Here is a 115,063-nt window from a genome sequence, read left to right on the forward strand (position 1 = left end):
AGAGCCCGATGGGGAGCCTACAAGGCTCGAGCAGGCTGTCAGCGTGGCGCAGGGCGTGACGGTGCCCTCCCCCTCTACGCTCGCAAGAGAGGGGGAGGGCGGCCCGTCTTGGCGGTCAGTGACGGCCAAGAACAGTCAAACTTTGAATCGGCGGCGCCCGGGTCTCCTCGGGCGCCGCCGATTTCGTGAGCGGGGCGAACGAACGAGATGGCCCGTTGGCCCCCTCTCGGCCCCGCGGCCCGGGGCATCCCCTCAATATGATTTGGTCAGACGAGGCTAGGGGCGGCATCTGCCGTCCCTCGCCCAACCATTCGAAAACGCTCGCGTCTGCCGGCCCGTCTCGGGGGCCGCGACAGCCAAATCCAGATCGATTTTCAAGGGCGACGCCGGAGAAGCCTTGGCGTCGCATCTGTCGTACCTTCGACGCCCGCGGCATCCCACCGTCAGGTCAAGCGGCCTTCGGGGCGTCAGTTATGGGCTAATTCGAGGAAGACGCGTCGAGGGGCGGCATTCGCCGTCCCTCGCCTATTCACACTCCTTTGTTCTAGGCCGTCGGCCCCAGATGGGCCGCCCTCCCCCTCGCCGTTGCGAGCAATGAGGGGGAGGGCACCGTCACGCCCTGCGCCACGCTGACAGCCTGCTCGAGCCGTTAGGCTCCCCACGGGGCTCTGCGCGAACAGAGCCCCGTGGGGAGCCCTCCCCCGGAGGGGAGGGACTCGGGTCAAGCTACATGTCGTAACCGGGCTTGGGGTTGTCGGGGGTGACGTCAATCACCAGGTCGGTCAGCTTCTCGGGCTGCGCGTTGACGGCCATGGTCGCCGCGCGCATGCGCAGGATGAAGCCGGCGGGCGAGATGTTGGCGCCGCCGCCCATGATGCCCTCGGAGACGCACCAGGCCACCGCGTCCTTCGCCCAGTCGGACACGACGGAGGCGTCGGGGTAGGCCGCGAGGGTCTCGTCGGCGTCGACGGCCTTGTACTCGTTCTTGGCCTTGGCGTAGTTCGCGAGCATGCAGGCGAACTCCTCGTTGGTCACGAAGCGGGAGACGCCGAAGGTGCCGTCGGCGTAGCCGTTGATGATCTCGGTCGCCTTGCACCAGGCGATCGCCTTGGCGAAGAACTCGTTGCCCTCCACGTCGGTGTAGTCGGTGTTATACACCTTCTCGTGGACGTCGTAGCCGGGCACGGTGGCGTCGGGGTACATGTCGTCGCCGCCGGCCATGTTGAAGAGCACGCAGGCCGCCTCGGCGCGGGTGAGCTCGCGCATCGGGCCGAAGGTAGCGCCGTTGCCCTCGCCGTTCATGTAGCCGAGCTTGGCGGCGTCGTAGACGCCCTGGCTGTACCACTCGTTCATCGGCACGTCGAGGAAGACCTTCTTGTCGGTGACCTCGAAGGAGTGAACCGTGTCAATCTTGGTGAAGTCGTAGTTGGCGCCCTTCGCGGTGCCCTCGAAGCTCGGGGTGTAGGTGCCGACTTCCTTAAGCTCGGTCTCCTTCTTGTCCTTGGTGTAGGTGACCTCGTAGGCCTCGGCCGGAACCTCGACCTCGACACCGTCCTTATAGAAGGAGAAGGTCGGGGTCAGGACCTCGCTGGTGTAGGCGAGGTAGCCGGTGCCGTCCTTGTCGACGAGATCGGCGTCAACCTTGACCTCGGAGAAGGTCATCGGGTCAACGTGGAGGCTGAACTTGGCGGTCTCGTTGAAGGACTTGCCGGTCACGGTGATCGTGTAGTCGCCGGCGTCGACGATGGAGTCGACCTTCGTCCAGCCGCCGTCGGCGTCGGAGCGCTCGACGGTGACGTCGTAGTCGGTGCCCTCGACGAGGGTCTTGTCGCCGACCTTGACGGTGACGGACACCTTCTCGGAGAGGTCGGTGCCGTCGTACTCGTCGGTCGCCGTCTCGCCCTCGGCGTAGTTCTTGCCGTCGTAGACGAAGAAGATGTTGTCGGCCTCGGTGACGTTGTCGTACTTGACGACGACCTTGGCGGTCTTGGACTGGGCGACCAGGTCGCCGTTGACGTACTCCCAGGCGTTGACCGTCACGTAGTAGGTGCCGGGGTTCCTGAGGGCGGAGTCGTCGGCGTAGGTGTTGCCCTCGTCGTCCTTGATCTCGAAGGTGTAGTCGACGTCGTCGGTGCCGTCCTTGACGGAGACCCTGTTGAGGTCGAAGTAGACCGGCTTCTCGGCGCCGAGGTCGACGGTGAAGTTGGTGCCGTCGGTGGTGGTGCCGCAGGGCGTGAAGTTGATGTTGGCGAGGCGGTCGGCCTTGACGACGGTCACCGTCTGCTCGCCCTCGACCCACTTGGAGTCCTTGGTTGCCTTGATGGTGAAGGTGTACTTGCCCTCGTCGCCGCTGGAGATCGGGTCGCCGTTCGGGTCGGTGCCGAAGACGATCTCGACGTCGCTGGAGAGGGCATCAGCGTAGTTCGCACTCTCGACGTCGTTGATGGCGGCAGCGACCTGCGCGATGGTGGAGGAGCTGCTGGGCGTGGCAGTGTCCACGACCGGGGTGATGACGGCATCGGAGAGGTTGAGCTTGCCGACGGTGAACTCGACCGGCTTGCTCTGGCCCGCATAGCCGTTGATGCCGGTGATCACGGCGACGTAGGTCTTGTCGGGGTCGAGCTGCCCGCTCGTGACGGAGGTGGCGCCGCCCTTCTCCCGGATGTTGAGCTGGTAATCGGCGGTTGACGTGTTGGAGCCGTTGTCCTTCACGAGGACGTGGCCGTCAACCTCGACGTTGAGGCGACCCCACCAGGCGTTGACGCTGGAGGTGTTCCGCTCGCCCGTCCAGTCGAAGGTGGTGTCGGTCACGTCGCTGCCGTCGATGAGGGTGGCGTCGGCGAGAGAGTAGCTGGCGATGGTGAAGGTGTCGGCGACGTTGACGAAATCCCAGCCCGCGGCACCATTGTACTGTCCGACGACGACGGCGTAGGTACCCGCGTCGGAGGGCATGGTGAAGGAGAGCTCGCCGCTGACCTGGACCATGCCCTTGTCGCCGGCGTCGTACTTGACGCCCGCGGAGCCGTTGACCGTGTGGAACTGCTTGCCGGTCGTGCTGCCGAGGTTCACATAGAAGTAGTAGTAGGCGCCGACCTCCGCTTTGCTGGGGAAGGAGGTCACCTCGATGTTGTCGATGCCCGCGACGGCGGGGTCGATCTCGGACGGGACGAGGCCCTGCTGCTTGCCGTTGGCGTAGTAGACGTCGCCGGGCTGGCCCTTCTTGTAGACGATGTCGGCGCCTGCGAGGACGGCGGGGTCCTCGGCCTGCAGGCTCACGTCGCTGCCGGTCGCCAGCGCGATCGCCGGGACCGCGCCGACGGAGAGGACGCCGACGAGCGCCGCGGTGACGACGCGGCGGGCCTTCCCCCCGTTGTTGGTGCAAGCTGTCATGTGTTGTCTCCTTTCAAAAGACAATCTAGAAACCTTGGACACAGGCGTCATTTTCCTACTTTGCCGCCTTGCTCGCAACTTTGAGACGGCAAAGCGTGCAGGCAATGAGTCTGCATCCTGCGTGGCATACTATCACTATCTTTCAGCACAGTCACGACTTTTTTCGTTATGTTTGAAAAAAGTCGCTGAAGGGTACGCTGCCCTTGATCATCATATTTTCTGTGCTCAGGGCCCAACCTGGGCCATTTAAGCTCCCCTAAGGCGTCTACCTGCGGCTTCGTTTGGTGTTATCAGGTTCCTATGTGAAGAGCCACGGCTATATTAGCGCATTTTCTATATTTGCCTAGTCCTTTTTCCGTAACAATTTTGAAATCTTGCACCTTCAGGCGGCTGATTGTTTTGCCTCGATTTCCTCAGGTAATTGAAGTCGTGCGCACGTGGCCGCACAGAGCCGCTCGCCCTTCTCGCCCGCCTTGGCGCTCGTTAAGGTAGCTGCACTCCCCTGCCCCACCGATGCCGTCCTTTGGCCGCCTCGCCCCGCTCTCTCGCTGCACGCTAATGGGGCCCGGCACCGTGCGCCGAGCCCCTTGCGTTCCTTATTATATAGATTTGTTCCGCGCTCCCCCGCCCGCCCGGGCGCGACCCAGGCCACTCTAGGCGCTCTGGGCGGCTCTGAGGATGCTCTCCAGCGCCGCCTCGAGGTTGGCCTCCCGCTCGGGCGACCCTGCGTAGTAGAACTCCTCCAGCGGGCTCATGCCGGCCATCCACTCCCTGTGCTCGCGCTTGGCCGCGCGGATCTGCCTGAGGCGCTCCAGCGGCGAGGGCTTCTGCGGGCGGTAGGCATCGAGCTCGGCCTGCGCCTGGCGGGCGCGGGCCTCCATCTCGTCCATGACCTCGCCGGTGGTCCCACGGTCGCGGTGCCACTGCGCGAGCTCCGCGTACTGCTCGGCCCGCACGCGCACGACCTGGTCCACGTCCCAGACCTTGGTCAGCTGCGTGGGGTTGTCCCGGCGGACGATGAAGTGGAAGTCGTTGGTGAAGAGGGTCTTCTGGGAGCAGAAGACGCAGCGGTGGCGGAAGATGCTCTCCATCTCGGGGAAGCCGTTTGAGAAGCGGATGTGGTTGCGCTCGATGACGTCAGCACGGTAGATGATCGTGGTGAACTCGTAGGGCAGGTTGAGCGAGGCGGCCCCGTTGCCGGGGAACACGCCCTCGAGCGGCACCTTGCAGAGGTGACAGCCCGTGAGGCGCTCGTCGGCGTGCAGGCGCGAGGGAACGAGGGTCTCTATCCCCTTGTCGAAGAGCGTCTGGAGGGTCCGCTTGGTCTTCTCGGTGTAAAAGCCGGGCACCAGGACGTCGTCATCGTCCAGGAAGATGAGACAGGTGCCCCTGACCAGGGGAAAGCCCTCGTTGCGGTTGCGGCCGATGCCGTAGTTGGGATGGCTCTCCACGCACACGCGCGGGTCGCGCGCCTCGAAGGAGCGGGCGATCTGGAGGGTCTTGTCGGTGGAGCCGTCGTTTAGGATGAGCAGCTCGAGGTCCCGGCAGGGCTGGCCCAGGACGGACTCGATGGCGTCCGCCACGTACTTCTCGCCGTTGTAGACGGGAAGCATGACGGTGAGGAAGGGCTTGTCTGGCATGGGGACCTCCACTGCGGACGCGTGGGCTGGCTGTGGAGAGTATATCCGCTGCGGGGGCCGGGCGCCGGCGGCGGGGCGGGACGGGGGCCGCCGTCCGCCGCCGGCGCCTCGCTCCCCTACCCCAGCTCGCCGGCGGCCAGCAGGTCGCGGACCTCGGCGAGGTCGGCGCAGACGCGGGCGCAGAGGGCCCGGAGCTCGTCTGTGGGCTGGATGAGGTCGGGCACCATCACGGTGACAAAGCCGCCCGCGCTCGCGGCGCGCACGCCGGAGGGGCTGTCCTCGAGCACGAGGGTGCGCGCGGGGTCGGCGCCCAGGCGCTCGGCCGCGCCGAGGAAGATGTCTGGGGCGGGCTTGGAGGGATAGCCGTCGTCGCCGGTCACCACGGCGCCAAAGCGCTCCGTCACGCCGGCGTGGCGCAGGTTGGCCTCCACGACGCGCCGCTCGGAGGAGGAGGCCACGGCGCAGGGCACGCCCGTGTCAGAAAGCCACGCGAGCAGCTCGTCGAGGCCGGGCTTCTTGGGGGCGCCGGAGGCGATGAACTTCTCGGCGCCCACCTCGTAGTGGTCGTCGAGGGCGCGCTGGGCGTCGGGGTTGCCGTCGTAGGCCTCGGCCACCATGCGGGAGATGCGCTCGTAGGAGCTGCCCACGCAGGCCTCGACGAGGCCCGGGACCACCGTGAGCCCGTAGCGGGCGAAGGCCGGCGGCCAGGCGGAGGCCCAGATGGGCTCGGTGTCCACCATGAGGCCGTCCATGTCAAAGATCGCGGCTTGGAGCATGTCCCCTCCCTGGGAGCGGGACGCCGCGCGTCAGACGGGCAGGGAGTCGGAGTCGACGGTCTGGTACTCGACGAGGTTGCCGGGGAAGCGCGACACCAGGTACTCGAAGGGGCGACCGTCGTCCAGGTAGCCGACCTGCTCGATCTCGAGCAGGGGGCTTCCGGGCGCCACGCCCAGAATCTCGCACTCCTGCTCGGTGGCCGTCACGGCGCGCAGCGTCTTGTGATAGCTGTCGGGCGTGACCTCGTAGTTCTCGGCAATCCAGGGGCGGACGCTCGTCTCGGCGGCGGTGAGGCGGATGTCTCGGAAGATCTCCACCGGGTAGTAGAGGTACTGCATGTCGATCGGGGCGCCCTGGTGCAGGTGGGAGCGGACGATGTAGAAGGCGAAGCTGAACTCGTGGAGGCCAAGCTCGTGGCGGACGTGCTCGTCGGGCTTGAGCACGGTGAACTCGTGCACCGCGCACTCGGGGCTCTCGCCGAGGTCAAGGTGGATGTCGTCGGCGAGGGAGACCGTGTTGAGGGGCTTTGCAAACGACGGCGTGGCGACCTTCTTGACGTAGACGCCCGAGCCGCGCTTGCGCGAGACGAGGCCGCGCTTCTCGAGCTCGTCCATCGCCTGCTCGATGGTCGTGCGGCTCACGTGGTACTTCTTCGTGAGCTCCACGACCGTGGGCAGCTGGTCGAAGGGCATGAGCTCCCCGCGCTTGATCGACTCCTCGATCTCTTTGACGATAGCCTTGTACTTTGGCACGTGAACTTCCTCGAACCCGACGTCGCGCGCGACATCATCCTCTCGCTGCCCGCGCGCGGGCCCCGGGCTTTGCGGGGCCCGCGACAGGCAAGACGCTAGTATACCGTGGAACTAGCCGGGAACCAAAGTCACCTCAAGGTTGTTAGGCGAGCGCCTTAGACGAGCGCCTTGACCTTGTTCATGAGGGTGACGACGTCCTCGGGGCGCGTGTTGCCCGTAGCCTTGTCCACGATGGAGCTGTAGACGTGCGGGATGACCTTGGGCACGCCGGCGTCGAGGATGATCTTCATGATCTCGTCGAAGTTGTCGAGGTCGATGCCGCCCGTGGGCTCGAGGATGAAGTCGTTGCGGCCGCAGGCCTCGGCGACAGCCTTGAGCTCGTCGGCCACCTTGAGGCCGCCCATCGGGAAGAACTTGAGGGAGTCGGCGCCCATCTCCTTGGCCATGGCGACGACGGTGTCGGCGTCGACGAGCGCGGGCTTCTCGCAGTCCTTGGACAGCGGGCCCGTGGAGACCTTGACCAGGCCCGGGGTGCCGGAGGGGGCGACCATCGCGTTGACGTGGCACGGGGCCCCGTCGAGGTTGGCGCGGGTCCAGCCCACGGCGCAGAAGGCCTGGTTGAAGTGGTTGGCCTTCACGTACTTGGCCACCTCGGCCACGGCGCGCCACTGGTTGGGGTTGCCGCCGCCCAGGCCGACGGACAGGTTGCCCTCGAGGACCTCCATGTAGCGGTTGGCGTCCTCGACGTAGGCCTCGACGGTGGGATAGTCGGCCGTGAGGACGCCCACGGCGACGTGGCCCTCGGCGGCCTCGTAGACCTCGCGGGCGTTGTCGAGCGAGCCGCCCAGGACGTTGAGGACCACGCGGTCGTTGTAGAAGTTCATGCCCATTGATTAACCCTCCATAATCTCTTGCAGACGCTTGACGATGAGCTCCTTGTCGCCTTCGTTGAGCGGGCGCGGGTCGAAGTCGACCTTGCCGAGGTTCAAGAACTCGGTGCGGGCCCAGACGATGGGGTCGCCGGAGCGCAGCTGCTCGTTGACCTTCTCCATCGTGAGGCCCTCGGGCTGCGTGCCGTCGAAGGTGACGCGGCAGCGGTAGATGGCGCGGCCCGCCTCGTCCTGGATCTTCTCGGCGGCAAGCCCCGGGATGCGGGAGATCTGGTCGACGAGGTAGTCGACCTTGGCCACGTTGGCGGCGACCTCGGCGGCGTGGTCGCGCTCGTCGTACTGGTCGAGCGCGGCGAGAAGGCCCATGATCTGCTCCTTGCCGACCTTCATCGCGCGGCCGATGCCGTGGTACTGCGGCTGGACGTACTGGACGTACTCGCGCTTGCCGGTGACAAATCCCGACGTGGTGGCCTCGAGCGCCTTGGCGCCCGAGTAGCAGACGATGTCGGCGCCCATGGCGATGTACTTGCGGAAGTCCTCCTCCGCGGCGCAGTCCATCATGAAGGGCAGGCCGTGGGCGTGCGCGATGTCGCGCATGGTCTCGATGTCGACCATGCCCTTCTGCACGCAGTGGTGGCTCTTGACGTAGAGCAGCGCCACGGTCTTTTCGGTGATGCCCTCCTCGATGTCCTCGGGGTGCACCTCGTTGGCCTGGCCCACCTCGACCGGAACGCCACCGCCCAGGCGGATCATCGTGGGGATGGGCGCGCCGTAGTTGATCGAGTGGCCCTTCTGCAGGACGATCTCGTTGTTGAGGCCCGAGGAGTCGGGCAGGCGCATCATGTCGGTGTAGCGGCCCTTGGTCACGAGTCCCGCCACGGTGAGCGCGATGGCGGCGGATGCGCAGGGCGCCACGCAGCTCATCTCGGCGCCGGTGTGCTCCGAGATGAGCTCGCCGGCGCGGGTCATGAGGTCCTCGATCACCACGTAGGACTGGCCGCCCTCGACGGCGGCGCGCGCGACGCGCTCGCTGAACGTGGAGACGCCCAGCACCGTCACGCGACCGGAGGCGTTGACGACCCGCTTGAGCCCGATTTCCTGGTAGATGCTCACGTATGCCCCCTCTCTGTACAGGTGCCGGCGCCGCGGCCAGTGAACGCGGCGCCGGCGGGGATGTTGGCGTCTTCGACTAGAGGATGCCGAGGACGGCGCAGATGACGCTGATGAGAACGATGGCAATCAGGATGACGTTGTAGCGCGGGCCCTTCTTCTGCATGTAGAAGTAGATGGCGAAGACCGCGATCAGCGGCAGGATGCCGGGGGCGATGGAGTCCAGGATGGACTGGATGCCGATGACGTTGCCGGCGCCCATCGTGATCTCGAGCGGGCTGGAGATCGTGATGTAGGAGCTGGACAGCGCGCCCATCATGATGAGGCCGAGGACGTTGGCCGCGAAGATGATGGACTGCATCACGCCGGACTGCAGCAGGCCGGTGATGGACTCACGGCCGAGCTTGTAGCCGCGCTGGGTCATGAAGTACTGGATGGCGATAGAGACGCCGGGCCACAGGATCAGCGGGGCGATGCCGCCGAGAGCGTTGCCCTGCTCGGCGAACGGGATGAACATGCCGTAGATGATCGGCATGACCACGGCCCAGACGATGGCGTCGCCCATGCCGGCGATCGGGCCCATGAGGCCGGTCTTGATGGAGGTGATGGCGGAGCCGGGGAGGTTCTTCTCGGTGGCCTTCTCCTCCTCCATGGCGATGGTGATGCCCTGGATGATGCCGCCGAGGGAGCCCTCGGTGTTGAAGAAGGCGAGGTGACGCTTGAGGGCGTCGGCCAGGTCCTCCTTGGCCGGGTAGAGCTTCTTGAGCGTCGGGATCATGGACGCGCAGAAGACCAGGCTCTGGAGACGCTCGTAGGAGTTGGAGAGCTCGCAGCCGAAGTAGTAGATCCAGAAGGACTTGGTGACGTCCTTCTTGGTGATGATGCCGCTCTTGGCGCTCTCCTTGGCCTCGGCGCTGCTCGAGGAGATCTGAGCGTTGACGGTGTCCGGGTAGAGGATCATGCGCAGGACGAGGGCGATGATCAGGCCGAAGATGGCCATGCCCATGACGGGGATCTGGAGATAGGCAACGGCGAAGTAGCCGAGGAAGAAGAACGGGATGAGCTCCTTCTTGCCGATGACCATGATCGTGAGGGCGAAGCCGAGCGCGGGCAGGATGCCGCCCATGACCTCGAAGGAGTGGATCAGCACCTCGGGCAGGGCCGCGATGAGGGCGTTGGCCCACTCAGCGCCAAACAGGTCGATGACGAAGACGAACGGGAAGCGGATCAAAAAGCCCATGAGGGCCGGGAACACGAACGCGCAGCGCATGATGCCGCCGGTGTTGGCGTCCTCCGCGTACTTGTCGGCCATGTGGACCCAGATGGCGTTGGTGGTGCGGCGCAGCTGGTCCACGAAGACGCCGATGACGCCAAACGGGACGGCCAGGGCCACGGCGAGCTCGGGGCTCATGTTGGACATGACGCCGAGCGGGATGGCGATGACGCCGGCCAGGCACGGGTCGTTGGGGACGTTGCCGCCGGGCGTCGAGGTGACGCCGAGGTAGACGAGCTGGAGGGCTGCACCGATCTGCATCGAGAGCACCATCTCGCCGGTCAGAAGGCCAACGAACACGCCGATCGTGGCCGGCTGGAGCAGGGCGCTGGAGAGGGTGTAGCCAAAGCGCAGACGGGCAAACCAGTAGTAGATGCCCATCGCGATTGCGATGCCCATAGTACCCATAGGTACCTCCTAAGGGACGAAACTAACACGGGTGTGCGACGCGAGGTCGCGCGGGGTGCGCGGCGCGGGGGGACGACGTCGCGCGGGGCGAGGCGGGGCGGCTTTGGGCCACCCGTGCCTAGCCGCGGTACTTCTTCAGGATGGAGTCGACGTCCTGCGGGGCGTCCTCGGGGATCGTCTGGAACACGATCTTGACGCCGTCGGCCGCGAGCTCGTCGAGAATGGCCGCGTCGGCGTCGTCGAGGGTGATGTTCTGGAAGACGACCTTGCGCTCCGGGCCGCCGCCCAGTCCGCCGACCTGCACGGACGTGACCTTGACGCCCTGGTCGTAGACGCTCTTGAGGGCCTTGAGGCTCGGGAGCAGCAGCAGCACGTTGCCGGCGCCAAAGACGTCGGCGGCGTAGCTCTCGGCGGCCTGGGCCTCGGAGAGGCAGACGACCTCGACGCCGGTGGGCGCGGACATGAGGTAGATGCTCCTCATGAACTCATCGGCGGCCAGCTCGTCGCTCACGACGACGATCTTGTTGGCCTGGACCTGGTTGACCCACTTGGTCATGACCTGCCCGTGGATGAGACGAGAGTCTACGCGCGTCAGAACAATGTTTCCCATCTTTTCCTCCTTTCCACCTAGCTCATGTTTGCCTTGACTTCTGCCACAACATCCTTGCAGGCACTGGCTCCTGCAGCGAGGATCGTGTCAAAGTCGAGCTTGCCGTCACCCTGAAGCTCGACGCAGGCCTCAAGCAGCATGGGCGCGTTGAGGCCGCAGAAGACCTTGATGCCGGTCTGGTTGCCGATGGCGGCCGCCACGTTGGAGGGCGTGCCGCCAAACAGATCGGTGATGATGAGGGAGTCGGGAGAGATGGTGTCCACGTACTCGCGGACCATGCCCATGTACTCGGGCAGCGTGTAGGAGGGCTTGAGGGCGATCTCGTGGACGCAGTCGATGGCGCCGAGGATCATCTTGAGGCTCTCCGTGAGCGCCTCCCCCCAGCCGCCGTGAGTGAGCAGCAGAATCTTGGTGGGCTTGTCGGCCATGGCTGGAACCTCCTCCGATAGGGCTGCCCGCGCTTCTCGCGGGCACACTGGCAAATTCGGAAAACCAGACGTCTGGCAGGCGCTCATTTGCGGGGCGCCAAGGCGCCTTTGGAACGATTCTATGGCAATGCGCCAGCAGACGTCGAATTGAATTGGGCGAGCGGGCAGGTATCAGTAGCAGGCGATTCTCTTTTTGTTCTGGGATGAATCTATGTGATGTGGTACCGCTTGTCAAATCGTACCGGAACGATTTTTCAAGTGGTACCAAACGGTTTTCAGGCATGCGGAAATGCTGGTAGATGTGGGTGTTTTGGGGAGAATTGACGTGCGGGAAGCTGAAAGCGAGTCGGGGACGATTGCCGCGAGCGGCTTGGATTTGTCCGCGAGCGGTTACGGAGGTGGCGGGGGCGCCCTGGGCGGGCCGACCGCGCGAGCGAGGTTGCGGCAAGACGAAAAAGCCCGGAGGCCGCATGACCTCCGGGCTGACTTTGTATGGTCGCGGGGGCAGGATTTGAACCTACGACCTTCGGGTTATGAGCCCGACGAGCTACCAGACTGCTCCACCCCGCAATGGGTGCACCTCGTGTGTGCAAGAAATAACTATACCGACTAGCGCCCTTGTGTGCAACAACAGACTCGAATATGTACGCATCTCCACAACTCGCTCGGGCCGAAGCCCGCGTGACGGACGCCGGGGGTGCCTGTCGCGCGCTACGCGGATGCGGCGGCGCTCGCCCGCGGCGTGAACGCGCGGAGCATGAGGCGCGCGGCCTCGAGCGCGCCCTCCTGCGTCAGGCGGTAGACGTTGGCGAGCTGGCCGCCGTCAGGGGCATGGCGCTGGGAGGCGCTGACCAGCCCACGCCGGCGCAGCAGCGTCATGGCATAGTCCGTCGTGTTGGGGCTGAGCCCCAGCGCCCAGGCGACCTCCCCCTTGCTCACGATCGAGCCATCGCCGTCCCCGCCGGTTTGGGCAAGGTAGATCAGCACCCGCTCCCAGGCGTAGGTGTGCCGGCCGTCAATGACGTCGGGGAGGATGCTCCCCTGCACGGCGGGGACCTTCTCTGCCACGGCTCCAACCTCCTTAGGCCAAGAGCGACCACGGCGAGGAGACACGAACTGAGACGCCATCCCCCGGGCGAGCGAACGGCTCGAGCGCCTGGGGGAGCAAGCATGTCCCAAGTTGCTCATTCGAGTGTCCTCGCGAGATTACCTGACAACTCGCAAGTCAAATTGAGTATACCCCCCTAGCCATTTTTCAAGCGATTGAACTGGTATTTCAGTGTTCTTAAGTAATTTACGCGTGGGGGGTATTCATTTGTTGCGCCGCCGTAGCCCTCGCTCGCGTCAATTGTTGTCCGGTCGGGGTATATACTCGAACACAGGTTCGTATCCAACGCGCGGGAAGGGGGCGGCATGTCCCGGCTGCTCGGCGGCACCAACGGCATACCCGGCTACGACGAGCGCACCTACGTCTGCGTGAGGTCGGTGACCGAGGCGGACGGCCACACGCGCCCGCTCGAGATCTCGTGGGCGGACGGGCGCAGCTTCCCCATCGTCGCAAGCACGCTCACGCGCGTGGTCGGGCGCTGGGAGCTCGGGACCGTCATCATGGTCTGGGACGTTGAGCTGCGGCTTCGCGCGCGCCGGCGGCTCTTCTGGGAGCGCGGGCGCTGGTTCGTGCCCAGCCGCAGCATAGACCGCAACGGCGAGCGGGCGCCGGGCGAGCCGTGAGGGCCGCTCTTCTCGCCTGCCGCTGCGCGTCCGCAGTTGCGCGCGGCGCCTAGTTGGACTGCGTGGGCAGGTACGGGTGCATCGCCTGGGCCAGGTTTGCGAGGTTGCGCGTCTGGATGTACACACGGCCGCTGCCGACGAAGGTGTTCACCAGGCCCTCTCCCGTCGTGAAGCCGAGCATGCCGCTCGCGACCTCGATGCGGTAGTCAAGGGCGGCGTCCCACGCCACCACGTGCTCGTTGTCCACGACCAGTGGCTCGTCGGGCGTGACGTCGAGCACCAGGACGTCGCCAAACGCGGAGACCAAAAGCGAGCCCGCACCGTGCACCTCCATCACGAAGAGGCCTCCCGTGTTGCCGAAGAGCGCCTTGGAGACGCCCTGGCTCACCATCGTGTAGTCCACGCCCTCGTCGCAGGCGAGAAACGCCCCGGTGTTCAGGCGATACTGGTGAGCGTCATCAATCGCGAGCTCCATGATCTTGCCGGGGATGGGCGGGGCGATGGCGATCTCGCCGTCTGCGGAGGTGCCGGTGGCCGTGGTGATGAACATGGACTCGCCGCTCGTGATGCTGCGACCGATGGCGCTGAACACGCCGCCGAGGCCCTTCTTCTTGGTGTTGAGCCCGCCCGTGATCTCGACCCCGCGGGAGTACACCATGCTTCCACTCTCGGTCCGCACGGACTCGCCCTGCGCGAGCGCGATGCGGGCGATGGGGCAATCGGAGTCGCCGGTCAGAACGAATCTCATGATGGTTCCCTTCTCGAGCTGGGAGGCACGTCCTTCTCGCCCAGTATAGCGTGCGGGTCCGCGTCGCCGAGCCGCCCGTTCGCCGACGCGGCGCCCATCCCCCGCCTGCCTCGCGCTACGATGGCACCGCAGATCCCGTGACAGGAGGAGACATGACCAGGCTCGCCGTTTTTGACGTGGGCGGAACCGCCATCAAGTACTGCGCGATGGAGGGCACCGACATCCAGCTCCAAGGGGAGGTCCCCACGCCGGACCCCGAGTCCGAGGACCAGGGCCCCTTCCTCGAGGCCCTCGAGGGCGTGCTTGCGCAGTTGGGGCCCGTTGAGGGTATCGCGCTCTCCATGCCCGGCGTGATCGACGTCGACCGCAAGTACCTCCACACCGGCGGCGCGCTCAAGTACAACTTCAACGCGGACGTCACCGCGTGGGAGAAGCGCTTTGGCCTGCCCGTCGAGGTGGAAAACGACGCCCGCTGCTCCACGATGGCCGAGCTCGCCGTGGGCAACCTGCAGGGCGTCCGGTCCGGCGTGGTGCTCACCTTTGGGACGGGCATCGGCGGCGGCACGGTGATCAACGGAGAGCTCTACAAGGGCGCGCACCTCTACTCCGGCGAGGCCTCGATGATGTACTCCAAGCTCCCGCGCAAAGACAGCGAGCTGCGCGACGACGGCGCCTGGTCGACGGAGTGCTCCACGTTTGGCATGTGTCGGCGCCTGGCCGAGGCCAAGGGCATCGAGCGCTGCGACGGGCGCCAGCTCTTCACCTGGCTCGAGGAGGGCGACGAGGTCACCGCGCGCGTGTTTAGCGACGTGTGCGACGGCATCGCGATGCAGATTCACAACATCCAGTGCTGGCTCGATCCGGAGCGCATCTGCCTGGGCGGCGGCATCAGCAAAAACCCGCTCTTCATCGAGGGCGTGCGGGATGCTCATCGCCGCTTCAACGCGGAGCTGCTCTACGACTTCCCCGAGGTTGAGATCGTGACCTGCCGCTTCTTCAACGACGCCAACCTCATCGGCGCGTACCAGCACTTCCTCCGCATGCGCGAGAAGCGGTCCGCGGCAGAAAACCTCTAGGTTGTTGGCATTTTTGCCCCAAAGTGCATCGCCTCTCGTCAGAGCCCCTCGATCGGGCCGACGCGCCAAGCCACAAAGGCCAGTTGGCCGCCCAGCCAAGAAGCCCTTCACGAGTGCGCCCTCCGGCGGAGGGCGCACTTCGGGCCTTTTTCGCCAACGCAGCCACGCCGCACCGCCCCACCCCCGACCAGTTGACAATTACGTCAGGTTATATTGTCAACTTTGACAGTTGCGTCAGGTTATATTGTCAACTTGCCGGCTACAGGCCCTCGAGGATCTCGCGCATCGTGGCCTGAACGGCGTGCTCGGTGTTGCGGCTGATGACGCGCTGGCCGATCTGGCGCACGGCGTAGCGGGCGTTCTCCATCACGTAGGGGTGCCCCACGTAGCGCAGCATCGCGTAGTCGTTCATGGAGTCGCCAAAGGCCACGACCTCGCTGCGGTCGATGCCCCAGTAACGCAGCACCTGCTCGAGCCCCGTTGCCTTGTTCACGTGGCGCGGCACCACGTCGATCCAGCGCGAGCCGCTCGGCAGGAAGGTGAACCACTCGGAGAGCTCGCGCTCGAGAACGTAGGCCATGTCCATGAGCTGCTCGGGCAGCTCACAGCACACGGCGGCCTTGATGATGCTCACGTCCGGCGAGGGCGGGTCGAAGATGCGCTCGGCGTTGGGGAGGTCCTTGTCAAGCTCGCGCAGGTAGGAGCTCTGGTCGTTGAGCAGATAGGTGTGCGTGGCGTCATAGAGCGCAAGATGGATGCAGTCAAAGAGCTGCGTGGTCTCAAACAGGCGCATCACCGCGATGGTCGAGAAGACCTCGCGGTCGAGTAGGCGACCGTCGGCGTAGACCTGCGTGCCGAGCGATGCCACATAGTCCATCTCGTCCGCAACCGGCCCAAAGAACCAGCGCAGCGTGTCATAGCGACGCCCTGAGCTGGCCACAAAGCGCACGCCCTTCTCGTGCAGGGCGTGGATGAGCTCGAAGGTCTCCTCGGGAACCTGGGCGTCGCCGTCCAGCAGCGTGCCGTCCATGTCTGACGCAATGAGCTTGATCATGGCTGAACCTCCTCGTCTGGACTTGGCGGTCGTAACGGACCGCGGGTTGACAGTTGCGTCAGGTTATGCGGGTTGACAGTTGCGTCAGGTTATATTGTCAACTCGTTCCGAGTTGACAATATAACCTGACGCAACTGTCAACCCGCAACCTGGCACAGCTGTCACGACCAACAGCCCCTCTCACTGCAGGAACGCGGGCATCTCGCCGGCTCGGGTGGCGCGGGCGATCTCGAGCAGCGCGTCTGCCACGCCCTCGTCAGCGACGGAGCCCACGCGATAGTTGGCGGTGGCCAGGACCTCGTCGGTGGCGTTGGCCACGGCCACGGAGTGGCGGACCTTGCGCAGGATCTCGAGGTCGTTCTCGGCATCGCCAAATGCGACGACCTCATCGGCCGTGATGTCCAGCGCGTCGAGAAGAACGTCGAGCCCGGCGGCCTTGGAGACACCCTGCGGCATGATGTCAAACCAGCCCGAGATGGGCGACGCGATCCGCATGTCCGGCGCTGCCTCGGCCACGATCTGCCGGCAGCGCTCCATGTGCTCGGGGTCCTCCGGGCAGGCGATGGTCGCCGCGATGTAGTCCTCGTCGGGGATCTGGTCGACGGCGATGCCGGTGAAGCGCGTGCGGCGGGCGTAATAGGCGAGCTCATCGTCGGTGGTGCCCACGCCATACGCGGGATAGAGCAGGTTGGTCTGCTCGGGGTAGCACACGAGGAACATGCCCGGCTCGGGGCGCAGCGCCGCATCGATCCGCTCGAGGGCGTCGCGCGGGATGAGCGTCATCTGGACGTAGGCGCCGTCAAGGCGGATGCGCTTGCCGTTGGAGAGGATGCCCGTCTTGAAGCAGGACTCGTCCATGTCAAAGAAGCGCAGCAGCTCAACGGTGTCGCGACCGGTGGCGGGGCCAAAGCGCACGCCCGCGTCCATGAGCTCGTGGATGGCGGAGATGGTGCGCGGGCTCACGTGCTTCTCGCCCAGCGGAATGAGCGTGTTGTCCATGTCCGAAAGAACGAGCTTGATCACGAGATGATTCCCCCCTCCACGCGCGGAAGCGCGTCAAAGCGGTCCATGGCCATGAGGATCTGCTCCACGTCCACCATGCCGGAGATGCGGCCCACGCGCCGGCCGCGCGCCCAGATGACGAGGTCACGGTACCCCGAGCCCTTGCGCAGCCCGACCCACCTGAGCAGGTCGATGTCGTCAAATCGGACGGACGCGTCGTGCCCGACGAACGGCGTGATGACCAGGCGCGAGCCAAAGACCGAGACCTTGTAGCGGTTAAGGATGGCCCACCCGGCAAAGCACGTGACGATGAACGCGTCAAAGAACGCGAACACCGGCAGCGGGCTGGGCAGAAACTCGAGCATCGCGCAGAGCCAGCCCAGGACAAACCCCAGCACGCTCATGAACGCCATGGCCAGCACGAGGCCGCGGGCGAACGAGACCGGCACGACGTAGGTGTCGTGGTGGCGGTGATGCCGCTCGGAGAGGCGCACGTTACCCATGTGCTCGAGCAGCAGCGCGAGCACCGGCAGCACGACCTCCACGGCGGCAAGAACGACGAGCTCCACGGGTCCCTACGCCTCTCCGCCGGGAGCCGTGGCGGCGAACTTCGCCACGAGGCGCTCCAGCATGTCGACGGTGAGCTCGAGGCTGCGCACCGGCACGAACTCGCGGACGGAGTGGGCGTTGTAGCCGCCCGTCGCGAGGTTGGGGCACGGCAGGCCGCGGAAGGTGAGCTGGGCGCCATCAGTGCCGCCACGCGCCGGGACCTCGACGGGGTCGATCCCCACCTCGCGGTTGGCCTCGAGCGCAAAGTCAATGAGACGCTGGTCGGCGGGGCCGAACTTCTCTGCCATGTTGCGGTACTGCGGGCGGATGGAGACGCTCACCGTACCCTCGCCGTAGCGGGCGTTGAGGAAGGCGGCGACGTCGCGCATGGTCTGCTCGCGGCGCGCGAAGGCATCGGCGTCGAAGTCGCGCAGGATGTAGGTGAGGGTGACGGCGGAGGCGGTGCCCTCGATGTCGGTGGGGTGGAAGAAGCCCTCGCGGCCCTCGGTGTGCTCGGGGCGCTGCGCGGCGGGAATCATCTGCTGGAACTCGCTCGCCACGGTGATGGCGTTGACCATGACGTCCTTGGCGGCGCCGGGATGCACCATCACGCCGCGAATGATGACCGTGGCCTCGCTGGCCGAGAAGCACTCGTAGTTGAACTCGCCGAGCGCCTCGCCGTCCACGGTGTAGCCGCCGCACGCGCCGAGCGCCTCGACGTCGAGCAGGCTCGCGCCGTGGCCGATCTCCTCGTCCGGGACAAAGGCCGCGACGATGCGGGGATGCGGCAGCGCGGGGTTTTCCGCCAGGCGGGCGAGCAGCGCCATGATCTCGGCGACGCCGGCCTTGTCGTCGGCGGAGAGCAGCGTGGTGCCGTCGGAGCAGACGATGTCCTGTCCCACGAACCGCGCGAGGTCGGGGACCTGCTCGGGCGTGGTCTGGACCGGCTCGCCGTCGACGACGCCCGAGACGAGCGGGCCGCCCTCGTAGCGCACCACGTGCGGGCGCACGCCGTGGGCCGGGGCGTCGGGCGAGGAGTCGATGTGCGCGCAGAGCACGAGCGCCGGCAGGTCCTCCGCGCCGGCCGAGGCGGGCAGGAAGCCCGTGACGTAGGCGTGCTCGTCTGCCGTGACGTTCTCGCAGCCGATGGCCTCGAGGTCGTCCGCGAGCAGGCGCGCCATGTCGTGCTGGCAGGGGGTCGACGGGGTCTGATCGAGGTTGTCGGGGTCTGACGGAGAGTCGACCTGGACGTAGCGCAGGAAGCGCTCGAGGACGTCTGACATGGAACCTCCCGTGGTCGTTGCGGGGTCGCGATTTTCTCGCCTGATAGTCTAGCGCAGGGGTGGGCGACGCGCGTCAGCGGAGCGTAACCTCGCGGAGCCGGGGGCGGGGCGCCCGCCGATTCCCCGAACGAGGCGCAAATCCTGAGCGTTCGCGGGCGTATAGTGTTCGCATATGCCCCGCAAGGAGAAGGTGGGACACGCCATGGCCGAGAAGAACGAGCGACAGCGGCTCAAGCCGCACCGCCGGGGAACGCCGATCGAGCCCGCGGCACCGGGCAAGCCCGCAAGTCGCCCGGCCGCCCAGGCCCGACCAGCCCGCGCACGCCAGAAGAAGACGCAACTCCTCCCCGTCGTGATCGTGCTCGCCGCCCTCTTTGTGGTAGGATGCGCGCTCGGCATCCGCGCGGCGCTGGCGCCGGCTCCCGAGACGCCCCCGGCCCTCGAGGGCCCAACGCGGGTCAGCTTTGTGGCCGTGGGCGACAACCTCCCGGAGATCGAGATGGCCGCCTATGCGGACGCCCAGGCCGGGGAGACGGGCGACGGGGACTACGACTACACCCCCATCTACGCGCCGATCCGCGACTACGTTCAGGCCGCTGACCTTGCCTATGTGAAGCAGGAGACCCATCTGGGCGGGGACGACATCGGCCCCAAGGGCTACCCCTCCTTCAACACAACCGACCAGATGGCGGACGCCCTCGTGGACGCGGGCTTTGACCTCGTGGGGTCGGCCTCCAACCACTCCTACGACTGGGGCTCCTACGGGGCCAACGAGCACTCGCGCTCCGTCTGGAACTCAAAGCCCGTCGCCTTTGCCGGTACCGCGTCGAGCGCGCAGGAGGCCGACGAGCTCGCCCTGGTGGAACGGGAGGGCATCACGTTCGCCCTTCTCGACTACACCTACGGCGTCAACGGCTACGAGCGCGAGGACCTGCCCGACTACGCCGTCAGCTTCATCGACAGGGACCGCATCGCCGCCGACGTAGAGCGCGCACGCGAGCAGGCCGACGTGGTGCTTGTCGCCATGCACTGGGGCACCGAGAACCTCATGGAGGCCGACCAGACCCAGCGCGAGTACGCGCAGTACCTCGCCGACCTGGGCGTCGACGTGGTGCTGGGCTCGCACCCGCACGTGATCGGCCCCGTGACGTGGCTCACGGGCGAGGGCGGAAACAGGACGCTCGTTGCCTACTCGCTCGGAAACTTCACGAGCAACCATGAGGTGAAGCGCATCAGAAACGAGCTCGAGGGAATGCTGAGCTGCGACTTTGTGAAGGACGACGACGTCAGCATCGAGAACGTCCGGTGGACCCCGCTTGTGATGCACACCGACGGGACGAGCTTTGCGGTCTACGCCCTCAAGGACTACACGCCCGAGCTCGCCGCCGCGCACCCGGGCCTCGCCGAGGAGGCGGACCCCATCGCGTGGCTTCGCCAGACCAGCTCAGACGTGGTGAACGCGCTCGGCGACGAGTTTCCCATCGACATGTGAGGGCGCTCGCGGCCCGCGGCGCGCCGACGTCAGGCGGCGAGGCGCGGGCGCGGTCCGAGCAGGCCCGAGGAGGAGATCATGAAGCGCAGCAATGGCAGGCAGGAGGCGATCCGCGCCATCGTGCGCGGCCAGTCCATACGGACGCAAAACGAGCTCGTGGAGGCGCTCGTCGAGCGGGGCTTTCCCTGCACGCAGGCGACAGTCTCGCGCGACGTCTCCGAGATGCACCTGAGAAAGCTCGCGGGAGGGCTCTACGTCCTCGAGGAGGACCTCAATCTGCAGCTCGTGCTCTCGGAGTTCGTCATAGAGGCGAGAAGCGCGCCGGGCCAGAGCCTCGTGGTGGTGCTCACCCAGCCCGACACCGCGACGAGCGTGGCGAGGGCCGTCGACGAGGCGCGCCTCGCCCACGTGCTCGGCACGGTCGCCGGAAGCGACACGGTGTTCGTGGCGACCGACTCCCCCGCCGGGGCAGACGAGGTCAGGGGTCTCGTCTGCGCCCTCGCCGAGAGCGGCTAGTTCGTGGACGCCGGCGCCAGGGACGCGAGGATTGGCTCGAGGTAGCGCGCCACGCCCGACTCGTCGCAGGACGCGGTCAGGTGGTCGGCGGCAGCCTTGACCTCGGGCGCGGCGTTTGCCATGGCGACGCCGTCGCCAGCGGCGGCCAGCATCGTGAGGTCGTTGTCACCGTCGCCGAAGGCGATGCAGTCCTGCGGCGCGACGCCCAGGTGCTCGCAGAGCCACAGCAGCCCGGCCCCCTTGTGCGCGCGGCGATCGGTGACCTCGATGTTGCAGGGCAGCGAGGAGGCGCGCCTGAGGGAGGGTTCGGCGTCGACGAGCGCGCAGACCGCGTCGCGGTCCTCGGGGCGGCGGTAGAAGACGTTCAGCCGGCACACCTCGCCGATGCGCGAGAGCTGGTCCTCCAGGCTCGCGTCGTAGACGGTGCGCACGCTGCGGACGAACTCCTTGGTGGCCTCGCTGAGCTCGAGCCGCTCGATCAGCGAGAAGCGCTCACGCTCGGCGTAGACGGTTCCGTCGGCAAACAGGTCGAAGGTGACGGGCCGGTCGCGGAGCCTTTGGTAGAGGCTGAGCACCAGGTCCTTGTCGATGGTCACCTCGCGCAGGGTCCGCCCGCCGGCGACCTCAGCCACGACGGCCCCGTTGGCGCAGACGGCGTAGCGAACGCTGGGATGGGCGAGCAGCTCGGGCGGCAGCCCCGCGAGGTTGCGGCCGGTGCAGGGAACCACCATGACCCCAGCGGACGCCGCGGCGTCGAGCGCGGAGGCGTTCTCGGGGGTGATGGCCTTGGCGGAGTCGAGGAAGGTCCCGTCCATGTCCACGAACACGAGCTTGAGCACAGCGTCTCCTTTGGTCCCGAGCCCTCCCGGCTCACGAGAAGCGCACGCGGTCCGCGAACGTCACGCGGTTGGGCGGCTCCTTTCCGTCCTTGAAGGCAATGATGTTGTCTGCCACCACGTCGCCCATGCGACGGTTTGCCTCGAGCGTCGCCGAGCCGATGTGCGGGGTCGTGAGGACGTTGGGCAGATCGTAGAACTTGGGCAGCGTCGGCGGCTCGCGCTCGTAGACGTCGACGGCGTAGCCCCCCAGGCTGCCCGAGAGCAGTGCGCGCTCGAGCGCGGACTCACGCACGATTCCGGCGCGCGCCGTGTTGATGAGCAGCGCGCCCTCCTTCATGCGGCGAAACTCGCGGGCACCCAACAGGTTGCGCGTCGCCGAGGTGAGCGGCGCGTGGATGGTCACGACGTCGGACTTCTCGAGCAGCTCGTCGAGGCCCGTGTAGAGCAACCCGTAGTGGGACGCCTCGGGGCGCTGGACGATGTCGTAGCCCAGGATGTCCATCCCAAAGCCCATCGCGCGCGCCGCGACCGCCATGCCGATGGCGCCCACGCCGATGATCCCGATGGTCTTGCCGTAGAGGCTCCTCCCGGGAATCTTGTTCCACACGCCGGACTTGAGCTGCGTCACGGTCTGGGTGATCATGCGAGCCAGGTCGAGGATGAGCGCAAAGGTGAGGTCGGCCGTCTCCTCGCGGTTGGCCCCGGGGGTGTTGGTGATCGTGATGCCGCGCCGCGTGGCGCAGGCGAAGTCGATGCCGTCGAAGCCCGCTCCGTGGCGCGCGATGAGGCGCAGTCGGGGGAGCTTCTCCATGGTCGCGGCGTCAAGGTAGTCGTTGCCGAGCACGATTGCGTCGCAGTCGTGGGCGTGCTCGACGATCTCGTCCCCGGAGAGCGGCCGTCCGTACGGGTTGACGCGCACCGTGCATCCCGCAGCCTCCAGCCGCTCGACCGCGCTTGTGTCAAAGATGCCAAACGTCGCCGCACACGACGCGACAACAAACGAATCCGACACGTCGTGTCCCTTTCCCATAATGCACACCGTCCGGTGGGTATTTTACCCTTGGCCGCCGCCGCGAGCCTCGAAGACGCGGCGGAGTCCCGACAGCGCACACAATGAGGGACGGGGCCGGGCGACGCCATCTCCCAGGGCGCCGCCCGTCCCCGGCGGGACCGGGCGCGTCGGACTACCCGATGACCGCGCCCGTCTTGGCCGAGCTCACCTGCCGGGCGTAGCGCGCCAGGAGGTGTCCGCCGTTCTCGTGGACGACGGGCTTCCAGCCCTGCTTGCGGCGGGCGAACTCCTCGTCTGTGACCTCCACCTCGATGAGGTTTCTGGTGAGGTCGATGTTGATCTTGTCGCCGTTCTCGACGAGCGCGATCGGGGCGCCGTCGAAGGCCTCGGGGCAGAGATAGCCCACCGAGAGGCCACCCGATGCGCCGGAGAAGCGCCCGTCGGTGATGACGGCGGAGTCGGGGATGCCCTTCATGATCTCGGTGACGCGGTGGAGCTCCTTCATGCCGGGGCCGCCCTTGGGGCCCTCGTAGCGGATGATGACGCCCGTGCCCGGCTTGATGGCGTGGGCGTTGTAGGCCTCGAAGGCCTCCTCCTCGGAGTCAAAGACCATGGCAGTGCCGCTCCAGACGTGCTGGTCGGCGGGCACGGCGCTGGTCTTGACGAGCGCGCCCTCGGGGGCCAGGTTGCCGTAGAGCACCTGGATGCCGTTGGCCACGGAGGCGGGGTCGTCCTGGGTACGGATGACCGAGCGGTCGCAGCGCAGCACCGAGGTCTCGAGGTTCTCCGCGAGCGTCTTGCCCGTGACCGTCATGACCGACGTGTCGAGGTCGCCCGCGATGGTCTCGAGGACGGCGGGGATGCCGCCGGCCTTGTAGAGGTTCACGCAGGAGATGTCGCCGTTGGGCACGACGTTGCAGATGACGGGCGTCTTGGAGGTAATCTCCGCCACCTGGGTCCACGTGCACTCCAGGCCGAGCTCGGCGGCGAGGGCGGGCAGGTGGATGAGGGCGTTGAGCGAGCCGCCGATGGAGGCGAGCAGCTTGACGGTGTTGTCGATCGCCGCCTGCGTCATGATGTCGGACGGCTTGATGCCGCGACGGACGAGGTCGACGACGGCCGCGCCGGTCTGGCGGGCCGAGAAGCGCCGCTGGCTCGTGGACGACGGCCACAGCGCGCCGTTGGGCAGCATCATGCCGAGGCCCTCGGTCAGGCAGCCCATGGTGTTGGCTGTGCCCAGGAAGGGGCAGACGCCGGGGCCGGTGTAGTAGCGCAGGGTGCCCTCGATGACGTCGCGCTCGGTGGCCTCGCCGGCCAGGAAGCGGGCGCGCAGGGCCTTGGACTCGGACGGCTTGATCTCGTCGTAGCACGGGCCGCAGGTCACGAGCGCCGAGGGCAGGTCGATGCGGGCCGCCGCCATGAGCATGGCGGGGATGATCTTGTCGCAGCTGCCGAGGTAGACGACGCCGTCGAAGCAGCCCTCGCCCACGATCATGGCCTCGCAGGAGTCGGCGATGATCTCGCGGTGGGGCAGGCAGTAGCGCATGCCCGCATGGCCCTGGGCGATGCCGTCGCACATACCGATCGTGTTGAACTCGATCGGCTCGCCGCCGGCCTCGAGGACGCCCTTCTTGACCTCCTCCGCCAGCTTCCTAAGCGGCTCGTGGCCCGGGCACACCTCGTTCCAGCTGTTCGCAATCGCGATGAGGGGCTTGTCGGGGTTCTCGAGCGAGTCCACGGCGACGCCGGCCGCGGCCAGGTGGGCCTTGGAGATGGCGCGCTGGAAGGGCTCGAGCTTGTCAATAGCACGTTCCATGGTTTCCCCCTATGGGTATGGGGTGGGCGCCGCCCCGTCGGCGGCACCCACCACCTCAGCTGAGATGGGCGACTACTCCATCTCCTCGTACTCGGCCGCGTAGGCCTCGATCTTCTCCATGCCGATCTTCTTCTCGACGAGGAACCAGACGGCGACGAAGACGACGATGGCGACCGGAACGAGGATGATCGCGTTCTCGGAGATGCAGGTCCAGAAGACGATGGCGGTCTGCGTGAGCGACGGGCCGGCCATGGACGCGATCTGGCCATCGAAGGACAGGCCGGTGGAGGTGGCCAGGTCCGTGAGGTACGGGGCGGCGAAGGTGCCGGCGTACAGGATGGCGGCCATCACCGGGATGGAGATGAGGATGGAGCGGAACACGTTGCCGCGGCAGAGGGCGACGACGAGGGCGACGCGGAACGTGACGACGGAGAGGTCGGCCAGCGGCATCATGCGGTTGCCCGGGAGGACGAAGGCCAGGAAGATCGTGACCGGGATCATGATGAGGGCCGTGGTGATGACCTCGGGGTTGCCCACGACGACCGCGGCGTCGAGGCCGATGGAGAGCGACTGGCCGCCGAAGTGCTTGGTCGTGAACTTCTGGGCGCCGTCGGAGATGGGCATGAGGCCCTCGACGAACATGGCGGTCATCTTGGGCATGAGGACCATGACGGCGGCGACGTTGACACCCGTGAGGAAGATCTGGTCGATCGGCATCAGGGCCAGGGCGCCCATGGCGCAGCCCAGGATGAGGCCCAGCATCATCGGGTCGCCGAAGATGCCGAGGTACTTCTGGACGTTGCGGATGGAGACGTTGACCTTGTTGAGGCCGGGGATGCGGTCGATGACCCAGTTGAGCGGGGCAGCGATGATGATCGACGACGTGTAGGAGATCGTCGGGAGCGTGACGTCGGGAATCCCGAAGAAGTGCTCGATCAAAGGCGAGGTCCAGTCGGCGAACTTGAGCGTCATGACGGCGGTGAAGGCCGTGGCGATGAGGGCCCAGACGATGTTGTTCGTCACAAAGAAGACGAGGATGCCGGCGATCATCATGTGGTGGTAGTTCCAGATGTCGACGTCCATGGTCCTGGTGAGCTTGAGGACGAGCATCAGGATGTTGATGCCCAGGATCTCAAAGACCAGGAAGGCCACGATGGGAGAGGCCCAGGTGACCGAGGAGATGGCGCCCCAGCCGACGTCGGTGACGTCGAGGTTGAGGCCAAAGTTGGCGACCATCGCGCTCGCGGCCGGGGAGACCGCGGACTTGAGCAGGTTCACGAGCAGGTTGATGCCCACGAAGCCGCAGGTGATGGTGATGCCGCTCTTGAACGCCTTGCCGATGTTCATGCGGAAGACGAGGCCGATGATCGTGATGATGATCGGCAGCATGACGTAGGCGCCGGCGTTGATGAGCGCCTGGAAGACAGTGCGGACTGTCTCAAGGAATGCGTCCATGCCTTTCCTTTCTCACATTGAGGACGGTCGAGAAGAACGCGGGGCGACGGGACCCGCACGCCAGCGGACGTGTCCGCGGGGCGTCAGCTAGTCCTTGAGCGCCTCGACGATCTTGTCGAGCGTGGCCTGCTCGTTGATGCCGGTGAGCAGGGCGATGGCCATGATGATCGGGGTCTTGACGTCGGCGTCCTTGAACTTGCCGGAGGTGACCACGAGGTCGTAGTCGTTGGCCTTGTCGTGGAGCTCGAGCATCTTGCACTGGGTGACCTGGATCGCCACGCCGTGGTCGGCGCAGTAGTCCTTGATCTTGGCGGCGACGACGGTGGAGGTGGCGACGCCGTTTCCGCAGGCCACGAGAACACGCTTTGCCATTTTCGTTCCTTTCTCTCAAAGAGAGCCTTGAGCGCACCCCTGTGGTGCGCCTCTTACCTGATGGTGGGACGGGCCGCTAGACGAGCAGCGAGCCGGCGAGCGAGAAGACCTCGTCAGCGTCCTGCGCCGCGATGACCTTGCCGACGAGCTCCTGGTCCTGGACGAAGGCGATGACCTTCTGGAGCATCTCGAGGTGGGCGTGGGCCTCGGTGAGGGCCAGCATGCACACGACGGAGACCTTGCAGGTCTCGTCGGGCTCGTCCATCTTGTGCCAGTCGACGGGGTTGGCCAGGACGCCCATGCACATGGCCGCCTTGTTGACGTTCACGACGTCGCAGTGCGGGATGGCGACGTTGAGGCCGCCCATGTCGAGCGCGGTCGGGAAGTTCGCCTCGCGGTCGACGATCGCCTGGGCGTAGGTGTCCTTCACGTAGCCCTGCTCCTCGAGGACGCCCGCCAGGCGGCGCTCCACGTCCTCGCAGCTGAGGCCCTCCTCGTCGATGCGGACGACGAGGGAGCTGTCAAAGCTCAGATCTGCCATGCTCTTCTCCTTCTCTGTTTTGGGGGTCGCGTGCGCGACCCGTTACCAGACGACGCTCTCCTCAAGCTTCTTGATCGACGCGGCGAGCCTGGGGGCGTCGCACGCCTCGATGTCGGCGGGATCGAAGATGCCGGAGCCGATGCCCGCATAGGTGGCTCCCTTGTCGAAGTAGGACTGGACGTTCGCGACGTTCACGCCGCCGACGACCATGAGCGGCAGCTTTCCGAGCGGCGCCTGGACGGCCTTGAGGTAGTCCGGGCCGAGCTGGCCGGCCGGGAAGACCTTCACGATGTCGGCGCCCATGTCGATCATCTTCTGGATCTCGGTGGGGCTGAAGGCGGCGGGGACGGTGATGACGCCGGCCTCCTTGGCGAGGTCGAAGATCTCCTGGGTGAACATGATCGGCGAGAGCATGAACTCGGCCCCGGCGGCGATGGCCTGGCGGGCGAGCTCGGCGTTCTTCACCGTGCCGGCGCCCACGTGGACCTCGGCGCCAAACTCCTTGCGCGCCGCCGCGATCGACTCCATCGCGTGCGGGGAGTTGCTGGCCACCTCGATGGAGTTGACCTTGGTGCCGACGAGCTGCTCCACGACGGTGAGGACCTGCTTGGTCTCATAGCCGCGGAGAATGACGGTCACCTTGGGAAGAACGAGCTCGCACATACCTGCCTCCTCTGTCCGATTCCGTTGGTGAGATTCTAGGTCTGCATATTCTCTTTTCAAAATTTGGAGTCACTTCACAATTTTTGCATATCGAGACCGTCAGAGGAATTCAGGTCGGCACGAAGGCAGCTCTTGATGAGCCGGCCCGTTTATCTGTGGTTTTCGTAAATCGCCCATATTGAGCAGCATCTCATTACTCAATTTGTAATCCTGTGATAAGCTCAACCTGAAACGATACGGCAGATTTGTTCCGAAGTATCACTACTTGAGTCTCATTTTTGTTTGTATATTCTTTTTCTTTTTCTGAATATTATCTGAATATCTGATTCTATTCTTCATTTTTTCTCCATACTTATGCGCAAGAATGTGCCCAACACAGGCCCCCTACGACAGGAGCTGGCATGGAGTTTGGGTCCACGGTCACCAAGCTGCGCGAGGGGCGCGGCTGGTCGCAGGCCAAGCTGGCGGAGAAGGCAGGCGTGAGCCAGGAGACCGTCGCCGCGTGGGAGAGCGGCCAGGAGTTCCCCGGTCAGGAGCAGCTGCTCTCGCTCGCCATGGCCCTCAAGGTCAAGATTCCGCGCCTCATCGAGAAGGACGAGGAGCTCATGGTCAAGGTCATCGAGGGGACTGAGACCTACGAGACGGCCGTCATGGGCGTCGTCTCCGTCGTGACCGCCGCCTGCGCCCTCGTCCTCATTGCCCTCTCCCACACCGACCCGGACGCGCTGCAGATCGCCATCCGCGTCACCGAGGCCGTCCTGATCGTGGGGCTGCTCGCCCTCGTCTGGCAGCGCCGCGGCCCGCGCGCGCAGCGCGCCAAGGCGTTCCGCGACGCGCTCGAAGCGGCCGACGGCTCCCAGACCGCCTTCGTCATCAAGCGCAAGGCCGGACGCAACACCGGCAACGTCATCATGCAGTTCGTGCTCGGCGCGATCATCGCCGTCACGCTCATCGTCCTTCTCGGCATCATGGTGCCCGAGTCGCGCCTGCCCTGGGTGATGCTCTAGCGCCCGGGACGTCGGGGCTCAGGCGAGCAGCGGCTCGAGGTAGCGCGCGACTCCCGCAAGCTCGCAGCGCGGCGCCACGTGACGGGCGTGCGCCCTGACCTCGGGGGAGGCGTTTTCCATGGCGACCGCGTCGCCCGCGACGTCGAGCATGGAGACGTCGTTTTCCGAGTCGCCAAAGGCGACGGTGTCGGCGACGTCGACGCCCAGGCGCTCGCAGAGCCATAGCAGCGCCGTCCCCTTGGTTGCCTCCGCGCTCGTCACCTCAAGGTTCATCGGTATCGACGAGGCGCCGAAGAGCCCGGGGCGCGCCGCCACCGCGTCCCGCGTCGCCCTGCGGCCGCGCTCGTCCGCAAAAAGGACGTTGACGCGACAGATCGAGGGGACGCGCTCGATGAGCTCCTCGGTGCCGCAGTCGACGAAGGTGCGCCGCGAGAGCACCATGCGGCGCGTGGCCTCGGTCATCTCGACCAGGTCGTAGAGCGGCAGGTTCTCGCGCGATGCGAAGACGCCCTCCGGGGTGAAGAGGTCGAAGGCGACGCGCTGGCCGCGGACGTCTGCGTAGAGCGCGCGGACGAGGGGCCTGTCGATGGAAACCTCGCGGACGACCCGGCCCGACCGAACGTCGTAGACGAGCGCTCCCCCGCCGCAGACGGCGTGGCAAACGGTCGGGTGCGCGAGGAGCTCGCGGGGAACGCCCCGCAGGCTGCGGCCGGTGCAGGGGACGAACTGGACCCCGCGTTCGGCGGAGACGTCGAGGATGCGGAGGTTGTCGCGCGGGATGGTCTTGTCGGGGGCAACGAACGTGTCGTCCAAGTCGATGAAGACCAGCCTGACCATCGGGCACTCCTTTCGCCTCGGGGCTCCCATGATAGCGCGCGCGGGTTGCGGGCGGCCCCGCGGGCGAGGGACGAGAGCCGCTATCGCCGTTCGTACAGCGTGAGCAGACGGTCAAAGGCCAGGACGTAGACGGCGAGCGCCCGCTTGAGCGCCGCCTCGGAGACGCCCTCGTTGGCGCCGTGCTCGGGGCCCACCCATGCGGGCGGCTCGTCCGCCGGGTCTAGGGGGCCAAAGCTCACGGCGTGGTCGAAGTGGTGCGCGTACGTGCCCCCGCCGATAGTGAACGGCCGCGCCTCGCGCTCCGTGACCTCGGCATACGCGCCGAGAAGAACCTGGACCTCCGGAGCCTTTGGGTCGACGAAGTACGGGTCCCGCGCATGCGTGACCTCCGCCGTGCAGCCGCGCCGCGCCGCCGCTGACGCCAGCGCGGCGCCAATCGCCCCAGCTGTCGTCGACTTGGGAAAGCGGATGTCCAGCTGCTGGACGAAGCGTCCCCCGTCCGTGGAGAGCACGGTTCCCACGCAGGTGAGTGGATCGAAGAGGTCGTCGGTGGCGTCGATTCCCAACCCCGAGCCGTCCGTGCAGCTCAGCAGGCTCTGCTCCAGCTCCAAAAACGAGCGCTCGCGCGAGGTCCCTACGCCTATGCCCAGCAGATAGTCCACGAGCACGCCCACAGCGTTGACCGTGCCTCCCGGCATGGCCGCATGGCCACCCGTGCCGCGCGCCCTCACGCGCGCGAGCCCGGGGCCCGCCGCCTCAACAGTCACGCCCGCGCCCGTCGGCAGTCCCGCCGCGTCCGCGCGAAGCACCGCCTCGGCCGCGTCCGGAACCGCGTTTCTCGCCGTCCCGCCACAAAGCGAGACGATCGCGCCGTCGGCATCTACCTCACAGGCAAAGCACGCGTTCACGCCGCCCTTCTCCCCGCAGCACACGGGGAACGCGGCGTCTGGGGTGAAGCAGAAGAGCGGCTGCTCGTGATGCGCGCGATACCAGCGAACGTCCTGCATGCCGGCTTCCTCGCTCGCGCCGAGCAGGCAGCGCAGGCCGACGCCGCGCCTCTCCCCGAGCCGCGCGAAGAAGGCCGCCGCGTAGAGCATGGCCACGGCAGCGCCCTTGTCGTCCAGCACGCCCCGGCCAAGCAGATACCCCTGACGCCGCGCGAGCGCAAAGGGGTCAGTGTCCCAACCGCTCCCGGCAGGCACCACGTCAACGTGCGCGATTGCGGCCACGTGACGCCCATCCGACTCGGCGCGGGGCAGCTCCGTCCAACCGAGATAGCCGTCGCCGTCGCAGGTCGCAAGCCCAAGCCTCTCCGCGATCCCCAGTGCGCGGTCGAGGGCCTCGCGGCACGCGCGACCCCACGGCGCGCCGTCGCGAGCGTCGCCCGTGTCCACCACGCTCGGAACGGCGACCAGCTCGGCCAGGTCCGCCAGATAGCAGTCCCAGACCTCGTCCGCGTACGCCAGCGCCTCCGCCGCCCTCACGACTCCGCCCATCCGGTCCCCCTAAGCGCCGCCGAGGAAGCGCAGCGTGTCCTCGTACGTGCGCGGCAGCGACTCCCCGCGCGCCCGCGCGTCCTCGATCACGGAGAGCAGGTACGTGAAGATGCTGCTCTTGTCGGCCTGGCTCTGACTCGCCAGCACCACGATGACGAGCTCGATCCTGTCGTCCGTGTCCGTCACGGGCTCATCCAGGCACGCGACCGCGAGGCGGAACTCGTCGCTCTCAACCGGCGTGATGGCGTGCGGGAAGGCGATGCCGCCCAGGTTGAGACGCTTGCCCGCGCGCTCGCGCTGCCGAATGAGGTCTGCCTCGTCGGCCGTGATGCGGTGCTCGTCCACCAGGCGCCCCAGCACGTCCTCCAGGACGCTCAGGTACACCTGCCCCGGCTCGACGCTCAGGTGGAAGTAGCTCTCCTCCCCCAGCATCCGCTCGACGTTCTTGCGGTAGAGGATGTCGAGCGCCATCGTTCGAATGATCTTGAGCTCCCCCGCGCTCAGCACGCCCCGGAAGGCCATGTCCCACGAGACCTCCTCGACCAGCGTGGGATAGTCCTCGTCGCGCACGGCAAGGTCCCAGTTCCGCTCGTCCAGGGCAACCTGGAGCGCCGCGTCGTCGCACACCACTCGGACGTCGACCTTCTCGACGTTCTGCTCGATGAGGCGCTGGTTGATGGTGGACATGGAGCGCCGGTGACACAGCACCAGCACGCTCACGGGGCGCCTCTCGGGCTTCTCCATGGACGCGAGCACGTAGAGCGCCAGGAAGTCGGACTCCATGAGGAGCCGGGGATGGTCCTCGCGCAGGCGCGCGCAGAGGTCGTCGCCAAAGTCGAACTCAAACGGGTGCAGCAGCCGCATGCCGCGCATCTGCTCGCGCATCTCCTCGGACATGAGCGTGGGGAACAGCGCGCAGCGCACCACGTGGTCGAAGACGAGGGAGCACAGGTCGGAGCGCGTCGAGTGGATGCCGTAGGCGCGCAGCAGCGCGTCGATCTGGTCGACGATGCGCGCTCGATGCGTGACCAGCTCAAAGAGCAGCTCGCGCTTCTCCTGGTAGAAGTCCTCGGCCGCGCGGGCGCGCGTGACGGCCCAGTTGTCGCTCTCTCGGTGCGTGAAGGGCGCCGCGGCCATGGCGGCGACCGTCTGCAGGTGCGCCTGGCGAGAGGAGAGGTAGGGGCGCATCTCCTCGCGATAGCGCGCGCACGACTCGCGAACGAGCTGTCCGCCGAGGTCCCAGCCCGCAAGCTCCTCGAGGCGAGTCGCCAGATACGGGCTCTCCGCCGCGAGCGAGGCGAGCACGTCCGCGGCGCCCGCGGAGAGTAGCGTCGCCTCCACCCCGCGACCGGCGCGCGGCTCCAGACGGACGACGCTCGCGTACTCGGCGTTTATCTCGGCAATCGCGCGCCCGATGGAGCGGCGGGACAAAAAGGTCTCCTGCGCCAGGCTCGCCATGCTCTGGTCCGGCGAGGTCAGGACGGCGAGAAGCACCGCCAGCTCGTCGGAGAGGCCGTCCTTGAGCAGTGCGTGCAGCCGCTCGGCGGAGAGCACCTCGAGCCGGTAGCTCTGCTCGGACTCTATGCGCCCCGCGCCCTCCGACTGGAGCTTGGCGTTGACGGAGGCCACCTCGCGCACGACGGTTCGGCGCGAGACCCCCAGAACCTCGGCAAGCTCGGCGCCCGTGCGCGGTCGCGCCCGCAGCAGCGAGACGAGCATCTGTTCACGTTTGGTGAGGTGCATGGCCCCCTCCTCGCACCCCCTACTCCCCGAAGGCCGAGAGCATGCGCGCAAGGCCCTCGTCGAGCTTGGCGCGCGGGCAGGCGACGTTCATGCGCAGGTAGCGTCCGTCACCGTATGCCGCGCCGGACATGATGCCCACGCGGCCCCGGTTGACCAGGCGGTCCTGGAGCTCCTCGGGTGAAAGCCCCGTGCCAGAGGCGTCAATCCATGCGAGGTAGGTGCCCTGCGGCTCGGCAAAGCGCAGCTGCGGGAGGTTCTTCTCGACAAAGGACCGCAGGTGGGCCATGTTGGCGGAGAGGTGCGCAAGCATGTCGCTCACGTAGACGTCGCAGCGCGCGTAGGCGGCCATCTGCGCCTCCATGCCAAGGATGCTCACGGAGGAGAGGGCGTTTTTCTGCTTGAGCTCAAAGAGGAAGCGCTCGCGCAGAATCGGGTCGGGGATGAGGCAGTAGGACCCGATGAGGCCGGGCGTGTTGAAGGTCTTGGAGGACGAGCACGCGATGAGGGCGCCCTCGGTGGCCACGTCGAGGATCGGCGTGTAGCGCGCGGGCTCATAGACCACGTCGCGGTGGATGTCGTCGCTGATGACGGTGACGTCGTGCGCGCTGCAGATCTGGTGGATGCGCTCCAGCTCGGAGCGGGCGTAGACCTTGCCCGTGGGGTTGTGCGGGTTGGTGAGCAGCATCACGCGGTTGCGCGGGTTTCTCGCCGCGCGCTCCAGCGCGTCCCAGTCGAGCCCGTAGCCCTCCTGGGCGCTGGCCTGACAGACGGGGACGAGGGCGCGACCGTTGCCCTCGATGACGCCATAGAACGCGTCGTACATGGGCGTGCAGGTGATGACGCCCTCGCCCGGCGCCGTGAGGAGCCGGATGACCGAGGCGACCGAGAAGATGACGCTCGGGCTGTAGACGACCCACTCCGGGTCAAAGTCCCGCGCCGACCCGTCGCGCTGGAACCAGCGGACCACGCTCTGCTTGTAGTCTGCGTGGTTCCAGCGGGTGTAGCCAAAGACGGGGTGACGCAGGCGCGCGAGCAGCGCCTCCTCAACCTCCTCGGGGACGGGGAAGTCGGTGTCGGAGATGGAGAAGGGCAGCACGTCGGCGCGACCAAAGCGGTCGGCGGCATAGTCCCACTGGGTGCTGTAGGTCCCCGTGCGGTCGATGACCTTGTTGAAGTTGGTAGCCACGATGCCCTTTCCTTTCTCCGATACCTGGGCGAGACGGGCGCGGGCCCGCTCGACGCGGGCCCGCTTCCTTTCCCTGCGAGATGGGCCGCTATGCCTCGAGGGCGGCCTTCTCCTCGCGCTTCTTGAGCCAGACGCCCTTGAGCACGATGATGAGGGCGACGTTCAGGACGAGGCCGATGGCGAGCGCGATGTAATAGCTCGGGATGGGGTACATGAGGCCGAGCAGCGGGTCGAAGATGCCGATGCCGGGCGCGGTGCGCTGGACGCCAAGGGCCATGGAGGCGATGCCCGCGATGCCGCCGGCGATCACGTTGGCCGAGATCATGGGCAGCGGGGCGGCCAGGGCATAGGGGATGGCCGGCTCGGTGGCGACGGTGCAGCCCACGATGAACGAGGAGATGGACATGTCGCGCTCGGCCTGGGTGAACAGCTGCGGGCGGATCCAGGTGGCGATGGCGGCGGCCATCGGCGGGATGACGGTCACCACGCCCACGATACCGTACCAGTCGTACACGCCGGAGCCCACGAGGGAGAACGAGAAGAACCAAGCCGCCTTGTTGACCGGGCCGCCCATGTCAAAGGCGAGCATGCAGCCGACGAGGAAGGCGGCAAGAAGCTTGAGCTCGCTGGGGATGGACGAGAGCATCGTCACGAGGGCGTTCATGAGCCAAGCCATGACCGGGCCGAGCACGTAGTAGGTGAGCAGGCCAAAGACGAGCAGCGTCACGAACGGGATGATGACGAAGCCAAGCAGGGACTGGATCTCCTTGGGAAGCTTCACCTTGCGGAACGCCTTGACGAAGTAGCCCACGGACAGGCCGATGACCACGGCGCCGAGGAAGCCGCCGCCGGTCTCGGTGCCCAGCAGGTCGGCGCTGTTGGCGAGATAGGTGCACAGGAAGGCCGGCGCGAGGGCGGGCTTGTCGCCGATGGAGTTGGCGATGTAGGCGCCCATGATCGGGATCATCATCGTGAAGCCGAGGCCACCCACGGTGTTGAGCACCCAGGCGAGCGATGCCATCTCGCCCTCGCCAGGGGCCACGTTGGGGGCGCCGAACTGGGCCATGATGGAGCCGATGGCCATGAGCAGGCCGCCGCCGATGACGAAGGGCAGCGCGGCGGAGACGCCGGCCATGAGGTGCGTCATGATGCCCTCGGCCTTGGTGCCCTTGGTGGTTCCCATGTGGACCTTGGTGGTCTGGAAGAGCTTGGCCTCGGACTCGAGATTGTCCATAATCTCGTCGACGCGCTTGAGCGCCTCGGAGACGGGGAGCTCGATGACCTTCTTGTTGTTGAAGCGGACGCGGTCGGAGTCCGTCATGCCCTTGCCCAGGGCGAGGATGACGTAGTCGGCCTCCTTGATCTGCTCGGCGGTGAGCTGGTTCTCAACGCCCGAGGCGCCCTGGGTCTCAACGTGGACCGTGTAGCCGCGCGCCTCGCCCTTCTGCTGGATGGCCTCGGCCACCATGTAGGTGTGCGCGATGCCAGCCGGGCAGTTGGTGACTGCGACGATGGACTTGTTCGCCATGCGTCTCTCCTCTCTTGCTCTCGTCGGGAGGAATCCCCCGCCTCTTTCCTAGCTGATGGCCGCCTGGATGGCCTCGCAGACCTCGTCGGCCGAGCCGCCCTTGAGCACGGCGGTGAAGTCGTCGTGCATGAGCTTGCGGGCGAGCTTGGCGAGCAGCTGCAGGTGCACGTCCGCCCCGCTCTTGGGCGCGAGGATGCTGATGAGCGTGTCCACGGGCTCGCCGTCGAGCGAGTTCCACTCGACGGGCTGGGACAGGCGCGCGAACAGCAGCGTGGCATCGGAGACGTTGTCGGTCTTGGAGTGCGGGATGGCGATGCCGCCGCCAAAGCCGGTCGTCCCCTCGATCTCGCGCTCCTTGTAGTCGGCCACAACCGCCGCCTGGTCCGTGGCAACGCCCAGACGCACGGCCGCGGCCGCGAGCGCCTCGAACGCATCGGATTGGCTCGAGGCCTCGATGGTCCCGAGCATGTGGTCCTTCGCAAAGAGTGCCATGGTAACCTCCCTCCGGGCTTATCGCCTTCACGTACTCTACATATGTGAGCTTAGCAAGGGGGTGTTTTCAGCCTAAGGTCCGTTTTGTCACAACTGGACGGACAAAACGCGGCGAGAAGTGCGGTGGGTTTGGGCCGCGCGCGCTTCTCGCCTCGCGCCGGGCAAGAAAAGGCCCGCGCCCCGGACGGTCCCGGGACGCGGGCGAGCAGCGCGGCCTGTGCCGTACGGCCTACTTGGTGACGCCGGCGCGGCGTTTGGCCTCCTCGATCTGGGCGAGCTGCTCGTCGGTGAGCTCGATGCTCCCGCCGTGCGCGCCGCAGGCCGAGCCGTCGCCGCGGGCGACGGAGTCCTCGAAGCGGGCGCTCCCGGTGTAGGGCGCGACCGCCTCGTTGGTCACCGGGTCGGAGGGGTTCTCCAGGCGGAATCCCCCCTCGCGGTTGACGCGATAGTTCTCCTTGGCCACGGAGATCATGAGCTTGATGCGGTTGAGCTGGTTGACCTCGGAGGCACCCGGGTCGTAGTCCACGGCCACGATGTTGCTCTCGGGGTGCATCTGGCGCAGGCGCTTGATCACGGACTTGCCCACCACGTGGTTGGGCAGGCACGCAAACGGCGAGCAGCACACGATGTTGGGCGTTCCGGTCTCAATGAGGTCGACCATCTCGGCCGTGAGCAGCCAGCCCTCGCCCATCGTGTTGCACAGGGACAGCACCTTCTCGGCCTTGGCGGCGAGTTCGAAGATGTCGGGATAGGTCTGGAAGCGCGTGGTCTTGGCGAGCATCTTGTTGATGGGCTCGCGGAAGCTCTCGATGAGCTTGATGCCAGCCATGTGCGTGAGGCGGCTCGAGGCCTTGGTGCCAAGCTCGGCGTTGGTGTTGATGGCGTTGGTCATGCCAAAGAGGAAGAAGTCCACGAGGCCGGGCACGTTGGCCTCGCAACCCTCCTGCTCGATGACCTTGACCACCTGGTTGTTTGCCGTGGGGTGGAACTTGACGAGAATCTCGCCCACCACGCCCACACGCGGCTTGGAGCGGTCGTCCTCGAGCGGCAGCGCCTCGAAGGCATCGATGGTGCGCTGGCAGAGCTGGTAGAACCTGCCGCGAGACGCCGTGGAGGACGCCACGAAGCCCTTGGCCTCGGCCATCATGCGGTCATAGAGCGCATCGGCGGCGCCGGCCTGCGCTTCGTAGGGACGGCAGCGGTAGAGCAGCTGCATGATGAGGTCGCCGTAAAGCAGGGCGTAGACGGCCTTGACCAGCAGGTCGGGCTTGAAGATGGAGAAGCCCGGGTTCTTCTCGTCCAGGCCGGAGGCCGCGGTGAGGGAGATCACCGGAACCTCGGGGTGGCCGGAGTCCTTGAGCGCCTTGCGGATGAGCGCGATGTAGTTGGTGGCGCGGCAGCCGCCGCCGGTCTGGGTGATGATGACGGCCGTGCGCGAGAGGTCGTACTCGCCGGAGAGCACCGCCTCCATGATCTGGCCCGTGACCAGGATCGACGGGTAGCAGATGTCGTTGTTGACGTACTTGAGGCCGGCCTCGACGGCGCCCTGGTCGACGGAGGGCAGCAGCACCACGTTGTAGCCGGCGCTCTTGAGCAGGACCTCGAGCAGGTCAAAGTGGATCGGCGCCATCTGCGGCACGAGGATGGTGTAGCCGGCCTTCTGCATGTCCTCGGTGTAGCGGACCTTCTCGAAGGCGGCGCTGGCGGCCTCGCGATAGACGGGCACGCGGCCGGGCGCGGTGGCGCGGGCGCGCTCGATGGAGCCGTCGGCGCTCATGACGCCCACGGGCTCGACCTCGCGGACCTTGCCCTGGGAGGCGGCGCGACGCAGCTCCTCGCGCTGCTCGGTGAGGGCCGCCATGAGTGAGCGGATGCGGATGCGGGCGGCGCCGAGGTTGGACACCTGGTCGATCTTGAGGACGGTGTAGATCTTGCCGGAGGCCTCGAGGATCTCCTGGACCTGGTCGGTGGTCAGGGCGTCGAGTCCGCAGCCAAACGAGAAGAGCTGAATGAGGTCGAGGTCGTTGCGGGAGGCCACGAAGCGCGCCGCGCGGTAGAGGCGGCTGTGGAACATCCACTGGTCGATCACGCGGATGGGGCGCTCGGGCTTCATCTTGTGCGCCACGGAGTCCTCGGTGAGAACGGCAAAGCCGAAGGAGTGCACCAGCGACGGAATGGCGTGGTTGATCTCGGGGTCGTTGTGATAGGGACGGCCGGCGAGCACGATGCCGTGGGCGTCGTGCTCCTCGATCCAGCGCAGGGCCTCGTCGCCGGCGCGGTGCATGGCGTCCTTGAACTCGAGGTCGGCCTCCCACGCGGCGTTGACGGCGGCGTCGATCTCGGAGCGGGTGATGCGCTCACCGCGGACGCGCCCGCGGCCCTCGGCGGCATCCTTCTCGCGCTGCTCCACGATCAGCTCGTAGAGGCGGCGCTTGAGCTCGCGCTTCTTGTCATAGGGGATGAAGGGCGAGAGGTACTCGACCTTGCTCCCCTCCCCCAGCTCGTCGACGTTGAGGCCCAGCGCCTGCGGGTAGCTCATGACGATCGGGCAGTTGTAGTGGTTCGTGGCGCCCTCGTCCTCCTGGCGCTCCCAGCGAATGCAGGGCATCCAGATGAAGTCGGGGTCCTTGGCCAGCAGGTTCATGATGTGGCCGTGGGAGAGCTTGGCCGGGTAGCACACGCTCTCGGAGGGCATCGACTCGATGCCGGCGTCGTAGGTGGCCGCCGAGGTCTGGTCGGAGAGCACCACCGAGAAGCCCAGCTTGGTGAAGAACGCGTGCCAGAACGGGTAGTTCTCGTACATGTTGAGCGCGCGCGGGATGCCCACGGTGCCGCGGGGCGCCTCCTCCGGCGAGATCACCGGGCGGTCAAAGAGCAGCTTGTTCTTGAAGTCAAAGAGGTTGGGGGCGTCGTTTTTCTTGGCGCGCGAGCCGCCGGCGCCCTTCTCGCAGCGGTTGCCCGTGATGAAGCGACGGCCGCCGCCAAAGTCGTTGATCGTGAGCAGGCAGTTGTTGGAGCAGCGCCCGCAGTGGACGTTGGTGTGCTTGACCTGGAGGTTGTCGATCTCCTCGCGGGAGAGCAGCTGCGAGGTGCCGCCGACTCCGGCGCGGTCGCGGGCGAGAAGGGCCGCGCCGTAGGCGCCCATCGTGCCGGCGATGTCCGGTCGGATGACGTCGCGCCCGGTGAGCAGCTCGAAGGCGCGCAGGGTGGCGTCGGACATGAAGGTGCCGCCCTGGACCACGCAGTACTGGCCGATCTCGTCGAAGTCGCGGAGCTTGATGACCTTGAACAGCGCGTTCTTGATGACGGAGTACGAGAGGCCCGCCGCCACGTCGCCGATGGTCGCGCCCTCCTTCTGCGCCTGCTTGACGCGGGAGTTCATGAAGACGGTGCAGCGCGACCCCAGGTCGACGGGGCTCTTGGCGGCCACGGCCGCCTGCGCGAACTCCTGGACGGACATGTTCATGGACACGGCGAAGCTCTCGATGAAGCTGCCGCAGCCCGAGGAGCAGGCCTCGTTGAGCATGATGTGCTCGATCACGCCGTCCTTGACCTGCAGGCACTTCATGTCCTGGCCGCCGATGTCGAGGATGAACTCGACGCCCGGGACAAAGGCCTTGGCGCCGCGCAGGTGCGCGACGGTCTCGATCTCGCCGGAGTCGGCGCGGAGGGCCTCGATGAGGATCTGCTCGCCGTAGCCCGTGGTGGTCACGTGGCCGATGACGCAGCCGGCCGGCATCTTGTCGTAGATGTCGTCCATGATGGTGCGCGCGGTGCCGAGGACGTCGCCGTTGTTGTTGCCGTACCAGGTGTAGAGCAGCTCGCCCGCCTCGCCCACCACGGCGGCCTTCATCGTGGTGGAGCCGGCGTCGATGCCGATGAACACGCGGCCCTGATAGCTCTCGAGGTCGCCCTTGGGCACCACCTGCTTGTCGTGGCGCTCCTTGAACTCCTGGTAGTCGGCCTCGGTCTCGAAGAGCGGCTCGAGGCGCGCGACCTCGGAGCCCTGGACGTCCTTGAGGTTCTCGAGCAGCTGGATGACCTCGCCAAAGGTCACGTACTTCTCGGACTCGCCGGCGAGCGCCGCGCCGGTGGCCACGAACAGGTGCGCGTTCTCGGGCACGATGATGTGCTCGTCGTCGAGGTTGAGCGTGAGGTAGAAGCGCTTGCGGAGCTCCGAGAGGTACTGGAGCGGGCCGCCGAGAAACGCCACGTGGCCGCGGATGGGGTGCCCGCACGCAAGGCCGGAGACCGTCTGGTTGGCCACGGCCTGGAAGATGGAGGCCGCGATGTCCTCGGGGCGGGCGCCCTCGTTGAGCAGCGGCTGGACGTCGGACTTGGCGAAGACGCCGCAGCGGCTCGCGATGGGGTGGATCTGCGTGGCGCCCTTGGCGAGCTCGTTCAGGCCGGAGGCGTCGGTGTGCAGAAGGCTCGCCATCTGGTCGATGAAGGCGCCCGTACCGCCGGCGCAGGTGCCGTTCATGCGCTGCTCGATGCCGTTGTCGAAATAGATGATCTTGGCGTCCTCGCCGCCGAGCTCGATCGCGCAGTCGGTCTGGGGGATGAGCGTCTCGACGGCGCGCTTGGAGGCGATGACCTCCTGGACGAACTCGAGGTCGAGCCAGCTCGCGAGCAGCATGCCGCCGGAGCCGGTGATCGAGACGCGCATGGGCGCCTCGCCGATCACCTTGCGGGCGCGGGCGAAGAGCTCCTTTGCCGTGGCGCGGATGTCGGTGTGGTGGCGCTCGTAGTTGGCGTAGACGAGGTTGTCAGAGTCGTCGATGACGGCGAGCTTGACGGTGGTGGAGCCCACGTCGATGCCCAGGCGCAGGTGGGCGTGGGAGAAGTCAGCGGGACGCGCCGGCGAGAGCTCGGCGCCCTCCTGCTTGAGCTCGAGCGGCTTGTGGGCGCGCGCGGTTTGCTCGGCCCGGATGGAAGCGGCGGTCTTGTCGGTCATCAGTTGTCCTCCTTGGAGCACATGGCGGCGAGCGCGAAGCTGGGTATGTCAAGGTCGATGGGGCTGTCGTAGAGGTCTCCTGGGCGCACGAACATGAGCGCGGTCATGAGGCGCGCCATGGTGGGAACGCTCTCGCGCATGCCGCCGTCGAGCCAGCGCAGGAGCACGCCGACCTCGGCCGAGATGGCAAACGTGAGGTAGTAGTCAAAGAGCGGGCCAAACGCGCGCAGGTCAAGCCCGTCGACCGCGCGCATGCCCACGACCTCGTGCACGAGCGCCTTGATGCGCTCGGCAAAGGCCGGGTCACCGCCGTTGCCGAGCAGCGGGCGCAGGTAGTCGCCGCGTTCGCGAACGGCGCGCAGCAGCGCCTCGGCGCCGGGGGCCGGCTCGCCGTGGGCGAGGGCGCGGCGCAGGTCGTCGAGGTGGCACGCGGCCAGGCGCGCGAGCGGAGCGCGCAGCTCGGCGAGGGTCTCGTCCTCGATCTGGCGAACGAGGTCGGGGATGTCACGGAAGTGGGAGTAGAAGGTGCGGCGCGTGACGCCGGCGCGCTCCGTCACCGCGGTGACGGTCACGCGGGAGAGGTCGCCGGTGGAGGCGATCTCCTCGGCGAGGGCGCGGCGCAGGGCAGACCTAGTCCGGACGCTCCTGCGGTCGGTGCTGAGCACGCATTCCTGCATGTGGCGGGCAGTCCCTTCGACGTTGCGGACCGGGTCGCGGGACCCGGATATTGCACAGCCTGCGTAGTATTGCACAACCTGTGCAGAAACCTTACGGCGGCGCGGATGCGGAGGCAGGCAGCACAACATCTCCACGGTGCGGCGGGGCTGCCCGGAGACGTATAGAAGAGGCCCTATCCCGCGCCCGACCGTTCGCGCGTTTTTTCACAATGGATACCAAACGCCCTCCTGACGCTGCGATAATGGGGAGGATTCAACGTGGGTTGGAGGCTTCATGAGGCACGGAACGACGCTTGCTCAGGCGCTGGCAGGTACGGCATGCACGGTTCTCCTTGCCTCGTGCGGCGCGACGGAGCCTGCCTTCACCGCCGAGCAAAGCGAGCCAGCGGCGCAGGTCGAGGTCGAGGACCGAGCCCCCGACGAGGAGCCGGACGACGCGGCGGCGGGCGCGCAGGGCGAGCAGGACGAGCAGGCCGCCGAGCCCGCGGCAGAAAACGCCCCCGCCGAGGACGAGGCCTTCGATCCCAGCGGCCCCGTCGTCGAAGCCGCCTCAGATCTGGGCGTGACCGTGAGCGCGCCCGAGGGCTTCCTCGAGACGGAGGAGTTTGCCGCCCTGGAGTCAGAGATCTCCCCGCTCGTGGAGGCGGGCCACAGCGTGAGCGTGCGCGCCGTCGACCTGGAGACCGGCGTCGGCGTGAGCTACAACGCAGACGAGGTCCGCTATCCGGCAAGCGCCATCAAGGCCGCCTACTGCGCCTACGTCTGCGAGACATACGGCGGCTCGGCGGGCCTGGGGCAGACCATGGCCGACTGCCTGCTCAACTCCTCCAACACCTCGTACGAGACGCTGATCGAGACCTTTAAGCTCGCGCCGTTTGCCGCGTGGCTCACAGAGTGCGGGGCGACGGGCGCCGGCGGGCGCGCCTATGACCACTACTACCCCGACATCACGGCAAACGAGCTCGTGGCGGTGTGGCGGGAGATCTGGCGCTACGGCACCTCGGGCGAGGCGGGCGCCGAGGAGCTCACGGGGCTGCTCGCGCAGACGGGCTTCTCTCCCAGCGGCGACGCCCTGCGCGACGAGCACGAGGTCTGGGCCAAGGCCGGATGGTATCCCGCTGACGGAACCGGCTACACCTCGACCAACGACGCCGGCGTGGTCATCTCGGAGGACGGCGCCTACGCGTTTGCGGTGATGTCCGACCTCTCCGCCGACCTCGATCGACTCGTGCCGCTCATCTCCGCGCTCGACGACGCCCTCGACACGATGCGCTGAAGCCGCGCGGGGCAAAAAATCCTCCGGGGATCAGTCCCATGGACTGCAAAATCGGCCTTCAGTCCATATTCGGCCGACCCGCAGAACAAAACCGTGCTTCGATCCATGGAAAAATGACCCCTCGGGCCGATTCGAGATGCTCCTCGCGATAGCTCAACTGGGCATATGCAATCGAGCAAGCGCGAGGACCGCGCCTGAGGGCAAAATACTCATGGATCGAAGCGCGGTTTTGTTTTCCCGCCCGGCCGAATATGGATCGAAGGCCGATTTTGCAGCGCGGCATCCCCCGCACAGGTCAGATTGCGCGCAAAGCGCCGCGTCAGACGAGGCGAAGGACGCTCTGCCGCTCGACGAAGGTCGTCGAGAGGTGCACCACGCTCGTGTAGTCGCGCGGCGAGCGCATGCGGTCCACGATGGTCTTCACCGCGAGCTCGCCCATCTCGCCGTTGGGGACGCGCATCGTCGTGAGCGGCGGGTTGGAGATGCTCGCGAAGGAGAGGTCGTCAAACCCCAGCACCGAGACGTCCTCGGGGATCTTGATGCCGCGCTCGGTCATGGCGCGCATGCAGCCGAGCGCCATGATGTCGTTCTCGACGAAAAACGCCGTGGGCAGCACCGGGTTAGTGGCCAGCCACGCCTTCATGGACTCGTAGGCGGTGTTGACCGTGGTCCCCACCTCAACACGGAAGTTGGGGTTGACGGGAAGGTTGGCCTCGCGCATCGCCCGACGGTAGCCGCGCTCGCGCAGCGGGAAGTTCTTGATGCGATACGACCCCGCGATGTAGCCGATCTCTCGGTGCCCCATCTTGATGAGGTAGCTCACCGCACGCAGGGCCGAGTTCTCGTTGGAGGTCACGATGCACTCGAAGAAGAGGTGGTCGCTCCACCCGTCAACGACCACAAACGGCGACTTGGCACCCCTGAACAGGTCGTAGTCCTCCTCCGCCATCTCCGTGCCAAGAAGGACCACGGCGCTCGAGGAGTCATTGACGATCTCGCGGGCCTCGCGCGCGGCCGCCTGGCGGTCACCGAGCTCCATGTTGGTGAAGATGATGCTCAGGTCGTGCTCGCGCGCCGCACGCTCGACGCCCTTGATGACACCCATGTGGAAGGTGCCTTCGTCGAGAATCTCTCCGGTCTTGCGCGCCTGGACAAAGTTGATGTGAGTGATGTGGTTGGAGCGGTCATAGCCGAGCTCGCGGGCCGCGCGCAGGATGATCGCCGCCGTCTCCTTGTTCACGCCGCGCTTGCGGTTGAGCGCATTGGACACCGTCGCCGGGGAGAAGCCCGTCTTCCTGCTGATCTCTCGAACCCCGACGTTTCTCATGCAACAAACCGCCCTTCCGTGTCTCACAACGTGAACACCATGATAAACACCGCCGAACAATGTTTGGCTCCCCATCTGGCCAGCGGCTCATTTCTCGGCGGACGGCATCTCTTCCCCTGGTTGTCAGCGACCTTCGTCGTACGCAAACGGGCCCGGCCGGCTCTTCTTGCCCAGCAGCTCTTCTCCTAGTCGTCAGCGACCTTCGACCCATACGACACGGGCCGCCCGCCCTTCTCATCCGGTGATTTCTGAGCGAAGCTCAGTGAACCGGAGAGAAGGGCGGGCGGCCCCTCAGGTGCGTATGGTGCGAGCGCGACTTACTCGTTGTCGCCCGCGGTCATCTGCGTGGCGGAGATGTCCTCGCCCGCGTCGGAGGCGTCACGCCACTTCCAGTCGGTGAAGGCCGGGTGGTCGTAGCCGTTGTCGACGGCAAACTGGAACGCGTCGACGCGGAAGTTCTCCCACTCGCCGATCTGCGCGGACCACTTGTCGGCGTCGATCATGCGCAGGGCATCGGCGGCAAGGGCCCAGCGGTCCATGTCGTTCACGCGGACCATGTCGTACGGCGTGGTCGTGGAACCCTGCTCCTGGTAGCCGTGAACGTTGAAGTTGTCGTGGTTCGGACGGTCCCAGATGAGGCGGCGGATCGTGCCGGGATAGGCGTGGAACGCAAACAGAACCGGCTTGTCGGCCGTGAAGAGCTCGACGAACTTCTCGTCAGACATGGCGTGATCGTTCTCGGAGACGTTCTGGATGCTGAGAAGGTCGACCACGTTGACCAGGCGGACCTTGACGCCGAGCTTGTCGAGCAGGTCGAGCGCGGCCATGGCCTCGCCGGTGGGCACGTCGCCGCAGCAGGCGAGCACGACGTCGGGCTCCTCACCCTCGGCGGTGTTGGAGGCCCACTTCCACTCGGCGGCGCCAGCCGCGAGCTCCTCGCGCGCCTCGTCGAGCGTGAGCCACGTGGGCGCGGGCTGCTTGCCGGCGAAGATGGCGTTCACGCAGTTGGTGGACGCGTAGGCGCGCTCGGCGACGGCGAGCAGCAGGTTGGCGTCGGCCGGGTAGTAGATGTTCACCACGTGGTCGTTGTTGAAGTTCTTGTTGAGAAGAACGTCCACGAAGCCGGGGTCCTGGTGGGAGAAGCCGTTGTGGTCCTGGCGCCAGACGTGGCTGGAGAGCAGCATGTTGAGGCCGGAGATGGGCTTGCGCCAGTCGATGTGGCGCACGGTGGCCTCGAGCCACTTGCAGTGCTGGTTGACCATGGAGTCCACGATGTGGACGAAGGACTCGTAGGAGCTCCAGAGGCCGTTACGGCCGGTGAGGATGTAGCCCTCGAGCAGGCCCTCGCACTGGTGCTCGGAGAGCTGCTCGATGACGTTGCCCACGGGCGAGAGGTGCTCGTCGTTGGCCGGGTCGTCGTAGTTGCCCTCGCCAAACCACTGCTTGTCGGTCACCTGGTAGGACGGCTGCAGGCGGTTGGACGCGGTCTCGTCCGGGCCAAAGATGCGGAAGGCGTCGCGGTTGTTGTTGATGAGCTCGGCGGTGTACTCGCCCAGGACGCGCGTGGCCTCGACGGCGCCGAAGCCGTGGCCCTTCTCGGCGACCGGCACCTCGTACTTGCGGGTGTCGGGGAGCGTGAGCTCGTTGCGGATAAGGCCGCCGTTGGCGTTGGGGTTGGCGCCGATGCGCAGCTCGCCGGTGGGCATCCAGTCGTTGACCTCGGGACGGATGGCGCCGTTCTCGTCGAAGAGCTCCTCGGGCCTGTAGGACTCCATCCAGCCCTTGAGGATCTGGAAGTGCTCCTCGGTGTCGCGCGCGGAGGCCAGCGGCACCTGGTGGGCACGCCAGGAGCCCTCGGTCTTCTTGCCGTCGATCTCCTTGGGGCAGGTCCAGCCCTTGGGGGTGCGGAAGACGATCATCGGGTAGAACGGGCGGGACGCCTCGCCGGCTGCCACACGGGCCTTGATGTCGCAGATCTCGTCGAAGACGGCCTCGAGCAGCGCGGCGAAGCGACGGTGGATCGAGGAGTGGTCCTCGTTGTCAAAGCCGGCGACGAAGTTGTACGGGTGGTAGCCCATGCCGCGGAAGAACTCGTCGCGCTCGGCGTCGGAGATGCGGGCGAGGATCGTGGGGTTGGCGATCTTGTAGCCGTTGAGGTGCAGGATCGGCAGCACGATGCCGTCGGTCAGCGGGTCCATGAACTTGTTGGTCTGCCAGGACGTGGCAAGAGGTCCGGTCTCGGCCTCGCCGTCGCCCACCACGGCCACCGCGAGCAGGCTCGGGTTGTCGAGGACGGCACCGTAGGCGTGGGAGAGCGTGTAGCCGAGCTCGCCGCCCTCGTGGATGGAGCCGGGGGTCTCGGGCGCGTAGTGGCTGGGGATGCCGCCGGGGTAGGAGAACTGGCGGAAGAACTTCTGCAGGCCGGCCTCGTCGTCGGTGATGTCCGGGCGGACCTCACGATAGGTGCCGTCGAGCAGGGACTGCGCGGTGCCGGCCGGGCCGCCGTGACCGGGGCCCATCAGGAAGATGGCGTTTTGCTGGTGGTCGGCGATGAGGCGGTTGATGTGGCCAAAGAGGAAGTTGATGCCGGGCGTGGTGCCCCAGTGGCCCACGAGGCGGTGCTTGACGTCCTCGCGGCTGAAGCCCTCGCGCATGAGCGGGTTGGAGCGCAGGTAGATCTGGCCCACGGAGAGGTAGTTGGCGGCGCGCCAGTAGCGGTCGACGCCCTTGAGCTCCTCCTCGGAGACCGGCCCGTTGAGCTTCTTCCACGGGGTGCCGATGACGGGGTTAGCCATGCTGTTCCCTTTCTCCCTCGCGGCCTCGCGTGTCGAGCCCGCGATGTTTCCTAACGGTTTCAGTATATTTGGTAAAACGTTTTACCTCACAGGGTTTTTCATTTTGACCGAACGTTTACTAAACGACCTCCGCAGGCGGCTCGCCCACCGCGCGCACGCTGCTCTTGATCACGAGGCGCGGCATGAGGATCCGCTCCTCGGGCTCCCCGAGCTCGTCCTCCTCCACGCGCCTAAACATCACGTCGAGCGCCGCCGCGGCGAGCTCGTCGACGTTCTGCTCGATGGAGGTGAGCGCCGGCTCAAACAGCACGTCCGCCGCCGAGTTGTCGTAGCTCACCACCGAGTAGTCGCGCGGGACGCGCAGCCCCCGCTCGTAGAGGCGCTTGAGCAGGCCCAGCGCGATGTTGTCGCTGCCCGCAAAGACCGCCGTGGCGTCGGTGTCGAGCAGACGGGCCGCCACCTCGTAGGCCTTGGGGATGTAGTAGGCGCACGGCAGCACGAGCGCGGGGTCGGGCTCGATGCCGCGCTCGCGCAGCGCCCGCTCGTAGCCCGCCAGGCGCTCGCGCCCGGTGTTGGAGGCCACGTTGAGCAGGCACGCGATGCGGCGGTGCCCGGCGTCGAGGAGGTAGCGGCACGCCAGGTAGCCGCCCGCCTCGTTGTTGAAGGCGACCTTGTCGCAGGCGATGCCCTCGGCGAGGCGGTCGACCATCACAAACGGCATGGGCAGGCCCTCGAGCGCCGAGCGCAGGGCGGGGTCCCCCTCGGACCCGGTGGAGGCCACGACAAAGATCCCGTCCACGCCGCGGTTGGCGAGAAGACCCACGAGCTCGGCGTCGTTTTCCGGGGAGTCGTCGGAGTTGGTGATCAGCAGCACGTAGCCGCGCTCGCGACACCCCAGCTCGAGCCTGCGCGCGAGGGACGAGAAGAACCTGCTCTCGATGTTGGGCACCACCAGGCCGATGGTCTGGGAGCGCCGGGTCACGAGGCTGCGGGCGATCTGGTTGGGGATGTAGCGCTTGCGGCGCGCCACCTCCTTGATGCGCCGGCGGCTCTCCTCCGAGATCTTGCACGGGCGATCGTTGAGGACGAGCGACACGGCGGTGGTCGAGAGCCCCACCTCGCGCGCGATGTCGCGCAGGGTCACCTTGGCCGCCATGCGCTCGTCCTCCCCTCTCACTCGCTCGTGTCCGCTAGTGCGCGCCGCCCTGGCCGTAGTAGGCGTTGGGGCCGTGCTTACGCATGTAATGTTTGTCCTGCAGGTACTGCGGCGCCGGCTCGACGCCGGGCAGCAGCGCCTCGGTGCGGGTTGCCATCTTGGCGACCTCCTCGAGCACCACCGCGTGGTAGACCGCCTGCGCAGCATCCTTGCCCCAGGAGAAGGGGCCGTGGTTGCGCACGAGGACGGCGGGAACGGCCACCGGGTCGATGCCGCGCTCGGTGAAGCCCTCGTAGATCACCTTGCCGGTGTTGAGCTCGTAGGCCTCCTCGATCTCGGCCTCGGTCAGGCCGCGCATGCAGGGCACCGGGCCGTAGAAGTAGTCCGCGTGCGTGGTGCCGTAGGCCGGCACGTCGCGGCCGGCCTGCGCCCAGGAGACGGCCCAGGACGAGTGCGTGTGCACGACGCCGCCGATCTTGTCGCCCCACTTCTGGTAGAGGTAGGCGTGGGTGGCGGTGTCTGAGGAGGGGTTGAGGTCCCCCTCGACGACCTTGCCGTCGAGGTCACAGACGACCATGGACTCGGGCGTGAGCTCGTCGTAGTCCACGCCGGAGGGCTTGATCACGAAGAGGCCCTTCTCGCGGTCGAGCTCGGAGGCGTTGCCCCAGGTGAACACGACCAGACCGTGCTTGGGAAGGTCCATGTTGGCCTCGTAGACCTTCTCGCGAAGCTCCTTGAGCATCATGTGCTTCTCTCCAATCAGTCAGACGATGAAAAGGGACGGTCCCCTTTCATCAGGCGAGGGCGGCCTCGGCGGCCTTCTCGGCCTCGTTGACCTTCTTGAACGTGGCAAGGAAGGCGCGGTAGCCCTCGACGTCGGCGGCGTCGGGCTCGAGCGTGATGCCCTCCATGTCCGCGAACACCTTGTCGTTGAGGTAGTCGGCCAGCGACTCGCCCTCGGCCTTGTGGATCATGTAGGACGCCGCGACGGCCTGGCCCCAGGCGCCGCCCTCGCCGGCGGTCGCCATGACGGTCACGGGCGCCTCGAGCGCGGCGGCGAGCAGGCTCTGCGCGACCTTGGGGGTCTTGAAGATGCCGCCGTGGCCGTAGAGCTTGTCGATCTTGACGTCCTCGGCGCGCAGGACCTCGTTGCCGGCGGCCAGGGCGCCGAAGGCGGCCATGATGTTCATGCGCATGAAGTTGGCGATCGTGAAGTTGGCGTTCTGGCCGCGGACCACCATCGGGTAGCCGGTCTGGACGCCCATGACCGTCTCGCCCGAGATGAACGGGATGGAGACGAGCCCACCGGCGTCCTTGTCGCCCGTGAGCGCGGCGTTGAAGAGCTTGGTGAAGACCTCGCCCTTGTCGAGCTTGGCGCCCATGAGCTCGGAGAAGTCGCAGAGCAGGTCGACCCAGTCGTTGATGTCGGAGGTGCAGTTGTTGCAGTGCACCATGGCCACCGGGTCGCCCACGGGGGTGGTCACGATGTCGATCTCGGGCACGGTGGCGTCCTTGAGCGCGTGCTCGAGCACGACCATCGAGAAGACCGAGGTGCCGGCCGAGACGTTGCCGGTGCGCGGCGCCACGGAGTTGGTGGCGATCATGCCGGTGCCGGCGTCGCCCTCGGGCGGGCAGACCGGGCAGCCGGGCTCGAGGTCGCCGTCCTTGTCGAGAAGTACCGCGCCCTCGGCCGTGAGGTGACCGGCGACGTCGCCGGCGACGAGGATCTTGGGCAGCAGGTCCTCGACCTTCCACGCCACGCCCTTGCTCGCGACGAGCTCGTCGAACTTGGCGAGCATAACGGCGTCGTAGTCGTGGGTGGTGGAGTCGATGGGGAACATGCCGGAGGCGTCGCCGATCGAGAGGACCTTCTCGCCGGTGAGCGCCCAGTGCGCGTAGCCCGCGAGCGTGGTGAAGAAGTCAATCTTGGAGACGTGCTCCTCGCCGTTCAGGACGGCCTGGTAGATGTGGGAGACGCTCCAGCGCTCGGGCGTGTGGAAGGCGAAGAGCTCGGAGAGCTCGTGGGCGGCCTGCGTGGTGGTGGTGTTGCGCCAAGTGCGGAAGGGCACGAGCAGGTTGCCCTCGGCGTCGAAGGGCAGGTAGCCGTGCATCATCGCGGAGATGCCGAGCGCGCCGAGCTTCTTGAGGGTGACGCCGTACTTCTCGGCCACGTCCTTCTTCATGGACGCGTACGCGGAGGCAAGACCCGCGAAGATCTCGTCTTTGCTGTAGGTCCAGTAGCCGTCGACCAGCGAGTTCTCCCAGTCGAAGGCGCCGATGGCGATGGGGTCGTTCTCGGAGCTCACGAGAACCGCCTTGATGCGCGTGGAGCCGTACTCGATGCCCAGCGAGGTGGCGCCGGACTCGATCTCTCCGACGATCTGTTCTTTGGTGAGTGCCATGTCTTCTCCTTGTTGAGTGAAGCGGCCGCGCCCCCGGGCGAGGACGCGGCCGCCGTGTGACAAAGGGGCTGTCCCTTCGTGTCGCTAGCGGTAGCAGACCTCGCCGAGCATGAGGTCGCGCTTGAAGCCGCGGATGGTGGTGTCGGCGTCGATGACCACGGACTCGATGCCCATGGCGTCGGCCCAGTCGACCATCTGGTCGGCCGTGAGGTCGTAGGACATCGCGGTGTGGTGCGCGCCGCCCGCGTAGATCCAGGCCTCGGTGCCCACCTTGAGGTTGGGACGCGGGGTCCAGAAGACGGTGCCGGTGGGCAGCATCGGCATGGGCTTCTCGACCTTCTTGCAGTCGACGTCCTGGATGATCAGGCGGAAGCGGTTGCCCAGGTCGACGAGGGACGTGGCGATGGCCGGGCCGGTCTTGGCGGTGAAGATCAGGCGCGCGGGGTCCTCGCGATCGCCCATGGAGAGCGGCGTGGCGCGGATGGCGATCCTGCCCTCGGCGACGGACGGGTCGACCTCGGCCATGTGGGACTCGAGGATGCCCTCCTTGCCCGGGACCAGGTTGTAGGTGTAGTCCTCCATGAGGGCGGAGCCCTTGGCGGACGGGTCGCCGGCGGTCATGGCCTTCATGAGGCGCACCATCGCGGGCGTCTTCCAGTCGCCCTCGGGGCCAAAGCCAAAGCCCTTCTGCATGAGGCGCTGGATGGCCAGGGACGGCAGCTGCTTGAGCCCGCCGAGGTCGCCGAAGTGGTCGGAGAAGGCGTTGTAGTTGTGCTCCACGAGGAAGCGCTCGATGCCGATCTCCTGGGCGGCCTGGACCTCGACGTGGCGACGGAACTCGTCCGGGTCGCGGCCGTCGAGCACGAGCTCATAGGTGTCGTAGTACTCGTCGGTGAGGGCCTTGACCTCGTCCGGGGTGACGGCGTCGACGTAGGGCACGAGGTCGTTCACCGGCCAGGCGTCCACGGTCCAGCCAAAGACCTGCTGAGCCTCGACCTTGTCGCCGTCGGTCACCGCGACGTTGCGCATGGTGTCGGCGAAGCGGCACACGCGGATGTTGCGGGACTCGTTGATGCCCACCGCCACGCGCTGCCAGGCGCCGAGCTCGGCGAGGACCGACTCGTCCTTCCAGTAGCCAAAGATCACCTTGTGGTTCCAACGCATGCGGGCGAAGATGTGCCCGAACTCACGCTCGCCATGGGCCGCCTGGTTCTCGTTCATGAAGTCCATGTCGATGGTGTCGTACGGGATCTCCTCGTTGTACTGCGTCGCGAACTGGCACAGCGGCTTGCGGAGGTCGCGCAGGCCGGCGATGTAGTTCTTGGACGGGGAGAAGGTGTGCGCCCAGGTGATGATGCCCGCGCACTCCGGGTCCATGTTGGCCTCGTTGAAGGTGGCCTGGATGACGTCGGAGGTGAGCAGGTTGGGCTTGAGCACGACCTCGAAGGGCACCTTGTCGGAGGCGTTGAGCGCCGCGACGACCTCGGCGGAGTGCTCGGCGACGTGCTTGAGCACCTCGTCGCCATAGAGGTCCTGGGTGCAGGGGCAGAAATAGAAGCGGTACTTCTTGATCTCGAGCATGTCTGTTCCTTTCGGCACGACATGACAATGTCGTCAGACGTTTTTGTCAACCAGACTCGTTTGTCAACCGCCCCTTCCGACCCCGGGGCCCCGCCCCACGAGGGGGCGGGGCGGAGGGAAGGGAAGGAAGGACTCGTTACCTCAGGAGAGGCAACGTCACTCCGTTTGCTTCTTGCGCGCGAGGACGATGCTCTGGATGACGAGGAACAGGCAGATCATCGCGGCGACGGTGATCTTGGCCCACCACGCGTCGGTGAAGCCGGCGGAGGAGACGATGTTCTGGATGGTGCCGAGCGACAGCACGCCGAAGAACGTGCCGATGATGTTGCCCACGCCGCCGGAGAGCATCGTGCCGCCGATGATGGAGGCCGCGATGGCGTTCATCTCCATGCCGTCGGCGTTGGTGACGGCGCCGGAGGCGGAGTGCATGATGTACACGTAGCCGGCGATGCCCGCGAGCAGGCCGCTGATGAGGTGCGCGAGGAACAGCGAGCGCTTGGTGTTGATGCCGAGCATCAGCGCGCTCTGGCGGTTGCCGCCGAGGGCGTAGAAGCTGCGGCCGAGGCTCGTCCAGCGCAGCATCACGAAGGCCAGGACCACGAGGACGAGCGCCACGGCGACGCCGATCTCCATGTAGGCCGCGGTGAAGTTGCCGGAGTTGTTGACCGACCCGAGGAACGGGATCGTGATGCGGGTGTCCTTGAGGGCGAGGAACGCCTCGTTGGCCACGTTGAACGGCTCAGCGTGAATGATCGTGGTCAGGCCGCGGGCGAAGAACATGCCTGCCAGCGTGACGATGAACGGCTGAATCTCCAGGTACGCCACCAGGAAGCCCTGGACCAGGCCAAAGGCCAGGCCGATGCCGAGCGCGATGACGAGCGCGGTGACGGGGCTTCCGCCTTGGTAGTCGAGGTTGACCGCGCAGCACATGGTGACGAGGCCGACGACGCCGCCGACGGAGATGTCGATGCTGCCGCAGATCATGACGATCGAGAGGCCGATGGCCGTGATGATGAGCGACGCGTTGGTGTTGAGGATGTTGAAGAACGTCTGCCACCTCAGGAAGCCGCGGCCGAGGAACAGCATGGCTCCGATGTACATGACCGCGAAGACGACGATGGTGATGGTGAGCAGCAGGTTGGTGTCCGTGATGGCGCGCTTGCCGGCGCCCTCGGACTTCTTGAGCTTGAGGGTTGCCATCTTACTTCACCGCCTCCACTTCTGCCTGCTTGGGACTGCGGATCTTCTTCCAGATCGCGGAGAGCTTGGCGCGCACGATCGGGGCGCTCAGCACCACGAGGATGATGACGACGACGGCCTTGTACGCCGGAAGGGCGGCGGAGGCGACGTTGAACTTGTAGAGCGTGGTGGTGAGGAACTGGATGACATAGGCGCCGAGGATGGAGGAGCCCATGTTGAACTTGCCGCCGGAGAGCGCGTTGCCGCCCAGGGCGACGGCCAGGATGGCGTCCATCTCGATGTCGGCCGCGATCGTCTGGTAGTTGATGGTGGAGATGCGGCTGACCTTGATGAGGGCGGCCACGGCCACGCACACACCGAGGATCACGAACGTGAGCCACTTGATGAACGTGGGGTTCAGGCCGTTGAGGCGCGCGGCCTTCTCGTTGATGCCCACGGACTGGACGTAGAGGCCCAGGCTCGTGAACTTGAGCACGAGGAAGATCACGACAAAGCACGCGATGGCGATGAACACGGGCGTGGGGATGGGCACGCCGGGGATGAATCCGCCGAAGACGCCAAAGCCGGAGTCGGTCGGGATGATCGGGAGCGCGTTGTTGTTGATCCACGCGGCGATGGAGCGACCGGCGGTGTAGAGGATCAGCGTCGCGACCATCGGCTGCACCTTGAAGACGGCGACCATGACGCCGTTGAAGGCGCCGCACACCATGGCGATGACCACGCCGAAGAGGAAGGCCACGATGATCGGGGCCGCCAGCGTGTCGGGGCGCATGTTGCCGCCGCAGAGCACGGCGAGCATGGCGGAGCCGGCGACGGCGATCGTGGCGCCGACGGAGATGTCCTGTCCTCCGGTGGCCGCCGTGACCAGCGTCATGCCGATCGCGAGAATCGCGAGCTCGGAGCCGTTGTTGAGGATGGAGATCAGCTGGCCGGCAAGAACCGAGTTGCCGGTGGAGTCCTGGTTGATCGTAATGGCGAAGAACGACGGGTCAGCGATGAGGTTGAACACCACGAGCGCGAGAAGGGCCGCGATCGGGATGATCATCTGGCTGTGAAGAAGGCGCTTCAGGATGTTGTCGTCCTTGGTCTTCTCGATCGTCACTTTGCCTCACCTCCTGCGATGGTGCTCATGATCTTGTTCTGGTTGAGGTCGGAGCCGGAGAGCTCGCCGACGACGTGACGGTCGCGCATGACGACGAGCCTCGAGCAGGTGCGGATCATCTCGTCGAGCTCCGAGGAGATGAAGGTCACGCTCATGCCCTGGGACGCGAGCTGCAGCACGAGCTTCTGGATGTCGACCTTGGTGCCGATGTCGATGCCGCGCGTGGGCTCGTCGAGAATCAGGTAGTCCGGGTGGGTGAACAGCCACCGGGCCAGGATGACCTTCTGCTGGTTGCCGCCGGAAAGCGAGGCGATCGGCGTGTCGGCAGAGGCGGTCTTGATGTCGAGGAGCTTGATGTACTCGTCGGCGATCTTGTAGGTCTCGGCCTTGGAGAAGGGCTTGAGGAAGCCGCGGAGCACCTGGGCCGCGAGGATGATGTTCTCGCGGACGGAGAGCGACCCGATGATGCCGTCGCCCTTGCGGTCCTCGGGCAGGTAGGCGATGCCCTGCTTCATGGCGTCGAGCGGCTTGGAGATCTTGACGTCCTTGCCGGACTTCTTGACGGAGCCGCCGGTGACGTGGTCGGCGCCGAAGATGGCGCGCACGCACTCGGAGCGACCGGAGCCGAGAAGACCGGTGAAGCCCGTGACCTCGCCCTTCTTGATGTGGAAGTCGAAGGGGTAGACGGCGGCGTTGCTCTTGAGGCCGGTCGCCTCGTAGACCATCTGGTCGGCGTCGGCGCCGGCGTAGGTCTCGTAGTCGCCCTTGATGTCGGCCATGTCGTCCATCTGCTTGCCGAGCATGGCGGCGACGAGGTCGACGCGCGGCATCTTCTCGATCTCGTACTCGCCGACCAGCTGGCCGTCGCGCATGACGGTGATGCGGTCGCAGATCTCATAGACCTGGTCGAGGAAGTGCGTGACGAAGATGATGCCGACGCCGCGGTCCTTGAGCTGGCGCATCATGCCGAAGAGCTTCTCGACCTCGGACTCGTCGAGCGACGAAGTGGGCTCGTCGAGGATGAGGACCTTGCAGTCCATGTCGACGGCGCGCGCGATGGCGACCATCTGCTGCATGGCGATCGAGCAGCTGCCGAGCTGCTGCTTGGCGCTCACGGGGATGCCGAGGTTCTGCAGGATCTTGTCGGCGTCGGTGTACATCTGCTTCCAGTTGGCGACCTTGGAGTGGCCGCGGCCGATGTACATGTTCTCAGCGACGGTGAGGTTGGGGCAGAGCGTGATCTCCTGGTACACGGTGGCGATGCCCACGTCCTGCGCGTCCTGCGGGGACTTGATGGAGACCGCGCCGTCGTGGCCCTGGAGGTAGATGTCGCCGCCGTCCTTCTCGTAGACGCCGGTCAGGACCTTGATGAGCGTGGACTTGCCCGCGCCGTTCTCGCCCATGAGGGCGTGGACCTCGCCCGGGCGAAGCGTGAAGTCGACGTTCTGCAGGGCCTTCACGCCAGGGAAGTACTTGCAGATGCCCCTCATCTCAACGAGGTGGTTCTCTTTCACCGGTAGTTCACCTCCTTGTTCGAAAGAAGGGGCGCGGCGTCTGCGTAGTGCCAGTCGCGCCGCGCCCCTTCGTACAGTCAATCTGTCAGAGATGCTGAGTCATGGCGATTAGATGCCGTTCTCGTCGATGTACTCCTGCGTGATGGTCTCGCAGTCGGCGTAGCCCTCCTCCATGATGATCTTCTTCTCGGTGACCTCCTCGCCGGCCTCGAGCTTGTCGATGATCTCGAGGATGGTGGAAGCCTGGTAGGGGTTGCACTGGCCGTCGTAGTTCCAGTTGCCGGCCATGACCTCCTCGAGGGCCCAGGTGTTGTGGTCGAAGCCCATGATGATGACGTCGCCGTCCTTGCCGTGGGTGATGCCGGCGGCATCGAGGGCGGCCACGGCGCCACGGGCCATGTCGTCGTTCTCGGCGTAGATGACGTTGAACTCCTGGCCGGAGTCGATGACGGACTGGGTGATCTGCTGGGCGGTCTCGGCGTTCCAGTCAGCGGTCTGCTGGACGACGAGGTTCCAGTTGTCGTTGGCCTCGACGGCGGCGTTCAGAGCGCCGGTGCGGCCGACCTGAGCGGCGGAGCCCATGACGCCCTGGATGTGGATGATGTTGTAGGTGTCGAGGGCCTGGTCGGTCAGCCAGTCAACGGCGGTCTGGCCCTCGGCGTCCATGTCGGAGACGACGGCGGCCACGTAGAGGGACTCGTCAGCGTCGACGACGCGGTCGAAAAGGATGGTCTGGGTGCCGGCGTCCAGGGCGTCCTGGAGCGGGGTGTCCCAGCCGGCGGTGTCGGCGGCGGAGACGAGCAGGTACTTGACGCCGTTCTGGATGAACTGCTGAGCGGAGGCGATCTGCTCCTCGTTCTTCATGCTGTAGGCGAACTCAGCGGCAAAGCCGTTCTCCTCAGTGAAGGTCTCCTTCATGTCCTTGTCGTTAGCGGTGCGGTAGCCGGACTCGTTGGGGTCGTTGTTGATGATGCCCACGGAGATGAGCTCGCCGCCGGCCTGCTCCTCGCCGCCCTCGTCGCCGCCGTCGTCGGTGGTGGTGTTGTTGCAGCCCGCAAGCGCGAAGACGCCAGCTGTGCCACCCGCGACCTTGAGGAAGTTCCTTCTCGAAATGCTCATGTTCCCTTTCCCCTTCCTTGAACCTTACGTTCATTCCTGCCTTGCGGCAGCTCTACCAAACCACAAGTAAACAATCGTGGACTGTTTACTTATTCGGCAAACCCCAGGAACGCATCCGGTCGCAGGTGAGAGGGCCCCTCGTAGCTACTCCCCTTTGGACGACACGCAACGCTGTCTTATGAACAGCCTCTTGTTGCCATGCAAAGGGCGGGCGGTCCGGCGGCCCCTCCTATGCGCCTTCTGGTCCCGCATTCGCTAAGCTTTTTTTACGCCTTGCCAACCCGAGGGCAAACCGTTCAACCCGCCGAGCGGCAGACTTTCGTCTGTAAACGTTATGTTTAGATTGTGTTTACACGAGGTTCGCTCGTTTTTGACGTTCTTTGTTTAGAAGTGTTTAGATATGCCGCAGGCTGGTGGCAAGCGTGGCGCTGGCGCCGTCTACCTGCTGATTTACAACTGTTGGCGAGCATAAACGCCCTTGGCCAGGCAAGCCCGAGTCAGGCGGCTGCCGAACGTCTTTTTCTGGGCAACGGTTGCCGCCTGCGCGGCTAGCGGCGGTTCGCCCGCCAGAGGCTCCAAAGCCCGCGCAGGGTGAGCGTGGCGTCCACCTGCGCGTCGTGGCGCAGCAGCGCGGAAATCGCTTCGGCGCCGTCCCCGGTGACAACGACCGTCGCGGGCTCGCCGAGCTCCGCCATCACGGCGTCCAGCAGACCGTCGATCCGCGCGACCTCGCCGAGCACCACGCCCGACTGCATCGCCGCGCGCGTGTTGCGCCCGATGACCGCGGCCGGCGCGCGCAGCTCGATCATGGGCAGCCGGGCCGCCGCCGCGGAGAGCGAGCGGGCCCCCAGCGCCACGCCGGGCGCGATGATGCCGCCGACGAAGGTCCCCTCGGCGTCCACGACCTCGAAGTTGGTGGTCGTGCCCAGGTCAACCACCACGACGGGCGCACCATAGCCCTCGCGGGCGGCCCGAACGTCGGCCACGCGGTCCGCGCCCACCTCGGAGGGGTCGTCATAGCGCATCTTGAGACCCGTCTTGAGGCCCGGCCCCACCACGAGCGGTCGGGTCCCGCACGCAGCGGTCAGGGCGCGGCGCCAGACGTCGGTGAGCGTGGGGACCACGCAGGCGAGGATGGCCTCCCCCGGAACGCCCTCCCCCATCAGCGAGAGCGCCTGCGCGAGCTGCATGCGCGCCTCGTCCACGGTGAGGCGCCCGCGGGTGGTGAGCTCCCAGGTGCTCGCGAGCTCGTCGCCCACAAAGAGCCCGAGCCGCGTGTGGGTGTTGCCCACGTCCACGGCAAGCAGGTTCTTCTCGGCCACGCTGTTCTCGTCACGCGCCATGCGTCCTCCAAAAGAAGCCCCCGGTTCAAGAAAAGGGGTCGGGGAATGGGTATACTATGGATGATGGCAAGGCCCGCTGTGATGGGCTGGGTCGCGCCGGATATGAGTGGAGCGGGTCGCTAGTTCGCTAGGCTAGCGGCCCGACTCATGTTCGTCGTTGGACCTGCTCGCTTTGGACAGGAACGTCAAGACTCCGTTGACAAGGCCGAGCAGCGTACCGGCCAGCTTCAGGATTTCAGTCAGGAGTTCCATGGGGCTCACCTCCCTTCCGGGAGGCGCGACCCAGCGAACGAGACCTTGCCGTCAACCGCCTTCGATTTTACTTCATGGGCCAAACGCCTCGGCGCGCCGGCTTCTGCCATAATCAGACGGTCCCAGAAACCCGACTCCCCGCCAGGGGGAGCGGATATTCGAAGGAGCACATATGAGCGAGAAGGGCTCTCGCGCCTCGTGGCGCGGGCAGCTGAGCCCCGTGGGCATTGCCATCGGGTGCCTCGGCTGCGTCATCATCACGGCGTCCTCGGTCTACACCGCCCTCAAGCTGGGCGCGCTGCCGTGGCCGACCATCTTCACCTCCATCGTCGCGCTGTTCTTGCTGCGTGCCTTCGGGCACCGCAGCCTCAACGAGGCCAACGTCACGCAGATCGTGATGTCGGCCGGCTCCATGGTGGCCGGCGGCCTGGCCTTCACCATCCCCGGCATCTGGATGCTGGGCCTTGCCGACGAGGTCAGCTGGGTCGAGATGCTCGTCGTGGCGCTTTCCGGAACGCTGCTGGGCCTGGTGTGCACCGCGGCGATCCGCCGGCGCTTTGTCGACGAGTCCGACCTCGAGTACCCCATCGGCACCGCCGCAGCCGAGACGCTGATGGCCACCCAGACCGGCGGCGTGACGGGCAGGCGCCTCTTTGGCTCGATGGGCCTCGCGGGGCTCTGGTGCGTCGCGCGAGACGCGCTCGGCCTCATGCCCACGCTGCTGGCGCAGCTGCCCATCCCCGGCGTGAGCTTTGGCATCTACAACTCCCCGCAGATGCTCGCCGTGGGCTTTCTCGTGGGCGGCTTTGCCGTGGCGTTCTGGTTCCTGGGCGCGCTCGTGGGCAACTTCGGCATCATAGTGGGCGGCCCCGCCGCGGGCCTATGCGACGTTGCCACCGCGCAGGGGATCGTCTCCAGCCTGGGCATGGGCCTCATGATGGGCTCGGGCGCAGGCGTGGTCCTCAAGGACATCCTGCCCCACGCGGCGAAGCTACTGCGCGGGCACGCGACGACGGATGACGCGGCGGGCGAGAAGGGCAACGGCGCCCGCGGCTGGAGCCGCCTCGAGCGCGGCACGCTCGCGCTCATGGTCGCGGCGGCGGCGCTGCTCGTGTGCATCGGGCTGGACCTGGGGCCGGTCGTGGCCGTGGCGGTGGTTCTTCTCGCCTTTGTGACCACGATCATGAGCGCTCAGTCCGTGGGCCAGACGGGCATCGACCCGATGGAGATCTTTGGCCTCATTGTGCTGCTTGCCGTCGCGGCCTTCTCCGACGCGAGCCAGGTGCAGCTCTTCTACGTTGCCGGCGTGGTGGCCGTGGCGTGCGGCCTCGCGGGCGACGTCATGAGCGACTTCAAGACCGGCGCGATCATTGGCTCGAGCCCGCGCGCGATGTGGGTGGGCCAGGCCATCGGCGCGCTTCTGGGCACCGTGGTGGCCGTGGCAGTGCTGTGCACGTTGGTCGCCGCCTACGGCACGGGTGCGTTTGGCCCGGGGCAGCTGTTTGTCTCCGCGCAGGCGAGCGTGGTGGCGACGATGGTCTCCGGCATCCCGAGCGTGCCCGGGTTTGTGATCGGGCTTCTGGGCGGCGTGGCCCTCTACTGGGCGGGGCTGCCGGCAATGATGTTTGGCCTGGGCGTCTACCTGCCGTTCTACATGTCCCTCACGGCGGCGCTCGGCGCGGGCGTCAAGTGGGCCTACGAGCGCGTCTGCGCGGCGCGCGGCGGCGAGACGGCAGAGGGCGCGGAGGAGAAGGGCGTCGTGGTGGCGTCCGGCGTGCTCGGCGGCGAGTCGATCGTGGGCGTGGTCATCGCGCTCGCGAGCGTGGTGAGCGGCCTGTCCGGCTAGTTCTGCACGTTGGGGACAGTCCCCAACGTGCAGGTGCGCCAGGTGAGCGAGGCGGCGAGAGGATCGTTCTTCTCGCCGCCTCTTTGCGTCCGCTACTCCTCGCCGCGGTTCTCGTGGCGCACGAGGCGCCGACGGTAGAGCCAGGTCTCGTGACGGTTGTCCCAGAGCTTGAACGCCTCGGCCACGAGGGTGGGCACCACCGAGAGCGCGAGCGAGCACGCCCAGCTGAAGGGCCCGATGGGCGCCAGGCCAAAGACCGCGCCCACGGGCTCCGCCAGCACGAGCGCCGAGAAGGCCGCGATCACCCCGAGCGCGCTCCACACGAGCGGCATGTTGTCGCGCGCCGTGCGGCGAAAGACCGAGCCGCGCGTGCGGACCGTGAAGACGTGCAGCACGCTGGTGAACGCCACCACGAGGAAGCACATGGTCTGTCCCGCCTCGAGCGACGGCCCCTCCCCGCCCGGCAGCCACGCGAAGGCGCCCAGCCAAAACGCGAGCAGGCCCACCGCCGCAAACGCCACGGTCTGCAGCGCGATGACGCGCGTGATGCCCGAGAAGAAGCTCTCCGTGCGGCCGATCGGCCGGCGCGCCATGATGCGCTCGTCGCTCACGTCATTGGCGAGGTGGAGGCCGGGGATGCCGTCGCCCAGCACGTTGATGAGCAGCAGCATCACGGGGGTGAGCGGCGTGCCCCAGCCCATGAGCTGGGCGCCCAGCATGACGGCGATCTCCGAGAGGTTGCATGCCAGCAGGAAGTAGACGGTCCGCTTGATGTTGGAGAAGACGTTGCGCCCCTCGCGCACCGCCTCCACGATGGTGGCAAAGTTGTCGTCCGTGAGGACCATGTCCGCCGCGGCCTTGGCGACCTCGGTTCCGGAGCGGCCCATGGCAACGCCCACGTCGGCGGCCTTGAGGGCCGGGGCGTCGTTCACCCCGTCGCCCGTCATGGCGACGACCTCGCCCTGCTCCTGCCACGCCTCCACGATGCGAATCTTGTCCTCCGGGGAGACGCGCGCGTAGACGGAGTACGCGCGCACGTTCTCCACGAGCTCCTCGTCGGTCATCGCCGCGAGCTGACGCCCCGTGACCACGGGCGCCCCGGCGCGGATGAGCCCCAGCTGTTGCGCAATGGCGCCGGCCGTCGCCGCGTGGTCGCCCGTGATCATGACGGTGCGCACGCCCGCGCGTCGCGCGAGCGCGATGGCCTCCGCAGCCTCCGGGCGCGGCGGGTCTATGAGGCCAACGATGCCCTCGAAGGCGAGGTCGAGCTCGAGGGCCTCGAGCTCGCCGTCCGCGGGGAGCGCATCCACCACGCGGCTGCCCAGCGCGATCACGCGCAGCGCGTCGTGGGCAAAGGCGTCGTGGGCGGCCTGGCGCTCCGCGAGCTCCGCGTCGCTCGCCGGCGCAAAGGGCAGCCGGTCGAAGGCGCCCTTCGTGAGCACGAGGAAGCGGCCGTCCGGTAGCGCGTGCACGCTCGTCATCATCTTGCGGGCGGACGAGAAGGGCACCTCGCCCACGCGCGGGAGCTCCGCCAGCAGCGCCTCGCGCGTCTCGCCGGACGCCGCCAGCAGGCGCACGATGGCGGTCTCCGTGGCGTCGCCCACGATCTTCTCGCCACCCTTGCCGTCAGGCTCGATGGTAGCGTTGCTCGCAAGGGCAAGGCGGCGGAGAAGAACCAGCGCCCGCGGGTCCTCCGCGTGCTCCCCCACCTGCACGGCCGGCGCACCCGGCACCCATGCGCGCCGCACGGACATGCGGTTCTGCGTAAGCGTCCCCGTCTTGTCCGAGCAGATGACCGAGGTCGAGCCCAGCGTCTCCACCGCAGGGAGCTTGCGGATGAGGGCGTGGCGCTCGGCCATGTTGCGCACGCCGCGCGTGAGCGTGAGGGTGACGATGAGCTGCAGGGTCTCCGGCACGGCCGCCACCGCCAGCGAGACCGCGGCGAGCATCATGGCCCAGAACTCCTCGCCCTGCTGAAGACCGGTGGCAAACAGGGCCGCAGCGGCGAGCACGGCGACCGCGCTCACCCCGTGCACCACGCGGGCGAGCCTGCGCTGCAGGGGCGTCTGCATCTTCTGGGCGTCGTTCAGGAAGAAGGCGATGCGTCCCATCTCGCTCGCCATGCCCGTGGCGGTGATCACGGCGCGCGCGTTGCCCGCCGTGACGAGACAGCCCGAGAAGACCATGTTCGCGCGGTCACCCACGGGGGCGTCCCTCTCCGCGAGGGCATCCGCGTCCTTCTCCGCCGGCTCGGACTCGCCGGTGAGCGAGGACTCGTCCACCGCGAGGCCCGTCGACTCGATGAGGCGCGCATCCGCCGGCACGAGGTCGCCGGTCTTGAGCAGGACCACATCCCCGGGCACCACGGCCACGGTGTCGACCTCCGCGCGCACGCCGTCGCGCAGCACGAGGCAGGTGGGGCTGTTGAGGTCGCGCAGGGCATCGAGCGCGCGCTCGGCGCCGCGCTCCTGCGTCACGGCCAAAACGACGTTCATGGCTATGACGGCCAGGATGACGACGGGCTCCACGTAGCCGTGGCCCTCGCGCACCGCCAGTGCGAGAGAGCCCCGCGGCGAGCAGCAGGATGAGGTTGGCTACGTCCTTGAACTGCCGGAGCACCATGGAGGGCAGGGACTCTGGCCGTGCCTGCTGGTACTCGTTGGGCCCATGCTGGGCGGTGAGGTCTTTGACCTGCTGGCCGGTGAGCCCGTAGTCCGGGTTTGAGGAGAGTTTTTCGATGGTCTGAGCTGCGGTGATGCTCCAGTATTTCATGTCCCTCGTTTCGTGTTCGGGGGGCGGATACTCTTACTTTAATACCATCGAAATACTAGGATTATGCGGCGACGGCAGCCGGAGCCAGAACCTCTCCACAGGTCGTGAGCTGCGGCGCATTGCGTCGGCGCCGCGACAGGCCGCGTCGCGGCGCCGACCAGGTGTGGCCCCTGCGGAAGCGTCGCCCGCTAGGCGAGCAGGACGGCAGCTCCCAGGGAGATGAGCAGGGGCAGGGAGATGATCGAGAGGATGGTCGTGGCGCAGACCGTGAGGACCGCGGTCTTGTAGTCGCCCTCGTACTGAGCGGCGTAGATCGCCACGTTGGCGCCCGTGGGGGCGGATGCCGCGATGAGCAGCGCGAGCCCGACCTCGCCGTGGCCCCACGGGAGCGCGGCGAGCAGAAGCAGCGAGAGCAGCGGCACCACCACCAGGCGCATGCCGCAGACCGCCCACACGCCCCCGGACGTCGCAAAGTCCCGCAGCTTCACCTGGGCGAGATACGAGCCGCAGACGATCATCGCCGCCGGGGTGTTGAGCCCGGCGATCGTGGCGAGCACGTCGCTCGCGAAGGCGGGTTCGGGCGCGCCCAGGGCATACAGCGCGAGCCCCAGCGCAAACGAGATGATGATGGGGTTGGTCATGACGGCGCGCGGCCTCACGCTCGCGCGGTCCCCCGTGATCATGAGCACGCCCACGCTCGCCTGCAGGGCGTTGAGCCACCCGATCATGCAGACGATGTAGATGACCGCCCCCTCCCCCATCGCGGCCTCGACGAGCGGGATGCCCACGAAGCCCGCGTTGGAGAACGCGGAAGAGAACGCCAGGAGCCCGTCGCGGCGAAACGCCACGCGCGAGACGACGATGGCAAGCGCCAGAAGCGCGAGCGCGAGAAAGAACGTCTCCACGATGACCTGCGTGGTCCGCGCGGTGCGCTCGGTCCAGAGACTCCGCACGATGACCACCGGAATCACGACGTAGAGCAGCAGCGACCCCAGGTCCTTGGCGCCCGGGCCGCCCATGCGCCCCGTCTTGAACAGCGCCACGCCAACCGCCATGAGCACGAACATCTGGGCGATCTGAGCAAAGATGACGGTCCCGTAGCTCACCTCTCGCCATCTCCTCCCAGACGCTCCGAGCAGATCCTGGCCAGGGTCCTGCGGTGGGCGTCGGTGCGCTTGCCAGCGTAGACCTCGAGAAAGCCCATCTTGGTGCCGGACACCACCGCGTCGACGCGCAGGCCGCCCAGCCCGCCGGCGGCCTTGAGCGACGAGACGTCCTCCCAGCGACCCGCGCACGAGAGCTTGGTCGCCCACGTCGACCCAAACGCCGCAATGCCCCGGTCCGTCACGAGCAGCGCGCCCGTGGCCCGCTCGGGCACGGGGACAAACTCGTGAAAGACGGAGAGCTCGCCGAGAAGGACGAGCAGCACCTCGTCGTCTTGCTCGAGCAGCGCACTGGCACCCGCGAGGTTGGCGCGCGCCGCCCGGCCCGGATGGACCCCGTCCGCCCGAAGCAGCGCGGCCACGTCCGCGCGCAGGCCCGCCGCGCTACTCGTCGTCATCACCCATCTCGAAGGTGAGGTCGTTCATGACGACGACGCCCTGACGCGCCTCCTCGACCATGCCCCTGACCTCGTCGAGGGTGACGTCGCCCGTCACCATGGCGAGCTGAAGGAGCAGCGGGAGGTTCATGCCGGCGACAAGGACGGTGTTCTCGCGCTCGAGCCAGGGCATCACCGTCTGGTTGGCGCTGCCGCCCATGAGGTCGGAGCAGATCACGACCTGCTCGTCACCGCAGGCGTCGAAGAACGCCGAGACGTCCTCGGCGAGCCCCTGGGCACCGCGCTCGATGGAGACGCAGGCGGAGGACACCTCCCTCATCCCAAAGAAGTTGGAGAGGACGCTGGCCATTCCGGCGGCGAGGTCCCCGTGGCTCACGAGCAGCAGCTTCATCATGACTCCTGTCAAAAACGGGGGTGGGCCGCCCCATGACGGCCCACCCGAGGCTCACGCGTGCTAGGCGCAGATTCCGAGGGCGCCGAGAACGATGGCGACGATCATGACGATCCAGACCATCTTTCCAGGGCTCATGCCCTTGATGTCCAGCCCGAGATAGATGGCAAGCATGGTGACGAGGTTCATGAAGCTCGGGAGGATCCCGTTCAGAAGCTCGTCGAGGTTCTGGGTGAGGTCGCCAACCGTCCAGGAGATCGCGAGGTGCACGTCAACCGTCGAGACCGTGAGGGCACCGATGACGATGATGCCGAGGATGGCGCAGGCGTCTGTCAGGTGCGCGAGGGAGCGGCTCTTCTCGGTGATAAACGAGATGCCCTTGTCGTAGACCGTGTAGGACAGACGCCAGAACACGAGCCAGAGCAGGATGTTCACGGCAATGGCCATGAACCAGCCCACGAGCGAGCCCTCGAGCGCCGAGTAGGACGCGATGGCCCCCACGACCGTGGGGAGAAGGACCCACACGATCGAGTCGCCGAGGCCGGCGAGCGGGCCCATGAGGCCGGTGCGGACGTCGACCGCCGTCTGGGTGGCGTCCGGGTCGCGCGTGGTCTCGATGGCGAGGGCGGCCATGAGGATCAGTCGACCGAACCAGGGGTGCGTGTTGAAGAACTTGTAATAGGACTTGTACTTCTCGCTCAGGACCTGATCGTCCGGATAGAGCTTCTTCATGGCGGGGTGCATCGACCAGACCCAGCCCGCCGACTGCATGGTCTCGTAGTTGAAGCAGATCTGGGCGCTCATCACGTAGCGAAGCAGCACCTGGGAGAGGTCCTTCTTGGTGAGGCGCTCCACTCCCTGCTGCGGCGCCTGGGCGCCGGTGGTCTCGACGTTACTCATCTTCCATGTCACCCCCAGCAACGGCAACGGCCGGCATCGCGGAATCCTTCTCGAGGTCCTGGAACACGTAGACGCAGATCACGACGCCGATCAGGGCGATCGCGAGCACGCTGAGCCCCGCGTAGGAGGCAAGGACGTAGCCCAGGATCAGGAAGTAGCCGTACTTCTTGATGGGCAGGTAGTGCAGCAGGATGGCAAAGCCCATCGCGGGGAGCATGCCCGCGGCGACGTCAAGGCCGGTGGAGAGCCACGCCGGGAAGTTGTTGACGAGCATCTCGACGGCGCCGGAGCCGGCGGTCATGAGGATGGCGATCGGCAGCGCGTTGAGGCCGAGCATCGCAATCTGGGACGCCCAGGTCCAGGTGGCCATGCCCTTCCAGTTGCAGTTGTCGGAGCACGCCATGGCGCGGTGGATGAAGAACGAGCCGCTCATCTTGCCGAGGACGTCGAGCTGGACGCCGAGCGCGGCAACGGGCACGCCAACGGCGAGCGCCGTGGAGAGCGCCTCGTCGCCCGCCTGGCCCATGCCGATGGCGAAGACGGTGCCGGCGATGCAGCCGAGCTGGTAGTTGGGAACCGAGGACCCGCCGTAGCCGGCGAGGCCGAGGCTCATGAGGCACATCGTTCCGCCGACGAGAAGACCGGTGTTGAGGTCGCCCATCACAAGACCGCAGAACGCTCCGATGCCCACGACCTGTGCGTAGTACAGAATCTGCAAGTTGTACTTGTGCCACGTCATCAACGCCGTGAACAGCGTGATGACGACTATCTGAAACACGTTGAACATCACAGACCCCCTTCTTTGTTCGTAGTTGTCAGTGCTTGCCCTTGCCCATAATCGCGTCTGTCGCCTCTAGCCGAGCAGCGACCCCACGTCCTGCTCCGTGTCGCCGGGCAGGAACCGAACCGTGATCTTCACACCCCCATCCCTCATCTCGCGCAGCATGTCCCTCTCCTCGTCTGAGACGCGAACGGTCTTGTCGAGAACCGTCACGTTGCCGGTGTTCTGGGTCACGTTGCCCAGGTTGAGCTGGGGCATGGGAACTCCCGCGCGGAACAGCTCGTAGGCGCTGCGGATGTAGCGGAAGACGCAGAAGACGCGCTGGTTCGCGTACTTGCCGGCAAGGATGTTGTTTGTCGCCTTGGTGCAGTCAATGACCGAGAGGGCAACGCCGGGCGGGCAGGCCATCTTGAGCGACGCGCGCACGACGTCATTGGTCGAGGCAGGACCGTCGACCACCATGGCGCGCGTTGCCTTGGAGATGGGCACCCATTGGGTTGCCACGATGCCGTGCAGCATGCGGTCGTCGACCCTGAAGTGAATGATTCCGGTTTCCATGTCTCTCCTATCCTTGTCCGTGGCCGTGGAACAACGTGGTCGCGGCCCTCTGTGCGCTCCGACCCTAGCGAATGCGGTCGGCGAGGTAGAGCAGGTTGCCCTCGCGACCGTCGACGCGACGGCCCGTCGCGGGGTCGGTCTTGGCCGCCCGCAGGCACGGCGCCCCGTTATGCTCCGCAGGCTCCGCGGCGTCCTTCCCGGCGAGCACGAGGTCGCAGAGCTCCAGGTTGTCCTCGAGGACGCGCTTGGTCGAGGCGCAGGTCCCGTGCTGACGGAGCACGATGGCATAGCGCCCCTCGTGCTCCTTGAGGCGCAGCAGGCTCTCTCGATAGCGCTCGACCGTCGTGGAGTGGGGCAGCATGATGAGCGTGCCCACGCCGCAGGCATCGCCAAAGATCGCGATGCCCTCCTCCACGACGAGCGGCACCATCATGCCCGGGGTGTGCCCGGGAACGGCGATCATCTCGACGGTGACGTCCCCCAGGTCGAAGACGTCGCCGTCCGCCAGGGGCCGCATGACGCTTGCGTCAACCCCGGCGAAGTCCTCCGGCACCACGTCCTTGAAGTCAGGGTGGCCGCACGAGTCGACCTTGGCGCGGCGACGCTCGAGGGAGCAGAACTCCTCGTAAATCTCGATGTCGAGAGGACTCATGCGACAACTTTCGAACTGCGCGGCACCGGCGGCATGGTCGATGTGGCCATGCGTGATCACGACGTCATAGGGCTTGCCGTCGAGCAGACCCTCGACATAGCCCCGCAGATCGCCGACGCCATAGCCGGTGTCGATGAGCAGGGCGCGGTCTGAGCCCTCAACGAGATACATGCAGACGTCACCGTTCCCGCAGATGCGACGAACGTGTCCCGAAATCGTCTCGGTGTAAAAGTGAACCATGGCCTTCTCCCAACGTCTCTAAGCTATGGCGTCATCCGTGGGCCCATAGTACGAGTATTGAATGGTACATCCATCCATTCGTCGGTAAACGGTAATTTCATTCAATCAATCGCTCGCTGCAGGTTTGAGCTGACATACCGGAAACACCATGATTTAGCGTGCGTTTTGTTGTATTGTGGGCATAAGTTGCAAGGGTGCTGAATGATTAATTCTCATTTTGCATCATCGGTGAACGGCTCATTCATTCACTGCATTCGAGAACGAGGTCCCCCATGGATGCCCTCTCCCTCATCGAGCTGCACAGAGACAGCTACACCGCTCGCGAACTCGAGGTGTACGAGGCCGTCAAGGCCCATCCGGAGGCCGTCCTCGGAAGCAACGCCACGCAGTTCTCCGAGGTGAACGGCTTCTCCCAGAGCGCTGTGAGCCGCTTTTGCAAGCGCGCGGGCTTCGAGGGGTACGGCGACTTCCGCATGGCCATGCACCAAGCGGTCTACCAGCGCAGCCACGATCAGTCAACCCGGCGCGAGGGCAGCTACTCAGAGGACGTCTTCAGGCTCAGCTCCCTGATTGAGGAGTCGGTTGACCAGGCCGAGGTCAGCCATCTCGTGGCGAGGATTCGCTCCTCCCGGCGCACCTACGTGCTCGGCATGGGCGCGAGCAGCATCTCGGCACGCGTTCTTGCGCTCGGCCTCACGTTGAGGTCCGTCCCATCGGAGTTCGTCGAGACCGGCTGGGAGGAGGAGTCGCTCCACTGCGTGGACAACGAGGACACCTATGTCATCTTCTCGGCGAAGAATCCCTCGTTCAGCGGTTTTCTCGCAACCGTGTCTGGCCTGCGACCCGAGATGCGTCCGCACGTCGCGCTCGTGAGCCTCACCGACCACCACCCGCTCAAGGACTTTGTGGACCAAAACATCGTGCTGCCGCACAATGCCGCGGCCGGCAGCGCGTACCTTGACTCCTTCGTCTCCTCGACCCTCTTTGCCGAGCTGCTGGCAAACCTTGTCGGGCAGGATGACTAACAGCCCTGCGCTTCCCTGAGAGCTGAGAGCTGCGCCCGGCGCCGGCCCGCGTGTACCGCGGGCGCCGCTTGCCGTATGATTGAGCACGTCATGCGCTCCCGAGGAGGTTCCCATGGACATCGTGTCCATCGTGCTTGGCGTGCTCGCGCTCGTCACCGCGTTCACGCCGTTCATCTGGCTGCAGGTCATCGGCGGCTTCGTGGGCATCGCCGGCATCGTGCTCGCGCGGCGCGCCAAGAAGGCCGACTACCGCAAGAGCCTCACCACGGCCATCGGCATGCTGTGCTCCGTCACGGGCGCGCTGCTGTGCTTCCTCGCGCCGGTGCTCTCCGCCGCGAGCAACATCGCGCTGTTTTTCATGACGCGGTAGGGGCCACCGCGCGCCGCGGACGCGATTGACAACTGCGCAGCCGATCAAGACGCTTTTCGACCCTCAATTGTTGCCCGGTCCATAGCGTACGCTTGTTCTCAACGGAACGAGAGAACGGAGGTACGCATGGACGCGGGGAAGAGCATCGTTTTGTTTGAGTCGGCGGACGGGGCGGTCGAGCTGCCGGTGAGGCTCGACCCGGCACGGGAGGACGTCTGGCTGAGCCGCACGCAGCTCGCGACCCTCTTCGGCCGCGACGTCAAGACCATTGGCAAGCACATTGCCAACGCGCTGTGCGAGGAGCTGGCCGGGTCCAAGAATCGAACTGTCGCAATAATTGCGACAGTTCAAACCGAGGGCTCAAGAGAGGTTGTCCGCCAGGTCGAGCACTACAGCCTCGACATGATTCTCTCCGTTGGCTACCGCGTGAAGTCCGCGCGCGGCGTGGAGTTCCGCCGCTGAGCCACGGACGTGCTGCGCCGCTATATCGTCGCCGGCCACGCAGAGAACGAGCGGCGGCTCGAGCAGCTGGGGCAGGCTGCCAAGATCATGGCGCGCGTCCCCGAGAGCCTGGAGTCGCGCCAGATCCTCGACATCGTCCAAAGCTACACCGCGGCGCTCGACCTGCTGGACGACTACGACCACCTCAGCGTGACGGCGCCCGAGGGCACGCCCTCCGCGCGCGAAATCACCTATGAGGAGTGTCGCGAGGTGATTGGCTCCCTGCGCTTTGGCGGAGAGAGCACGCTCTTCGGCGTGGAGAAGGACGGGTCGTTCAAGGGCGCCATCGGCAGCGTGTTCCAGAGCTTCGACGGGCATGACCTCTACCCCACCCTCGAGGAGAAGGCGGCCCACCTGCTCTACTTCGTGGTGAAGGACCACGGCTTCCTCGACGGCAACAAGCGCATCGCGGCGGCGGTCTTCCTGTACTTTCTCGATCGCAATGGCGCTCTGTTTACGTCAACGGGCGAGAAGGTCATCGACGACAGCGCGCTCGTTGCCATGACCATCCTCATCGCCGAGTCAAAGCCGGAAGAGAAGGACGTGATGGTGGCACTGGTGATGCACTTCATACGGCAGGACAAAGGGTGATGTTCGGCGGCTGACGGATTGTCCCGTGGCTCCGGCGCCTGAGAAGCGGATCTGTGGGTATACAATAGGTGACGTAACGTCGCGTATTGATAGGAGCAGATCATGAGCAGCCTTGTTGCGTACTTCTCTGCCACCGGGACCACGGCCCATGTGGCCAACGAGCTCGCCCGCGCCATCGGGGCCGACCTCTTTGAGATCGTGCCCGAGCAGCCCTACACCGCCGCGGATCTGGACTGGAGGGACAAGACCAGCCGCAGCTCGCTCGAGATGAACGACGAGGCGTGCCGCCCCGCCATCGTGGGCCACGTGGACACCATGGCCGACTACGATACCGTCTTCGTGGGCTTTCCCATCTGGTGGTACGTCGAGCCGCGCATCATCGACACGTTCCTCGAGGCCTATGACTTTGCCGGCACGACCGTCGTGCCGTTTGCCACGAGCGGCGGCTCGGGCCTTGGCAAGGCGCCGCAGCGCATGGCCACGCTCGCGCCCGGCGCCACGGTCACGGAGGGGCGGCTGCTCAACGGCAACCCCAACGCAGACGAGCTGCGCACGTGGGCTCAGGGCGCTACGTCCTGCTAATTGGGGACTGTCCCCCATTAGCAGGCGCGCGGGCCGCGGGAAAGAGGATCCCCGCGACCCGCGCGCCGTTCCGAGGCCCGGTCGTGAGGACACGTACGCCCAACCGCCCGGTCCTTCTCGTAAATCAGCAGGTCAATGGTGTAGGCGAGAAGAACGGGCGGGTCGGAACACGTACATGTCCGGTAAGGCGCCACGTCTCCTCCACAATTGTTTGTATACTCACTATTTGCATGCGAACTAGTTACGGAGGGCCCGTGGAGCCGGACACGATTCATCACCTGCTGCTGGTGGCGTTCAGTCGCGCCAATCACGCGATGAACGCACGGACGCGCGATCACGGCCTCATGCCGGGACAGCCCAAGGTGCTCGAGTACCTCGCGGGAAACGAGGGGTGCCTGCAGCGCGACATCGCCCGAGCCTGCGAGATGGACCGCGCAACGGCCACGGGCGTGCTGGGGCGCATGGAGGGCATGGGGCTCATCGAGCGCCGGCCCAAGGTGGGTGACCGACGAGCCCTTGAGGTATGGCTCACCCCAGCCGGATGGGAGGCCGCCGAGTGCGTGGCGCGCTACGGGGCCGAGGTCGACGAGATCGCCTGCACCGGGCTTACCAATGAGGAGCGCGACGTCCTTGCTCGCCTGCTCGTCCGTGTGCGGGACAACTTCAGCGAAAGAGGAGACGATGCGCATGAGTGAGGTCGCAATCGAGGCGGGTAGGACGGGAGTGCTCGGAGGCGAGCGGGCGAGGCTGGCCCTGCGCTACCTCTGCTTTGCTGCGGGCCTGCTCATCAACTCGTTTGGCATCGCGTTCATCACCAAGGCCGCGCTCGGCACCTCACCGGTCTCGAGCATCCCCTACGTGCTCGACCTCGCCTTCGTGCCCACCTTTGGCGAGACGACCTTCGCACTCAACATGGTCTACATCGCGGCGCAGGTGGCGCTGCTGCGGCGCGATTTCCAGCCGATCCAGCTGCTGCAGATCGTGGCCAACCTCATCTTTAGCGCGTTCATCGACGTGAGCATGGGGCTGCTCTCCTGGCTCGCGCCCGTGGGGCTTCCCGCCCAGCTGGCCTCGCTCGCGCTCGGCTGCTGCATCCTGGCCTTCGGCCTCTCCATCGAGGTGGCGCCCAACGTGATCGTGGTGCCCGGCGAGGGCATCGTCCGCGCGATCGCCGGGAAGCTCGGCCGGCCGTTCGGCACCTGCAAGCTCTGCTTCGACGCCACGCTCGTGCTCATTGCCTGCGGGCTCTCGCTGCTCTTCTTTGGCTACCTCAACGGCCTCGGCGTGGGCACGATCGTGGCCGCAGTCATCGTGGGCCCCATCGTGAACGTCATCAACGCGCACCTGCCGCTCATCGGCGCAATCCGACAGCTGTAGCTTGGTGAGACAGTGGGGGCAGGCTCGTTTGTCTCATTCTCCCCGAATGAGACAAACGAGCCTGCCCCCACTGTCTCACGCCGACTGTAATTTTGAGACGTGTTTTCTCGCAGGCCCAGACGCATGAATTGTTGTCCGGTCACCCTGCTACCCTCTCCTCACGGATGAGCGCGGGAGAGCGGAGGACAGAATGGAACCTAGCGAGAAGAACACTCTGGCGGGAACGAGCATCATGCCTGAAGAGCTCTACGAGTACATCACCGGTGTGCTGGACGCAGCCCGGAGGCGTGCCTACGCTGCGATCAACTTTGCCATGGTTGAGGCGTACTGAGAGATTGGCCGCAGCATTGTGCGGCAGCAGGGCGGCGCGGAGCGTGCGGAGTACGGAGAGGCGCTCATTGACTCGCTTGCCGCCCGGCTTACTTCCGACTATGGGAAGGGCTTTACACGTGCCAACCTACGAAATTTGCGCCAGTTCTATCTGGCTTTTCCAATTCGCCACGCACTGCGTAGCGAATTGAGTTGGACTCACTATCGTCGACTTATGCGCATTCCCGACACCGAGGCTCGAACCTGGTACATGAACGAGTGCGCAGAGAGCGGTTGGAGCACGCGCCAGCTCGAACGGCAAATCAACACCATGTTCAGAGAGCGCCTGCTCGCCAGCAGAGACAAGGAGTCCGTGGCAGCGGAGATCTTCGAGAAAGAGCCGCCCCAGAGACCGGAGGACATCATTCGCGACCCGTACGTCCTCGAGTTTCTGGGCGTCTCGCAGGACGAGAAGTTCCGCGAGACGGACATCGAGTCAGCGCTCATCACGCACCTGCAGCGGTTCCTCCTCGAGCTGGGCCGCGGCTTTGCCTTTGAGGCACGGCAGAGGCGCATCACCATGGACGGGCGCCACTTCTTCATCGACCTTGTCTTCTACAACTATCTCATGCGGTGCTTTGTGCTGATTGACCTCAAGACGGGCGATCTTACGCATCAAGATCTTGGCCAGATGCAGATGTACGTGAACTACTACACGCGCGAGCTCATGAACGAGGGAGACAATCCGCCCATTGGCATCGTCCTCAGCGCCGACAAGAGCGATTCGCTCGTTGAGTACACCCTTCCGGAGGACAACGTTCAGGTGTTCGCTGCCAAGTATCTCTCCCACCTGCCCTCGAGAGAAGAGCTGGCCCGCGAGCTGAGCGCGGAGTATCGCGCGCTCGATGCCGCCAGGGAGCAGTGAGCCGCAATGGGGCAGCGTCCCGCCTACCAGATGCCGAGCACGTGCTGCATGCCCAGGCTCACGGCCGCGATGGCAACCCAGCAGACAAGCCCCATGAGAATCGGCTTGCCACCCGAGCGCACGAGCTTCACCACATTGGTGTTGAAGCCGATGGCCGCCATCGCCATGATGATGAAGAACTTGGAAAGCTCCTTGATGGGCGCGGTGACGGCAGCGGGCAGCGCAAAGACCGTGGTCACCACGCTCGCCAGCACGAAGAACACGATGAAGAGCGGAAACGCGCGGCGCAGGCTGAAGGTGTTCTCGGCCTCCCCGCCAGCGCGACGGGTCTGGCGCACCTGCCAGACGGCGAGCCCAAGCGTGATGGGGATGATCGCCAGCGTGCGCGTGAGCTTCACGATGGTGGCGGCGTCGAGCGTGTTGGCGCCCGGGTGCATGCCGTCCCAAGCAGCGGCCGCAGCCGTGACGGAGGACGTGTCGTTCACCGCGGTGCCCGCAAAGAGGCCAAAGCCCTCGTTTGAGAGGCCGAGCATGCCGCCGAGCGTGGGGAACACGAGCGCCGCGATCACGTTGAAGAGGAAGATCACGCTGATGGCCTGCGCGACCTCCTCGTCCTCGGCCTTGATCACGGGCGCCGTCGCCGCGATGGCCGACCCGCCGCAGATGGAGCTGCCCACGCCGATGAGCGTGGAGATCTTGCCCGGGATGTTGAGCGCGCGGCAGAGCACATAGGACACCACGAGCGAGGTGGTGATGGTCGACACGATGATGGGAAGCGACGTGGCACCCACCTGCGCGATCTGCGCGAGGTTGAGGCCAAAGCCCAGCAGGATGACGGCCCACTGCAGCACCTTCTTGGAGGTGAACTTGACGCCAGCCTGCAGGGGCTCGCCCTTCTCGGCCGGAACCAGCAGCGCCAGCACCATGCCGATCAAAATGGCAAAGACAGGACCGCCCACGACCTCGAACTGCTTGCCCAGAAGCCATGCCGGCACCGCGATGACCAGCGCAAACAGCACGCCCTTCCACATCTTGCCAAAGTCCTTGATGAGCTCCATGCGCACGTCCTCCCGTTGGCACTTCCATCTAAAACAAGCCTACGGCCTGCGGTTATAATGAGTTCCTATCAGTTGCTTATGGATTCATAAGTATTTGTTTGTCGATAAGGACGAGCATGCTCGACTACCGCACGCACACGTTCCTCGCCGTGTACCGTTCCGGCAGCTTCACGCGCGCCGCAGAGCAGCTACACGTCACCCAGCCGGCGGTCTCGCAGCACGTCAGACAGCTCGAGACGCACTACGGCTGCGCCCTTTTCTCCAAGACAGGACGCGGCGTGGAGCCCACCGAAGCGGGACGCCTCCTCTATCGCGCGCTCGATGCGGCGGAAAACGACGAGGAGCGCCTTCGCGCGGAGCTCGAGTCCCTGCAGAGCGAGAAGAACGTGCGCCCGCCTCTACGTCTCGGCTGCACGCGAACCGTCGCGGACTACGTGGCACCGCGGCTGCTGGCGCACCACCTTGCGCGTCACCCGCACGAGCGCGTCCTCATGCGCACGGGTAACACGGCGGAGCTGGTGACGCTCATCGACTCCGGCGAGATTGACTTTGCTCTGGTGGAGGGCTCTTTTGACCGAAAAACCTTTGAGAGCGAGGCCTTCTCGCGAGAGCCGTTTGTCGCCGTTTCCGCCTCAGGGGAGCGACCCATGAGCATCACCGACCTTCTCGATCGGCAGCTTGTCCTGCGCGAGCCGGGCTCGGGCACACGCGAGATTCTGGAGCGGCATCTCGCGGCGATCGACCTCTCCATCGACGACTTCGCAGGCGTCATCGAGCTCGCGAGCATACCCACGATCAAGGCGTGCGTCGCCGCCGGCGCAGGCGTGAGCTTTCTCTATCGAACCGCCGTTGAGGAGCAGCTCGCCGACGGCACGCTCGTCGAGGTCACTCCTGTCGACTTTGCCATCAACCACGACTTCAGCCTCATCTGGCAGCGCGGGAGCCGCTATGCCGACCGCTATCGCTCCCTGCTCCGAGAATGGATTCCATGACAAAGGCGCCATCCATCTGTAAATTAAGGACTGTCCCCAATTTACAGATGCGGAGAATCATGTCTCATAAGCTGATCAAGGTTGCGTCACTGATGCTTGGCAACCTGCTTCTGGCCCTTGCCGTCACGGCGTTCATCGTGCCGCACGGGCTCGTGCTCGGAGGCTCGACGGGCATTGCGCTCGTGGTCACCCATCTCGTTCCGCTGCAGCTCTCGCTGGTAGTGCTCGTGGCCAACATGGCGCTCTTCGTTCTCGGCGCGGCGTGCCTAGGACGCGCGTTCGCGGCCTCGACCATTCTGAGCACCTTTGCCTACCCGCTCGCCATGGCATTCCTGGAGACGCTGCCCCTGGGCGGGCTCGTCGAGGACCCCATGCTTGCCTCAGTCTGCGGGGGCGCGCTCATGGGCGCGGGCGCCGGCCTCATCCTGCGCGCCGGCGGCTCATCGGGGGGAACCGACATCATCGCCCTCATCGCCCAGAAGTACCTGCACGTCAATGTGTCCGCGTTGCTGTGGATAATCGACGGCTGCGTGATTGCCTGTCAGCTCCCCTTCTCCGACGCGGAACAGACGCTCCTGGGAATACTCTCGCTCACCCTGCTCACCATTGTCATGAACCGAGTCATGGTCATGGGCCGATCGCAGGTCCAGCTGCTCATCTTCTCGACCGAGCACGAAACGATTCGCCAGCGAATCTTGGGCGAGCAGGACGCCGGTGTCACCATGGTGCCCATCGAGCAGGGCTACACGCGACAGCAGAGCAGCGCCCTGCTGAGCGTGGTGCCCCGTCGAAAGCTCTGGGCAATCAGGGAGATGATCACCGAGGTCGACCCGGCGGCATTCTGGGTGATCTCCGAGGTGAGCGAGATGCGCGAGCGCGACCTCTCCCGGCGAGCCTCCTAGGCAAAGGGGGACGGCGTTGCGTATCCGCAGCTAAGGATACCAGCGAGAAGGACGTCGGCTCTCAATTCTTATTTGACGGGAGATGACAAGGCGGCGGGGAGCCCGCCCGCCGCCCCGCTCCGCAAGCGTGGTCCCGACGGCTGTTCTTTGACCTCACACGCAAGCCGTTTTGGGCACAAAACGGCGGACCGTAGCGTGCTGCGGGCAGTCGCCCTCCTCCCCCGGAAGCTCGAAGGTGCCCTCACGCAGGACCGTCCAGCCAGAGCGCTCCAGGTAGGCAGGCCACTCGCCGTTGTCGGACATGTGCACGAGCGTCACGGGGCCCGTCGCCTCTCGCTCAAGCTTGTCGAGAAACGCCTCGAGAACCGGAGTGTCGAAAGGATTGAAGAGGTAGACGTGCGTGTAGGCTGCGAGCGGCAGGTCAAGCACGCTGCCCGCGAGCACCCGCACCTGCGGGTATCGCCTCGACCACGCCTTCGCCTCAGCCGCGAGCCGCGTGTCCAGCTCAACGCCCGTCACGCACCCGGGCAGCCCCGCGCCTACAAAGTACGCGAGCACGCGACCGGCTCCGCAGCCCACGTCAAGTAGTTGGGAGTCCGCGCCAAAGTCCAGCCCGCCAAGAAGGTCCTCGAGCACAAAGTGCGGCGTGGCCGTAGGGTCATGGGCGCCCACCGCGGCATGACGAGTCCTCTCGGCGCGCTCAAGCGAGCGACCGGCAACGGCCAAATCACGCTGAAGATCATCGTCAAGCATCGAGTCAGAGCTCCTTGACCGATCCGTCATGGTCGTACACGCGCTCATCCGAGCCGCCGGGCGACAGCGCGCCATAGGCATCCAGCACGCCACGCCGGCAACCCTACTCCACAGAGGGCTCCGGAACGCCGAAGACGCAGAACCGAGCATCAGCCATGCGTTGGCAAACTTCCGCGAGGTCCATCGGGAACTCCATTCTTCTCGGCGAGAGCCTTTCGGCGGGGTCCTCGCCCAGCCGCGCTAGATTTCAAGAATCATGCCGTCACAGGCAACGTGCGCTCCTTTGGCCTCGGCAATGCGCTGCAACGCGTCGTAGTCCCCCGTCGTCCACTCCGGGTTCTTGTGTATGAGGTAGGTGGAGCGGAGCAGCTCGGGCGGAAGCCCCTCAAGCAGTCCCTCCGCGGACGTGTGCTTGCTTTCGGCCCGCGACACGACGTCCCAGCACTCGTGCAGCAGGGTCATGCCCCGATAATCCCCCCTCCAATCAGACGGATCGAACGCGGTGTCGGTCGCATAAATCAACTTGTTGTCCAACGTCAGCCTGAAGGACGGAGCGGAATGTCTCTGCGGCACGACCCCGACAGGAATCCCGTCAACGGTAAAGTCGAGCCCCGCATAGTCAAAGCACCGGACCTCCCCGCAAAACTCGCGTAGCGGACGCGAGAAGAACGCGGGCTGCAGCAGCCGCTCGAGGATCCCTTCCGTCGTGTCCTCATAGCACGGGACGCCAGGCCCGTAGATGTGAAGCGACTTGCCCTTGAGGTGTGGAAGCAGGTAGATGAGCCCGATGATGTGATCGAGATGGTAATGAGAGAGAAGGACCGTAATGCGGTCGTAACGCTCCAAGACGTCCTTATGCCCAAACAGGTTCGAGACCCCCGTGCCCGCATCCAGCAGAAACAGCTGGTCCCGAAGCTCCACCATAAAGCAGCTCGTCTCGTCTTGATTGGGAATCCACCCCGCACATCCCAGAAAGTAAACCCTCACTTAAACTCCCCTCGGAATGCTCTCGATGAACGACACGGCGTGACGCACCCAGTTCTGAATCGTCACGCTGGAAGCAAAGTGCTCGGAATGCTCCAAACCAACAGCAGCCTCCCCGGCCAACGCGACCGCCTCCTCCATCTCCAGCCAGGCGCCTATCGATCGGGCAAGCCCGTAGGCAGCCTTTGCGCACTCGAGGCACTCTTCCCGCCTGCCGAGCTTGAGCGCAGCAATGCCACGGTAAAAGTAAAACTGGGACTTGTCATAGGAGCTTGTCGCCTGGTGTATGAGGAGCTCGCAGTCCTCGCACACATCCTCGAACTTCCCGGCCAGCACATCTCGAAACTCGCACGTGTAGAGGAAGCGGACATAGTACCTGTCACGGCTCTGAACCCGACCGTAGATTTCTTCCGCCCTGGCCAGATGCTCGTCGACATGCTCCAAGTCATAGTTCCAAATCAGGCACTCGGCGCTAAGCCGATGGTACTCGGCCACGAAGAGCTCGAGTGAGATCCTGTAGTCCTCGTCAGTCGCGGCGGCGAGCTCCCTCTCCAGGTCAGTGATTGCCTTTTCATTCCACATCCCGGCAGAGGTCCAGTCGAGTTCGTGATAGGCTATCTTCGCCAGGTTTGCCTCGGCGGTCGAGAGGTCGTAGTAGATGCCTGAGCGCTCCGCCACATCGCGGGCAAGCTCGAAGTGGTCTTTCGACTTCTTGAAGTCAACCCCCTTCCTGTAGCACAGGCCCACGAGATTGTGCAGCTCCGCAGCCTCGGAGGGAGACAGGCGCGCTCCGGAAGAGAAGATGCTCTCCGAAGCCGCAATCGCCCGATCGAAGTTCTCCGTTATGTAGTAGTAGTACGCGATTCCAATCTTGCCGTCGTTTGTTGAGTAGCCACTCGAGCGATCGAGGAAGCGGTCGAACCCGCACGTCCTCAACCCAAAATAAAGGCCAGAGTTGTAGAAAAACCTCCGATATCGAGCAAAGAGATAAGAGAAGGCCTCGCCCCGGAACACGGCCTCGACGCCGTCATCGTCTTGGGCTCTAAGTTCCTCGAGCTCGAGCAGCAGCCCTCGGACCGCACTGTCAAGTCCCATGACCTTGATTCGCCGCCTCTCGAACGCAAGGTCGTTCATGACTTCGACCACCTCGTCGACACGGCCGCTTCTCAGCAGGTGAGTGCAGAGATACCTGACCGCGTAGGTGTCCAGCCGCCCCCTGTCGCGCGCGGAGAGATAGTGGTCGGCTATCTTGGTGTGGCCGCGGCGCGCCGAGACCCGGTAGACGCCGCTTCTCCTTGCGTCGACGAGCCAGTCGACGAGACTTTTGTGTATGGGCTCCAGCGCGCCGCCCCTGACGGGAAACATCTCGCAGATGAGCTCGCAGACGTCGGCAAAGTCGTACTCGTCAACCCCCGAGACCTCGCACAGAACTTTGGCGGGCATTGGCGCGCAGGTGGCACAGAGGACCTCCATGATGGGTCTGACGTCGCGCTTGTACGACACCTCCTGACTTGCCTCGAAGATCCGATCGAAGTAGTCGAGGTAGACTCCGGTCAGCCCCTCAGGAAAGTCGTCGATGCGATCGAGCGTCAGCTGGCCAGACCGAATCTCGTCGACGATTGTCTTGGCGTACAGGAAGATTCCCTCGCTCTTGGAGACCAGCCTGTCCAGAACGTACCCCCTCCCTTTCCCGGCAGGAAGCGTGTCCGCAAGCTGCTCTGAGAAGAAGCCCCTGATGTCCGCCAGGTTGTCGTTGTAGCGCGCGTCCGCGAAATCCACCGGACGAATCTTTGCGAGCTTCCTCTCGAGCAGCGCCTCCCTGCGACTGGTGACAAGCAGCTTCATCCACGCGGGCGTCTTCTCGAACTGTCGGGCGATGATGTCGGCCAGCTCGTTTCTGCCGTCGACGGTCGCCTCGTCCAGCGCGTCAATGACGATCACGACCGCATCCCCTGCGCGCTCGATCCGGTTGAGCGGCTCGACGATGAGATACTCGAACAGACGCTCGGTGCTCTTCTCGATCAACGAGTCAAGGTCCCGCAGCTCCATAAGCCTCTGTCGATACTCGGGAATCTGCGTGGACAGATAGTAGGCGATTGACATGATGGCACGCTTGGGGTTGGCGCGCTCGTTGTCGTTGTACCTGCAGAAGTGCACCGCCTGAATGTCACCGCGCACCGTGGAGAGGTTGGCAATGAAGGCGGTTTTTCCAATCCCCGCGTCACCGACCAGCCAAAGAACCCTCTTGTTGCTGCGCAGCCATTCGTCGTAGTGGCGAAACAGCTCCTTCCTTCCGTAGAAGCCCTTTGTGAAGTGCTCCGAGTAAACGTCGTTGTCAAGCGGATTCAGCCGCTGCCGCAGGGACTCCTGCTCGCCCTCGACGCTGAGCGTCTGGACGCCCCTCAGGATGGAGAGGAGCTCGTCCTTCCTCTTCTGATACGTGTCCTCGTCGAAGAACGCCTTGCCCGGCACCAAGAAGCCCTTCATGTCAATCCACTGAATCCTGGCGATGCAGAGGGGAGGCTTGACCTCCTGAACCATGATGGGGGCAATGCTCTTGCCAAGAAAGCGTGCGTAGCTCACTTCGTCGAGACAGACGCCGTCCGGTCTGCGAACCGAGTGCTCCGTCATCATGAGGACGAGCCAGTCGGAGGACGAGATGCCCCTCTCGATTGAGGCCTCCCAGTCGGACGTGCCCTTAATCTGGTCCTTGTCCACCCAGATATCGAAGCCCTCCGCCTCGAGATCTCGCTTCAGGCGCCGCGCAACGTTCTCGTACTCGTCATGCCCATAGCTCAAGAATATCTTCATTTGAACCACCGCACGCCCGTCTCACCCCGTTGATCCACGGGGCTATTTCTTCATATTCGACCATCATGTTTCCATAGCCCGAGACGAGCTCTAACCCCGGCTTCGTTGCGCCGTGGAAGTCCGTCCCCCCGCTGAACAGGAGCCCGTACTCCTCAGCGAAAGCCTCGATTCGCTTGACGTCGTCGTTTTTGTTGGAGGAGTGCTTGAGCTCGATTCCGTCGACCCCCGCATCGACCGCTTCCCTCACAAGCTCCTCCACGCCCGACTGGCTCATGCCATACGCGTACGGATGGGCAAGGAAGGCCTTACCGCCCGCATTGTGTATCACGTCCACGGCCTCGGAAAACGACGGGAGGTCGAACGTCTCATCGACGAAGAAGTCGGAATCGCGATTGGAGAAGTACCTCCAATAAAAGGTGGTGTTATCGGCGACAAACGGGCAGCGCTCCACGTTTTCCGGATACCGGTTGAGCTCGTTGTACATGATGACGAAGGCTTCCGCCTTCTTGCCCTCGCGTGCCATGAGGGAGCCATCGAACCTGAGCCCATGGCGCCTACAGACCTCCATCAGCTGCTCGAGAACGCGCTGCTGCTTCTGCACTCGACGCTCGGACGAGTACCTTTCCTCAAGATGCTCGTTGACCACAGACACGGAGATGCCGTACCCCAGCATGTCTCGCAGACTTCCGCCTACCTGACAACTCAGCTCCACTCCGGGAACCAGGGTCATCCCGGGCTCAAGGGTCGCACGGCCGGACCTTAGGTCGCGGTAGCAGCCAACGCTGTCGTGATCGGTAAACGAGATGATGCCCGCGCCCTTTGCGGCCAGCATGTCAATGAGCTGCTGCGCGGTGCAGGTCCCGTCCGAGTGGACGCTGTGCATGTGCAGGTCGATTATCGGGTCGCCATCGCCCATGTCTCTCCAACCTCTGTCACAACGGCCTTCTTTGGCTACTCTAGCAGGACAGAGGGACGAAAGGCGCATTTCGTCCGCCAACGCCGGCATGAGGCCGCCGATGGCAAAGAGGGGCCGCGGAATCACCGCGACCCCATGCCGGCAGCCTCGTTGGAGTGGAGAAGGACGTCGGTGCGCCTGGTCCTCTCTACGAGCTCCTGCGCCACCCTCGGCAGGACCCCGTCATTCAAACAAGCCATGCTCCCCCGCCATGAAATCGGCGAGATTGAGGTGCCTCACGCCCTCGCGTCCCTGGAGAAGCGGGTCGAGGGTGAAGAGGAAACGCGGGTAGCCGTCGCGAATATAGCTGAAAGGCCGATACTCACGATCTTCGGTCGCGCGGTCCGCGATGCTCATCGCCACCTGAATGTAGGCGTACGCGTTGCGCTGACGGGCAATGAAATCGCACTCGAGCTTCCCGATCCTTCCGACGGAAAGCCGGTAGTCCCTGGCTCGCAGATACAGGTAGAGCGCATTCTCGAGCGAGGGACCGTAGTTGAGACGGACGTCTACGTTGCGAGCGAAGTAGATGCCCGGATCCGCAAGATAGTACTTCTCCTCCCCGCGCAGCGACTTGCGGGACTTCAGGTCGAAGCGGGGGCAGCGGTAGAGAACCTTGGCGTCGACCAGCGTCTGGATGTAAGAGGCGATGGTCCTGCGCTGCACGCGGATCTTCTCGACGTTGGTGAAATGGTCAACCAGATTCGTCAGGCTCGTCGGCGCGCCGAAGTTGTTGATGAGGTACGTCATGACCCGGTTGAAGGTGTCGACGTGGCGGATCTTCTTCCGTCCCTTGATGTCCTTCTCGATGATCTGGTTCACAACATCCTCGATGTAGCGCGCCTTCGCGTCCGGATCATCGTATGCGAGCGACCTCGGAAAGCCCCCGAAGCGCAGGTAGTCCTCGAACTCGCGGCGCGCGTCTCCGACCTCCCTGCCCAGATGGCGCTTCATCCCCAGGTACTCGGCAAACGAGAGCGGGAACATCTCGAACTCGACGTAGCGGCCCGTCAGCTTGGTCATGAGCTCGCCGGAAAGGAGGTAGGAATTGGAGCCTGTGATGAATATGGAGAAGCCGCCGTCCGCGTTGTACGCGTTAACGACCTCCTCGTATCCCTCGACGTTCTGCACCTCGTCGATGAAGAGGTACTTGAAGTCGTCGTCCGCCAAGCGCTTCTCGATTGCCGCCTCGAGCTGGCCGGGCGTCTTGATCGACCGGTTGCCCCGTTTCTCGAGATCGAGGTAGACGATGTCCTTATCGGGGACCCCGCGTTCCTTGAGCTCCTCGATGACCGTCTCCATGAGGCTTGACTTGCCACACCGCCGTATGCCCGTGATGACCTTGATGATGTCATCATCGTAAAACGGTCGAATTTTCTTGAGGTACTGTTCGCGACGGTATAGCTTCATGAAAATCGCCCCCTGGCTCCAGTATAGAGTCAGGGGGCGTTATTCGCGGTTTAAGGCACCAACTTTTTTATTTTTACGGAAGTTGGTGTCTTAACTATGTTATTCCCACTCGATCGTACCCACGGGCTTGGGCGTGAGGTCGTACGTCACGCGGCAGATGCCCGGCACCTCGGCGAGGATGCGGTCGGTGATCTTCTTGAGCAGTGCCCAATCCAGCTCGGGCACCGTGGCGGTCATGGCGTCGACGGTGTTGACGGCGCGGATGATGGCCGGCCAGTCGTAGGCGCGCTTGCCGTCGCGCACGCCGGTGGCGCGCATGTCCGGCACCACGACGAAGTACTGCCAGACCTTGCCGGCGAGGCCCGCCGACGCGAACTCCTCGCGGAGGATGGCATCGGCCTCGCGCAGCGCCTCCAGGCGGTCGCGCGTGATGGCACCGAGGCAGCGCACGCCGAGGCCCGGACCCGGGAACGGCTGGCGCTCGACCATGGACTCGGGAAGGCCGAGCGCTCGGCCCACCACGCGGACCTCGTCCTTGAAGAGCAGGCGCACGGGCTCCACGAGCTCGAACTGCAGGTCGTCGGGCAGGCCGCCCACGTTGTGGTGGGCCTTCACGCCGTCGGACTCGACGATGTCGGGGTAGATGGTGCCCTGTGCGAGGAAGTCCACGTCATCGGCGACCTTGCGGGCCTCCTCCTCGAAGACGCGGATGAACTCGGCGCCGATAATCTTGCGCTTGCGCTCGGGCTCAGCCACGCCGGCGAGCAGGTCGAGGAAGCGGTCGGTGGCGTCCACGTAGACGAGGTTGGCGTCCATCTGGTTCTTGAAGACGTCGACGACCTGCTCGGACTCGCCCTTGCGCATGAGGCCGTGGTTCACGTGCACGCAAACGAGCTGTTTGCCGATGGCCTTGATCAGCAGGGCCGCCACCACGGAGGAGTCCACGCCGCCGGAGAGGGCGAGAAGCACCTTCTTGTCGCCGACCTGCGCGCGGACAGCCTCGACCTGCTCGTCGATGAAGGCCTGCGCCAGCTCGGGGGTGGTGATGCGCGCCATGTCATCCGGGCGCTTGTTCGGGAGGTCCATGCGAGACTCCTTTGCTCGGGGGCTTCAGTGACCTGATTGTACCGCGACGACGCCGCGACGACGCCCCGGCAGCGCTTTCACGTGCGTGGCGGGACGATGACGTCGTAGCGCACGGCCTTGCCCGCGACCTGGTAGCTCGGCTTGGCGCCCGCGAGCAGCGGCCCCTTGGGCGGCCGCTTGATCACGACCTTGCGCGGGCGGGCCGAGAGCGCCGCCTGGAGCAGCTCGTCCTCGTTGTCGCAGGGGCACTCGAGATGATGCAGGAGCTGGAACTTCTTCTTCACCGCGGCGCTCTTGGTGCGCTCCGGGAACATTGGGTCGAGGAACACCACGTCAGGAGAGAAGCCCAGATCGCGCAAGCCGGCGACGGAGTCGCCCTCGACGAGCGTCATACGGGAGACCGCCGGCGCCAACGCGACGTCATCAGCCGCGCGCTCGAGCGCGTCACGCAGGAGTGCGGCGATCACCGGGTCCTTCTCGAACAGCGTGACCGTAAATCCGGCCGCCGCCAGGAGCAGGGAGTCCTCCCCCAGCCCGGCAGTGGCGTCCACCGCCGTGGGGGCCTCGACGCCGCGAACGCGCGCCGCGCGCACAAGCAGCTCGCGGCTCAGCCGGTCCGGGCGCAGCCGGGGCAACAGGGCCGAGAGGTCCGCGCGGAGCACCATGCCATCACCCACGAGCGCGAGGCCCTCTTCGTCATGACGCAGTTCGAGGCCGGAAGCGCTCGATGAAAGGTTGGCGTCGGGCATCGAATCCTCCGTGTGCAAAAACGCTCTTCAATCCATATTGTCACGCCGGCGCAAACAAAACCTGCCTTCGATCCATGAGTTTTTTCCTCAAATCCGGGCATTCGAGCGTCCGTCTTGAGAAAAAGCCCAGTTGGCGCTTCAAACGCCAGAGCCAAATCTCCCCCGGCGGGCCAAAAGTCCATGGATCGAAGGCGGGTTTTGTCCGCGGCGGCCCGAGCATATGGCTTGGAGACGGAAATTGCAGGCCTCCGCCAGATTGACGCGCGCGTGATTTAGGATACGCAGGGCGAAGGTGCGCGACAAAGGGAGCGTGGCATGGAGCAGACGTCGGAGATCTCGAGACGGCCAAAGGTTCCCGTGAGGCTGGGCCTCACGGTCATCTGCGCGGGCGGATTCATGGACGCATACTCATACCTGCTGCACGATCACGTCTTTGCCACGGGCCAGACCGGCAACATCGTGCTTCTGTGCATGAACCTCGCCAAAGGGGCATGGCTCGGCGTGGCCCACTACCTCGTCTCGATCTGCGCGTTTGTACTGGGCATCATGCTCTCGCGCCACGTGCTCGTGCGGGTCCACGGACACGCGACCCACCGGATGCAGCGCTGGGTCGCCGTCTTCGAGGCTGCCGCGTTTGCGGCGATTGCCCTGCTGCCCGCATGGGCTCCCGACCTGCTCGTTAACAGCGCCATCTCCTTCTGCGCGGCCGTATCCTACGAGAACTTCCGCCAGTTTGGCACCAAGTCCGCCTACGCGAGCGTGTTTTGCACCGGCAATCTCCGCTCCTTCGGCGAGACCCTTTACGACGGCGTGTTTGGCGGCGACAAGCACGAGCTTCACCGCTCCGCGCGCTATGCCGGGCTGGTGGCCTCGTTTTGCGTCGGCGCCGTGGCGTGCAAGTTCTTGATCGACGCCACGGGCCAGCTCGCCTGCCTTGCGATCAGCGCGCTGTTTCTGCTGTCGCTGCGCTTCATCACAGATCCCGAGGCATAGCCTCCCGCCGGCCTGACAGTTGACAGTGACGTCAGGTTATATTGTCAACCTCACCGCGGGTTGACAATATAACCTGACGTCACTGTCAAAGACGACAACTGGCGGGGCTGACGTGCGGGGGCGCCCGGACGGCTGCGTGTCGGGCGCCCCCACGCTCTCACGCCGTCGCGCGCTCGTCTGCGGGGGAGACGGAGGACGGGCGCTTGTCGAACGTCGTGATCATGGGGGTGGTCAGCAGCCCGAGAAGCACGATGACGCCGCCGACTGCATAGGCGATGCGCGTTGACTCGGAGCGCGCCCGCGCGTCGATGCGCACGAGCTCCTGGCGCTCGGCGTCGGTCATCGGGATGCTCTGGAGCTGTCGCTCAAACTCCTCGTTGCTGCCGAGGTTGACGCTCATGGAGACGAGGTCTCCGCGGACCTGGGAGGAGAGGGCGGTGTCGGACGCGGCGCCGTCACGCACCATGCTCGTGATGCCAAAGAGCAGGACTGCTCCCAGCAGCGCCACGCCAACGGCCTGGCCGACGTTGCGCATGGTGCTCTGGATGCCGCCGGACTGAGAGGCGTCGCGCTCGGGCAGCGCTGCGGCCACCACGTTGCTCGCATGCGAGGCGACGGTGCCCGCGCCCACGCCGGCGAGGAATGCCCCGAGGTAGACGAGGACTGCGCTGGCGCCCGTCGACGTGACCGAGAGCGCCATCACCGTGAGCGCGGCGGCCATGGTCACATAGCCCGTCTGGATGACGTGGCGCGGGTTGGCATGCGGCATCAGCTTGGGGATGCCAAGCGAGAGCGCAAAGGTGGGAAGACCCGTCACGATGGAAATCGTGCCCACGTCGATGGGCGACCAGCCGGCAACCAGCTGCAGGTACGGAGCCATGAGGATAGACTGGGCGCCCATGAAGAAGAACATGACCGCGTTGGCGACAAGACCCGCGAGGACCTGCGGAGTCCCGAGGAAGGAGCTGGGCAGCAGCGCGATGCCGTCGCGCCGCTCCACGTTCTTCTCGACCCGCACGAGCACCGCCAGGACCAAGAGGCCCAGGGCCACGGAGGGCAGCGCCGGGGAGATGCCGAAGACGGTGAACGGACATCCGGCGAACGGCTCGATGAGGCCCCAGCTCGAGACGCTCGAGAGGCCCACGAGCACGAGGAACAGGCCCGCGGCGGCAAGCGCCACGCCGAGACCGTCGAAGGGAAGCTTCTCGCTGGACTGGGCGACGCGCGGCAGGCGCAGCGAGAGCGCCCCCACCACGACGAAGTACGCAGCGAGCAGCAGGAAGGTCGGCCGCATGCCGGCGGTCTCCATGACCACGCCGAGAATGAGAGGCAGCACGGCGGAGAGCCCCGAGGCCGCTCCGATGCACCCAAAGGCGACCATGCGGTTGTGGCCTCGGTACAGCAGCGGAACGAGCCCCAGGACAGAGGGGACGAGCAGGCTCGCGCCCAGCCCCACGAGCACGCGCCCGACCCAGATGAAGACGGCCATGCTGGGCGCGAAGGCGAGAACCACCTCGCCGATTCCGCACACGAGCGCGCCGGTGCGGAAGGTCCGCACCCAGCCAAGGATGGTGCCGAGCAGGCCGCCCGCGATCATGAATGCGCCGCCCACGAGCGGATAGACCATGTTGGCGAGCTGGATCTCGGCGGTGGTGGCGCCGAGATCGGTGGTGAGGGCCGAGGCGGCGAGCGACAGGGCCCCGTTGTCCCCGCTCGTGCCCATCTGGGCCAAAATCAAGATGATGATCGGCAGGACGAGGAAGCGCTCCTTCGCGGCAGACGCTCCCGCCGGCCCCGCGCTGACGGCAGGACTGTGCATGGTGTCTCTCCTTTTTGGCATCTGTTAGTTGGGGACAGCCCCCAATTCACATATGAACGTTGGGGACTGTCCCCAACGTGCAGGCGGCGGCTACGCGGCGGGCACGAAGACGGGCGCGGACCCGTTCATGTCGCACGAGGCGAGCGGGTAGGCGCGAATCTCCAGGTCGTCGTAGGCGGCGTGATAGTAGGTGAGCGTCGCGGCAGAGAAGCAGCTCGTGTAGAGCGTCCGCTCGAAGGCGCCCTCCACCACCTGTGCGCAGCCGTCCGGAACGGCAACGGAGCCCAGGGTGCGGAACAGGCGCGTCACGTTGGCGCGTTCCCCCTCCTGAGCGGGGTAGTGCGCGTTCACGAAGGCCGCCTTGACGAAGCGAGAAGGACCGCTGTAGTCGCCGGGGATGCCGTGCATGCCCATGCCGGACCCAAAGGGCGGAAGGCTGGCCTTGCCCCACGCGGCGGCCGTGGGATCGGCGTCGCTCAGCGTGAGGTAGTTGCGCAGGTTGGTGCGCTGCCAGCCAAAGTCGGGCTCGTTGGTGAGGACGTCGACGTCGTTCTCCCAGACGCGCAGGCCGTCCTCCAGGCACTCCACGACCACGCTGCCCGTGGCGTCGCCGATGATCCAGTGGAGGTTGGCCACGGGAAGCTGGCGGTTCACCGGCTTGGCGACCACATTGACGCGCGCGAGCGCCTCGCGGACCTCCTCGACCGACGAGAAGTTCCGTGCGACCCAGAACGGGAACTCGTAGGCGGCGACGTTGATGGCGCCGTGCCTGTGCTCGCTCGCGTAGCGCGCGCTCTGCGGGAAGTTGAGGCCCGCGACGGCAAGGCCGACGTCGTTGCCGCAGTCAAAGTAGAGCGGGATGCCGTCCACGACGATGCCCATGCCGATGACGGCATGGCCGCGCTCGAGGTCTCCCTCGCGAGAGAAGGCGGCCGGGATCTTCGCTGCCGGCGGCGTCATCACCACGCGCTCGCCGTAGCCCTGGGTCCAGTCCAGGTTGCGGCCAAAGTACATGGAGCCAGAGGTGCTGGTAAAGCGGATGCCCGTGCACATGGGGCGACCCCTTCCCTGCCCGGCGGCGGCCTGCCGACCGGGCACGTTGGATGTAGATAATCCTCTCGTACCCGGTCTGAGCGGCCAAAATCATGTTAGGTTCCTCTAATTTCTTTGGCTTTGCGCCCGCGCCGCCCAGGGACTCGAGGGTATGTACACCCGCCCTTCAGGGTATGTACACCGCCCGGACCCGTGGCGCTCGCGTTTGCGCAGGTACAGCGCTTGCTGAGAAGAACAGACGGGTCGGAAGGCGTACATACCCTCCCGGCGGGGTGTGCATACCCTCAAGGGGAGCCGCTTACTTGCCCTGAACCATCGTGAGCGAGATCTTGCCGCGGTCGCGGTCCACGCGCTCGACCCAGACCTTGACCGTATCGCCCACCGCCACGACGTCGCTCGGGTGCCTGACGTAGCGCCGGGCCATCTTGGAGATGTGCACGAGGCCGTCCTGGTGGACGCCCACGTCGACGAAGGCGCCGAAGTCCACGACGTTGCGCACGGTGCCCGTGAGCTCCATGCCGGGCTGGAGATCGTCGATCGAGAGGGCGGCGCGGCTGAAGACCACCTCGGGAGCGTCGTCACGCGGGTCGCGCCCGGGCTTCTCCAGTTCGGAGACGATGTCGATCAGGGTCATGAGACCGCAGTCGAGCTCGCCGGCAAGCAGAGCGACGTTGCCCAGGCGCTGTTGGATGTCGGGGATGCCGCCGCGCGCGAGGTCCTTCTCGGTCACGCCGGCGCGCTCGAGCAGGGCCTGAGCCACCGGATAGCTCTCCGGGTGCACGGCCGTGGCGTCGAGCGGGTTGGCGCCGCCGTTCACGCGCAGGAAGCCGGCACACTGCTCGTAGGCCCTGGGACCGAGCTTGGAGACCTTCTTGAGCTGGCGACGGTCGGTGAAGGGGCCGTTTTCCTCGCGGTAGGCCACGATGTTGCGGGCCACGGCGGGCGTGATGCCGGCGACGTAGCCGAGCAGGCTCGCGCTCGCGGTGTTGACGTCCACGCCCACGCGGTTGACGACGTCCTCCACCACGTTGCCCAGGGTGCGCGCGAGCTCCGCCTGGTCGAGGTCGTGCTGGTACTGGCCCACACCGATGGACTGGGGCGGGATCTTCACGAGCTCGGCGAGCGGGTCCTGCAGGCGGCGGCCCAGGCTCATGGCGCCGCGCGTGGTGACGTCGAGGTCGGGGTACTCCTTGCTCGCGAGCTCGGAAGCCGAGTAGACCGAGGCGCCGGCCTCGTTGACGATGGTGTAGCGCAGCTCCGGCGCGGACTCGGTGATAAACTCGGAAACCACTTCCTCGGTCTCGCGGCTGGCCGTGCCGTTGCCGATGACGATGGTGTTGATGGCGTACTTGGCCGTGAGGCGCGCGAGCTCGCGCTTGGTGCCCGCGACGTCGCGGCGCGGCACCGTGGGGTAGACCACGCCGTGGTCGAGCAGGGTGCCGTACTCGTCCAGCACCGCGACCTTGCAGCCCGTGCGGAAGCCCGGGTCGAGCGCGATCACGCGGGCGCCACGCACGGGACGGGCCGAGAGCAGGCTCTCGACGTTTTTGGCAAAGACACCGATGGCGTCGGTCTGGGCGCGCACCGTGAGGCGGGCGCGGACCTCGCGCTCGAGCGAGGGGGCCATGAGGCGCTTGTAGCCGTCGGCGATCGCGGCATCCAGGACCGGCACAAAGACGCCGCTGCGGCGCGGCCAGCGGGCGGCCAGGCGCGCGACGGCCGCGGCGTCGTCCACGCGCACGCGCACGCGGAGCTTCTCCTCGCGCTCGCCGCGGTCGATGGCCAGCACGCGGTGGTTGGGAATCTTGCGCGCCGGCTCGGCGAAGTCGTAATAGGGCTCGTAGGGGGTCTTCTCGCCCGCGCTCACCGCCACGGACACGATGTCGGCCGTGCCAAAGGTGAAGTCGCGCAGGTCGGCCACGTTCTCGGCATCCTCGGCCACAACCTCGGCCACGATGTCGGCGGCACCGGCGAGGGCCTTCTCCGGCGTGTCGAAGCCCGCCTCGGCGGCCTTGGGCGTCACGAAGCGCGCCGCCTCGTCGAGCGCGGAGCCCCTGGTCGCCGCCTGCATGAAGATCATGTTGGCCAGCGGCTCGAGCCCCGCCTCGCGAGCCTTCTGCGCGCGCGTCATGCGCTTCTTGCGGTAGGGCTTGTAGAGGTCTTCCACGCGCTGGAGCTGCGTGGCGGAGCGAATCTGCTCCTCGAGCTCGGGCGTGAGCTTGCCCTGGGCCTCGATGAGCACGAGCACGTCAGCCTTGCGCTGCTCGAGGTTGCGCAGGTAGGCCAGGCGCTCGTCGAGGGTGCGCAGGGCGACGTCGTCCATGCCGCCCGTGGCCTCCTTGCGGTAGCGTGCGATGAAGGGGATGGTGTTGCCCTCGTCGATGAGCTGGACGGCGGCCGCGACGGCCTCCGGCTTGAGGCCGAGCTCCTCGGCGAGCGTGGCGATGATGTCCATGTGGCTGTGACTCCAAACGGTCGCGTGCAAGGCTCCCTAGCATACCCGAAGCGACGAGAGACCGCCTTGCCGGGTTCTTGTCCCTCAGGGAGAACAAGAACCGGGATGAAAAGCCGAGAAGAACCGTCTGCCTCGGAGTTCTTGTCCTCTCGAGAGGACAAGAACAGGTCCCGAAGCCTAGCCACGCGCCTCCCACGGCGTGATGACGACCTTGAGGCAGCCGTCCTCACGCGCCTCGAAGGCGCGGTAGGCGTCCAGGATGTCGTTCAGCGGGTAGCGCCGCGAGATGAGCAGGCTCGTGTCGAGCTTGCCTGCCGCGATGAGCCCCATGACCCCGTCGAGGCCGCACGCGTCCACGCCGCCGGTCTTGAACGTGAGGTTCTTGCCGTACATGCTGGGCAGCGGCAGCGCCTGGTCGCGCTCGTACATGGCCGAGAGAACCACGACGGCGTTGGGCCGGGCGATGCGCCAGGCCATCTCGAAGGTGTCGTCCCCGCCCGCGGCCTCGATCACGGCATCCGCGCCGCGACTGCCCGTCGCGGAGCGCACGAGGGACTCCACGGCATCGAGGTTCTTCTCGGCAGGGTTTATCAAAACGTCCGCGAGGCCGTGCTCCGCCGCACGCCGCAGGCGCGACTCGTCAACATCGAGCGCGATGATGCACCCCGGCCCCGCCAGCCGCGCGCACATCATGGTGGTGAGCCCCACCGGGCCCGCGCCGATCACCGCGACGGCTGAGCCGGGCTCGATCTGCGCCAGCCGCGCACCCCACCAGCCGGTGGCCAGGATGTCACCCAGGAAGAGCGCATCCTCGTCCGAGACGCCGTCCGGGATGCGCGTGAAGGCGTTGTCCGCGTACGGTACGCGCACGCACTCCGCCTGGCAGCCGTCGATGGTGCAGCCCAAGAGCCACCCGCCGCACTCGCAGTTGTTGACCCAACCGCGCCGGCAGAAGAAGCACTCGCCGCAGAAGGTCTCGCAGTTCACGGCCACCCGGTCGCCGGGCGAGAAGGACCTCACGCCCGGACCCGCCTCCTCGACCACGCCCACGAACTCGTGGCCGAGCACCGTGTCCGGCTTGGCCCGCGGCACGGCGCCACGCATGATGTGCAGGTCGCTCGTGCAGATGGTCGAGCGCGTCACGCGAACGATGGCGTCGGTGGGCTCCAGCAGCCGCGGGCGAGGCCGGTCGAGAAGCGCGATGTTGCCGCATCCGTCGTGAACGAGTGCCTTCATGGGGCTCCTTGGGTTGGGCGGGCCAGGGTTGGGCTGACCGCAGGTGACGTTCTTGTCCTCTGCAGAGTACTTGAACAGGGCCCAAAGCGGCTGGCTCAACGGAATCGAAGCGGTCACCGTCCTCTCGAGGGGACGATAACGTCAAGGACCGGGAGGGCGTAAAGGAAAGGCGGAGCAGCAGTTTATCGCAGCTCCGCCTTAGTATAATCTATCTTCTATATTAACTTTTAGTCGTCAGATTAAAATTTTTACTCCCACTCGATCGTCGCCGGAGGCTTGGGCGTGACGTCGTAGACCACGCGGTTCACGCCGGGGACCTCGGCCACGATGCGGCTCGAGATGCGACCGATCACGTCGTAGGGCAGCTTCGCCCAGTCCGCGGTCATCGCGTCGCTCGACTCGACGGCGCGCACGATCACCGGACGCGCGTAGGTGCGCTCGTCGCCCATCACGCCCACGGAGCGGATGTCGGGCAGCACGGCAAAGTACTGCCAGCAGCTGTGCTCGGAGTTGCGCTCGCCGGTCTCCTGGAACAGGCGCTCGTTGTAGGCGTCGAGCTCCTCGCGCACGATGGCGTCCGCGCCCTTCAAGATCTCGAGCTTCTCCGGCGTGACCTCGCCGATGATGCGGATGGCCAGGCCCGGGCCCGGGAACGGCTGGCGGTAGACCATGCGGTCCGGCAGGCCCAGCGCAACTCCCAGCTCGCGCACCTCGTCCTTGAAGAAGTGATCGAGCGGCTCGATGAGGTCAAAGTGCACGCCCTCGGGGAACGGGATCAGGTTGTGGTGGCTCTTGATCGTGCTCGCCTTGCCGCCCGTCTTGCGCGCGCCAGACTCGATGATGTCCGGGTAGATGGTGCCCTGGGCGAGCATCTCGACGCCGCCGATGCGCTGTGCCTCGTCGAAGAAGACCTTCCAGAACTCGGAGCCAATCCTGCGGCGCTTCTCCTCCGGCTCGGTCACGCCGGCCAGCAGGCGCGCGTAGCGCTGCTCGGCGTGCACGTGCACGAGCGGCACCTGGAACTGGCCGCGGAAGACCTCCTCGACCATCTCGGGCTCGCCGGCGCGCAGCATCCCGTGGTTCACGAAGACGCAGGTCAGCTGGTCGCCGATCGCGCGGTGAACGAGCGCGGCCACCACGGAGGAGTCCACGCCGCCGGAAAGGCCGAGGATCACCTTGCGGTCCCCCACCTGCGCGCGGATCTCCGCGACCTTCTCGTCGATGATGTTGTCCATGGTCCACGTGGCCGCCAGGCCGCAGATGCCAAAGAGGAAGTTCTCGAGCAGCTGACGGCCGTGCTCGGTGTGGCGCACCTCGGGGTGGAACTGGGTCGAGAAGAGCCTGCGCTCGACGCACTCCATGGACGCCACGGGGCACACGTCCGTGGAGGAGGTGACGACAAACCCCTCGGGCACGCGGCTCACGGCGTCGCGGTGGCTCATCCACACGGTCTGCTCGTCGGGCGTGCCCGCAAACAGCTCGGACTCGCCGTCGCGCATGATGCGCGCCGGACCGTACTCGCCCACCTCGGAGTGCGCGACCTCGCCGCCCAGCGTCACGGCCATGATCTGGTGGCCGTAGCAAAAGCCGAGCACCGGCACGCCGAGCTCGAGGATGGCCGGGTCGATCTTGGGCGCGTCCTCTGCGTAGACGGACGCGGGACCGCCGGAGAGGATGAGCGCGGAGGGCGCGAGGGCCTTCAGCTCGGTGGCAGAAATGTCACAGGGGACGATCTCCGAGTACACGTGCAGGTCGCGCACGCGCCGCGCGATCAGCTGGCCGTACTGCGCGCCAAAGTCGAGAACCGCAACAAACTGCCTGGGTGTCGCCTCGCTCATGAATCCTCCGGTCCTATCGCCCCCGCAGGAGCGTGCCTTTTTGCAAACTAGCCCATTATTGCATTTTCATAAGAAACGGAGTAATCCGGGCTCCCTTCATGCTCCGTACATCTAGATTTCGTATGATGCAGCAGTTGTGTCCGAGCTGCTCGCGGGGCCCGTGCGGTCCCCCAACGACAGAGAGGTCCATCGTGGCCAGTAAAAAAACCCATAAACGCATGACGAGTGCCGAGCAGGCGCACCTCTCCCAGAGCCGCTACGGCAGCTCCTCCCGCGCCGCGCATCAGGCCGGGCACCGCGCCGCAGCCGAGCCGCGCACGGTCCGCCACGCAAGCTCGACCCCGGGCGGCGCCTCGCGGTCGCAGGCCCCCTCGCGCTCCGAGGGCGTCGAGGCGTACCGGAGCAAGCGTCGCAAGAAGGGACGCGGCCGCGCGCTGCGGGGCGTCCTCATAAGCCTGCTCGTCGTGCTCCTGGGCGCCGGCGTGGCCGTGGCGCTCTACCTCAGAGACATCGACAGCCGCCTCAACCCGGACGGAGCCGTCAGCGACTCGATCCGTCAGCAGCTTGAGGCCGTGGAGCCCCAGCAGCCCTTCTACATGCTCCTTCTGGGCGTGGACAAGAGCGAGGGGCGCTCGGAGGACTGGGGCTCCGACACCTCAAACTTCCGCGCCGACACCATCATCCTGACGCGCGTGGACCCGCCCGCGCAGAAGGTCACCCTCGTCTCCATCCCGCGCGACACCCTCGTGGACATGGGAGAGAACGGCGAGCGCAAGATCAACGACGCCTACTCGATCGGCGGCGCAGCCTACATGACCGAGGTCGTGTCCGACTTCGCAAACGTCAAGATCTCGCACTACGCCGAGGTGGACTTTGAGCAGCTCACCTCCATCGTCGACACCATCGGCGGCATCGAGGTGACGCTGCCCGTGGCCGTTCAGGACGACTATGCCCAGATCGACCTGCCCGCGGGCACCCAGACGCTCAACGGCGAGCAGGCGCTCGGCCTGTGCCGCGCGCGCCACGCCTACGACGACTACGGCGGCGGCGACTTCTACCGCGCCGCCAACCAGCGCATGGTGATCGGCGCCATCGTCAAGAAGGTCCTTCAGCTCGACCTCATCTCGATGGCGACCACGGTCTCCGAGCTCGCCAACAGCGTGACGACGGACTTCAGCGCGCTCGACATCATCGGGCTGGCGGGCCAGTTCCGCAGCCTCGACGCCGACAAGGACATCTACTCCGGCCAGACGCCCACCGTCTCCGAGTACATCAACAGCATCTGGTACGAGATCCCCGACGAGGCGGCCTGGCAGGAGATGCTGGAGCGCGTCGACGCGGGCGAGTCCCCCTACTCCGACGCGAGCCAGGACTTCACCGCGGGCGTCGCCGGCTCGATCGGCGGCGGCACCAACATCTCCGACGCGGACGGCTCGGAGGGCGGCTCCGCGGTCGAGCCCTCCTACACGGGCTCGGTGAGCGTCCTCAACGCGGCGGGCGTCGCGGGGCTCGCCACCGAGACGGCCGAGACGCTCGCCGCGGCGGGCTTCGAGGCCGAGGCCGGCAACGCCTCGGACTACGTCGAGACCACGCGGGTCTACTACAACGACGACTCCCTCGCCTCCGCGCTCGGCGTCGCCAAGACCCTCGGCGTCCCCGAGGCCAACGTCTCCCAAAACGACGGCAGCTACACCACCACCTACGACGTCATCGTCGTTCTGGGCACGGACCAGGCATAGCCGCGGGCGAGAAGAACGGGCTCGCGGCACCGCCACATTCGCAGGAGGCATCATGTATGACCCGGCTGCGCTCCTCATGATCGCTCTTGGCCTCCTGCTTGCGGGGGCCGTCATCCTGGTTGCCCTCTTCTGCGTCTACAAGCTGCTCGACCGCGTGAGCCGCTTCGTCGTCTTTGCGGCGCTCTTTATCTCGCTGTTTGCGATCTCGTGGGTTCAGGGGCTCGCGACGGCGCCGGGAGCCTCCGGGGACGCCCTGCTCTCCATGGCGGCGGCGCTTAACGCCTTTGGCCAGGCCGCGCTCGCCTTCATCGGCGGCAACGGCTTCTCGCTGCTCCCCGAGCTCCCGGGCGCCGAGGCCACGATCGCGTGGGCGAGCGCCAACGCGGGCGCGCTCGCCCTGCACGTCGTCTTTGAGCTCCTGAGCCTGCTCGCGCTCGCGCTCACCGCCGAGACGGTCCTCAACTTCTTCACCAACGTCTCGAGCTGGCTGAGCGTGCACATCGATCACTTCGAGCAGGTCGTCGTCGTGATCTCCTCGGGCGACATGACCCCATGCGCACGCGCCTTCGCCCTCGACGCGGCGCGCGGGGACAGCCGGCCGCGCGCGGTCTTCTCGATCGTCCGGGAGGACTCCGGCGACGAGACGTATCGTCTGACCAGCGGGGACACCACGCGAACCCTCAGTCGCGAGTCGCTGCGCAGGCGCCTGGCCGACGCCGTCCGCCTGCGCGCGACCAGTCGCGTCGACGACGGTCACGTGGCGCTCGTCGTCTTTAGGAACGGACGCGTCACCGTAACGAGCTACGGGGAGGACGACCTGCCGAGAAGATCGGTGCCCGCGTTCGTCGACTCCCTCATGGAGGGCACGGCGGACAAGAGCCCCGTCCCGCCCGACGACGTCTACTCCTACAGCCTCGAGGAGATCAAGGTCCGCCAGCTCGTCTGCAGGCTGCTGCCGTCCCCGTACGACGTCGAGCACACCGGCGTCGGCCTTGGCCTGAGGCCGCTTGTCGCCCTCGTCATGGGCGACGACATCGAGCGCGTCGTGCTCACGACGGCCTATCTGGTGCGCAATGGGCAGGCCCTGGTCAAGGCCCATGCAGACGGGTCGATCGAGGCCAGTCTCCCGCACATCATGATCGCGAGCCACTGCGCCGACCGCATCGAGCGCCGGCTGCGCAAGTCATATCCCGCGCTCTTCCCGGCGGACGAACCGGACGGAGAGCCGGGAGCGCCCGCGCTCACGCCTCCCGCGACGATCGACTTCTTTGACAGCAAGTTCGACATGCTGGACGCCCTCTCCGCGCGCGCGGGCGACCTGGTCCTCGTGATCAACACCGAGCCCGACCTCGGCCGCGCGCCCTCGCTGCGCAACATCCTGCAGCGCCGCCTCCAGCTGCGGTTCCCCGAGGTCGAGCCCGTCTTCGTCCAGTACGACGAGGTCGAGAAGCCCGGTGTCGCGTTCGAGGACTCCTACGGCGGACGCGCCGGCGCCGCCCTGGCGGACACCAAGCAGGTGCTGATCTACGGAAGCGCCACCGAGTCCATGCAGGCGGCACGGCTGCTCCACAAGGCCCTCGACCGCATGGCCATGCTCGTCAACCTGCGCTACGGCACCCCCGCGGGGGCCGCCAAGCCCAACCTCTTTGACCCCGAGCAGAGCGCGCCGTTTATCCCCGAGGCGCTCCGGGCCTGGCGCGACTGCGACGCCTACGGTCGCGACTCGAGCCGCGCCACGGCGGACTACTCCCCCGTCGAGAGGCTCCTGTGGGTCCGGGGCTTTGACGAGCTCCCCTCATTTGGCCATGGCGAGAACAGCGACGAGGCCCTGCGCGAGGCCATCGGTCACCTCGAGCACCTGCGCTGGAACGCCTACCTGGTCACGACCGGCTATCGCCCTCGTCAGTGGGACACGCTGCCGGAGCGCTACGAGGCGGCGCTCGCCGAGAACGCCCGCCTCGCCAACCCGCGGCCCGTCCAGCAGGTCTTCAAGGAGCAGACCGTCGATCCGCGCGTCCGCGAGCACGTGGCCCTCGTCGACTGGAAGCTGCTGTCAAAGCTGGACACCCTCTTCGAGCGCATGGCCCGAGAGACCGGCACCTACCAGGAGCTTCTCGAGGCGGGGCGCCTCAAGCCCAACCAACAGAAGGACCGCGACATCATCGACGACCTCATCAGCTAGGGCGCCGCTCAACAGCCAACAGCAGGCGGCCCCGGACCGCGCGCAGAGACATGCCTCCATCTCTGCCGAGCGATCCGGGGCCGCGTCCTTGTCGACGAATGGGCGGCTTAGACGTTGAACCTGAAGTGCATCACGTCGCCGTCTTGGACCACGTAGTCCTTGCCCTCGATGCGGAGCTTGCCGGCATTCTTGCAGCCGGCCTCGCCGCCGAGCTCGACGTAGTCGGCGTAGCTGGCCACCTCGGCCTTGATGAAGCCGCGCTCAAAGTCGGAGTGGATCACGCCGGCAGCCTCGGGGGCCTTGGCGCCCACGCGCACGGTCCAGGCCTTGACCTCCATCTCGCCGGCGGTGAAGTAGCTCTGCAGACCCAGCAGGCGATAGGCCGCCTGCGCGAGCGTCTCCAGGCCGCTCTTCTGAAGGCCCAGGTCCGCCAGGTACTCCGCGGCCTCCTCGGGATCGAGCTCGGAGAGCTCGGCCTCGACCTTGGCGCAGATGGGGATCGGCGTCACGCCGTCGATGGGGGCAAGCTCCTCGCCCAAAGCCTCCTCGTCGACGTTGGCCACGTAGAGGATTGGCTTCATCGTGAGGAGGAAGAGCCCCTTGGTCTCCGCGCGCTCCTCGTCGGTCATCTCCATCGTGGCGGCGCGCTTGCCGTCGTTGAGCCACGCGAGCAGGCGCTTGGCCACCTCGTACTTGGGCGCGAGCTCCTTGTCGCGCTTCGCGTCCTTCTCGAGGCGCGGCAGCTGCTTCTCCAGGGACTGGATGTCGGCCAGGATGAGCTCGGTCATGATCGTGTCGGCGTCGCCCGCGGGGTCCACGAACTCGCCCACGCGACCGACCTCGCGCATGACGTTGGGGTCGGTGAAGTAGCGCACGACCTCGCAGATGGCGTCCGTCTCGCGGATGTTGGCGAGGAACTGGTTGCCGAGGCCCTCGCCCTCGTTGGCGCCCTTGACCAGGCCCGCGATGTCGACGAACTCGACCGTCGCCGGCACGATGCGCCCGGGGTGCACGATCTCGGCGAGCTTGCCGAGGCGCTCGTCGGGCACGTCGACGATGCCCACGTTGGGGTCGATCGTCGCGAAGGGGTAGTTCGCGGCCAGGCCGCCCTTCTTGGTGAGCGCCGTGAACAGAGTCGACTTGCCCACGTTGGGCAGGCCCACGATGCCAATGGAAAGCGACACGTTCTTCTCCTTACTGCTTGTTCTTCTCGGCGTCCGCGGAGTCGTCGAGCTTCTCCAGGACGTCGGCCACGCGGTCGAGCTGCTTCTTGCCCAGCTCCTTGTATTCCTCCGCCTTGGCCTTGGCCAGGGCCTTCTTGCGCCGGATCTCCTCGGTCAGCTTGTCGGGGATCACCAGCTCGCACACGTCCATCGGCTCCATGGAGAGGGCGCCGTCCTCGCACACGGCCACGCACGCGCCGCAGCTCACGCAGTAGGCCGCCTTCACCGTGACGTTGCCGTTGCGGTCGACGTCGAGGGCGTGGGTGGTGCACGCTTTGGCACACTCGCCGCACATCGTGCACAGGCTCGAGTCGCACACGGGGGCCTCGAGCCTCACAAAGTCCGCGAGCCCCTCGTCGCGCTGGAGCGCCCCCATCATGAGCTTGCGTCCCTGGGTCAGGTAGCGCTGGCGATTGCTCGAGGTCTTGGCGCCCACCGCGGCCTCGAGGTCGCGCTGGAGCTGGTCGAGCCGCTTGGAGTGGTCGGAGATCTTCTTCGCCACGGCCTGGGCGCCCGCGAGCGCCGGGTTGGTGCGCGTGACGAGGCGCTCCGCCGAGTGGAGGGCGCCGCTCACGAACTGGCTGCGCTTGTAGGCGCGCGTGTACTCGTGAGTCATCTCGGCCTCGTCGACCTCGAGCCCCATCGAGGCGTCGGCCCACTCCTCCGCCGTGGCGATGGCGTCCGCGTAGACCTCCTCGCCCGTCGTCGTCCGACAGCGGTCGCAGATGCCCACGGGCAGGTAGATGCTGATGTTGGCGTAGTCCGCCATGAGCGAGAACCACAGGTCGCGCGGGATCGAGCCCACGCAGGCCAGCACGACCTCGTTGCCGCGGGGCAGGCGCTTGAGCGCGCGAGTGCACGTGACGTAGCACTGCTCGTAGGCCGAGGCCGCGCGCGCGATCTGGTCGTAGAGCTGGCGCGGGGTGTGGTGACGGGTCGAGAACGTCTCGGTGGGGCACACCGCGGCGCACAGCCCGCACTTGCGGCAGTCGTCGCCGATGATGACGGACTTCTGGTGGATCCTGAGCGCGTTCTCGACCGGGCAGACGTCCAGGCACTTTGAGCACACGTCCTCGCGGCCCGACGCCACGCGCAGGCAGCGGTTGGAGTTGGCGAAGGGCTTCTCCTTGTAGTCCGCTGGGTTGAAGACCTTGCGGTTCTCGGGGTCGTCCACGAGCGAGCTCACCATGGAGCTCGGCAGGTCAGAGAGCGCCCGCCAGTCGTTTTGCAGGTCGATGAGGTCGTCTAGGAAGTCGCGTTTCTCGGCCACGGGCCAGTCCCCTCTCCATGGTCTTCTCGGCGGCTCTTCATTGTACGCCTTGCGGGCGCAGGAGGCCCGGCCCGCGCCCGCTCTACCGGGTATGTACACCCCGGCCTGAGGGTATGTACGCTGCCGCGGCGGCTCGTTCTTCTCGGCAATGCCCTGACCTGCGGATTTGCAGCCCACATTTGACGGCGGGACGCACATACCCTCGAGGCGGGGTGTACATACCCTGAGGGCCCCGAGGACCTGCCCCTGCGCGGCCGAGAAGGACGCGCCTCCGTTGCCCTAGAGGCTACGCCAGCGGCGGCATCGGCTCCCAGGTGGGGTCGCGCAAGATCTTGCGGGCGTCTTTATGGCCGGCGACCAGGCGCGCCATGCCGCTCTTGAGGTGATCGCGGTCCACGATCAGCAGGCGGACGAGCTCCTTGGCAAAGGTGAGCAGCGTGCCCACGGCAAAGCCCGGGGCGGAGTAGTCGCCGTAGAGCCTGAAGTAGCGTGCCAGGTATCCGCGGTTGCGCGTGATGTAGTAGCGCGTCATGTCTGAGGTGGAGTTGAGCTGGCGGACCGAGCCGATCTCCTTGTTGGCCACCTCACGGCAGCGCGAGAGCACGTAGTCGGGCACGTAGTAGACCGGGCCCACCTTGCTCGCCAGGTAGCCGTAGAGTGCGTCGTCAAGGTAGATGAAGAAGCGGGCGTCGGGCAGGCCGATCTTCTCGACCACCCGGCGCGAGAAGCACCCGCCCTCAAAGCACAGGGCGTTTGCCAGCTTGTAGCGCTCGCCCTGGCGCCAGCCGTCGCGCGAGAGCGGGTTGTAGATCGCCAGGCGGGGCCAGAAGCGGTGCTGCCAGAAGAAGTGGCCCCCGTCGAAGTCGCGCCGCTGGCCCATGATGGCGTCCGCCTCGCCGCTCCAGCGCTCGAGGGCCTCGAGTCCCTCCGGCAGCACGGCGACGTCGTCGTCCATGACCCAGAACCACTCGGCGCCCAGCTCAAAGGCGCGGCGAACGCCCTCGGAGAAGCCGCCGGAGCCGCCGGTGTTCTCCGCCATGGGGTCGTAGACCGCGCGCGAGGCGCCGCCCTCTGCGTCCGGGTCATCCGCCGCCGGCGGCCACTGCGCGTCGATGCGCGCGGCAAAGTCCGCCACCAGCACGGCGGTCTCGGGCGAGTTCTCGTTGTCGACGACGATCACGCGCCAGGGCGCCGCGGTCAGGCCCAGGATGGAGTCGAGCAGGCCCCTCAGCAGGCCCTGCCGCTTGTAGGTCACGATCACGATGGCCAGGCGCCTCATCAGTCCCTCCCCTGTTTGCCCGCCGCCTCACGCGCCGCGCAGGCGCCGCGTATAGTATAGGGTACGTCCGCGCGAGCCCAAAGACAGGGGGCACATGAGCATCACCTCAACACCCGCCGAGCACGTCGACGCCGGGCGCGGCGCCTGCGAGCACGACCTCGTCTCCGTAATCATCCCCATCTACAACGTGGAGGCGACGCTCGACGAGTGCCTTGCGAGCGTCGAGGCGCAGACCCATCGCGAGCTCGAGATCATCTGCGTCAACGACGGCGCCACGGACGAGTCGGGCGCCATCGCCCGCGCCCACGCCGCCCGCGACACGCGCTACGTGATCATCGACAAGCCCAACGAGGGCTATGGCGCGTCCTGCAACCGCGGGATCTGCGTCGCGCGCGGGGCGTGGATCGCCATCGTCGAGCCTGACGACGTCGTCGAGCCCACCTGGATCGAGGGGCTTCTCGCCTGCGCCGGCGCCCACGGCGGCGCCGAGGAGATCGATGTCGTGAAGGCGGCCTACTGGCGCGTCTTCCCCGGGCGGGACGGCGGCGCGCAGACGCGCGTGAGCTGCCCGTACCGAGGCCGCGTCAAGCCGCGCCAGCAGCCCTTCTCCATTGGCGACGGCATCGAGCTCATGCTCCACCACCCCGCCATCTGGTCGGCGCTCTATCGCCGCGGCTACCTTGCCGAGAAGGGCATCCGCTTCCTCGAGATCCCCGGGGCGGGCTGGGCGGACAACCCGTTTATGGTGGAGACGCTCTGCCGCACCGGGCGCATCGCCTACACCGACGAGGCGGGCTATTGCTACCGCGAGCGCGACCTCGACGAGGCGGAGCGCTTCGCCGCGCGCTCGCCGCGCGTGCCGCTCGAGCGCTGGAACGACATGATGGACGCCGCCGAGCGCGCCGGGGTCGACGACCGCCGCGTGCTCGAGGCGCTCGCGCTGCGCGGCGTCAACTACGCCCTGATCACCGTGAGCGCCGTGGGCGAGGACGCCCCGGAGGTGGCGCCCCTGCTCAGAAGCTCCATGGAGCGGCTCGACGCGGACCTCGTGCTCAGGAGCAGCCTCGTGAGCCCCGCCGGCAAGCGCCTGTTCTCGCGCGTCCGCGACATCGAGCGCCCCCGGACGAGCGGCGTCTCCTACTACGCGCGAATGGCCCGCGAGGCGTTCCATCGCGTCCGCACGGGCGGGCTCTCGTTTGCCCTCGAGACCCTGCGGCGGCGTCGGCGCGGCGGGCGCGTGTAGCGGGGCGGCGCGCGGCGGGGCCCGAGCGAGCCCCTGAGGGTATGTACACCCTCTCGGTCCGCACGTTCTTCTCGACAGCTCGTCTACCAGCTGATTTGCAAACCGATAAGTCCGGGGCAGTGTACATACCCTCAAAAGCCGGGCGAGAAGAACGCGGCGCCGCGGCTACTCCCCGTGCACCACCGCCGCGAGCCCGGCCGCCTCGCAGCGCGCGACGACGCCCGCGACGTCGGCGTCGGAGAGCTGGGGGACGTCGCGCAGGGCGTAGTCGCGGCCCGTCGCGTCATACTTGCCCTGGCCCAGCTGGTGGAACGGCAGCACGTCCACCCGAGAGAGCCCCAGCTCGCGGATGCGCGCCACGTTGGCCGCCACGCAGGCGTCGTCGTCGGTGAAGCCGGGGATGATCGGCATGCGCGCGACCACGCGCGCCCCCAGGCCCAGGACCGTGCGCAGGTTGGCGTCGCGCAGCTCCGGGTCGATGCCCGTGACCTCGAGGCTGCGCGCCCGGTCCGCGATCTTGAAGTCGACGAGCAGCACGTCGCAGGCCGCGACCAGGCGCGCCGGGTCCTCGAGCGGCAGCGCGAGCGTGGTCTCGACGGCCGTGGAGAGTCCCTCGGCGCGACACGCCTCCAGAAAGGCGAGCAGGAAGTCCTGGCACAGCAGGCACTCCCCGCCCGAGACCGTGACGCCCCCGCCGCTCTCCTCGAAGAAGGCGCCGTCGCGCGCGACCTCCGCCACGAGGTCGTCCACGGTGCGCGTACGGCCGAGCAGCTCCTTGGCGCCGGTGGGGCAGTCCTCGGGCGCCGTGGCGCACGGGGCGCCGCCCGGGCGCGGCGAGCAGTGCATGCAGAGACGCTCCTTGAGGGAGACCTCGGGCTCGGCCGAGAGGTTCTCGGGGTTGCAGCACCACGGGCAGCGGAAGGGGCAGCCCTTGAGAAAGACGACCGTCCGGATGCCGCCCCCGTCGTGCAGCGAGAAGCGCTGGACGTTGGTGACCGTGGCGGGGTTGACAATATAACCTGACGTGTTTGTCATGGGGTTGACAATATAACCTGACGTGTTTGTCAAAGCTCAGCCCAGGGTGTGCTCGGTGCGGTTGATGATGTCGTCCTGGATCGCGCGGGCGAGCTCCACGAACATGGCCGAGTAGCCCGCCACGCGCACCACGAGGTCGCGGTGGTCCTCCGGATGCTTTTGCGCGTCGATGAGCGTTGCCCGGTCCACCACGTTGAACTGGATGTGCTGGATGCCCAGCCGGCAGAAGCTGCGCAGGTAGGCCACCAGGCGCTCGATGCCTGCCTCGCCCTCGAGCGTGGACGGGGAGAACTTGACGTTGAGCAGCGACCCGTTGGTGTCGCGCACGTTCTCGAGCTTGGAGACGGAGAGCAGGCTCGCCGTGGGGCCGCTCTTGTCGCGCCCGACCATCGGCGAGAGCCCGCCGTCGGCGAGCTGCTCCCCGGCGCGCCGACCGTCCGGCGTGGCGCCCACGGCAGCCCCCAGCGGGATGTGCGCCGACACGGTGTAGCTGCCCGGCTGGAAGTGGCCGCCGCGGACGTTCTCGTACTTCTCGACCTCCGCGCCGTAGTGCGCGAGGAAGCGGCGGCCAATCTGGTCGACCTCGTCGACGTCGTTGCCGTACTTGGCGTAGCGGTTGACAAAGCGCTGTCGCCAGACCTCGTCGCCCGTGCCGGACCAGTCGCGCGCGAGCATCTGGAGCAGCTCTCCCCAGCCGAGCGCGCCCTCCTCGAAGACCGCCTTCTTGACCACGTAGAGCGAGTCGGCGAGGTTGGCCGTGCCCACGCCCTGCACGCCCGAGGGGTTGTAGCGCGCCCCTCCGGAGGTGATGTCGGCGCCGCGCTCGAGGGAGTCGTGCACGAGCACCGAGAGCAGCGGCGTGGGCGAGGTCTCGCGGTGCGCCTCGTCGCAGGCGTCGCAGCCGCGAACCATGAGGGCGACGTAGTGGTCGATGGTGCGCTCGACCTCGCGCTCGAGGTCCTCGTAGCTCGCAAAGCCCTCGGGATGTCCGGTCATGGCCAGCTCGAGGCAGCGCATCATGTTGAACATGCAGATGTCGTGCAGGCCGTACATGCGCCCGGGGATGGAGAGCTCCACGCAGCCCACGACGGCGTAGTCGCGCGCGTCGGCGAGGCTCACGCCGCGCCGCACGAAGGACTCGACGTTGACCTCGTCGTTGAAGCACTGGGGCAGGCCGTCGCCCAGCCGGATGATCTCCGCCGCCTTGCGCAGCAGCGCCTCGGGCGATCCGGCGTGCACGCGCACGCTCAGGTTGGGCTGGGGCAGGCGCGTGTCCCGCTGGAGGTCGAGCAAGAGCTCGGAGAGCTCGTTCGCGGCGTCGCGTCCCTCGGCGTCGACGCCTCCCACCACGAGGTTGTAGCCCGTGGGAAAGCCCGCGAAGAACTTGGCGCTCTCCGTGGAGCGCACAAAGACCACCGTGTTGGTCTTGAGGTAGAAGCACTGGAGCAGCTCGCGGACCTCGTCGGCGTTCGCGCCGGCCGCCACGCTCGCGCGGTAGTAGGGCAGCAGGTACTGGTCCATGCGGCCCAGGCTGATGGAGCTCGCGTTGGACTCGTGCTGCAGCGCCACGCAGACGAGCCAGGTCAGCTGCAGCGCGTCATAGAGGTCACGGCAGGGCTCGGTCGCCACGTGCGCGAGCACGTCCGCCAGCCGCGCGAGCTCGGCGGCGCGCTCCGGCGTGACGGGCAGCGCAACCGTGGCGTTTTGGTCCTCGGGCGCCCGGCCCTCCGCGGCGTCGCGCACGATGCGCTCGTAGCGCCGCACGTAGCCGACGAGCGCGCGCACGCAGAGGGCACCGGCGCGCAGGAAGTCGTTTCCCGGGGCGGCGGCGCTCAGGCGCTCGACCTCGGCGAGCAGGTCCCCCAGGCCGCGCCCCAGCACCTCAGGGATGTCGGCGATGATGTGGCCCTGGCCCTTGTCGGTCTGCGCCACCGCGAAGACGCGCTCGGCCTCCGCCGCCGCCACGTCGTCCGGGCGGTGGGCCTGGTACCAGTCATTGAGGCTCTGACCGGCCCAGAAGGGGTAGAGGACCTCGCGAAAGGTGCGCTTGTCCCGCTCGCTCATCTCAAAGGTGTCCTGCGGGCGCACCGGAAATTGGTCGAGCTCGTCCATGATCCAGTAGGGTGACATCTCCGGCGAGAGCACGCCCGCGCGCGGAGTGGGCGTGCGGTTGCCGGCAAGCAGGTCGTCCCCGTCGATCACGATCCGGTGGCTCTCCAGCACGTGGGCAAAGGCCCGCGCGCGACGCATGACCGGGGGCTGCCCCTCCGTTCGCAGGTAGCTCTCGCGATACAGCAGCGCCCGCTCGAGCGAGATCTGGCGGGGGTTGGCAAAGAGGCTCTCCTTGATGCGTTGGGTGCGCGGCGTGAGCATGCGTCTCTCCCTTAGTCGTGGCTGGACCACAGTGTAGCGCAGACGCGCGGCGGGACGGCGGCCGGGGCGGGCCGGGTCGCGTTTAACATCCGGGCCCGACAAGAGCGAGAATGACGAGAAGAACGGCGGGGCAGCCCGCTACACAAAGAGGTCGGGCGTCACGTCCGCGATGCCCGGGCTCAGCATCGACATCAGACGGGTCTGGACGCACACGAGCGCGGCGTTGCGGGAGCGGATGGGCGCCAGCATGGCGCGGACGGCGTTGCCCTTGGGACGCGCCACGCTCGCCGCGACCTGGGCGCGGTCGGTGTCGATCATCTCCGCCACGATGCGGCGCTGGTCGGCCGTCGGGACGCGGCTCCCCTTGCCGCACGTGGCCTCGATGCAGCCGGCGAGCTGCTCGACGTAGCGGTTCTGGAGCATCTCCATGCTCGCCGCGTCCCCCTCGAGGCCCCAGTGCCGATACAGCCCCAGCAGCGCGGTGTACTCCTCCTCCAGCCGGCGAAAGCCGCGCTGGGCGGGCGCGTCGCCCGCAGACGGCGCGAAGACGCGGCTCACGCGATAGCAGCAGCCCCCGAGCACGCCAATGCGCTCGACGTCGCGCAGGCACGAAAGGACAAAGGCGTGGCCGTGATGGCCCCCCACCGAGAAGCGCGCGCCGCTCGCGTCCACGAGCTCTCGCGAGAAGAGCTTGGCGCAGGCGGGCAGCAGCTGGCCGCGGGCGAAGAGCTCCCAGGCCGCCGCGCGGAAGTCATGCTGGGTGGCGAAGACGCGGTCGGACTCGGCCTCGGCGGACGTCTCGGACGCCCGGCCGGAGCGCGTCCTCAGCGCAAGGCCAAAGCCCCCGACGACGAGCTCGAGCGAGGCGCGCCCCGCCATGTCCACGAGCCGCTCGAGCATCTCGCGGTCCGCCCAGCCGTCATCGTCCATGACGAGGACGTGGGCGCCCCGGGCGCGCTCGAGCGCCAGGTCGAGCGCCTCCTCTCGGGAGCACGCGCCGGCGCGCACCACCTGGATGCGCATGTCGCGCTCGGCGAGGGCCTCGAGCTGGTCGCAGGTGCCGTCGGAGGAGCCGGCGTCGACGGCCACCAGCTCGAAGTTGGACAGGGTCTGCCCCTGGAGGCTCTCGACGCAGCGGCGCACGGTCTTCTCGGCGTCATGGGACGCCATGAGAACGGAGACCGTTGGTGTTGTCGGCGTGTAGTGCGACACTGCCGCGCTTCCTTTCGCCCGCTGCAGGCAACCTGCGAGATCACGCTACTAGGGTATCAGCGCGCGGAAGCGAGAGCGGCCTCTCGGGAGGCCTTGGCAAAATGTGCACAGTGCCGCTACACGGCGGGCACAAGCAGGCCGAGGGCGAGCGAGAGCTGCGTGGCGTCGACGAGCTGGGAGCCCGTCTCCACGGCGGCGCCGTCCGCCCCCGCGACGGTCTCCGGGACCAGCGGCGCCTCGCCGGCGACGATGCCCGCGGCGCCCGACGACAAGACCTGCCCGGCGAGCGAGACGAGCTCGCTGGCCTCGAGGTCGGTCATTATCTGCGAGACGAGCTCCTTGGCCTGGCTCACGGGGTCGACGACGCCCTCGGCGGCGAGCGCGGAAAGCTGGCCGAGCACGTCCGCCGTCGAGACGATCACGTGGTCAAAGACGATGCCCGTCTCGTCAGAGAGCAGCTCGACGGTGGCCGCGGGGCCGGACGAAAGATAGACGTCGCCGAGCGCGGCGGGGTTCTCGAAGTCGATCTTTGCGATGGCGGGGATGCCGGCGATCGCGGCAGTTCCCTGCGTCGTGTTGAGGGAGAGAACGCGGGCCGAGACGAGCTGGCTGCCGCCCTCGTCAAGGCCCGAGGCAACGTAGAGCAGCACGTTCTCGAAGGCGTCCGTCGAGGCCGCGTAGCCGTTGCCCTGGGTAGGGTTCTGCGCGGACTGCGAGGAGAGGGCCTCGGAGAGGTCGCGGTCGTCGAGGTGGGACTCGAGCTGGACCCTGCCGTAGACAAACAGCACCACGGCGGCAACGGCGGCGAGCGCCGCCACGCACACGACCGCCCCGATGACGTTGCGATACGGGCTCTCTCGCGGCACGTCGCTCCTGTCGAACCTCTCGCGCCTCCTCGGCATCTCGCTCGCACCTCCCCGTCTGCGCCGGGCCCTCGCCAGGCGTCGCCACAGGCGACGGGGCGGCCAGGCGGCGCAGTCATCCGACTCGTCTCACTCGATTATAGGAAATCGCGGCTTTGGCCGGGCAGGGCCGCGGCGAGAAGGGCCGTCGGCCCCGCGCCCATCCCGCGGCGGGTGCTAGAACGAGACGCCCAGCACGCCCGCCAGAAGGCCCGCCACGACCGCGATGCCGTAGACGAACAGCGTGATGACGGCGCTCTGGCGCGCGTCGACGTTGGTGCGCCAGAGCACGAGCAGGCCCACGCCGCCCGAGGCGAGAAGACCGGCGAGCATGGGTCCGGCCGCGAGGGCGCCCTCGAGGTAGAGCTCGGTGATCGCGACGCTCGCGGCGCAGTTGGGGATCAGCCCCACGAGCGCGGAGAGGAAGGTGGCGCGCACCGGGTGGTTGGCCACGGCGGCGGCGAGGCTCTCGGTGCCCACCAGCTCCATCGCGAGGCCAAAGACAAAGGTGATGACGAGGATCCACGCGCTCACCTGGACCGTGTGGACGGCGGCGGAGCGCACCACGGCCCAGCGGCCGTGCCCATGGTCGTGACCGTGACCCTCGGGCTCGTCGTCACAGTGGCAGTGGGCGCGCTCGCAGAGCTCGTGGATGTGGGCGTGCCCGTCGCCGGCACGGCGCAAGAGACGCAGCGCCACGTCCACGGCAAAGCCGATGACGATGCCCACGAGCACCTTTGCCGCCATGATGGCGAGCATGCGCCCGACGGGCTCCTGGTGCGCGAGGAAGACGGGCACCATCTCGTCGGAGGTCGAGAGGATCACCGCGACGAGCGTGCCCGCCGTGACGACGCGCCCCGCGTAGAGCGTGGCCGCCATGGCGGAGAAGCCGCACTGGGGCACCGCCCCGAGCAGCGCTCCCACGACGGGGCCCGCCTTGCCGGAGCGCTCGACCACGCGCTGGACGCGGTCGGCGCTGGCGTGCTCGAGCGCCTCCATGGCGAGGTAGGTGACAAACAGAAACGGCACGAGCCGCAGCGTGTCCTCCACGCTGTGCTCAAGAACGTGGATGAGGAGGTCCAAGATGCTTCCTTCGTAGGCGTGAGCGCCCGTCAGTCCCAGGGCGCAAGGGAGTGCTCAGGATATTCTACCCCGACGAACGTGAGTCCTTTCGCGGGGGCGCAGGGGCCCGCCGCGGTGCGGTCGCGCGCCTCGAGCACCCGTGAGACCCAGACGGCGTCGCGATGCCCGCGGCCCACCTCCACGAGCGTGCCCGCAATCGTGCGGACCATGTTGTGGAGGAAGGCGTTGCCCGTGACGTCGATGGCAACGAGCTCCTCGCCCGCCTCCGTCACGCGGCTGACGCCGAGATGGCCCACGTAGCGACAGGTGGGCTTGCCCTCCGCGGAGGAGGCCTTGCAGAAGCTCTTGAAGTCGTGCTCCCCCACGAGGGCCTGGGCGGCGGCGTCCATGGCCTCGGCATCGAGCGCGCCGCGATACCACCAGGCGTGGTCCCAGGCGAGCACCGGGCGGGCGTCCGAGGCGGCGATACGATAGCGATAGCTGCGCGCGAGGGCGTCAAAGCGGGCCGAGAAGCCCGCAGGGGCCCGGTAGAGCGCCTGCACGGAAAGGTCGTCGGGCGTGAGCGCCACGAGACTGCGCATGAGGCGCGAGCCAGAGAGCTCGTCCTTCTCGGCGCCCGAGACGGGAACGCTCACGTACTGGGCGATCGCGTGGACCCCGGCGTCCGTGCGGCCCGCGCAGGTGAGCTCGCAGGGACGGCGCAGCGCGGTCTCGAGGGCGCGGCGCAGCTCGCCGGCGACGGTGCGCGTGCCGGGCTGCTCCGCGAAGCCGGCAAAGTCCGCCCCCCGGTAACCGAGCTTGATGACCAGCGTTGCCTCGTCTTGGTCTGACATGCGAGCCCCCTTTCGTCCCTTAGGGTAGCACGGGCGCCCCTAGAGCAGAGCGGCCGCGAGGACCCAGGCGAGCCCCAACGCGAGCGCGACCCAGTCGACCGGGCGCAGCGGGCGCGCCATGCTGGTCTGCTCGCCCGTATAGCAGCGGTCCGCCATGGCCTCCGCGAGGTCGTCCGCACGACGGAAGAGCGCCACGACCAGGGGCACGAGCACCCGTCGCCACCCGGCGAGCACCTCCAGCGCGCCGCCGTCCTGCCGCGCCCCGCGGGCGCGCTGGGCCGCCCTGATGCGCTCGAGCTCGGTGGCCGTGATGGGGATGAATCGCAACGCGATCGAGGTCGCCGTGGAGATGCCGCCCACCGGGACGCCCACGCGCGAGAGCGGCGCCATGAGCCACGAGAGCGCCGTCGCGACCTCCGTGGGCATGGTGGTCGAGGAGAGCGTCAGGGCAAACCCCACCAGAAGAGCAATCCGCGCCACCGCGAGCGCACTGCGCGAGAGCCCGTCGAGCGAGAGGCCCGGCTGCCCCACGAGCACCACGGCGTTGGCGAGCACGGAGAACGCCAGGATGAGCGCCGCCGGCCGCAGGCCGCGAACGACGAGCGTCGGCGAGGTCCTGCTCGCCACCAAGGCCGCCACGAGCCCCGCGGCGGCCAGGAGCAGGCCCCAAGGAGCGTCCGCGGCAAAGACGGCCACGGTCGCCAGGATGAGAAGGACGATCTTCACGCGGGCGTCGAGCCGATGCGCGAGGGTGTCGCCCGCCACGTACGCGCCCAAGACCTCACGACCGCGCATGCGCCCTCCCTCCGGACGGAACGGCGGGGCTTCCAGCACACGCCGCCCGGACGAGCAGCGGCGGCTCGAGGCCCGCGGCCTCGAAGAGCGCGGGGTCGCGGCGCGCCATCGCGGCGGGGACCGTGCCCAGGACGCGTCCGTTCCCGAGAAAGGCCACCTCGTCCGCGGCGTCGAGCCACTCCCCCGCGTCGTGGGTGATCACGACCACGGCCGCCCCCTCGTCCGCGAGGCCGCGCACGAAGCGCACGAGCCCGGCGCGACCCGGGGCGTCGAGGCCCGCGGTGGGCTCGTCAAAGACGTAGGCGCCCGGGCGCAGCGCCAGCACGCCGGCGAGCGCCGCGCGTCGCATCTGACCGCCGGAGAGCGAGAAGGGCGAGCGCTCGAGAAGCTCCTCCCCAAGACCCAGGCGCGCGAGCGCGTCGCGGGCGGCCGCCAGGGCGCGCTCCTCCCCCGCCCCGGCCGCGCGCGGGCCAAAGGCGACGTCGTCGATGACGGTCTCGCAGAAGAGCTGGTCCTCGGGGCGCTGGAACGAGAGTCCGACCATGCCTGGGCGCACAGCCGTGCCGTCGAGCGTCGCCGTGCCGGCGTCGGGATCGAGCACCCCGGACAGCACGCGCGCCAGCGTCGTCTTGCCCGAGCCGGAGGCCCCCAGCAAGAGCGTGAGGCCCCGCGAGGCGAGCTCGGCGCCCCGCAGCGCGGCGCGGTCGCCATAGCTGAGCTCGACGCCCCGGGCGCGCAGCGTGTGCGCATCGCCGTCCGCGGCGCGGCGCGGGACGCGGCTCCCCGCGTAGGGTGCAAGCCCCTCCGGGCTCGCCGCACGAGCGAGGTCGATGCCGTCGCGGACGGCGCGGGCAAACGCTGCCGCGATGAGGTCCTCGGCGAGACCCGAGGCCTCGAGCGCCCTATCGTCGCGCAGGAAGGCCTCGGGAGGGCCCTCCCACAGCAGCGCCCCACCCTCCAGCACCGCGACGCGCGTGGCGTCCACGAGCGCCTCCCCGGAGTGCGCGATCTCGAGCACGGCGACCCCGCGGGCGACGAGCGCACGCACCACACCGCGCAGCCGCGTGCGCGTTGCCTGGTCAAGATGGGAGTCGGCCTCGTCGAGAACGAGGTGCGCGGGTCGCATGGCGAGCACCCCTGCCAGGGCGAGGAGCTGCTGCTGCCCGCCGGAGAGCTCGCCGGTGAGGCGCGGGGCAAGCTCGGCGATGCCGCAGGCCTCGAGCGCCTCCCGGACGCGCTCGCGGACCTCATGGGGAGAAAGGCCGAGGTTGCGGGGGCCAAAGGCCACCTCGTCGCGACAGAGGTCGCTCACGACCTGCGAGAGGGGGTCCTGGCGCACGTAGCCCGTCGCGCGCGAAAGCACGGGGCGCGGGGCCGCCGTGACGTCGGCCCCGTCGAGCAGCACGCGCCCGGAGCGCGGCCTGAGGCGGCCGTTGAACATGCGAGCAACCGTCGACTTTCCCGACCCGTTCTTGCCGAGAAGCACGAGGTGCTCGCCGCCACGCAGGGAGAGCGAGACACGGTCCGTCACGTCCTTCTCGCCGTCATACGAGAAGCTGACGTCACGCAGCTCGACCATGCCCCTCCCTCCCACGACAAACTTGACAATATATCCTGACGCCAGTGTCAAGTTTGACAATATAACCTGACGCCAGTGTCAACACGCGTTACGAAAAGGGCCCCGGCGTGACCGGGGCCCTCGGCAGTGCTCTGCGAGCGAGACGCTACTCGGCGTCCTTCTCGGCGGTCTCCTCGGCGGGAGCCTCCTCGACGGCAGCCTCCTCAGCGGGGGCCTCCTCGGCCTTGGGCTCCTCGACGGGAGCGGCCTCGACCTTGGTGACCTTGGCCTTCTTGGGAGCGGCCTTGGGGGTGACGGGCTCGGTCACGATCTCCATGATCACGACCTCGGCGGCGTCGCCCTTGCGGGGGCCGAGCTTCATGATGCGGGTGTAGCCGCCGTTGCGGTCGGCCCACATGCCCTGAGCGGCCTTCTCGAAGACCTCGCGGACGAGCTCCTTGTCGCCCACCTTGGCGATGGCGAGACGACGACTGGCGACGTCGCCCTTCTTGGCCCAGGTGATGACCTTGTCGACGTCGGGGCGGATGGCCTTGGCACGAACGTCGAGGGTCTTGATGCGGTCGTTCTCAAACAGGGCACGGATGAGGCTCTTCTTCATGGCCTTGGTGTGGCTGGCGTCGGTGCCGAGCTTCATGCCCCTCTTCTTGTTGTGTCGCATTTCTAGCTTCTCCTAAATCCGGCTGCGCCTAGGCCTTGAGGGACAGGCCCATGGTCTCGAGCTTGTCCTTGACTTCCTCGATGGACTTGACGCCAAAGTTTCTGATGTTGAGCAGGTCGTTCTCGGAGAACTCGACGAGCTGGCGGACGGAGTGGATGCCCGCGCGCTTGAGGCAGTTGTAGGACCGGACGGAAAGGTCGAGGTCCTCGATCTGCTTGTCGAGCTCCACGTTGTCCTCCACGGCGCCCGTGGCGAAGATGGAGGCGTCCTCGACCGGCTCGTCCTCATCGGCCAGGCCCATGAACGCGGTCATGTGCTGGTTGATGATGTTGGCGGCCTCGACGATGGCGTCGCGCGGGGTGATCGAGCCGTTGGTCTCGATCTCGAGCACGAGGCGGTCGTAGTCCGTGTGACGGCCGACGCGGCAGGCCTCGACGGCCTTGGCGCAGCGACGCACGGGAGAGTAGAGCGAGTCGACGTGGATGATGCCGATCGGGTCGCTCTCGCGCTCATTGTCCTCGCCGGACACGTAGCCGCGGCCGACGCCGATGCGCATCTTCATGGTGAGGTGCGCGCCGGCACCCAGGGTGCAGATGACGTGCTCGGGGTTCACGAGCTCGAACTCGGCGGGGACGTTGAAGTCGCCGCCGGTCACGGTCATGGGGCCGTCAACAGAGATGCTGGCCTCGGCCTCGTCGCCGGTGCCCATCGAGCGGAAGACGAGCCCCTTGACGTTGAGGACGATGTCGGTGACGTCCTCGTAGA

At 66.7% G+C, this 115,063-nt stretch carries 97 protein-coding genes, 1 tRNA gene and 1 pseudogene (1 of these 99 cut by a window edge); 23 read left to right on the forward strand and 76 right to left on the reverse strand.

Annotated features, from left to right (window positions below):
* Nucleotides 1-726: 726 nt before the first annotated feature.
* The 11 genes from B5F85_RS03070 to B5F85_RS03125 all read right to left on the reverse strand — a co-directional run bounded on the left by B5F85_RS03070 (nt 727) and on the right by B5F85_RS03125 (nt 12,346).
* Complete coding sequence (locus B5F85_RS03070; RefSeq protein WP_143786123.1) at nt 727-3,390, reverse strand: S-layer homology domain-containing protein; 2,664 nt, start codon at nt 3,388-3,390, stop codon at nt 727-729.
* Nucleotides 3,391-4,043: 653 nt separating this feature from the next.
* Nucleotides 4,044-5,030: a glycosyltransferase family 2 protein gene (locus B5F85_RS03075; RefSeq protein ID WP_087314312.1), complete on the reverse strand. Its 987-nt coding sequence runs from the start codon at nt 5,028-5,030 to the stop codon at nt 4,044-4,046.
* Between the two features lie 116 nt (nt 5,031-5,146).
* Nucleotides 5,147-5,806 (reverse strand): HAD family phosphatase, encoded by a 660-nt coding sequence (locus B5F85_RS03080; protein WP_087314314.1) that lies wholly within the window; start codon nt 5,804-5,806, stop codon nt 5,147-5,149.
* Between the two features lie 30 nt (nt 5,807-5,836).
* On the reverse strand, nt 5,837-6,559 hold the full coding sequence (locus B5F85_RS03085; protein WP_087314316.1) for a GntR family transcriptional regulator: 723 nt from the start codon (nt 6,557-6,559) through the stop codon (nt 5,837-5,839).
* Between the two features lie 155 nt (nt 6,560-6,714).
* Nucleotides 6,715-7,449, reverse strand: coding sequence for a KDGP aldolase (locus B5F85_RS03090; protein ID WP_087314318.1), 735 nt, complete (start codon nt 7,447-7,449; stop codon nt 6,715-6,717).
* Between the two features lie 3 nt (nt 7,450-7,452).
* A complete protein-coding gene (locus tag B5F85_RS03095) occupies nt 7,453-8,562 on the reverse strand; it encodes a DgaE family pyridoxal phosphate-dependent ammonia lyase (protein WP_087314320.1) in 1,110 nt (369 codons plus the stop codon).
* 76 nt (nt 8,563-8,638) lie between these two features.
* Complete coding sequence (locus B5F85_RS10830) at nt 8,639-10,240, reverse strand: PTS system mannose/fructose/sorbose family transporter subunit IID (RefSeq protein WP_239386632.1); 1,602 nt, start codon at nt 10,238-10,240, stop codon at nt 8,639-8,641.
* A 118-nt stretch (nt 10,241-10,358) separates the two neighbouring features.
* Nucleotides 10,359-10,850 carry a PTS sugar transporter subunit IIB gene (locus B5F85_RS03110; protein WP_087314322.1) on the reverse strand — a complete coding sequence of 164 codons (492 nt, stop codon included), beginning with the start codon at nt 10,848-10,850 and terminating at the stop codon, nt 10,359-10,361.
* Between the two features lie 17 nt (nt 10,851-10,867).
* On the reverse strand, nt 10,868-11,278 hold the full coding sequence (locus B5F85_RS03115) for a hypothetical protein (RefSeq protein ID WP_087314324.1): 411 nt from the start codon (nt 11,276-11,278) through the stop codon (nt 10,868-10,870).
* A gap of 493 nt (nt 11,279-11,771) precedes the next feature.
* Nucleotides 11,772-11,848, reverse strand: a tRNA-Met gene (locus B5F85_RS03120).
* 141 nt (nt 11,849-11,989) lie between these two features.
* Nucleotides 11,990-12,346, reverse strand: a complete 357-nt coding sequence (locus B5F85_RS03125; protein WP_087314326.1) for a hypothetical protein — start codon at nt 12,344-12,346, stop codon at nt 11,990-11,992.
* Nucleotides 12,347-12,691: 345 nt separating this feature from the next.
* Between B5F85_RS03125 and B5F85_RS03130 the strand changes: the two genes are divergently transcribed.
* Entirely contained in the window at nt 12,692-13,009 is a 318-nt protein-coding gene (locus B5F85_RS03130) for a hypothetical protein (RefSeq protein WP_087314328.1), read from the forward strand.
* Between the two features lie 49 nt (nt 13,010-13,058).
* Here the strand turns inward: B5F85_RS03130 and B5F85_RS03135 are convergent, their stop codons facing one another.
* Entirely contained in the window at nt 13,059-13,757 is a 699-nt protein-coding gene (locus tag B5F85_RS03135) for a TIGR00266 family protein (protein WP_087314330.1), read from the reverse strand.
* Nucleotides 13,758-13,909: 152 nt separating this feature from the next.
* Between B5F85_RS03135 and B5F85_RS03140 the strand changes: the two genes are divergently transcribed.
* Nucleotides 13,910-14,833, forward strand: coding sequence for an ROK family protein (locus B5F85_RS03140; protein ID WP_087314332.1), 924 nt, complete (start codon nt 13,910-13,912; stop codon nt 14,831-14,833).
* Nucleotides 14,834-15,092: 259 nt separating this feature from the next.
* On the opposite strand, the gene B5F85_RS03145 is transcribed toward B5F85_RS03140, so the two are convergent.
* The 4 genes from B5F85_RS03145 to pepT form a co-directional block, all read right to left on the reverse strand.
* Nucleotides 15,093-15,887, reverse strand: a complete 795-nt coding sequence (locus tag B5F85_RS03145) for an HAD family hydrolase (protein ID WP_087314334.1) — start codon at nt 15,885-15,887, stop codon at nt 15,093-15,095.
* Nucleotides 15,888-16,067: 180 nt separating this feature from the next.
* Nucleotides 16,068-16,910 (reverse strand): HAD family hydrolase, encoded by an 843-nt coding sequence (locus B5F85_RS03150; protein WP_087314336.1) that lies wholly within the window; start codon nt 16,908-16,910, stop codon nt 16,068-16,070.
* Nucleotides 16,907-17,458, reverse strand: coding sequence for a hypothetical protein (locus B5F85_RS03155; RefSeq protein WP_087314338.1), 552 nt, complete (start codon nt 17,456-17,458; stop codon nt 16,907-16,909). Before B5F85_RS03155 ends, B5F85_RS03150 begins: the two co-directional genes overlap by 4 nt.
* A gap of 6 nt (nt 17,459-17,464) precedes the next feature.
* Nucleotides 17,465-18,721, reverse strand: coding sequence for a peptidase T (gene pepT / locus B5F85_RS03160; RefSeq protein ID WP_087314340.1), 1,257 nt, complete (start codon nt 18,719-18,721; stop codon nt 17,465-17,467).
* Between the two features lie 202 nt (nt 18,722-18,923).
* On the opposite strand from pepT, the gene B5F85_RS03165 reads away from it, so the two are divergent.
* Together B5F85_RS03165 and B5F85_RS03170 are read left to right on the forward strand one after the other, a co-directional pair.
* Complete coding sequence (locus B5F85_RS03165; RefSeq protein ID WP_087314342.1) at nt 18,924-20,213, forward strand: CapA family protein; 1,290 nt, start codon at nt 18,924-18,926, stop codon at nt 20,211-20,213.
* Between the two features lie 78 nt (nt 20,214-20,291).
* The gene (locus tag B5F85_RS03170) at nt 20,292-20,729 is read left to right on the forward strand and encodes an ArgR family transcriptional regulator (RefSeq protein ID WP_239386634.1); all 438 of its coding nucleotides are present in this window, start codon (nt 20,292-20,294) and stop codon (nt 20,727-20,729) included.
* Here B5F85_RS03170 and B5F85_RS03175 read toward each other — a convergent pair.
* The 7 genes from B5F85_RS03175 to B5F85_RS03205 all read right to left on the reverse strand — a co-directional run bounded on the left by B5F85_RS03175 (nt 20,726) and on the right by B5F85_RS03205 (nt 27,427).
* Nucleotides 20,726-21,568, reverse strand: coding sequence for a Cof-type HAD-IIB family hydrolase (locus B5F85_RS03175; RefSeq protein WP_087314346.1), 843 nt, complete (start codon nt 21,566-21,568; stop codon nt 20,726-20,728). The two genes, B5F85_RS03170 and B5F85_RS03175, sit on opposite strands and share 4 nt — an antisense overlap.
* A 31-nt stretch (nt 21,569-21,599) precedes the next feature.
* Nucleotides 21,600-22,580 (reverse strand): phosphoglycerate dehydrogenase, encoded by a 981-nt coding sequence (locus tag B5F85_RS03180; RefSeq protein ID WP_204204617.1) that lies wholly within the window; start codon nt 22,578-22,580, stop codon nt 21,600-21,602.
* Between the two features lie 172 nt (nt 22,581-22,752).
* Nucleotides 22,753-24,396, reverse strand: coding sequence for a dihydroxy-acid dehydratase (gene ilvD, locus B5F85_RS03185; RefSeq protein WP_087314350.1), 1,644 nt, complete (start codon nt 24,394-24,396; stop codon nt 22,753-22,755).
* Between the two features lie 72 nt (nt 24,397-24,468).
* Entirely contained in the window at nt 24,469-25,851 is a 1,383-nt protein-coding gene (locus B5F85_RS03190; protein ID WP_087314352.1) for a PTS transporter subunit IIC, read from the reverse strand.
* Between the two features lie 87 nt (nt 25,852-25,938).
* The gene (locus B5F85_RS03195; protein WP_072374520.1) at nt 25,939-26,223 is read right to left on the reverse strand and encodes a PTS sugar transporter subunit IIB; all 285 of its coding nucleotides are present in this window, start codon (nt 26,221-26,223) and stop codon (nt 25,939-25,941) included.
* Between the two features lie 76 nt (nt 26,224-26,299).
* Nucleotides 26,300-26,764 carry a PTS sugar transporter subunit IIA gene (locus tag B5F85_RS03200; RefSeq protein ID WP_087314354.1) on the reverse strand — a complete coding sequence of 155 codons (465 nt, stop codon included), beginning with the start codon at nt 26,762-26,764 and terminating at the stop codon, nt 26,300-26,302.
* 42 nt (nt 26,765-26,806) lie between these two features.
* Nucleotides 26,807-27,427, reverse strand: a complete 621-nt coding sequence (locus B5F85_RS03205) for a bifunctional 4-hydroxy-2-oxoglutarate aldolase/2-dehydro-3-deoxy-phosphogluconate aldolase (RefSeq protein ID WP_087314356.1) — start codon at nt 27,425-27,427, stop codon at nt 26,807-26,809.
* A 401-nt stretch (nt 27,428-27,828) separates the two neighbouring features.
* Here B5F85_RS03205 and B5F85_RS03210 point away from each other — a divergent pair, with 401 nt between their 5' ends.
* Nucleotides 27,829-28,434 carry a helix-turn-helix transcriptional regulator gene (locus B5F85_RS03210; protein WP_087314358.1) on the forward strand — a complete coding sequence of 202 codons (606 nt, stop codon included), beginning with the start codon at nt 27,829-27,831 and terminating at the stop codon, nt 28,432-28,434.
* Nucleotides 28,435-28,452: 18 nt separating this feature from the next.
* On the opposite strand, the gene B5F85_RS03215 is transcribed toward B5F85_RS03210, so the two are convergent.
* The 8 genes from B5F85_RS03215 to B5F85_RS03250 all read right to left on the reverse strand — a co-directional run bounded on the left by B5F85_RS03215 (nt 28,453) and on the right by B5F85_RS03250 (nt 41,350).
* Nucleotides 28,453-29,271: an HAD family hydrolase gene (locus B5F85_RS03215; protein ID WP_158094548.1), complete on the reverse strand. Its 819-nt coding sequence runs from the start codon at nt 29,269-29,271 to the stop codon at nt 28,453-28,455.
* An 80-nt stretch (nt 29,272-29,351) separates the two neighbouring features.
* Nucleotides 29,352-30,767 (reverse strand): Sapep family Mn(2+)-dependent dipeptidase, encoded by a 1,416-nt coding sequence (locus tag B5F85_RS03220; protein ID WP_087314362.1) that lies wholly within the window; start codon nt 30,765-30,767, stop codon nt 29,352-29,354.
* Between the two features lie 9 nt (nt 30,768-30,776).
* Nucleotides 30,777-32,510: an HTH domain-containing protein gene (locus B5F85_RS03225; protein WP_087314364.1), complete on the reverse strand. Its 1,734-nt coding sequence runs from the start codon at nt 32,508-32,510 to the stop codon at nt 30,777-30,779.
* A gap of 19 nt (nt 32,511-32,529) precedes the next feature.
* Nucleotides 32,530-33,696 carry a PatB family C-S lyase gene (locus B5F85_RS03230; RefSeq protein ID WP_239386636.1) on the reverse strand — a complete coding sequence of 389 codons (1,167 nt, stop codon included), beginning with the start codon at nt 33,694-33,696 and terminating at the stop codon, nt 32,530-32,532.
* 88 nt (nt 33,697-33,784) lie between these two features.
* Nucleotides 33,785-35,224 (reverse strand): fructose-specific PTS transporter subunit EIIC, encoded by a 1,440-nt coding sequence (locus B5F85_RS03235; protein ID WP_087314367.1) that lies wholly within the window; start codon nt 35,222-35,224, stop codon nt 33,785-33,787.
* 48 nt (nt 35,225-35,272) lie between these two features.
* Complete coding sequence (locus tag B5F85_RS03240) at nt 35,273-35,716, reverse strand: PTS fructose transporter subunit IIA (RefSeq protein ID WP_087314369.1); 444 nt, start codon at nt 35,714-35,716, stop codon at nt 35,273-35,275.
* Between the two features lie 229 nt (nt 35,717-35,945).
* On the reverse strand, nt 35,946-40,673 hold the full coding sequence (locus B5F85_RS03245; RefSeq protein ID WP_087314371.1) for a 2-hydroxyacyl-CoA dehydratase: 4,728 nt from the start codon (nt 40,671-40,673) through the stop codon (nt 35,946-35,948).
* Complete coding sequence (locus B5F85_RS03250; RefSeq protein WP_087314373.1) at nt 40,673-41,350, reverse strand: TetR/AcrR family transcriptional regulator; 678 nt, start codon at nt 41,348-41,350, stop codon at nt 40,673-40,675. Before B5F85_RS03250 ends, B5F85_RS03245 begins: the two co-directional genes overlap by 1 nt.
* Nucleotides 41,351-41,624: 274 nt before the next feature.
* Between B5F85_RS03250 and B5F85_RS03255 the strand changes: the two genes are divergently transcribed.
* Nucleotides 41,625-42,626: a serine hydrolase gene (locus tag B5F85_RS03255; protein ID WP_087314375.1), complete on the forward strand. Its 1,002-nt coding sequence runs from the start codon at nt 41,625-41,627 to the stop codon at nt 42,624-42,626.
* Between the two features lie 319 nt (nt 42,627-42,945).
* Here the strand turns inward: B5F85_RS03255 and B5F85_RS03260 are convergent, their stop codons facing one another.
* The 11 genes from B5F85_RS03260 to B5F85_RS03310 form a co-directional block, all read right to left on the reverse strand.
* Nucleotides 42,946-43,953, reverse strand: coding sequence for a substrate-binding domain-containing protein (locus tag B5F85_RS03260; protein ID WP_087314377.1), 1,008 nt, complete (start codon nt 43,951-43,953; stop codon nt 42,946-42,948).
* A 317-nt stretch (nt 43,954-44,270) separates the two neighbouring features.
* Nucleotides 44,271-46,748: a phosphoketolase gene (locus B5F85_RS03265; RefSeq protein ID WP_087314379.1), complete on the reverse strand. Its 2,478-nt coding sequence runs from the start codon at nt 46,746-46,748 to the stop codon at nt 44,271-44,273.
* A 118-nt stretch (nt 46,749-46,866) separates the two neighbouring features.
* Nucleotides 46,867-47,904, reverse strand: a complete 1,038-nt coding sequence (locus B5F85_RS03270) for a LacI family DNA-binding transcriptional regulator (protein ID WP_087314381.1) — start codon at nt 47,902-47,904, stop codon at nt 46,867-46,869.
* A gap of 34 nt (nt 47,905-47,938) precedes the next feature.
* Nucleotides 47,939-48,649: an L-ribulose-5-phosphate 4-epimerase gene (locus tag B5F85_RS03275; protein WP_087314383.1), complete on the reverse strand. Its 711-nt coding sequence runs from the start codon at nt 48,647-48,649 to the stop codon at nt 47,939-47,941.
* Between the two features lie 49 nt (nt 48,650-48,698).
* Nucleotides 48,699-50,306, reverse strand: a complete 1,608-nt coding sequence (locus B5F85_RS03280; RefSeq protein ID WP_087314385.1) for an FGGY-family carbohydrate kinase — start codon at nt 50,304-50,306, stop codon at nt 48,699-48,701.
* A gap of 84 nt (nt 50,307-50,390) precedes the next feature.
* A complete protein-coding gene (gene araA, locus B5F85_RS03285; RefSeq protein WP_087314387.1) occupies nt 50,391-51,887 on the reverse strand; it encodes an L-arabinose isomerase in 1,497 nt (498 codons plus the stop codon).
* Between the two features lie 156 nt (nt 51,888-52,043).
* On the reverse strand, nt 52,044-53,087 hold the full coding sequence (locus B5F85_RS03290; RefSeq protein WP_087314389.1) for a sugar ABC transporter permease YjfF: 1,044 nt from the start codon (nt 53,085-53,087) through the stop codon (nt 52,044-52,046).
* A 1-nt stretch (nt 53,088) separates the two neighbouring features.
* Complete coding sequence (locus tag B5F85_RS03295) at nt 53,089-54,189, reverse strand: ABC transporter permease (protein ID WP_239386640.1); 1,101 nt, start codon at nt 54,187-54,189, stop codon at nt 53,089-53,091.
* On the reverse strand, nt 54,186-55,703 hold the full coding sequence (locus tag B5F85_RS03300) for a sugar ABC transporter ATP-binding protein (RefSeq protein ID WP_204204618.1): 1,518 nt from the start codon (nt 55,701-55,703) through the stop codon (nt 54,186-54,188). Before B5F85_RS03300 ends, B5F85_RS03295 begins: the two co-directional genes overlap by 4 nt.
* A 108-nt stretch (nt 55,704-55,811) precedes the next feature.
* Nucleotides 55,812-56,822, reverse strand: coding sequence for a substrate-binding domain-containing protein (locus tag B5F85_RS03305; RefSeq protein ID WP_087314391.1), 1,011 nt, complete (start codon nt 56,820-56,822; stop codon nt 55,812-55,814).
* Between the two features lie 548 nt (nt 56,823-57,370).
* Nucleotides 57,371-58,165: a type III pantothenate kinase gene (locus B5F85_RS03310; RefSeq protein WP_087314393.1), complete on the reverse strand. Its 795-nt coding sequence runs from the start codon at nt 58,163-58,165 to the stop codon at nt 57,371-57,373.
* Between the two features lie 424 nt (nt 58,166-58,589).
* Between B5F85_RS03310 and B5F85_RS03315 the strand changes: the two genes are divergently transcribed.
* Nucleotides 58,590-60,263 carry an OPT/YSL family transporter gene (locus B5F85_RS03315; protein ID WP_087314395.1) on the forward strand — a complete coding sequence of 558 codons (1,674 nt, stop codon included), beginning with the start codon at nt 58,590-58,592 and terminating at the stop codon, nt 60,261-60,263.
* A 92-nt stretch (nt 60,264-60,355) separates the two neighbouring features.
* Here the strand turns inward: B5F85_RS03315 and B5F85_RS03320 are convergent, their stop codons facing one another.
* The 8 genes from B5F85_RS03320 to B5F85_RS03360 all read right to left on the reverse strand — a co-directional run bounded on the left by B5F85_RS03320 (nt 60,356) and on the right by B5F85_RS03360 (nt 68,118).
* Entirely contained in the window at nt 60,356-62,791 is a 2,436-nt protein-coding gene (locus B5F85_RS03320; RefSeq protein WP_087314397.1) for a cation-translocating P-type ATPase, read from the reverse strand.
* A gap of 432 nt (nt 62,792-63,223) precedes the next feature.
* A complete protein-coding gene (locus tag B5F85_RS03330; RefSeq protein WP_087314398.1) occupies nt 63,224-64,141 on the reverse strand; it encodes an AEC family transporter in 918 nt (305 codons plus the stop codon).
* Entirely contained in the window at nt 64,138-64,596 is a 459-nt protein-coding gene (locus tag B5F85_RS03335) for a hypothetical protein (protein WP_087314400.1), read from the reverse strand. The genes B5F85_RS03330 and B5F85_RS03335 overlap by 4 nt, the downstream gene beginning before the upstream one ends.
* Nucleotides 64,583-64,987 (reverse strand): hypothetical protein, encoded by a 405-nt coding sequence (locus tag B5F85_RS03340; RefSeq protein ID WP_158094551.1) that lies wholly within the window; start codon nt 64,985-64,987, stop codon nt 64,583-64,585. The genes B5F85_RS03335 and B5F85_RS03340 overlap by 14 nt, the downstream gene beginning before the upstream one ends.
* Before the next feature lie 63 nt (nt 64,988-65,050).
* Complete coding sequence (locus B5F85_RS03345; protein WP_087314404.1) at nt 65,051-65,887, reverse strand: PTS system mannose/fructose/sorbose family transporter subunit IID; 837 nt, start codon at nt 65,885-65,887, stop codon at nt 65,051-65,053.
* A complete protein-coding gene (locus B5F85_RS03350; protein WP_087314406.1) occupies nt 65,880-66,674 on the reverse strand; it encodes a PTS sugar transporter subunit IIC in 795 nt (264 codons plus the stop codon). The genes B5F85_RS03345 and B5F85_RS03350 overlap by 8 nt, the downstream gene beginning before the upstream one ends.
* Before the next feature lie 66 nt (nt 66,675-66,740).
* Nucleotides 66,741-67,226: a PTS sugar transporter subunit IIB gene (locus tag B5F85_RS10645; protein ID WP_158094552.1), complete on the reverse strand. Its 486-nt coding sequence runs from the start codon at nt 67,224-67,226 to the stop codon at nt 66,741-66,743.
* A gap of 64 nt (nt 67,227-67,290) precedes the next feature.
* Complete coding sequence (locus tag B5F85_RS03360) at nt 67,291-68,118, reverse strand: MBL fold metallo-hydrolase (protein WP_087314408.1); 828 nt, start codon at nt 68,116-68,118, stop codon at nt 67,291-67,293.
* Between the two features lie 272 nt (nt 68,119-68,390).
* On the opposite strand from B5F85_RS03360, the gene B5F85_RS03365 reads away from it, so the two are divergent.
* From B5F85_RS03365 to B5F85_RS10855, 10 genes and pseudogenes are all read left to right on the forward strand, one after another.
* Nucleotides 68,391-69,143 (forward strand): SIS domain-containing protein, encoded by a 753-nt coding sequence (locus tag B5F85_RS03365; RefSeq protein WP_087314410.1) that lies wholly within the window; start codon nt 68,391-68,393, stop codon nt 69,141-69,143.
* A gap of 112 nt (nt 69,144-69,255) precedes the next feature.
* Nucleotides 69,256-69,513 carry a hypothetical protein gene (locus tag B5F85_RS03370; protein ID WP_087314412.1) on the forward strand — a complete coding sequence of 86 codons (258 nt, stop codon included), beginning with the start codon at nt 69,256-69,258 and terminating at the stop codon, nt 69,511-69,513.
* Between the two features lie 126 nt (nt 69,514-69,639).
* Nucleotides 69,640-69,975 carry a RhuM family protein gene (rhuM, locus tag B5F85_RS10835; protein WP_239386642.1) on the forward strand — a complete coding sequence of 112 codons (336 nt, stop codon included), beginning with the start codon at nt 69,640-69,642 and terminating at the stop codon, nt 69,973-69,975.
* Between the two features lie 9 nt (nt 69,976-69,984).
* Nucleotides 69,985-70,605 carry a type II toxin-antitoxin system death-on-curing family toxin gene (locus B5F85_RS10840; RefSeq protein WP_239386644.1) on the forward strand — a complete coding sequence of 207 codons (621 nt, stop codon included), beginning with the start codon at nt 69,985-69,987 and terminating at the stop codon, nt 70,603-70,605.
* 99 nt (nt 70,606-70,704) lie between these two features.
* Nucleotides 70,705-71,187: a flavodoxin gene (locus tag B5F85_RS03380; RefSeq protein WP_087314415.1), complete on the forward strand. Its 483-nt coding sequence runs from the start codon at nt 70,705-70,707 to the stop codon at nt 71,185-71,187.
* 254 nt (nt 71,188-71,441) lie between these two features.
* Nucleotides 71,442-71,882: a MarR family transcriptional regulator gene (locus B5F85_RS03385; protein WP_158094553.1), complete on the forward strand. Its 441-nt coding sequence runs from the start codon at nt 71,442-71,444 to the stop codon at nt 71,880-71,882.
* Nucleotides 71,875-72,564, forward strand: coding sequence for a DUF6198 family protein (locus B5F85_RS03390; RefSeq protein ID WP_087314644.1), 690 nt, complete (start codon nt 71,875-71,877; stop codon nt 72,562-72,564). Before B5F85_RS03385 ends, B5F85_RS03390 begins: the two co-directional genes overlap by 8 nt.
* A 190-nt stretch (nt 72,565-72,754) precedes the next feature.
* Nucleotides 72,755-72,895, forward strand: coding sequence for a hypothetical protein (locus B5F85_RS10845; protein ID WP_239386646.1), 141 nt, complete (start codon nt 72,755-72,757; stop codon nt 72,893-72,895).
* 3 nt (nt 72,896-72,898) lie between these two features.
* Nucleotides 72,899-73,207 (forward strand): annotated as a pseudogene (locus B5F85_RS10850) (DUF1016 N-terminal domain-containing protein); the annotation flags it as partial.
* A gap of 39 nt (nt 73,208-73,246) precedes the next feature.
* Complete coding sequence (locus B5F85_RS10855) at nt 73,247-73,798, forward strand: DUF1016 domain-containing protein (RefSeq protein WP_239386659.1); 552 nt, start codon at nt 73,247-73,249, stop codon at nt 73,796-73,798.
* 23 nt (nt 73,799-73,821) lie between these two features.
* Here B5F85_RS10855 and B5F85_RS03400 read toward each other — a convergent pair whose 3' ends face one another.
* A complete protein-coding gene (locus tag B5F85_RS03400; protein WP_087314418.1) occupies nt 73,822-74,856 on the reverse strand; it encodes a YeiH family protein in 1,035 nt (344 codons plus the stop codon).
* Nucleotides 74,857-74,972: 116 nt separating this feature from the next.
* Here B5F85_RS03400 and B5F85_RS03405 point away from each other — a divergent pair, with 116 nt between their 5' ends.
* Together B5F85_RS03405 and B5F85_RS03410 are read left to right on the forward strand one after the other, a co-directional pair.
* On the forward strand, nt 74,973-75,848 hold the full coding sequence (locus tag B5F85_RS03405) for a LysR family transcriptional regulator (RefSeq protein ID WP_087314419.1): 876 nt from the start codon (nt 74,973-74,975) through the stop codon (nt 75,846-75,848).
* 59 nt (nt 75,849-75,907) lie between these two features.
* Nucleotides 75,908-76,750 carry a YitT family protein gene (locus B5F85_RS03410; protein WP_158094554.1) on the forward strand — a complete coding sequence of 281 codons (843 nt, stop codon included), beginning with the start codon at nt 75,908-75,910 and terminating at the stop codon, nt 76,748-76,750.
* Between the two features lie 153 nt (nt 76,751-76,903).
* Here the strand turns inward: B5F85_RS03410 and B5F85_RS03415 are convergent, their stop codons facing one another.
* The 7 genes from B5F85_RS03415 to B5F85_RS03445 all read right to left on the reverse strand — a co-directional run bounded on the left by B5F85_RS03415 (nt 76,904) and on the right by B5F85_RS03445 (nt 85,498).
* Nucleotides 76,904-77,503 carry a class I SAM-dependent methyltransferase gene (locus B5F85_RS03415; protein ID WP_239386648.1) on the reverse strand — a complete coding sequence of 200 codons (600 nt, stop codon included), beginning with the start codon at nt 77,501-77,503 and terminating at the stop codon, nt 76,904-76,906.
* 240 nt (nt 77,504-77,743) lie between these two features.
* Entirely contained in the window at nt 77,744-78,490 is a 747-nt protein-coding gene (locus B5F85_RS03420) for an MBL fold metallo-hydrolase (RefSeq protein ID WP_143786124.1), read from the reverse strand.
* Nucleotides 78,491-81,286, reverse strand: coding sequence for a toll/interleukin-1 receptor domain-containing protein (locus B5F85_RS03425; protein ID WP_158094555.1), 2,796 nt, complete (start codon nt 81,284-81,286; stop codon nt 78,491-78,493).
* Complete coding sequence (locus tag B5F85_RS03430; RefSeq protein WP_087314429.1) at nt 81,270-82,214, reverse strand: PHP domain-containing protein; 945 nt, start codon at nt 82,212-82,214, stop codon at nt 81,270-81,272. The genes B5F85_RS03425 and B5F85_RS03430 overlap by 17 nt, the downstream gene beginning before the upstream one ends.
* Before the next feature lie 222 nt (nt 82,215-82,436).
* A complete protein-coding gene (locus B5F85_RS03435) occupies nt 82,437-83,663 on the reverse strand; it encodes an ATP-binding protein (protein WP_087314431.1) in 1,227 nt (408 codons plus the stop codon).
* Nucleotides 83,664-83,762: 99 nt separating this feature from the next.
* Nucleotides 83,763-84,749, reverse strand: a complete 987-nt coding sequence (guaA, locus tag B5F85_RS03440; RefSeq protein WP_087314433.1) for a glutamine-hydrolyzing GMP synthase — start codon at nt 84,747-84,749, stop codon at nt 83,763-83,765.
* Between the two features lie 77 nt (nt 84,750-84,826).
* Nucleotides 84,827-85,498 (reverse strand): class I SAM-dependent methyltransferase, encoded by a 672-nt coding sequence (locus tag B5F85_RS03445; protein WP_087314435.1) that lies wholly within the window; start codon nt 85,496-85,498, stop codon nt 84,827-84,829.
* A 315-nt stretch (nt 85,499-85,813) separates the two neighbouring features.
* Between B5F85_RS03445 and B5F85_RS03450 the strand changes: the two genes are divergently transcribed.
* A complete protein-coding gene (locus B5F85_RS03450) occupies nt 85,814-86,491 on the forward strand; it encodes a YoaK family protein (RefSeq protein WP_087314436.1) in 678 nt (225 codons plus the stop codon).
* Between the two features lie 157 nt (nt 86,492-86,648).
* Here B5F85_RS03450 and B5F85_RS03455 read toward each other — a convergent pair whose 3' ends face one another.
* From B5F85_RS03455 to guaA (B5F85_RS03475), 5 genes are all read right to left on the reverse strand, one after another.
* A complete protein-coding gene (locus B5F85_RS03455; protein ID WP_087314438.1) occupies nt 86,649-88,310 on the reverse strand; it encodes an MFS transporter in 1,662 nt (553 codons plus the stop codon).
* Between the two features lie 90 nt (nt 88,311-88,400).
* Nucleotides 88,401-89,363, reverse strand: coding sequence for a choloylglycine hydrolase (gene bsh / locus B5F85_RS03460; protein WP_087314440.1), 963 nt, complete (start codon nt 89,361-89,363; stop codon nt 88,401-88,403).
* Between the two features lie 298 nt (nt 89,364-89,661).
* Nucleotides 89,662-91,818 carry a Tex family protein gene (locus tag B5F85_RS03465; RefSeq protein WP_087314442.1) on the reverse strand — a complete coding sequence of 719 codons (2,157 nt, stop codon included), beginning with the start codon at nt 91,816-91,818 and terminating at the stop codon, nt 89,662-89,664.
* 177 nt (nt 91,819-91,995) lie between these two features.
* Nucleotides 91,996-93,054, reverse strand: coding sequence for an alcohol dehydrogenase (locus tag B5F85_RS03470; RefSeq protein WP_087314444.1), 1,059 nt, complete (start codon nt 93,052-93,054; stop codon nt 91,996-91,998).
* Nucleotides 93,055-93,302: 248 nt separating this feature from the next.
* Nucleotides 93,303-94,892, reverse strand: a complete 1,590-nt coding sequence (gene guaA, locus B5F85_RS03475; RefSeq protein ID WP_087314445.1) for a glutamine-hydrolyzing GMP synthase — start codon at nt 94,890-94,892, stop codon at nt 93,303-93,305.
* Nucleotides 94,893-95,110: 218 nt separating this feature from the next.
* Here guaA (B5F85_RS03475) and B5F85_RS03480 point away from each other — a divergent pair, with 218 nt between their 5' ends.
* Nucleotides 95,111-96,631, forward strand: coding sequence for an LCP family protein (locus B5F85_RS03480; RefSeq protein WP_239386650.1), 1,521 nt, complete (start codon nt 95,111-95,113; stop codon nt 96,629-96,631).
* Between the two features lie 52 nt (nt 96,632-96,683).
* The gene (locus B5F85_RS03485) at nt 96,684-98,813 is read left to right on the forward strand and encodes a hypothetical protein (protein WP_087314448.1); all 2,130 of its coding nucleotides are present in this window, start codon (nt 96,684-96,686) and stop codon (nt 98,811-98,813) included.
* A 107-nt stretch (nt 98,814-98,920) separates the two neighbouring features.
* Here the strand turns inward: B5F85_RS03485 and ychF are convergent, their stop codons facing one another.
* The 3 genes from ychF to B5F85_RS03500 form a co-directional block, all read right to left on the reverse strand.
* Nucleotides 98,921-99,997 (reverse strand): redox-regulated ATPase YchF, encoded by a 1,077-nt coding sequence (ychF, locus tag B5F85_RS03490; RefSeq protein WP_087314450.1) that lies wholly within the window; start codon nt 99,995-99,997, stop codon nt 98,921-98,923.
* A 10-nt stretch (nt 99,998-100,007) separates the two neighbouring features.
* Nucleotides 100,008-101,306, reverse strand: coding sequence for a 4Fe-4S binding protein (locus tag B5F85_RS03495; RefSeq protein WP_087314452.1), 1,299 nt, complete (start codon nt 101,304-101,306; stop codon nt 100,008-100,010).
* Nucleotides 101,307-101,592: 286 nt separating this feature from the next.
* Nucleotides 101,593-102,585, reverse strand: coding sequence for a glycosyltransferase (locus B5F85_RS03500; RefSeq protein WP_087314453.1), 993 nt, complete (start codon nt 102,583-102,585; stop codon nt 101,593-101,595).
* A gap of 94 nt (nt 102,586-102,679) precedes the next feature.
* Here B5F85_RS03500 and B5F85_RS03505 point away from each other — a divergent pair, with 94 nt between their 5' ends.
* On the forward strand, nt 102,680-103,828 hold the full coding sequence (locus B5F85_RS03505; RefSeq protein WP_087314455.1) for a glycosyltransferase: 1,149 nt from the start codon (nt 102,680-102,682) through the stop codon (nt 103,826-103,828).
* Nucleotides 103,829-103,993: 165 nt separating this feature from the next.
* Here the strand turns inward: B5F85_RS03505 and B5F85_RS03510 are convergent, their stop codons facing one another.
* The 10 genes from B5F85_RS03510 to B5F85_RS03555 form a co-directional block, all read right to left on the reverse strand.
* Nucleotides 103,994-104,863: a radical SAM protein gene (locus B5F85_RS03510; RefSeq protein ID WP_087314457.1), complete on the reverse strand. Its 870-nt coding sequence runs from the start codon at nt 104,861-104,863 to the stop codon at nt 103,994-103,996.
* Nucleotides 104,864-104,899: 36 nt separating this feature from the next.
* A complete protein-coding gene (locus tag B5F85_RS03515; RefSeq protein ID WP_087314459.1) occupies nt 104,900-107,236 on the reverse strand; it encodes a formate C-acetyltransferase/glycerol dehydratase family glycyl radical enzyme in 2,337 nt (778 codons plus the stop codon).
* Nucleotides 107,237-107,374: 138 nt separating this feature from the next.
* The gene (locus B5F85_RS03520) at nt 107,375-108,448 is read right to left on the reverse strand and encodes a glycosyltransferase family 2 protein (RefSeq protein WP_087314461.1); all 1,074 of its coding nucleotides are present in this window, start codon (nt 108,446-108,448) and stop codon (nt 107,375-107,377) included.
* A gap of 116 nt (nt 108,449-108,564) precedes the next feature.
* A complete protein-coding gene (locus B5F85_RS03525) occupies nt 108,565-109,314 on the reverse strand; it encodes a hypothetical protein (protein WP_143786125.1) in 750 nt (249 codons plus the stop codon).
* 213 nt (nt 109,315-109,527) lie between these two features.
* Nucleotides 109,528-110,433, reverse strand: coding sequence for a putative manganese transporter (locus B5F85_RS03530; RefSeq protein ID WP_087314465.1), 906 nt, complete (start codon nt 110,431-110,433; stop codon nt 109,528-109,530).
* A 29-nt stretch (nt 110,434-110,462) separates the two neighbouring features.
* Entirely contained in the window at nt 110,463-111,266 is an 804-nt protein-coding gene (gene truA / locus B5F85_RS03535; RefSeq protein ID WP_087314467.1) for a tRNA pseudouridine(38-40) synthase TruA, read from the reverse strand.
* Between the two features lie 39 nt (nt 111,267-111,305).
* Entirely contained in the window at nt 111,306-112,061 is a 756-nt protein-coding gene (locus B5F85_RS03540) for an energy-coupling factor transporter transmembrane component T (protein ID WP_087314469.1), read from the reverse strand.
* Nucleotides 112,048-113,640: an ABC transporter ATP-binding protein gene (locus B5F85_RS03545; protein WP_087314471.1), complete on the reverse strand. Its 1,593-nt coding sequence runs from the start codon at nt 113,638-113,640 to the stop codon at nt 112,048-112,050. Before B5F85_RS03545 ends, B5F85_RS03540 begins: the two co-directional genes overlap by 14 nt.
* A gap of 145 nt (nt 113,641-113,785) precedes the next feature.
* Entirely contained in the window at nt 113,786-114,298 is a 513-nt protein-coding gene (rplQ, locus tag B5F85_RS03550; protein WP_087314473.1) for a 50S ribosomal protein L17, read from the reverse strand.
* A gap of 28 nt (nt 114,299-114,326) precedes the next feature.
* Nucleotides 114,327-115,063 carry the 3' portion of a DNA-directed RNA polymerase subunit alpha gene (locus tag B5F85_RS03555; protein ID WP_087314475.1) on the reverse strand. The gene runs 205 nt beyond the window's last position, so the window shows 737 of its 942 coding nt (coding positions 206-942); its start codon lies off the right edge, out of view — the gene reads right to left on this strand; the stop codon is at nt 114,327-114,329.

Source organism: Olsenella sp. An293 (assembly GCF_002159495.1).
Classification (GTDB): domain Bacteria; phylum Actinomycetota; class Coriobacteriia; order Coriobacteriales; family Atopobiaceae; genus Thermophilibacter.

Bases quoted from the DNA above. Each gene is read 5' to 3' on its own strand.
- B5F85_RS03390 (WP_087314644.1), top strand. From the start codon at position 71,875: ATGAGTGAGGTCGCAATCGAGGCGGGTAGGACGGGAGTGCTCGGAGGC.
- B5F85_RS03545 (WP_087314471.1), bottom strand. From the start codon at position 113,640: ATGGTCGAGCTGCGTGACGTCAGCTTCTCGTATGACGGCGAGAAGGAC.
- B5F85_RS03075 (WP_087314312.1), bottom strand. From the start codon at position 5,030: ATGCCAGACAAGCCCTTCCTCACCGTCATGCTTCCCGTCTACAACGGC.
- B5F85_RS03215 (WP_158094548.1), bottom strand. From the start codon at position 29,271: ATGGTCAGGCTGGTCTTCATCGACTTGGACGACACGTTCGTTGCCCCC.
- B5F85_RS03255 (WP_087314375.1), top strand. From the start codon at position 41,625: ATGAGGCACGGAACGACGCTTGCTCAGGCGCTGGCAGGTACGGCATGC.
- B5F85_RS03240 (WP_087314369.1), bottom strand. From the start codon at position 35,716: ATGGCACTCTTTGCGAAGGACCACATGCTCGGGACCATCGAGGCCTCG.
- B5F85_RS03235 (WP_087314367.1), bottom strand. From the start codon at position 35,224: ATGGCGAACAAGTCCATCGTCGCAGTCACCAACTGCCCGGCTGGCATC.
- B5F85_RS10830 (WP_239386632.1), bottom strand. From the start codon at position 10,240: ATGGGTACTATGGGCATCGCAATCGCGATGGGCATCTACTACTGGTTT.
- B5F85_RS03310 (WP_087314393.1), bottom strand. From the start codon at position 58,165: ATGGCGCGTGACGAGAACAGCGTGGCCGAGAAGAACCTGCTTGCCGTG.
- B5F85_RS03115 (WP_087314324.1), bottom strand. From the start codon at position 11,278: ATGGCCGACAAGCCCACCAAGATTCTGCTGCTCACTCACGGCGGCTGG.
- B5F85_RS03195 (WP_072374520.1), bottom strand. From the start codon at position 26,223: ATGGCAAAGCGTGTTCTCGTGGCCTGCGGAAACGGCGTCGCCACCTCC.
- B5F85_RS03515 (WP_087314459.1), bottom strand. From the start codon at position 107,236: ATGCTCACGCCGCGCACCCAACGCATCAAGGAGAGCCTCTTTGCCAAC.
- rhuM (WP_239386642.1), top strand. From the start codon at position 69,640: ATGGACGCGGGGAAGAGCATCGTTTTGTTTGAGTCGGCGGACGGGGCG.
- B5F85_RS03305 (WP_087314391.1), bottom strand. From the start codon at position 56,822: ATGAGCATTTCGAGAAGGAACTTCCTCAAGGTCGCGGGTGGCACAGCT.
- B5F85_RS03245 (WP_087314371.1), bottom strand. From the start codon at position 40,673: ATGACCGACAAGACCGCCGCTTCCATCCGGGCCGAGCAAACCGCGCGC.
- B5F85_RS03270 (WP_087314381.1), bottom strand. From the start codon at position 47,904: ATGGCGGCCAAGGTGACCCTGCGCGACATCGCGCGCGAGGTGGGGCTC.
- pepT (WP_087314340.1), bottom strand. From the start codon at position 18,721: ATGTCAGACGTCCTCGAGCGCTTCCTGCGCTACGTCCAGGTCGACTCT.
- B5F85_RS03200 (WP_087314354.1), bottom strand. From the start codon at position 26,764: ATGGCAGATCTGAGCTTTGACAGCTCCCTCGTCGTCCGCATCGACGAG.
- ilvD (WP_087314350.1), bottom strand. From the start codon at position 24,396: ATGGAACGTGCTATTGACAAGCTCGAGCCCTTCCAGCGCGCCATCTCC.
- B5F85_RS03275 (WP_087314383.1), bottom strand. From the start codon at position 48,649: ATGATGCTCAAGGAGCTTCGCGAGAAGGTCTACGAGGCCAACATGGAC.
- B5F85_RS03205 (WP_087314356.1), bottom strand. From the start codon at position 27,427: ATGTGCGAGCTCGTTCTTCCCAAGGTGACCGTCATTCTCCGCGGCTAT.
- B5F85_RS03340 (WP_158094551.1), bottom strand. From the start codon at position 64,987: ATGAAGCTGCTGCTCGTGAGCCACGGGGACCTCGCCGCCGGAATGGCC.
- B5F85_RS03290 (WP_087314389.1), bottom strand. From the start codon at position 53,087: ATGGCAACCCTCAAGCTCAAGAAGTCCGAGGGCGCCGGCAAGCGCGCC.
- guaA (WP_087314433.1), bottom strand. From the start codon at position 84,749: ATGGACCTCCCGAACAAGCGCCCGGATGACATGGCGCGCATCACCACC.
- B5F85_RS03365 (WP_087314410.1), top strand. From the start codon at position 68,391: ATGGATGCCCTCTCCCTCATCGAGCTGCACAGAGACAGCTACACCGCT.
- B5F85_RS03345 (WP_087314404.1), bottom strand. From the start codon at position 65,887: ATGAGTAACGTCGAGACCACCGGCGCCCAGGCGCCGCAGCAGGGAGTG.
- B5F85_RS03540 (WP_087314469.1), bottom strand. From the start codon at position 112,061: ATGCGCGGTCGTGAGGTCTTGGGCGCGTACGTGGCGGGCGACACCCTC.
- B5F85_RS03470 (WP_087314444.1), bottom strand. From the start codon at position 93,054: ATGAAGGCACTCGTTCACGACGGATGCGGCAACATCGCGCTTCTCGAC.
- rplQ (WP_087314473.1), bottom strand. From the start codon at position 114,298: ATGCGACACAACAAGAAGAGGGGCATGAAGCTCGGCACCGACGCCAGC.
- B5F85_RS03130 (WP_087314328.1), top strand. From the start codon at position 12,692: ATGTCCCGGCTGCTCGGCGGCACCAACGGCATACCCGGCTACGACGAG.
- bsh (WP_087314440.1), bottom strand. From the start codon at position 89,363: ATGTGCACGGGCATCCGCTTTACCAGCACCTCTGGCTCCATGTACTTT.
- B5F85_RS03505 (WP_087314455.1), top strand. From the start codon at position 102,680: ATGAGCATCACCTCAACACCCGCCGAGCACGTCGACGCCGGGCGCGGC.
- B5F85_RS03145 (WP_087314334.1), bottom strand. From the start codon at position 15,887: ATGATCAAGCTCATTGCGTCAGACATGGACGGCACGCTGCTGGACGGC.
- B5F85_RS03265 (WP_087314379.1), bottom strand. From the start codon at position 46,748: ATGGCTAACCCCGTCATCGGCACCCCGTGGAAGAAGCTCAACGGGCCG.
- B5F85_RS03400 (WP_087314418.1), bottom strand. From the start codon at position 74,856: ATGGAGCTCATCAAGGACTTTGGCAAGATGTGGAAGGGCGTGCTGTTT.
- B5F85_RS10645 (WP_158094552.1), bottom strand. From the start codon at position 67,226: ATGGAAACCGGAATCATTCACTTCAGGGTCGACGACCGCATGCTGCAC.
- B5F85_RS03335 (WP_087314400.1), bottom strand. From the start codon at position 64,596: ATGACGACGAGTAGCGCGGCGGGCCTGCGCGCGGACGTGGCCGCGCTG.
- B5F85_RS03465 (WP_087314442.1), bottom strand. From the start codon at position 91,818: ATGGACATCATCGCCACGCTCGCCGAGGAGCTCGGCCTCAAGCCGGAG.
- B5F85_RS03445 (WP_087314435.1), bottom strand. From the start codon at position 85,498: ATGCCCGACGCCAACCTTTCATCGAGCGCTTCCGGCCTCGAACTGCGT.
- B5F85_RS03410 (WP_158094554.1), top strand. From the start codon at position 75,908: ATGTCTCATAAGCTGATCAAGGTTGCGTCACTGATGCTTGGCAACCTG.
- B5F85_RS03360 (WP_087314408.1), bottom strand. From the start codon at position 68,118: ATGGTTCACTTTTACACCGAGACGATTTCGGGACACGTTCGTCGCATC.
- B5F85_RS03070 (WP_143786123.1), bottom strand. From the start codon at position 3,390: ATGACAGCTTGCACCAACAACGGGGGGAAGGCCCGCCGCGTCGTCACC.
- B5F85_RS03210 (WP_087314358.1), top strand. From the start codon at position 27,829: ATGGAGTTTGGGTCCACGGTCACCAAGCTGCGCGAGGGGCGCGGCTGG.
- B5F85_RS03315 (WP_087314395.1), top strand. From the start codon at position 58,590: ATGAGCGAGAAGGGCTCTCGCGCCTCGTGGCGCGGGCAGCTGAGCCCC.
- B5F85_RS03405 (WP_087314419.1), top strand. From the start codon at position 74,973: ATGCTCGACTACCGCACGCACACGTTCCTCGCCGTGTACCGTTCCGGC.
- B5F85_RS03455 (WP_087314438.1), bottom strand. From the start codon at position 88,310: ATGCACAGTCCTGCCGTCAGCGCGGGGCCGGCGGGAGCGTCTGCCGCG.
- B5F85_RS03415 (WP_239386648.1), bottom strand. From the start codon at position 77,503: ATGCTTGACGATGATCTTCAGCGTGATTTGGCCGTTGCCGGTCGCTCG.
- B5F85_RS03140 (WP_087314332.1), top strand. From the start codon at position 13,910: ATGACCAGGCTCGCCGTTTTTGACGTGGGCGGAACCGCCATCAAGTAC.
- B5F85_RS03430 (WP_087314429.1), bottom strand. From the start codon at position 82,214: ATGGGCGATGGCGACCCGATAATCGACCTGCACATGCACAGCGTCCAC.
- B5F85_RS03190 (WP_087314352.1), bottom strand. From the start codon at position 25,851: ATGGACGCATTCCTTGAGACAGTCCGCACTGTCTTCCAGGCGCTCATC.
- araA (WP_087314387.1), bottom strand. From the start codon at position 51,887: ATGCTCGAGATCAAGAAGTACCGCTTCTATTTCTGCCCCTGCACCCAG.
- B5F85_RS03510 (WP_087314457.1), bottom strand. From the start codon at position 104,863: ATGACAAACACGTCAGGTTATATTGTCAACCCCGCCACGGTCACCAAC.
- B5F85_RS03165 (WP_087314342.1), top strand. From the start codon at position 18,924: ATGGCCGAGAAGAACGAGCGACAGCGGCTCAAGCCGCACCGCCGGGGA.
- B5F85_RS03370 (WP_087314412.1), top strand. From the start codon at position 69,256: ATGGACATCGTGTCCATCGTGCTTGGCGTGCTCGCGCTCGTCACCGCG.
- B5F85_RS03435 (WP_087314431.1), bottom strand. From the start codon at position 83,663: ATGAAGCTATACCGTCGCGAACAGTACCTCAAGAAAATTCGACCGTTT.
- B5F85_RS03110 (WP_087314322.1), bottom strand. From the start codon at position 10,850: ATGGGAAACATTGTTCTGACGCGCGTAGACTCTCGTCTCATCCACGGG.
- B5F85_RS03170 (WP_239386634.1), top strand. From the start codon at position 20,292: ATGAAGCGCAGCAATGGCAGGCAGGAGGCGATCCGCGCCATCGTGCGC.
- guaA (WP_087314445.1), bottom strand. From the start codon at position 94,892: ATGAGCGAGGCGACACCCAGGCAGTTTGTTGCGGTTCTCGACTTTGGC.
- B5F85_RS10845 (WP_239386646.1), top strand. From the start codon at position 72,755: ATGGAACCTAGCGAGAAGAACACTCTGGCGGGAACGAGCATCATGCCT.
- B5F85_RS03225 (WP_087314364.1), bottom strand. From the start codon at position 32,510: ATGCACCTCACCAAACGTGAACAGATGCTCGTCTCGCTGCTGCGGGCG.
- B5F85_RS03480 (WP_239386650.1), top strand. From the start codon at position 95,111: ATGACGAGTGCCGAGCAGGCGCACCTCTCCCAGAGCCGCTACGGCAGC.
- B5F85_RS03485 (WP_087314448.1), top strand. From the start codon at position 96,684: ATGTATGACCCGGCTGCGCTCCTCATGATCGCTCTTGGCCTCCTGCTT.
- B5F85_RS03260 (WP_087314377.1), bottom strand. From the start codon at position 43,953: ATGAGAAACGTCGGGGTTCGAGAGATCAGCAGGAAGACGGGCTTCTCC.
- B5F85_RS03350 (WP_087314406.1), bottom strand. From the start codon at position 66,674: ATGTTCAACGTGTTTCAGATAGTCGTCATCACGCTGTTCACGGCGTTG.
- B5F85_RS03500 (WP_087314453.1), bottom strand. From the start codon at position 102,585: ATGAGGCGCCTGGCCATCGTGATCGTGACCTACAAGCGGCAGGGCCTG.
- B5F85_RS03135 (WP_087314330.1), bottom strand. From the start codon at position 13,757: ATGAGATTCGTTCTGACCGGCGACTCCGATTGCCCCATCGCCCGCATC.
- truA (WP_087314467.1), bottom strand. From the start codon at position 111,266: ATGTCAGACCAAGACGAGGCAACGCTGGTCATCAAGCTCGGTTACCGG.
- B5F85_RS03080 (WP_087314314.1), bottom strand. From the start codon at position 5,806: ATGCTCCAAGCCGCGATCTTTGACATGGACGGCCTCATGGTGGACACC.
- B5F85_RS03280 (WP_087314385.1), bottom strand. From the start codon at position 50,306: ATGGCACTCACCAAAGAACAGATCGTCGGAGAGATCGAGTCCGGCGCC.
- B5F85_RS03450 (WP_087314436.1), top strand. From the start codon at position 85,814: ATGGAGCAGACGTCGGAGATCTCGAGACGGCCAAAGGTTCCCGTGAGG.
- B5F85_RS03220 (WP_087314362.1), bottom strand. From the start codon at position 30,767: ATGGGCGGAGTCGTGAGGGCGGCGGAGGCGCTGGCGTACGCGGACGAG.
- B5F85_RS03250 (WP_087314373.1), bottom strand. From the start codon at position 41,350: ATGCAGGAATGCGTGCTCAGCACCGACCGCAGGAGCGTCCGGACTAGG.
- B5F85_RS03090 (WP_087314318.1), bottom strand. From the start codon at position 7,449: ATGGGCATGAACTTCTACAACGACCGCGTGGTCCTCAACGTCCTGGGC.